General features: G+C 70.8%; 88 protein-coding genes, 3 rRNA genes and 1 pseudogene (2 of these 92 running past the window's edge). 46 read left to right on the top strand and 46 right to left on the bottom strand.

Going from position 1 to position 115343, the window contains the following annotated elements:
- The 5 genes in view from OG439_RS26630 to OG439_RS26610 are tightly spaced (at most 4 nt apart) and all read left to right on the top strand, a layout consistent with a single transcriptional unit that may run on beyond the window.
- Positions 1-805, top strand: partial view of a class I adenylate-forming enzyme family protein gene (locus OG439_RS26630; RefSeq protein WP_442792224.1) — the 3' end only. Its footprint begins 812 nt before the window's first position; 805 of the gene's 1617 nt are visible here — the last part of the coding sequence; its start codon lies beyond the left edge, outside the window; its stop codon occupies positions 803-805.
- Between the two features lie 4 nt (positions 806-809).
- Positions 810-1997, top strand: a complete 1188-nt coding sequence (locus tag OG439_RS26625; protein WP_326943550.1) for an acetyl-CoA acetyltransferase — start codon at positions 810-812, stop codon at positions 1995-1997.
- Positions 1994-3100, top strand: coding sequence for a thiolase family protein (locus OG439_RS26620; protein WP_326943549.1), 1107 nt, complete (start codon positions 1994-1996; stop codon positions 3098-3100). The genes OG439_RS26625 and OG439_RS26620 overlap by 4 nt, the downstream gene beginning before the upstream one ends.
- Positions 3097-4083 carry an LLM class F420-dependent oxidoreductase gene (locus OG439_RS26615; RefSeq protein WP_326943548.1) on the top strand — a complete coding sequence of 329 codons (987 nt, stop codon included), beginning with the start codon at positions 3097-3099 and terminating at the stop codon, positions 4081-4083. The genes OG439_RS26620 and OG439_RS26615 overlap by 4 nt, the downstream gene beginning before the upstream one ends.
- Positions 4080-4598 (top strand): pyridoxamine 5'-phosphate oxidase family protein, encoded by a 519-nt coding sequence (locus OG439_RS26610; protein WP_326943547.1) that lies wholly within the window; start codon positions 4080-4082, stop codon positions 4596-4598. Before OG439_RS26615 ends, OG439_RS26610 begins: the two co-directional genes overlap by 4 nt.
- 400 nt (positions 4599-4998) lie before the next feature.
- Here OG439_RS26610 and OG439_RS26605 read toward each other — a convergent pair whose 3' ends face one another.
- Together OG439_RS26605 and OG439_RS26600 are read right to left on the bottom strand one after the other, a co-directional pair.
- Positions 4999-5442 carry a hypothetical protein gene (locus OG439_RS26605; protein WP_326943546.1) on the bottom strand — a complete coding sequence of 148 codons (444 nt, stop codon included), beginning with the start codon at positions 5440-5442 and terminating at the stop codon, positions 4999-5001.
- A gap of 81 nt (positions 5443-5523) precedes the next feature.
- A complete protein-coding gene (locus tag OG439_RS26600; protein WP_326943545.1) occupies positions 5524-6390 on the bottom strand; it encodes an alpha/beta fold hydrolase in 867 nt (288 codons plus the stop codon).
- A 67-nt stretch (positions 6391-6457) separates the two neighbouring features.
- On the opposite strand from OG439_RS26600, the gene OG439_RS26595 reads away from it, so the two are divergent.
- The gene (locus tag OG439_RS26595; RefSeq protein ID WP_326943544.1) at positions 6458-7201 is read left to right on the top strand and encodes a TetR/AcrR family transcriptional regulator; all 744 of its coding nucleotides are present in this window, start codon (positions 6458-6460) and stop codon (positions 7199-7201) included.
- Between the two features lie 109 nt (positions 7202-7310).
- Here the strand turns inward: OG439_RS26595 and OG439_RS26590 are convergent, their stop codons facing one another.
- From OG439_RS26590 to OG439_RS26545, 10 genes are all read right to left on the bottom strand, one after another.
- A complete protein-coding gene (locus tag OG439_RS26590) occupies positions 7311-7961 on the bottom strand; it encodes a TetR/AcrR family transcriptional regulator (RefSeq protein ID WP_247055695.1) in 651 nt (216 codons plus the stop codon).
- A gap of 83 nt (positions 7962-8044) precedes the next feature.
- Positions 8045-9736 (bottom strand): flavin monoamine oxidase family protein, encoded by a 1692-nt coding sequence (locus tag OG439_RS26585; protein ID WP_326943543.1) that lies wholly within the window; start codon positions 9734-9736, stop codon positions 8045-8047.
- On the bottom strand, positions 9733-10488 hold the full coding sequence (locus OG439_RS26580) for a carbon-nitrogen hydrolase family protein (RefSeq protein WP_326943542.1): 756 nt from the start codon (positions 10486-10488) through the stop codon (positions 9733-9735). Before OG439_RS26580 ends, OG439_RS26585 begins: the two co-directional genes overlap by 4 nt.
- On the bottom strand, positions 10485-11876 hold the full coding sequence (locus OG439_RS26575; protein ID WP_326943541.1) for an amino acid permease: 1392 nt from the start codon (positions 11874-11876) through the stop codon (positions 10485-10487). Before OG439_RS26575 ends, OG439_RS26580 begins: the two co-directional genes overlap by 4 nt.
- A gap of 127 nt (positions 11877-12003) precedes the next feature.
- Positions 12004-13287: a sensor histidine kinase gene (locus OG439_RS26570; protein WP_326943540.1), complete on the bottom strand. Its 1284-nt coding sequence runs from the start codon at positions 13285-13287 to the stop codon at positions 12004-12006.
- Positions 13288-13289: 2 nt separating this feature from the next.
- The gene (locus OG439_RS26565; protein WP_326943539.1) at positions 13290-14000 is read right to left on the bottom strand and encodes a response regulator transcription factor; all 711 of its coding nucleotides are present in this window, start codon (positions 13998-14000) and stop codon (positions 13290-13292) included.
- 34 nt (positions 14001-14034) lie between these two features.
- The gene (locus OG439_RS26560; protein WP_247055683.1) at positions 14035-14715 is read right to left on the bottom strand and encodes an IclR family transcriptional regulator; all 681 of its coding nucleotides are present in this window, start codon (positions 14713-14715) and stop codon (positions 14035-14037) included.
- Positions 14716-14768: 53 nt separating this feature from the next.
- Entirely contained in the window at positions 14769-15581 is an 813-nt protein-coding gene (locus OG439_RS26555) for a sugar phosphate isomerase/epimerase family protein (RefSeq protein WP_326943538.1), read from the bottom strand.
- Positions 15581-16714 (bottom strand): DUF993 family protein, encoded by a 1134-nt coding sequence (locus OG439_RS26550; protein WP_326943537.1) that lies wholly within the window; start codon positions 16712-16714, stop codon positions 15581-15583. Before OG439_RS26550 ends, OG439_RS26555 begins: the two co-directional genes overlap by 1 nt.
- Before the next feature lie 992 nt (positions 16715-17706).
- Entirely contained in the window at positions 17707-18747 is a 1041-nt protein-coding gene (locus OG439_RS26545) for a LacI family DNA-binding transcriptional regulator (RefSeq protein WP_326943536.1), read from the bottom strand.
- 317 nt (positions 18748-19064) lie between these two features.
- Here OG439_RS26545 and OG439_RS26540 point away from each other — a divergent pair, with 317 nt between their 5' ends.
- The 7 genes and pseudogenes from OG439_RS26540 to OG439_RS26515 all read left to right on the top strand — a co-directional run bounded on the left by OG439_RS26540 (position 19065) and on the right by OG439_RS26515 (position 25772).
- On the top strand, positions 19065-19469 hold the full coding sequence (locus OG439_RS26540) for a nitroreductase family deazaflavin-dependent oxidoreductase (RefSeq protein ID WP_247055676.1): 405 nt from the start codon (positions 19065-19067) through the stop codon (positions 19467-19469).
- A gap of 63 nt (positions 19470-19532) precedes the next feature.
- A complete protein-coding gene (locus OG439_RS26535) occupies positions 19533-20297 on the top strand; it encodes a lysophospholipid acyltransferase family protein (protein ID WP_326943535.1) in 765 nt (254 codons plus the stop codon).
- A 49-nt stretch (positions 20298-20346) separates the two neighbouring features.
- Entirely contained in the window at positions 20347-21738 is a 1392-nt protein-coding gene (gene lpdA / locus OG439_RS26530; protein WP_247055671.1) for a dihydrolipoyl dehydrogenase, read from the top strand.
- A 301-nt stretch (positions 21739-22039) separates the two neighbouring features.
- A pseudogene (locus OG439_RS50450) lies at positions 22040-22303 on the top strand (alcohol dehydrogenase catalytic domain-containing protein); the annotation flags it as partial.
- Between the two features lie 197 nt (positions 22304-22500).
- The gene (locus OG439_RS50445; protein WP_442792223.1) at positions 22501-22941 is read left to right on the top strand and encodes a zinc-binding dehydrogenase; all 441 of its coding nucleotides are present in this window, start codon (positions 22501-22503) and stop codon (positions 22939-22941) included.
- Positions 22942-23077: 136 nt separating this feature from the next.
- Positions 23078-24979, top strand: coding sequence for a S8 family serine peptidase (locus OG439_RS26520; protein WP_326943534.1), 1902 nt, complete (start codon positions 23078-23080; stop codon positions 24977-24979).
- A 58-nt stretch (positions 24980-25037) separates the two neighbouring features.
- Positions 25038-25772, top strand: a complete 735-nt coding sequence (locus OG439_RS26515) for an SDR family oxidoreductase (protein WP_326943533.1) — start codon at positions 25038-25040, stop codon at positions 25770-25772.
- Here the strand turns inward: OG439_RS26515 and OG439_RS26510 are convergent.
- Positions 25769-26782, bottom strand: a complete 1014-nt coding sequence (locus OG439_RS26510; RefSeq protein WP_326943532.1) for an SDR family oxidoreductase — start codon at positions 26780-26782, stop codon at positions 25769-25771. The two genes, OG439_RS26515 and OG439_RS26510, sit on opposite strands and share 4 nt — an antisense overlap.
- A 71-nt stretch (positions 26783-26853) precedes the next feature.
- Between OG439_RS26510 and OG439_RS26505 the strand changes: the two genes are divergently transcribed.
- Entirely contained in the window at positions 26854-27732 is an 879-nt protein-coding gene (locus OG439_RS26505) for a LysR family transcriptional regulator (protein WP_326943531.1), read from the top strand.
- Between the two features lie 216 nt (positions 27733-27948).
- Here the strand turns inward: OG439_RS26505 and OG439_RS26500 are convergent, their stop codons facing one another.
- Positions 27949-29379: an ABC transporter substrate-binding protein gene (locus tag OG439_RS26500; RefSeq protein ID WP_326943530.1), complete on the bottom strand. Its 1431-nt coding sequence runs from the start codon at positions 29377-29379 to the stop codon at positions 27949-27951.
- 95 nt (positions 29380-29474) lie between these two features.
- Here OG439_RS26500 and OG439_RS26495 point away from each other — a divergent pair, with 95 nt between their 5' ends.
- Positions 29475-30809: an LVIVD repeat-containing protein gene (locus OG439_RS26495; protein WP_326943529.1), complete on the top strand. Its 1335-nt coding sequence runs from the start codon at positions 29475-29477 to the stop codon at positions 30807-30809.
- Between the two features lie 79 nt (positions 30810-30888).
- Here OG439_RS26495 and OG439_RS26490 read toward each other — a convergent pair whose 3' ends face one another.
- The 7 genes from OG439_RS26490 to OG439_RS26460 form a co-directional block, all read right to left on the bottom strand.
- Complete coding sequence (locus tag OG439_RS26490; RefSeq protein ID WP_326943528.1) at positions 30889-32478, bottom strand: glycoside hydrolase family 13 protein; 1590 nt, start codon at positions 32476-32478, stop codon at positions 30889-30891.
- A 42-nt stretch (positions 32479-32520) separates the two neighbouring features.
- A complete protein-coding gene (locus tag OG439_RS26485; protein ID WP_247055650.1) occupies positions 32521-33390 on the bottom strand; it encodes a carbohydrate ABC transporter permease in 870 nt (289 codons plus the stop codon).
- Positions 33387-34361 (bottom strand): carbohydrate ABC transporter permease, encoded by a 975-nt coding sequence (locus OG439_RS26480; RefSeq protein ID WP_247055648.1) that lies wholly within the window; start codon positions 34359-34361, stop codon positions 33387-33389. Before OG439_RS26480 ends, OG439_RS26485 begins: the two co-directional genes overlap by 4 nt.
- Positions 34339-35715, bottom strand: a complete 1377-nt coding sequence (locus OG439_RS26475) for an ABC transporter substrate-binding protein (protein WP_326943527.1) — start codon at positions 35713-35715, stop codon at positions 34339-34341. Before OG439_RS26475 ends, OG439_RS26480 begins: the two co-directional genes overlap by 23 nt.
- A gap of 230 nt (positions 35716-35945) precedes the next feature.
- Positions 35946-36953: a LacI family DNA-binding transcriptional regulator gene (locus OG439_RS26470; RefSeq protein WP_247055644.1), complete on the bottom strand. Its 1008-nt coding sequence runs from the start codon at positions 36951-36953 to the stop codon at positions 35946-35948.
- An 88-nt stretch (positions 36954-37041) separates the two neighbouring features.
- A complete protein-coding gene (locus tag OG439_RS26465) occupies positions 37042-39234 on the bottom strand; it encodes a discoidin domain-containing protein (RefSeq protein WP_326943526.1) in 2193 nt (730 codons plus the stop codon).
- Between the two features lie 23 nt (positions 39235-39257).
- Positions 39258-41579, bottom strand: coding sequence for a discoidin domain-containing protein (locus OG439_RS26460; protein WP_326943525.1), 2322 nt, complete (start codon positions 41577-41579; stop codon positions 39258-39260).
- A gap of 208 nt (positions 41580-41787) precedes the next feature.
- Here OG439_RS26460 and OG439_RS26455 point away from each other — a divergent pair, with 208 nt between their 5' ends.
- Entirely contained in the window at positions 41788-42573 is a 786-nt protein-coding gene (locus OG439_RS26455; protein ID WP_326943524.1) for a class I SAM-dependent methyltransferase, read from the top strand.
- A 1-nt stretch (position 42574) separates the two neighbouring features.
- Positions 42575-43513, top strand: a complete 939-nt coding sequence (locus OG439_RS26450) for an alpha/beta hydrolase (RefSeq protein WP_326943523.1) — start codon at positions 42575-42577, stop codon at positions 43511-43513.
- Here the strand turns inward: OG439_RS26450 and OG439_RS26445 are convergent.
- From OG439_RS26445 to OG439_RS26425, 5 genes are all read right to left on the bottom strand, one after another.
- The gene (locus OG439_RS26445) at positions 43479-45233 is read right to left on the bottom strand and encodes a choline/carnitine O-acyltransferase (RefSeq protein WP_326943522.1); all 1755 of its coding nucleotides are present in this window, start codon (positions 45231-45233) and stop codon (positions 43479-43481) included. The genes OG439_RS26450 and OG439_RS26445 overlap by 35 nt on opposite strands.
- A 4-nt stretch (positions 45234-45237) precedes the next feature.
- Positions 45238-46116, bottom strand: a complete 879-nt coding sequence (locus OG439_RS26440) for a class I SAM-dependent methyltransferase (protein WP_326943521.1) — start codon at positions 46114-46116, stop codon at positions 45238-45240.
- Positions 46117-46133: 17 nt separating this feature from the next.
- The gene (locus OG439_RS26435) at positions 46134-46991 is read right to left on the bottom strand and encodes a HalD/BesD family halogenase (protein ID WP_326943520.1); all 858 of its coding nucleotides are present in this window, start codon (positions 46989-46991) and stop codon (positions 46134-46136) included.
- Between the two features lie 111 nt (positions 46992-47102).
- Positions 47103-47636 (bottom strand): DUF4232 domain-containing protein, encoded by a 534-nt coding sequence (locus tag OG439_RS26430; RefSeq protein WP_326943519.1) that lies wholly within the window; start codon positions 47634-47636, stop codon positions 47103-47105.
- Positions 47637-47686: 50 nt separating this feature from the next.
- On the bottom strand, positions 47687-50284 hold the full coding sequence (locus OG439_RS26425) for a bifunctional FO biosynthesis protein CofGH (protein WP_326943518.1): 2598 nt from the start codon (positions 50282-50284) through the stop codon (positions 47687-47689).
- A gap of 153 nt (positions 50285-50437) precedes the next feature.
- On the opposite strand from OG439_RS26425, the gene OG439_RS26420 reads away from it, so the two are divergent.
- Positions 50438-51982, top strand: coding sequence for an IS1634 family transposase (locus OG439_RS26420; protein ID WP_326943517.1), 1545 nt, complete (start codon positions 50438-50440; stop codon positions 51980-51982).
- Here OG439_RS26420 and OG439_RS26415 read toward each other — a convergent pair.
- Positions 51979-52737, bottom strand: a complete 759-nt coding sequence (locus OG439_RS26415; protein WP_326943516.1) for an SDR family oxidoreductase — start codon at positions 52735-52737, stop codon at positions 51979-51981. The genes OG439_RS26420 and OG439_RS26415 overlap by 4 nt on opposite strands.
- The gene (locus OG439_RS26410; protein ID WP_326943515.1) at positions 52734-53537 is read right to left on the bottom strand and encodes an alpha/beta fold hydrolase; all 804 of its coding nucleotides are present in this window, start codon (positions 53535-53537) and stop codon (positions 52734-52736) included. The genes OG439_RS26415 and OG439_RS26410 overlap by 4 nt, the downstream gene beginning before the upstream one ends.
- A gap of 476 nt (positions 53538-54013) precedes the next feature.
- Here OG439_RS26410 and OG439_RS26405 point away from each other — a divergent pair.
- From OG439_RS26405 to rrf, 3 genes are all read left to right on the top strand, one after another.
- Positions 54014-55529: ribosomal RNA gene (locus tag OG439_RS26405) — 16S ribosomal RNA — on the top strand.
- A 323-nt stretch (positions 55530-55852) separates the two neighbouring features.
- Positions 55853-58974 (top strand): 23S ribosomal RNA (locus OG439_RS26400).
- A gap of 81 nt (positions 58975-59055) precedes the next feature.
- Positions 59056-59172 (top strand): 5S ribosomal RNA (gene rrf, locus OG439_RS26395).
- Together the 16S, 23S and 5S rRNA genes form the textbook arrangement of a ribosomal RNA operon.
- Positions 59173-60346: 1174 nt before the next feature.
- Here the strand turns inward: rrf and cobF are convergent.
- Positions 60347-61108, bottom strand: a complete 762-nt coding sequence (gene cobF / locus OG439_RS26390; RefSeq protein WP_326943514.1) for a precorrin-6A synthase (deacetylating) — start codon at positions 61106-61108, stop codon at positions 60347-60349.
- 77 nt (positions 61109-61185) lie between these two features.
- On the opposite strand from cobF, the gene OG439_RS26385 reads away from it, so the two are divergent.
- The 3 genes from OG439_RS26385 to OG439_RS26375 all read left to right on the top strand — a co-directional run bounded on the left by OG439_RS26385 (position 61186) and on the right by OG439_RS26375 (position 63878).
- Positions 61186-61392, top strand: coding sequence for a heavy-metal-associated domain-containing protein (locus OG439_RS26385; RefSeq protein WP_247055618.1), 207 nt, complete (start codon positions 61186-61188; stop codon positions 61390-61392).
- A 5-nt stretch (positions 61393-61397) separates the two neighbouring features.
- Complete coding sequence (locus OG439_RS26380; protein WP_326943513.1) at positions 61398-63521, top strand: heavy metal translocating P-type ATPase; 2124 nt, start codon at positions 61398-61400, stop codon at positions 63519-63521.
- 75 nt (positions 63522-63596) lie between these two features.
- Positions 63597-63878, top strand: coding sequence for a metal-sensitive transcriptional regulator (locus tag OG439_RS26375; RefSeq protein WP_247055614.1), 282 nt, complete (start codon positions 63597-63599; stop codon positions 63876-63878).
- A 69-nt stretch (positions 63879-63947) separates the two neighbouring features.
- On the opposite strand, the gene OG439_RS26370 is transcribed toward OG439_RS26375, so the two are convergent.
- The 4 genes from OG439_RS26370 to OG439_RS26355 form a co-directional block, all read right to left on the bottom strand.
- Entirely contained in the window at positions 63948-64631 is a 684-nt protein-coding gene (locus OG439_RS26370) for a CPBP family glutamic-type intramembrane protease (RefSeq protein ID WP_326943512.1), read from the bottom strand.
- Positions 64628-65896: an ABC transporter substrate-binding protein gene (locus OG439_RS26365; protein ID WP_326943511.1), complete on the bottom strand. Its 1269-nt coding sequence runs from the start codon at positions 65894-65896 to the stop codon at positions 64628-64630. The genes OG439_RS26370 and OG439_RS26365 overlap by 4 nt, the downstream gene beginning before the upstream one ends.
- A 67-nt stretch (positions 65897-65963) precedes the next feature.
- A complete protein-coding gene (locus tag OG439_RS26360; RefSeq protein WP_326943510.1) occupies positions 65964-66893 on the bottom strand; it encodes a M protein in 930 nt (309 codons plus the stop codon).
- Positions 66894-67013: 120 nt separating this feature from the next.
- Entirely contained in the window at positions 67014-67733 is a 720-nt protein-coding gene (locus OG439_RS26355; RefSeq protein WP_326943509.1) for an MgtC/SapB family protein, read from the bottom strand.
- 111 nt (positions 67734-67844) lie between these two features.
- On the opposite strand from OG439_RS26355, the gene OG439_RS26350 reads away from it, so the two are divergent.
- Positions 67845-68507: a maleylpyruvate isomerase N-terminal domain-containing protein gene (locus OG439_RS26350; RefSeq protein WP_326943508.1), complete on the top strand. Its 663-nt coding sequence runs from the start codon at positions 67845-67847 to the stop codon at positions 68505-68507.
- Positions 68508-68685: 178 nt separating this feature from the next.
- Here OG439_RS26350 and OG439_RS26345 read toward each other — a convergent pair whose 3' ends face one another.
- The gene (locus OG439_RS26345; protein ID WP_326943507.1) at positions 68686-69933 is read right to left on the bottom strand and encodes a cytochrome P450 family protein; all 1248 of its coding nucleotides are present in this window, start codon (positions 69931-69933) and stop codon (positions 68686-68688) included.
- Between the two features lie 246 nt (positions 69934-70179).
- Here OG439_RS26345 and OG439_RS26340 point away from each other — a divergent pair, with 246 nt between their 5' ends.
- Positions 70180-70968 (top strand): SDR family NAD(P)-dependent oxidoreductase, encoded by a 789-nt coding sequence (locus OG439_RS26340; RefSeq protein WP_326943506.1) that lies wholly within the window; start codon positions 70180-70182, stop codon positions 70966-70968.
- A 106-nt stretch (positions 70969-71074) separates the two neighbouring features.
- Positions 71075-72601 (top strand): FAD-binding oxidoreductase, encoded by a 1527-nt coding sequence (locus OG439_RS26335; protein ID WP_326943505.1) that lies wholly within the window; start codon positions 71075-71077, stop codon positions 72599-72601.
- 81 nt (positions 72602-72682) lie between these two features.
- Here OG439_RS26335 and OG439_RS26330 read toward each other — a convergent pair whose 3' ends face one another.
- From OG439_RS26330 to OG439_RS26315, 4 genes are read right to left on the bottom strand one after another with little or no spacing between them, the layout of a single operon-like run.
- Positions 72683-73930, bottom strand: a complete 1248-nt coding sequence (locus tag OG439_RS26330) for a class I SAM-dependent methyltransferase (RefSeq protein WP_247055595.1) — start codon at positions 73928-73930, stop codon at positions 72683-72685.
- 37 nt (positions 73931-73967) lie between these two features.
- Positions 73968-75080: a DegT/DnrJ/EryC1/StrS family aminotransferase gene (locus OG439_RS26325; protein WP_326943504.1), complete on the bottom strand. Its 1113-nt coding sequence runs from the start codon at positions 75078-75080 to the stop codon at positions 73968-73970.
- Positions 75077-76357: an acyl-CoA dehydrogenase family protein gene (locus OG439_RS26320; RefSeq protein WP_247055590.1), complete on the bottom strand. Its 1281-nt coding sequence runs from the start codon at positions 76355-76357 to the stop codon at positions 75077-75079. Before OG439_RS26320 ends, OG439_RS26325 begins: the two co-directional genes overlap by 4 nt.
- Before the next feature lie 34 nt (positions 76358-76391).
- Positions 76392-78788 carry an NDP-hexose 2,3-dehydratase family protein gene (locus OG439_RS26315; RefSeq protein WP_326943503.1) on the bottom strand — a complete coding sequence of 799 codons (2397 nt, stop codon included), beginning with the start codon at positions 78786-78788 and terminating at the stop codon, positions 76392-76394.
- A gap of 195 nt (positions 78789-78983) precedes the next feature.
- Between OG439_RS26315 and OG439_RS26310 the strand changes: the two genes are divergently transcribed.
- From OG439_RS26310 to OG439_RS26265, 10 genes are all read left to right on the top strand, one after another.
- Positions 78984-79958 (top strand): NAD-dependent epimerase/dehydratase family protein, encoded by a 975-nt coding sequence (locus OG439_RS26310; RefSeq protein WP_326943502.1) that lies wholly within the window; start codon positions 78984-78986, stop codon positions 79956-79958.
- 189 nt (positions 79959-80147) lie between these two features.
- Positions 80148-82916, top strand: a complete 2769-nt coding sequence (locus OG439_RS26305; RefSeq protein WP_326943501.1) for a condensation domain-containing protein — start codon at positions 80148-80150, stop codon at positions 82914-82916.
- On the top strand, positions 82913-83677 hold the full coding sequence (locus OG439_RS26300; protein WP_326943500.1) for a DUF2306 domain-containing protein: 765 nt from the start codon (positions 82913-82915) through the stop codon (positions 83675-83677). The genes OG439_RS26305 and OG439_RS26300 overlap by 4 nt, the downstream gene beginning before the upstream one ends.
- A gap of 100 nt (positions 83678-83777) precedes the next feature.
- Positions 83778-85547, top strand: a complete 1770-nt coding sequence (locus tag OG439_RS26295; RefSeq protein WP_326943499.1) for a non-ribosomal peptide synthetase — start codon at positions 83778-83780, stop codon at positions 85545-85547.
- 67 nt (positions 85548-85614) lie between these two features.
- A complete protein-coding gene (locus OG439_RS26290) occupies positions 85615-86637 on the top strand; it encodes a class I SAM-dependent methyltransferase (RefSeq protein WP_326943498.1) in 1023 nt (340 codons plus the stop codon).
- A gap of 16 nt (positions 86638-86653) precedes the next feature.
- Complete coding sequence (locus tag OG439_RS26285; protein ID WP_326943497.1) at positions 86654-88309, top strand: thiamine pyrophosphate-binding protein; 1656 nt, start codon at positions 86654-86656, stop codon at positions 88307-88309.
- A 20-nt stretch (positions 88310-88329) separates the two neighbouring features.
- Positions 88330-89700, top strand: coding sequence for an FAD-binding protein (locus tag OG439_RS26280; protein ID WP_326943496.1), 1371 nt, complete (start codon positions 88330-88332; stop codon positions 89698-89700).
- Positions 89701-89854: 154 nt separating this feature from the next.
- Positions 89855-91441 (top strand): MFS transporter, encoded by a 1587-nt coding sequence (locus OG439_RS26275; RefSeq protein WP_326943495.1) that lies wholly within the window; start codon positions 89855-89857, stop codon positions 91439-91441.
- A gap of 193 nt (positions 91442-91634) precedes the next feature.
- Complete coding sequence (locus OG439_RS26270) at positions 91635-92102, top strand: SRPBCC family protein (protein ID WP_247055569.1); 468 nt, start codon at positions 91635-91637, stop codon at positions 92100-92102.
- Between the two features lie 143 nt (positions 92103-92245).
- Positions 92246-93679 carry an extracellular solute-binding protein gene (locus OG439_RS26265; RefSeq protein WP_326943494.1) on the top strand — a complete coding sequence of 478 codons (1434 nt, stop codon included), beginning with the start codon at positions 92246-92248 and terminating at the stop codon, positions 93677-93679.
- 79 nt (positions 93680-93758) lie between these two features.
- Here the strand turns inward: OG439_RS26265 and OG439_RS26260 are convergent, their stop codons facing one another.
- The gene (locus OG439_RS26260; protein WP_326943493.1) at positions 93759-94535 is read right to left on the bottom strand and encodes a maleylpyruvate isomerase family mycothiol-dependent enzyme; all 777 of its coding nucleotides are present in this window, start codon (positions 94533-94535) and stop codon (positions 93759-93761) included.
- Between the two features lie 151 nt (positions 94536-94686).
- Positions 94687-96861: a molybdopterin-dependent oxidoreductase gene (locus tag OG439_RS26255; protein ID WP_326943492.1), complete on the bottom strand. Its 2175-nt coding sequence runs from the start codon at positions 96859-96861 to the stop codon at positions 94687-94689.
- A gap of 168 nt (positions 96862-97029) precedes the next feature.
- On the opposite strand from OG439_RS26255, the gene OG439_RS26250 reads away from it, so the two are divergent.
- Positions 97030-97899, top strand: coding sequence for a formylglycine-generating enzyme family protein (locus OG439_RS26250; protein WP_247055561.1), 870 nt, complete (start codon positions 97030-97032; stop codon positions 97897-97899).
- A gap of 18 nt (positions 97900-97917) precedes the next feature.
- Positions 97918-98187: a MoaD/ThiS family protein gene (locus OG439_RS26245; RefSeq protein ID WP_247055559.1), complete on the top strand. Its 270-nt coding sequence runs from the start codon at positions 97918-97920 to the stop codon at positions 98185-98187.
- Positions 98188-98331: 144 nt separating this feature from the next.
- Here the strand turns inward: OG439_RS26245 and OG439_RS26240 are convergent, their stop codons facing one another.
- Entirely contained in the window at positions 98332-99684 is a 1353-nt protein-coding gene (locus tag OG439_RS26240; protein WP_326943491.1) for a nucleotide disphospho-sugar-binding domain-containing protein, read from the bottom strand.
- Between the two features lie 401 nt (positions 99685-100085).
- Between OG439_RS26240 and OG439_RS26235 the strand changes: the two genes are divergently transcribed.
- The 3 genes from OG439_RS26235 to OG439_RS26225 all read left to right on the top strand — a co-directional run bounded on the left by OG439_RS26235 (position 100086) and on the right by OG439_RS26225 (position 104444).
- The gene (locus OG439_RS26235) at positions 100086-101516 is read left to right on the top strand and encodes an FAD-dependent oxidoreductase (RefSeq protein WP_326943490.1); all 1431 of its coding nucleotides are present in this window, start codon (positions 100086-100088) and stop codon (positions 101514-101516) included.
- Positions 101517-101620: 104 nt separating this feature from the next.
- Positions 101621-102865: an acyl-CoA dehydrogenase family protein gene (locus OG439_RS26230; protein ID WP_326943489.1), complete on the top strand. Its 1245-nt coding sequence runs from the start codon at positions 101621-101623 to the stop codon at positions 102863-102865.
- A gap of 31 nt (positions 102866-102896) precedes the next feature.
- Positions 102897-104444 carry a 4-hydroxyphenylacetate 3-hydroxylase family protein gene (locus OG439_RS26225; RefSeq protein ID WP_326943488.1) on the top strand — a complete coding sequence of 516 codons (1548 nt, stop codon included), beginning with the start codon at positions 102897-102899 and terminating at the stop codon, positions 104442-104444.
- Between the two features lie 222 nt (positions 104445-104666).
- On the opposite strand, the gene OG439_RS26220 is transcribed toward OG439_RS26225, so the two are convergent.
- The 3 genes from OG439_RS26220 to OG439_RS26210 all read right to left on the bottom strand — a co-directional run bounded on the left by OG439_RS26220 (position 104667) and on the right by OG439_RS26210 (position 107383).
- A complete protein-coding gene (locus tag OG439_RS26220) occupies positions 104667-105986 on the bottom strand; it encodes a copper resistance CopC/CopD family protein (RefSeq protein WP_326943487.1) in 1320 nt (439 codons plus the stop codon).
- On the bottom strand, positions 105983-106558 hold the full coding sequence (locus tag OG439_RS26215; protein WP_326943486.1) for a hypothetical protein: 576 nt from the start codon (positions 106556-106558) through the stop codon (positions 105983-105985). Before OG439_RS26215 ends, OG439_RS26220 begins: the two co-directional genes overlap by 4 nt.
- A gap of 129 nt (positions 106559-106687) precedes the next feature.
- Positions 106688-107383 carry a helix-turn-helix domain-containing protein gene (locus OG439_RS26210; protein ID WP_326943485.1) on the bottom strand — a complete coding sequence of 232 codons (696 nt, stop codon included), beginning with the start codon at positions 107381-107383 and terminating at the stop codon, positions 106688-106690.
- Between the two features lie 295 nt (positions 107384-107678).
- On the opposite strand from OG439_RS26210, the gene OG439_RS26205 reads away from it, so the two are divergent.
- The 3 genes from OG439_RS26205 (at position 107679) to OG439_RS26195 (ending at position 112758) form a co-directional block, all read left to right on the top strand.
- Positions 107679-110000, top strand: a complete 2322-nt coding sequence (locus OG439_RS26205; protein WP_326943484.1) for a TOMM precursor leader peptide-binding protein — start codon at positions 107679-107681, stop codon at positions 109998-110000.
- 49 nt (positions 110001-110049) lie between these two features.
- Entirely contained in the window at positions 110050-111495 is a 1446-nt protein-coding gene (locus OG439_RS26200; RefSeq protein WP_326943483.1) for a SagB/ThcOx family dehydrogenase, read from the top strand.
- A gap of 69 nt (positions 111496-111564) precedes the next feature.
- Complete coding sequence (locus tag OG439_RS26195; protein WP_326943482.1) at positions 111565-112758, top strand: sensor histidine kinase; 1194 nt, start codon at positions 111565-111567, stop codon at positions 112756-112758.
- Positions 112759-113172: 414 nt separating this feature from the next.
- Here OG439_RS26195 and OG439_RS26190 read toward each other — a convergent pair whose 3' ends face one another.
- On the bottom strand, positions 113173-113778 hold the full coding sequence (locus OG439_RS26190) for a response regulator transcription factor (RefSeq protein ID WP_256475271.1): 606 nt from the start codon (positions 113776-113778) through the stop codon (positions 113173-113175).
- A 205-nt stretch (positions 113779-113983) separates the two neighbouring features.
- Positions 113984-114733: an AraC family transcriptional regulator gene (locus OG439_RS26185; protein WP_326943481.1), complete on the bottom strand. Its 750-nt coding sequence runs from the start codon at positions 114731-114733 to the stop codon at positions 113984-113986.
- Positions 114734-115102: 369 nt separating this feature from the next.
- On the opposite strand from OG439_RS26185, the gene OG439_RS26180 reads away from it, so the two are divergent.
- Positions 115103-115343 carry the 5' portion of a hypothetical protein gene (locus OG439_RS26180; RefSeq protein WP_326943480.1) on the top strand. It continues 20 nt past the right edge of the window, so the window shows 241 of its 261 coding nt (coding positions 1-241); its start codon is at positions 115103-115105; its stop codon lies off the right edge, out of view.

Raw genomic sequence — 115343 nt, 5'->3', positions numbered from 1 at the left:
GTTGCTGACCATGTTGCTGCACAACGAAAAGATCCTGTCCGGAGTGGACATCTCGGCGCTGCGGCAGATCGGCTCCGGCTCGGCGCCGCTCTCGCCGTGGCTGGTGCGCACCTGGGCCGAACGGCACGGGATCGACATCATCAACTTCTTCGGTTCCAACGAGGGCACCGCGCTGCTGTCCGGCCCGATCGACCTGCCGGATCCGGACCAGCGCGCGAGCTTCTTCCCGAACTACGCCGCCGACGTCACCTGGTCGACCCCGGTCGCCGGCTGGACGTCGGTGCGGCTGCACGACCCGGTGAGCGGCGAGCTCGTGACCGAACCCGGGCAGCCCGGCGTGCTGCACATCGCCGGGCCGACGGTGTTCGCCGGGTATCTGACGCGGCTGGGGGAGCCGCTCGACACATCGGCCTTCGACGACGACGGGCACTTCCGCACCGGCGACGTCTTCGAGATCGCCGGCGAGCGCGGCGAGTTCCTGCGCTACGTCGACCGCGCGAAGGACCTGGTCATCCGGGGCGGGATGAACATCTCGCCCGCCGAGGTCGAGGGCCTGCTGGCCGGGCACCCGGACGTCGCGGACGTCGGCGTCGTCGGCGTGCCCGACGAGGTGATGGGCGAACGCGTCTGCGCGGTCGTGGTGCCGGGGGAGCGCAAGCCGTCGCTCGAAGACCTGGTGGCCTACCTGCGCGAGCGGAAGGTCGCCGCGTTCAAGCTGCCGGAACGCCTGGAGTACGCGGAGGCCTTGCCCCGCAACCCGGTGGGGAAGATCCTGAAACGGCAGCTGCGGGAGAGTCTGGAGTGAGGCCATGACGGTGTTCGTGCTGGGCGGGGCGCAGACCGACTTCGCGCGCAACTTCGCGAAGGAGGGGCGCGGGATCTTCGAGATGTTCGCCGAGGTCGTGCCCGCGGCGCTCGCCGACGCCGGTGTGTCGGCGGCGGACGTCGGCGTCGCGCACGTCGGCAACCTCGCCGCGGAGCTGTTCACCGGGCAGGCGCAGCTCGGGGGCCTGCTGGTGGCGGCCGTCCCGGAGCTGGACGGCGTGCCCAGCACCCGGCACGAAGCCGCGTGCGCGTCCGGCAGCACGGCGGTGCTCGCCGCCTGCGCTGACCTCGAGTCCGGGCGTTACGACCTCGCGCTCGTCGTCGGCGTCGAGCTGATGCGCAACACCGACGGGCAGCGCGCGGCCGAGTACCTCGGGTCCGCCGCGTGGGCCAGGCACGAAGCCGTCGCCGCGAAGTTCCCGTGGCCCGCCTTGTTCGCCGACGTCGCCACCGCCTACGACGCGCGTTACGGCCTCGACCCGGCGCACCTCGGGCAGTTCGCCGAGCACGCTTTCGCTCGTGCGGCAAGGAATCCGCTCGCACAGGCCCGCGACTGGCAGTTCCCGGCCGGCGCGTTCGGCGCCGACGACGAGCTGAACCCGGTGATCGAGGGCAGCCTGCGCAAGCAGGACTGCGGCCGGATCACCGACGGCGCCGCGGCGGTCCTGCTGGCCTCGCCGGCGTTCGCCCAGCGCCTCGGCGGTGACTTCCCGCGGATCGCCGGGTTCGGCCACCGCACCGCGCACATCGGGCTCACCGAGAAGCTGTCGACTGGCGGCGAGTACCTGTTCCCGCAGCTGCGCGGCGCCGTCGTCGACGCCTACCGGCGCGCGGACGTGCCCGGGCCGGACGCGCTCGACGTCATCGAGCTGCACGACTGCTTCACGATCACCGGGCTCGTCGCGCTGGAGCACCTCGGCGTCGCCCCGCCGGGTGACGGCGGGCGGTTCATCGCCGACGGCGGCCTCGACACGGCCGGGATCAACCCGAGCGGCGGCCTGCTCGGGCTCGGCCACCCGGTCGGCGCCACCGGCGTCCGCATGCTGCACGACGCCGCGCGCCAGGTGACCGGCACGGCGGGCGAGACCCAGGTCGACGGCGCGCGGACGGCGTTGACGCTCAACGTCGGCGGGTCGTTCACCACGGTCGTCACGACGATCGTGACGCGATGACGGCGTCGGTGCTGCTGACCGTGCGGACACCGCGCGGCAAGGCGTCCCCGCGTGGCGGGCTGGCCTCGGTGCCGCCGTTGTCGCTGGTCACTTCGCTGTTGGACGCGCTGGTCGCGCGCGGTCTCGATCCCGCGGTGGTCGATCAGGTGATCCTGGGGTGCGCGTCGCAGACCGGTGAGCAGGGCGCGAACCTGGCGCGGACGGCGGTGCTGGCGGCGGACTGGCCGGTGTCGGTGGCCGGGATGACGGTCAACCGGTTCTGTTCGTCCGGTTTGGACGCGGTCGCCTTGGGGGCCGCGCTGATCCGTGCGGGCGAAGCGGAAGTCGTGGTAGCGGGCGGGGTCGAGTCCGTCTCGCGCGTCCCGATGTTCACCGACGGCGGTCCACTGTGGACCGAAGAGCGGTTCGGCGCGGGCAACATGGGCATCGCGGCCGACCTGGTGGCCGCCGACGAAGGCTTCACGCGCCCGGAACTGGACGCCTACGGACTCCGGACGCAGCAGCTCGCCGCCACGGCCTGGAAAGACGGCCGGTACGACGAGTCGCTCGTCCCGGTCGCCGGGCTGGCGCACGACGAGCACGTCCGGCCTTCGACGTCCGCTGAGGCCCTGGCCGAGCTGCCGTCGTCGTTCGGCGGGCTGCACACGCGCGGGACGTCGCCCTCGCTGGCCGACGGCGCCGGGCTGGTGCTGCTGGCTTCGCCCGAGGCGGCTTCGCGGCTGGGACTGGCGCCGCGGGCGAACGTCCTGGGTTCGGTGACCGCGGGCAGCGACCCGATCCGGATGCTGCTGTCGGGACAGCTGGCCGTGTCACGGCTGCTGGACCGGCACGGCGTGCGTCCGTCCGAAGTGGACGTCGTCGAGTTCGCCGAGGCGTTCGCCGCGCTGTGCCTGAAGATCCGGCGCGACCTCGGCTTCGGCGACGACGTCTTCAACGTCAACGGCGGCACGATCGCGATGGGCCACGCGTTCGGGGCCACCGGGGCGATCCTGCTGGCCGGCTGCGTCGACGAGCTGACCCGCCGCGGCGGCCGTTACGGTGTCACGGCGGTCAGCGGCGCCGCGGGATCGGGGACGGCGGTACTCGTGGAGCGTGCGGCGTGAGGCTTTCGGTGTCGTTGGGGCTGTGGCAGGACCGGCCGCCGGAAGAGGCCCTGGAGACGGCGCGCGCGGCGGAGGCCGCCGGGTACCCGGAACTCTGGATCGGCGAGATGGCGACGTGGGACGCGTTCGCCCTGGGCACGGCGATCGGCGCGTCGACGTCGCTTGCCCTGACCTTCGGGCCGCTCGCGGTGACGGTCCGGGACCCGGCGACGATCGCGATGGGCGTCGCGTCGGTCGCGGCCCTGACCGGCCGCGAGACCGGCGTCGCGCTCGGGACGTCCAGCGACGTCGTGGTCCGCGGCTGGCACGGCCGGTCCCGCGACCACGCGGCGACGGCGCTTGAGGAGTCCGCGGTGGCCGTCCGGCAGCTCCTCGCCGGCGACAAGTCCACTGTGGACGGATCGGTCGTCGGCTCGCGGGGTTACCGGCTGCGGCTGCCCGCACCGAAGTCGCCGCTGACGATCGCGGCGTTCGGCCCGCGCGCGCTGGACGTCGCGGCCCGGCACGCCGACCGGATGGTGGTCAACCTGGTCAGCCCGGCGGCCGCGGCAGCCCTGGTCCAAGGTCTGCACGCGGCTGCGTCGCGGGCCGGGACCGCACCGCCGCCGGTGGCCGCGTGGGTCGTCGGGGCGCTGGAGCCGTCGCCGGCCGCGCTCGAGCAGCTGCGCCGGGGCGTCGTCGGCTACCTGGCGGCGCCGGGCTACGCGGACATGTTCCGCGCGGAGGGCTTCGGCGACCTGGTCGACTTCGCGCGCACCCGCCCGCACCCGCGTGAGCTGCTCGCGGCGGTCCCGGTGGAAGCCATCGCGGCGGTCGGCCTGCTCGGCTCCCGCGACGACATCGCGCGCAAGATCGCCGACTTCGCCGCGGCGGGTGTCGACGAGCTGGCGATCGTGCCCGCGACCAGTGACGAGGACCCCGGTGGTGCCCGGACTCTCGCCGCGTGTCGAATCGGCGTGAGCTCGTTCGACGTAGAGGTATGACAGAGCCGATCAAGACCAAGAACCTCGACCGGTACGGGTCCGCCGCGCTCGCGTGGAGCCGGGCCCGCGACATCCTTGTCGCCGACACCCCCACGGCCGACCTGACGTTCTTCGTGGGGACGGTGCGCCCCGACGGCCGGCCGCACTCCGCCGGCGTCGGCGCGGTGTGGGTCGACGACGCGCTGTACTTCAAGGCGGGCCCGGGCACCCGCCGGGCCCGGAACCTGGCGGCGAACCCGGCGTGCACCGTATCGGTGCGGCTGCGCGGCATGGACCTCACCCTGGAGGGCGAGGCCGACCAGGTCACCGACCCGGCCGTCGTGGAGCGAGTGGCGGCGGTCTACCGCGAAGGCGGCTGGCCGGCCACCGCAGACGGCGCCGCCCTGACCGCGCCGTACAGCGCCCCGAGCGCCGGCCCCGCGCCTTGGCACCTGTACCGCCTCTCTCTGCACCGCGCGATAGGCCTGGCCACAGCCGAACCCCACGGCGCAACCCGCTGGGACTTCACAACCTGACCCTGCCCCCACCCCCACCCCCACCGCCCCCACCCGCACCACCGCACCTGAGCCCACCCGCCCCCGGACCCGCGCCCCGACCGCCTGGGTACGCAACCCGACCCTCCAGGCACGCGAGCCGACCGCCTGGGTACGCGTGTCGACCGCCCAATCACGCGTGTCGACCTCTGAATCACGCGTGTCGACGCTCCCGTCACAGCGCTCCGGCCTTCGCACCACCACCCGCGGGCGCCGGTTCGACGAATTCGAGTGCCCAGAAGGTCAACTCGCGTGATCGAGGGGTCAACTCACGTGATTGCACGGTCAACTCGCGTGATTGGAGAGTCGACACACTTACCTGGAAGGTCGGCTCACGTACCCGGAGGGTCGGCTCGCGTGCCTGGGGAGTCGGGTTGTGTGCCTAGGGGGTCGGTTCGTGTGAGTGGAGGGTCAGCTTGCGTGATCGGGGGGTCGACACGGCCCGGTGGGGAACGGGGACCAGTGCGGGCCGGCGCTCGGCCACGCCTCCCGGGCGGCGAGGTGCCGGGATCCGCACTGATGTCCGGGCGAGCAAGGCCGAAAGCCGGCCGGCGGCGAGCGTCGAGGCCAGGACCAGCGCAGCCAGCGCCGAGGCGCTGTCGAAGGTCAGCTCGCCGTAGTGGCCCAGTGCGAACCCGGCGTCGAGCGCCCAGGCGACCACCGACACCCCGGACGCCGCCACGAGGGTCGTCCGGTGGGCCGTCGCCAGCACCACCAGGCCCAGCGTGACCAGCGCGTACCACGGGCTCGGCCCGGCCAGGTGCGCCGCGATCACCGCCGCCACCGCGGCCACGCACCCGAACGGGAACCCGAAACCACCAGTCATGCCCGAAGTCCACCCGAGCACGACAGCCGCAAGCGGACTCAGGACGCGATCCCTACGCCCGCGCCCCCGGTTCTTGACGCGCTATTGACCCGTCACGCGCACGATCGCGTCGGCGACCTCCGGCCAGACCGCGCGCGGCAGGTTGTGGCCCATGCCCGGGATGACCAGCAGTTCCGCGCCCGGGATCGCCGCCGCCGTCGCCTTGCCGCCGCTCACGTCGATCAGCGGGTCGGCGTCGCCGTGGACGACCAGCGCCGGCAGCTCGACGGAGTGCAGCCCGGACGTCCGGTCGCCCGACGCCATCACCGCCGCCGCGTGCCGCAACGTGCCCTCCGGGTGGCGGGCGCGGTCGAAGTGCATCGTGGCCTTGGCCAGCAGGAACGCCTCGTCGTCCGGGTAACCGGGGGAGCCGAGCCGCCGGTAGCCCTCGACGCTGTCGGCCAGCGCCTGCTCGCGGGTCGTGGCCGGCGGCCGCGTCAGCACCGCCAGCGCCCACGGCTCGGCCTGCCCGACCGCCGGATCGCCCGTGGTCGACATGATCGACGTGACGCTCAGCAGCCGGTCCGGGTGGTCGATCGCCAGCTGCTGCACGATCATCCCGCCCATCGACGCGCCTACGACGTGCGCTTTCGCGATGCCGAGCGCGTCGAACAGCCCGACGGCGTCGTCGGCCAGGTCGGCCAGCAGGTACGGCGCGCTCGACCGGTCGCCGGCGAAGAGCGCGCCCAGGTCCGGCGGCGGCAGCTCGTCGAAGTACGTCGAGAGCCCGACGTCCCGGTTGTCGTAGCGCACCACGAAGAACCCGCGGCTCGCGAGCAGTTCGCAGAAACCGTCGTCCCAGGTGATCATCTGGGCACCGAGGCCCATCACCAGGACCAGGGGCGGAGCGCCCGGATCGCCGAAGGTGCCGTACTCGAGTTCGAGACCGTTGGCCTGTGCGCGTGCCATGCCCCGATCTTGCCCCAGACTCGCGGCGCTGGCACCGGCCCGGTCCGTGCGGATACCGTATCGCCCCATGCCGACCTCATCCTCGGGCACCGGAGCACGGCCCCGGTCGCGAGCCGCAGCGGGACTGCCGGCGATCACGGCCGAACGGGTCGTCAGCGCGGCCACTCAGCTGACCTCCGACGTCGGTCTCGACAACTGGACGCTGCGGCAGCTCGCCCGCGCCGTCGACGCCTACCCGGCGGTGATCTACCACCACGTCGGCGACCGGGACGCGGTGGTGAACGCCGTGGTCGACCGGGTCGTCGGGCTGCTGGAGCTGCCGGACCCGGACCTGCCGTGGCAGGTGTGGTTCACCGAGCTGCTCGCCGGGCTGCGCTCGGTGCTGCGGACCTACCCGGGCTGCGCGCGGCGCCTCGCGCTGTTCGGGCCGTCGGTCGACGCGGCCACCCTCAGCATCGACGCCGGGGTCGGGGTGCTGCTGACCGCCGGTTTCGGCAGCGAGAGCGCGCTCGCCTACAACCTGATGGTGATGACGGCCTGCCAGTTCGTCGCCATGGAGGACGACCGCGAGGGCGCGCTGGCGCTGCGGATCGAGAACACCGAGGCGTACGCGACCTATCGCGAGCGCTCCGACCTGCCCGGGATGGCCGAGCTGGGCTCGGCGATGCACGACCTGATGGGCGATCCCGACCTGGCGGCGAACTATTACGCGCAGCTCTACGACTACGCCGTCCAGCGGTGCCTCGACGGGCTCGCCCACCGCCTCGAAGAGCTGCGTGACCAGGGCTCCACCGGGTTGACAGCGACTTGACAGTGCTCCGGCGTACCGTGAGCGTGCGTCGGTGGTTCGTCCATCGACCCGAAGCTCCCGGCGCCCTCCTCCCCCTCGTGGCGCCGGGGGCTTCGGTCTGTTCGAGGCACTAGGCCAGGTCGCCCTGCCGCGGCGCCGGCGGCGCCTGCTGGATGGCCGGGAAGATCTCGCCGACCAGCGTGACCAGCGACTTCGACAGCAGCAGGTGCACCTGCTCCCGGGTCAGCGAACCGCGCACCAGCCACTCCCGCCCGGCCGACTTCACCATCCCGCCGAACGCGCGCACGAGCGCGTTCAGCTCGCGGCCGTGCTCGCTCTCGCTGGACAGGCCGACGGCTTCGAGCACGCGATCGGCCGACTCCCGGTCGGCCTCTTCGAGGATGCGCTCCACTTCGAGGTCCCGGCCGATGCCTTCGGGCGCGATCGCGGCCAGCCACATCCGCTCCTGGCTGGTGACCATGTCGAGGAACCAGTCGATCGCGACGTCGGCCCGCAGTTCGAGCGGGCCCTCGGGCAGGATCTCGATGGCCAGCCGCGGCACGGTCAGTGCGCGGCGGATGATTTCCAGGTACAGCTCGCGTTTGGTGCCGAAGTAGTGGTTGATGAGCCCGCGCGCCACGCCCGCCGCGGCCGCGATGTCCGAAGTGGACACTTCCGAGTAGGGGCGGTCACCGAACAGCCGCGCCGCGCAAGCGAAGATCTGTTCCTTCCGTTCGTCCGGTTCCAGTCTTCGCCATCGCGGCGCCGGCTCGGTGTTCATGCGGCCTATCGTCGCATGACCCGTTGCGCCAGGCAGTTCAATCTCCCGCGATGGCAGACGGGGTACCACGATCGGGGCACGGCTCAGTCCGGCAACGCGATGGGCGCGATGTCGGCGAATCCGTCACCCGGGCCGGGGTTCGCGGGATCCGTCTCGCCGCCCAGGTGGTGCAGCACGCCCCACACCGCGTTGAGCGCCGTCTGCACCGCGCCCTCGGCCCAGCCCGCCGTCCACGAGACGTCGTCGCCCGCGAGGAACAGGCCGCGGTAGCGCGCCGGCAGCGAGTCCTGCACGAAGTGTGTGAAGAGCCGGTGCTGGTAGCGGTAGTGGCCGGGCAGGTTGGCCTTGAACGCGCCCATGAAGTGCGGCTCGGCCTCCCACGACACCGTCACCGGGTCGCCGATGATGTGCCGCCGGACGTCGACGCCGGGGTAGATCTCGCGCAGCGACTGCAGCATCACCTCGACGCGCTCGCCGACGGTCAGCGGCAGCCACTTCAGCGAGTCGTCGGCCCACGTGTAGGACAGGCAGATCACGGCGGGCGCGGCCGGGTCGTCGCCGAGCAGGTAGGTGCCGCGCGGCATCCGGTCGGTGAGCGTCATGCTCATCGTGTCGCGCCCGGTCACCGGGTCCGGGTCCAGCCAGAACGGCCGGTCCACCGGCACGAACACCTTCGACGACTCCATGTAGTGCGTGCGCTCGATCGCCGTCCAGTGGTCGATCGGGAACAGTGCTTCGTCGCATTCGATCTTCGACAGCAGCATCCAGCTCTGCGCGGTGAACACCGCGGCGGGGAACGTCCGGATGCGGCCGCGGGCGTCGGTCACCGTGATGTTGTTCGGCGCGGTGCGGTGCAGCCGCGTGACGCCGGGGTTCGGCCGGCCGCCGTGCAGGGTGCTCAGGCTCGTCCCGGCCGGCCAGAACGCCATTTCGGCGGGCGTGTGCTCCCAGAGCCGCTGCGGCAGCTGCTGGCTGCCGCCGACGATGCTGCGGTGCTCGTCGTCGGCGCCGGTGTAGACCACGCGCAGGATTTCCAGGATGGAGTTCGGGAAGTCCGTGTCCCAGCCACCGGTACCGAAGCCGACCTGGCCGAAGATCTCGCGGTTGCGGAAGGACGCGAACGCGGGCGAGTCGCAGAGGAAGCCGTAGAACGTCTGGTTGTCCAGCTTCGGGACCAGCTCGTTCCACAGCCGTTTGATCGTCTTCGCGTCGCGGTCGCGGATCGCCGTCTGCATCTCGGCGAACGACGCGTGCTCGCCCAGCGTCCGGTCCCACGCGGCGGCGACCTCGGCGAACACCGCGGGCAGGTCGGCCGGCGTCCGCGCGTAGTGGCTCTCGCCCTTGAGGTCGACGACGGTGCTCGGCGTCTCCGGGGCCAGCGGGTTCGGGAACGGCGTCGTGGCCAGGCCGACCTTGTCGATGTAGTGGTAGAGCGCGGTCGACGCGGGCGGGAAGCGCATCGCGCCCATCTCCGCGACGACGTCGTCCGGGCAGCCCGGGAAGCGCACGCTGCGCAGCCGGCCGCCGATCTCGGCGATCTCGTAGACGACCGGGCGCAGGCCGAGCTTCATCAGCTCGTACGCCGTGACGACGCCGGAAAGGCCGCCGCCGATCACGGCGACCTCGGTGCCGTGCCGCTCGGGCGGCACCGAGCCGAGGCCCGCGGGGTGGGCGAGGTAGTCGTCGTAGGCGAACGGGAAGTCGGGGCCGAACATCGTGATCGGGCGGCCCGCCGGCTCGTCGTGGTGGATCGCGGTCGGGACAGCGGAGGTCATGCGGTGGTTCCTCGGTACAGTTCGGGCCGGCGGTCGGCCAGGTGGGTGTTCTCGAGCCGGGACGCGACGAGCGCGTCCCGGGTGACGTCGGCGTGGACGAGCGCGGGCCCGGCGCCGGCGCGGGCCAGCACTTCGCCGGTCGGCGCGACGACGCAGGACCGGCCGCAGTAGGTCAGCTCCCGCTCGGTGTCGCACCGGTTGGCGTAGGCGACGAACAGCTGGCTTTCGTAGGCCCGCGCGGGCACCAGCGTGTCGGCGACCAGCTCGTACGGGCTCATCAGCGCGGTCGGCACGACCAGCAGCTCGGTGCCGGCCAGCGCGTGCGCCCGCACCATTTCCGGGAACTCGACGTCGTAGCAGATCAGCAGCCCGACGCGGACGCCGTCGAGGTCGGCCTGCACGACGGCTTCGGTGCCGGGAGCGAACCAGTCCTTGTCGATCTCGCCGAACAAGTGCGTCTTGCGGTAGTTCGCCAGCCGCCGTCCGGTGTTGCCGATCAGCTGGACGCTGTTGTGGACGTGCTCGCCGGCGGACTCCGGGTAGCCGTAGGCCAGCGCGACGCCGGTTTCCCGGGCCAGCGCGGACATCCGGGCCGCGGTCGGCCCGTCGGCCGGCTCGGCGAGCTCGTGCGTGCGCGCGCCGATGTGGTAGCCGGTGGTGATCATCTCGGCCGCGACGACGAGGTCGGCGCCGGCCGCCGCGACGGCGCCGGGCAGCTCGGCGAACGGCCCCTGGTGGACGGCGACCCTCATGACAGCCGCGACTTCCGGATGCCGTAACCGAAGTAGATCACCAGGCCCAGCAGCATCCAGGCACCGAAGACGACCCAGGTGGCGCCGTCGAGGCTGAACATCATGTACCCGCAGCACAGCACGCCGAGCAGCGGCGTGACCGGCGAGAACGGCACGCGGAACGTGCGCGGGGTGTCCGGCTGACGCCGCCGCAGCAGCAGGACGGCGATGTTGACCAGGCCGAACGCGAAGAGCGTGCCGATGCTGGTGGCGTCGGCCAGCTTGCCCAGCGGGATGAACGCGGCGAGCACGGCCACGAAGCCGGAGACGACCAGCGTGTTGGTCCGCGGCGCGCCGGTCTTGGCGTCCACTGTGGACAGCGCCTTCGGGACGAGGCCGTCGCGGGACATCGCGAACAGGATGCGCGTCTGCCCGTAGAGGACGGTCAGCACGACGCTGGAGATTGCCACGATCGCGCCCACGGCCAGCAGTGCGGCCCACAGCTTGTTGTCCGACACCGCCGAGAGCACGTGCGAGAGCGCGGCTTCCTGGCCGTCGAACTGCTGCCACGGCAGCGCACCGACGGCGGCCACGGCGACCAGGCAGTACAGCACCGTGACGATGACGAGCGAGAGCAGGATCGCGCGCGGCAGGTCGCGCTGCGGGTTCTTCGCCTCCTCGCCGGCGGTCGACGCGGCGTCGAAACCGATGTAGGAGAAGAACAGCTTCGCGCCGCCGGCACTCATCCCGGCCAGCCCGAGCGGCAGGAACGGCGAGAAGTTCTTCGCCTGCACGGCGGTGAACGCGATCACGCAGAACAGCACCAGCGTCGCGATCTTGACGGCGACCATGATCGTGTTGGCCCGCGCGCTCTCCTTCGCCCCCGACAGCAGCAGCACCATCGCGAGCAGCACGACGACGATGGCCGGGACGTTGACGATCCCGCCCGAGCCGGGCGGCTGGCTCAGCGCGTCCGGGATGGCGAACCCGAAGACCAGCCGCAGCAGCTCGTTGAGGTACTGACCCCAGCCGACGGCGACCGACGCCACCGAGACGCCGTATTCGAGGATCAGGCACCAGCCGCAGACCCAGGCGACGAGCTCGCCGAGCGTGGCGTAGGCGTAGGAGTAGGACGAACCGGACAGCGGGATCATGCCGGCGAGCTCGGCGTAGGACAGGGCGGAGAACAGCGCGGTGATCCCGGCGAGCACGAACGACAGCACGACCGACGGCCCGGCCACCGGGACCGCTTCGCCGAGCACGACGAAGATCCCGCTGCCCAGCGTCGCGCCGATGCTCAGCGTGGTGAGCTGCCCGAGGCCGAGCGACCGCTTCAACGTGCCATGATCACTTTCGGCGATCAGGTCGGCGACCGGTTTCCGCCGCACCGTCGCGGCTCGCAGAGTCATGCCGACGACCGTATCCGCCGCCGCGGAAGCGCAAAACAGGAGAACATTGCGCGTAAAGATGAATCACAGGTGATTCATTGCACAACACGCGCGATCCGTGGCGAATCATTCCACCGGGATTCGGCGGTCACGGCGGGCTGGACGCGGGCAGGAGCAGGGTGAACGTCGGTGGGGCCGGCAGGCTCAGGCGCAGCCGGCCGCCCTCGGCTTCGGCGAGGCTGCGCGCCAGCCGCAGGCCGATGCCGTGGCCGCTCGGCGCGCTCGCGAACGGGTCGGTCTCGCCGAGGTCCGGGCCTTCGTCGGCGACGTCGATGGCCAGCGCGTCGCCGGCGTCGCGGGCCAGCACGGTGACCGTGCCGCGTCCGTGCGTCACGGCGTTGTCCAGCAGCACGCCGAGCACCTGCCGGACCGCGGCGGCGGCCGCGCGGGCCGGTGGCGGGTCGTCCCGGACGATCCGCAGCTTCCGCCCGTGCGGCGCGAGCAGCGCGTCCCCGGCCTGGCGGACCTCGTCGAGCAGGACGTCGAGCGCCAGCTCGGCCCGCGGCGCCCGCCGTTCCCGGCCCAGGGCGAGGAGGTCCTCGATGGTGCGTTCCAGCCGGTCGGCGGACGCGATCCCGGCGCGGATCGCCGCGTACGGGTCGCTCTCCGGCGTCTCCAGCGCGGCTTCGAGCTGCAGCCGCAACCCGGTCAACGGCGTCCGCAGCTGGTGGGACGCCTCCGCGGAGAACGCGCGCTCGCGCTCCAGCGTCTCGCCGATGCGGGTCGCGGTGGCGTCGAGCGCCTCGCCGACCTGGTCGATCTCCGCGATCCCGGCCCGCGGGGCGCGGGCGGTGAAGTCGCCGTCGCCGAGCCGCTCGGCCGCGGCGGCCAGCTCCTCCAGCGGCCGGACCAGCCGGGACGTGGCCCGCCGGGCCATCAGCCAGCTCGCCCCGATCGCCACCACCGCGAGCGCCGCCATGGCGAGCCAGGTCAGCCCGACCCGCAGGTAGAGGTCGGACACCGGCAGCGCGGCGCGGACGACGCCGATCGTGCGCGTCCCGTTGACCACCGGGACGGCCAGCACCACTTCGCCGTCCTGACGGCCGGTGACGACGTCCTCGGTGGCCTTCGCCGCCTGCCGTTCGATCGAGCCGCCGACGGCCGGCCCCTGCCCGGCGAGCAGCCGCCCGTCCGGCGCGTAGACGCCGACCGCGCCTTCGGCCTCGTCGCCCTCCAGCGGCGGGACGACCGGCGGCAGCCCGGCGTTCAGCTCGTGGGCGACGGCCAGCGCGGCGGCGTCGGCGGCGCGCTCCAGGTCCGACGTCGTGTCGTCGCGGTAGTACTGCATCACGGCCACGCCCAGCGGGAGCGCGAACAGGACGGTCGCCACCAGCGCGGCCAGCACCGTCAGGGAGATGATCCGGCGGCGCACGGCTACCGCTGCGCCCCGGTCCGCGCGGGGTCCTCCAGGCGGTAGCCGTGCCCGCGCAGGGTGGCGATCAGCGGGACGTCAGCCCCGGCGCCGGCGGCCGCGGCGAGCTTGCGGCGCACGGCGGCGATGTGCACGTCGAGCGTCTTCGTCGAGCCGTACCAGTGCGCGTCCCAGACCTCGGCCATCAGCGTCTCGCGGCTGACCGCGACGCCGGGCTGCTCGGCCAGCCGGGCCAGCAGGTCGAACTCCTTCGCGCGCAGCACCACCTCGTGCCCGTTGACGCTGGTGCGGCGCCCGGCGATGTCGACGGTGAGGCCGCCGACGGTCACCGGCGGCCGGGCCGTGGCGGGCGCGCCGCGGCGCAGGTGCGCCCGCACCCGGGCCAGCAGCTCGCCCAGCCGGATCGGCTTGGTGAGGTAGTCGTCGGCCCCGGCGTCCAGGCCGACGACGACGTCCATCTCCTCCTGCCGGGCGGTGAGGATGACCAGCACCGCCGCGGGCAGCGCGGCCCGCAGCCGGCGGCAGACCTCGACGCCGTCCAGGTCGGGCAGGCCGAGATCGAGCAGGACGAGGTCGAACTCACCGCCGTCGGCGGCCTGCAGCGCGGTGCGGCCGTCGCGTCGCCAGGACACCTGGTAACCGTGCAGTCGCAGAGTCGATTCGAGCACGCTGCCGATCGCGGCGTCGTCCTCCACCACCAGCAGGTTCGGCATGCCGGAAGCGTAACCGGACGGCCGCCGAACCACGTCAGGGCTGGTCGGGGCGGGTGCCGAAGCCGATCCGGGTGATCCGCCGCGCGGCCGCCGTCACCGACGCGCCGAACCCGGCGGCTCGCGGTCCGGTGAGCCGCGTGGTCGGCCCGGTGATCGCGAGCGCGGCGAGCACCCGCCCGTCGGCGTCGTGCACCGGCGCGGCGACGCTGGACGCCCCGGCCTCCGGTTCGCCGTGGCTGGTCTCGGCGCCGCCGGCCGCGCCCGCGTCGAGCACCAGGCCCGCCGCGCCGCACGTCAGCGGCAGCTCGTCACCCACGCGGCCCACGTGCCGGATGCCCTGCGGGCCCTCCTGCTGGGCGACGCAGACGAGCACCGTCGTGCTGCGGACGTAGAGCCCGGCCGTCTCGCCGCACTCCAGCGCCAGTTCGCGCAAGACCTGGCGGACCGGTTCGGGCAGCTGCCACGCGGTGTTCGCCAGCGTGGCCCAGCGCAGCAGGCCCGGCCCGACGGTGACCCGGCCGTCCGGGCGCGTCCAGAGCAGGCCGCGCTGCTCGCAGGTGGCGACCAGGCGCAGCACGGTCGTCTTGGCCAGGCCGCTCGCCGCGGTGAGGTCCTTGACGGCCCAGGTGCGGTGGCGCTCGGTGAACAGCGCGAGCAGGTCGAAGGTGCGCAGCACACTCCGGACCGCGCCGTCGTCGCTCTGCTGGTCCGTCACCGAGCGACCCCCCGTCCGCCTGATGGACTCGAGGCTACCGGCGGCCGGACGTGTCAGGCCACGAACCGCCCGAACGCCGCGATGGTCTCGGCGAGCACCTCCGCGCCCGGCCGGGCCCACAGGTCGCCGTTGAACACCTCGACCTCGATCGGGCCGGTGTAGCCCGCGGCCTCGACGCGGGCGCGCAGGTGCCGGTGGTCGATCGGGCCGTCGCCCGGCAGCGCGCGGCCCAGCAGCGGGTCGGGCAGCGGCACGAGGACGTCGCAGACGTGGAACCCGGCGATCCGCCCGGCGGCCGCGGCGATCGACTCCTCGATCCGCGGGTCCCACCAGACGTGGAACTCGTCGACGATCACCCCGACCTGCTCGGCCGGGTGCTCGAGCGCGATGGCCAGCGCCTGGTCCACTGTGGACAGGACGGACCGGTCGGCGCACTGCATCGGGTGCAGCGGCTCCAGGCCGAGGCGCACCCCGCGCGCCCCGGCGTAGGGCGCCAGCTCGCCGACGGCGTCCGCGACGCGCTGCCGGGACGCTGTGAGGTCGTTGCCTGCGACGCCGCCGACCACCAGCACGAGGACGTCGGCGCCCAGCGCGGCGGCTTCGTCGATCGCCTCCCGCGTCTGCGCCACACCGTCCACAGGGGACCCTTCGGGCGTCACGCCGGTGAAGAACCCGCCACGGCACAAGGAAGAGACGCGGACGCCGTGCTCCATCAGCAGGCGCGCGGCCTCGTCGACGCCGGTCTCGGCGACCTTGTCGCGCCACAGGCCGATCCAGCCGACGCCCGCTTGCGCGCATCCGGCGACGGCCTCGGGCAGCGACCAGGCCTTGGTGGTGATCTGGTTGAGGCTGAGCCGCTCGTCCATCACGCGACCCCGGCGGCCAGCAGCAGCGGCCGCATCCGGGCCACGGCCAGGTCGGGGTCGGCCAGCACGCCGGCGTCGTCGGCGAGGCGCAGCAGGGTGGCGAGGTGCGTGATGGTGCGCGCCGACTCCTGGCCGGCGATCATCCGGAAGTGGTCCTGGTGCCCGTTGAGGTAGGCGAGGAACACGACGCCGGTCTTGTAGTGCCGGGTCGGCGCGTGGAAGATCTCGCGGGCCAGCGGCACGGTCGGGTCGAGCAGCGCGGCGAACCCGGCGCGGTCGCCGTCGTCGAGCCGGGCGAGCGCGGCCCCGGCGACCGGCGCGATCGGGTCGAAGATCCCGAGCAGGGCCTCGCTGTGCCCGTGTTCGTCGCCCGCGATGAGCTCAGGGTAGTGGAAGTCGTCGCCGGTGTAGCACCGCACGCCGGCCGGCAGCGCCCGCCGGAACTCCGTCTCGACGGCGGCGTCGAGCACGGACACCTTCACCCCGGCGACGGTGCCGGCGTGCTCGGCGCAGAGCGCCCCCAGCTCCCGCGCCGCGGCGCGGACGTCGTCGTGGCCCCAGTAGCCGGCCAGGGCGGGGTCGAACTGCTCACCCAGCCAGTGCAGCAGCACGGGCCCGCCGGCCCCGGACAGCAGCTTGCCGTAGGCCGCGTGGTAGTCACCGGGCCCGGAAGCCGCCGCGGCAAGCGCCCGGCTGGCCATGACGACCGGCACCGCGCCGGCGCCGCCGACCAGGTCGAGCTGCTCCCGCCAGGCGTCCACAATGGACGCGACGGTGGCCGGCCCATCGGCCAGCTGATCGGTACCGACGCCGGCGACCCAAGGCCGCCCGTTCGCGGCCGCGCCGGTCCGGGTGACCAGTTCGCGGGTGGTCGCCCAATCCAGACCCATGCCGCGTTGCGCGGTGTCCATCGCATCGGCGACGCCGAGCCCGCTGGCCCAGAGGTGCTCGCGAAAGGTCAGCGTCGCGTCCCAGTCCACGGCATAGGGCTCATCGGCGAGCGCATCGGCGACAACGTGCGCGGCAGCGTAGGCGATTCGCGACGCCGGAGGTGCTGACGGCGGCTCGGGCGGTCGTGGCCCGGTCGGCGACCACGTCGTGAGCTCGCCGCCGGGGGTGGGGAGCACGAGCACAGGAACCTCCGGAGTCGTCAGAAAGCGCTTTCTCGCCGACTACGGTAGGGCCTGCACGGGAGCGCGACAAGGCCTGCCCGGTGAGCGCTCGGGGTGGGAGGAGATTCTCGTGGCGCGAGTTCGGCGGCTTGGCTGGCCTGTTCGTTCGGGGCCTGGGGGATGAGTAGTGCTTCTTGCGGCGCGACTTCGCTGGCTCGGCTGGCCGGTTCGGTCTGGGCTGAGGGATGAGCGGTGCTTCTTGCGGTGCGACTTCGCTGGCTCGGCTGGCCGGTTCGGTCTGGGCTGAGGGATGAGCGGTGCTTCTTGCGGTGCGACTTCGCTGGCTCGGCTGGCCGGTTCGGTCTGGGCTGAGGGATGAGCGGTGCTTCTCGCGGCGCGATTCGATGGCTCGGCCGGGCCGTCGGGTCAGCGCTTGGGGCGGGCGGTGCATTCCTGCAGCACGATTCGTGCGGCTCGGCCGGTCGGCGCTCGAGCGTGTGCTCTCGCGCGGGTGATTCGCCGGCTCGCCCGGCTTGGCCGGTCAGCGTTCGGGTGGGGTGGCGCTTTCTCCAAGCGCGATTTCGGCGACTCGGCCGCCGATTCGGTCGGCGTCTGGGCGCGCGATGTTTCGCGACGTGAATGCGCGAGCTCGGCCGCCCCGTTCGGCCTGCGCTGGGCGGCGATGGCTCTCGCGGCGTGAATTCGCCGGCCCATTCGGTCGGTGCGGGGGAGCGTGCGGTGCTCTCGTGCAGACACACAACCGGCCGACCATTCGGCCAGCGCTTGGGGCCTGCGATGCATTCGCCTGGCATGACTCCGGCGGCTCGACCGGGCCGCCGGGTCGGCGCTGGGGCGTGCGGTGTTCTCGCGCAGCCGACCCGGTTGGCCGTTCGGTCGATGTTTGGGGCGTGCGGTGCTCTCGCGTAGTGCGACTCGGTTGGCCGTTCGGTCGGCGTTTGGGGCGTGCGGCGCATTCGCCCGGCGCGATTCGGCGGCTTGGCGGGGCCGTTGGGTCAGCGCTTGGGGCGGGCGGTGCTTTCGCGCAGTACTACCTCGCCCGCCAGGCGGATTGTCCTCGGGCGGCTGGCGCTGCCGCCCTTGATGGCCAGGTCCATTGCTCGCTCGCCCAGTTCCTCCAGTGGGAGCCGGACGGTGGTGAGGGCTGGGGCCAGGTCGCGGACTACCGGGATGTCGTCGAAGCCCGCCAGGGAGATGTCGCCGGGGACGGACAAGCCCGCCTCGCGCAATGCCGTCATCGCGCCGATCGCCATCACGTCCGTGACGGCGAAGATGCAGGTGGGCAGCTTGCGCTTGCGGCCGGCCAGCAGCTGCTTGGTCGCCTCGTAACCGCCGTCGCGGGTGAACGCGCCCTCGACGACGTCGTCCTCGCGCAGGTCTATGCCGTGCGCGGCCAGGCCGTCGGTGAAGCCGGCCAGCCGGTCGATGACCGTGCTCAGGCGGCGCGGGCCGGCCAGTACGGCGAAGCGTTTGTGGCCGAGGCCGACCAGCGCGTTCGCCAGCTCGGCGGCGCCGCCCTTGTTGTCCGGTTGGACGGTGTCGATCTTGAGGCCGCGGTGGCGGCTGACCGCCGCTACCTGGCCGCCGCCCCGGCGGTAGGGCTCCAGCTCCGCGGCCATCGCGCGCTCCCACGCCCGGTCCTCGAACGCCGAGCCGATCAGCAGGATGGCCGCGGCCCGCTGTGCGCGCAGCGTCGAGACGTAGGCGACCTCGCGATCCGGGTCGCGGAACGTGCCGGCCAGCATCACCAGCAGCCCGTTGTCCGTGGCCACCCGCATCACCCCGCCCGCGATGGCGGCGAAGTACGGGTCGCTGACGTCGTGGCAGATCACCCCGACCGTCCGGTGCGTGCCCCCGGCGAGGGCCTGCGCGTGGGCGTTCGGGGCGTAGGCCAGCTCGGCCGCCGCGGCCGAGACCCGCTCCCGCAGGTCGGCGCGGACGGACGCGGTGCCGTTGAGCACCCGCGACGCCGTCGCGAGCGAGACGTTCGCGCTGCGTGCGACCTCTTCGAGCGTCACGTGCGGCCGGGCCTTCATGGATCCTCCAAGATCGGTCTCGGGCGTGCGGCCCGCATACCCTGCTCGTCGGCCGGGGCGGTGCCGGCGGCGTGCTGCCGGACCGGGGCGACGGGAACGCAATCTACTGGGGAGGAGTGCGGGAACCGAGAGGGTAAGCCCGCTCCGGTTCGCCCAGGTGGTCCGGGTGGTGGTCACAGCCTCGACGCCGGCCGGAATTTACCCCGATCGAGTGACGCGGCTCCGGGGAAGATCGACGGCGGGCCGGGTGTTGGACACCAGGAGAACCACGACGTGGTGAGTTCGCCACGCCCCGAAGATCACGAGAGGAACACCGCATGCTGTTCGGTGACGAGCACGTCCGCCGCTACGAGGAGACCGATGGAGAGGTCGGGCACGAGTGGCGGGACGGCGTCCCGGCACTGGTGCTGACCACCACCGGCCGCAAGACCGGCCAGGAGCGGAAGTTCGCCCTCATCTACCAGGAGGTGGAGGGCGACGCGGTGATCGTCGCCTCCAAGGGCGGCGCGCCGAACCACCCCGGCTGGTACTTCAACCTCCTCGAGCACCCCGAGGTCGGCGTCCAGGTGAAGGCCGACAAGTACCGGGCCCGCGCCCGCACGGCCTCCGGCGAGGAGCGCGCGAAGCTGTGGGACGCGCTCGCCGCCGTCTGGCCGGACTACAACGAGTACGCGAAGAAGACCGACCGCGAGATCCCCGTCGTGGTGCTCGAGCGGCTGTGATCTGCGCCGCGTTCCGGGCGTGACCGGGGCGATCCGGCCGGTCGTCGGCTACGAATTACGTCCATGACCGACCGCTGGACCGCCCTCGACCTCGAGGGTGAGCTGCTCACCCGACGCCAGATGATCGCCTACGGCCGGCGCTTCGCCCGCGCCGGCCGGGGCGCCTGGTACAGCTTCGCGATCGAGGTGGTCTGGCAGTTCCTCGTCCAGACCACCCGGTTCCGGGTGCGGGGCTCGGGGAACATCCCGAAGACCGGTGGGGTGCTGGTGGCCTCCAACCACCTGTCGTTCGCCGACCCGACGACGCTGACCGCGTTCTGCCTCGCCGCCGGCCGCGTGCCGCGGTACCTGGCCAAAGCCTCCCTGTGGAACCTCCCGGTGGTCCGTTCGGTGATGCGTTCCGGGCGGCACATCCCGGTCTACCGCGGCGCCGCGACGGCGTCCGAGGCCTTCCGCGACGCCGTCGCGTCCGTGAAGGCCGGCGAGTGCGTCGCGATCTTCCCGGAGGCGACGTTCTCGAAGGACCCCGCCGGCTGGCCGATGCGCGGCAAGACCGGCGTCGCCCGGATCGCACTGGAGACCGGCGCGCCGGTGATCCCGGTGGCCAACTGGGGGACACACCGCCTGCTGCCGGCCACCGCGTGGTTCCCCCGCGGCCTGCCGCGCAAGACCGTCGAGCTGGTCGCCGGGCCGCCGGTCGACCTGTCCGACCTCGCCGGCCGCGAGCTGACCCGCGCGGTGCTCGAGGAGGCGACGGCCCGCATCATGACGGCGGTGACGGACCTGCTCGCGACGCTGCGCGGCGAGCGCCCGCCGGTCGCCGCCTGAGGCCCGGGTCACCCCGCCGGGCGGGGCGCCGAAGGGTAGTTTCGGAAGCATGAGTGCACAACACTTCGATGTCGTCGTGCTGGGAGCCGGGGTAGGTGGCTACGTCGCGGCGATCCGGGCGTCCCAGCTGGGGCTGAGCGCCGCCGTGGTCGAGGAGAAGTACTGGGGTGGGGTCTGCCTGAACGTCGGGTGCATCCCGTCGAAGGCGTTGCTGCGCAACGCCGAACTGGCGCACGTGGTGACGCAGGAGGCGAAGGCGTTCGGCATCTCGTCCGACAGCCCGATCCGGGTCGACTACACGGCCGCCTACGAGCGGAGCCGCAAGGTCGCGGACGGGCGCGTCAAGGGCGTGCACTTCCTGATGAAGAAGAACAAGATCACCGAGTTCGACGGGCACGGCACGTTCGTCGACGACCACACCCTCGAGGTGAACGGCTCGCAGGTGAGTTTCGACCACTGCGTCATCGCGACGGGCGCGACGACGAAGCTGCTGCCGGGCACCTCGCGCAGCTCGCGGGTCGTGACCTACGAAGAGCAGATCCTCTCCAGCGAGCTGCCGTCGAGCATCATCATCGCCGGGGCCGGCGCGATCGGCGTCGAGTTCGCCTACGTGCTGCACAACTACGGGGTCGACGTCACGATCGTCGAGTTCCTCGACCGGATGGTCCCGCTGGAGGACGCCGAGGTGTCGGCGGAGCTGGCCAAGCGGTACCGCAAGCTCGGCATCAAGGTGCTGACCTCGACCCGCGTCGAGTCGATCGACGAGTCGGACGCGTCGGTGCACGTGACGGTGTCGTCGGAGAAGGACGGCAAGCAGGTCCTCGAAGCGGACAAGGTCCTGCAGGCGATCGGCTTCCAGCCGCGGGTCGAGGGTTACGGCCTGGACAAGACGGGCGTCGCCCTGACCGACCGCGGCGCCATCGCCATCGACGGCCGAGGGCGCACGAACGTCGACCACATCTTCGCGATCGGCGACGTGACGGCGAAGCTGATGCTGGCGCACGCGTCCGAGTCGATGGGCGTGGTGGCGGCGGAGACGATCGCGGGCGCCGAGACGATGGAGCTCGACTTCCCGATGATCCCGCGCGCGACGTACTGCCAGCCGCAGATCGCGAGCTTCGGGTGGACCGAAGAGCAGGCGCGCGAGAAGGGCTACGACGTCAAGGTGGCGAAGTTTCCCTTCACCGCGAACGGCAAGGCGCAGGGCCTCGGTGACGCGGGTGGGTTCGTCAAGCTGATCAGCGACGCGAAGTACGGCGAGCTGATCGGCGGTCACCTCATCGGGCCGGACGTCACGGAGCTGCTGCCGGAGCTGACGCTGGCGCAGCAGTGGGACCTGACGGTGCACGAGGTTTCGCGCAACGTGCACGCGCACCCGACGCTGGGTGAAGCGGTGAAGGAAGCCTTGCACGGCCTCGCGGGGCACATGATCAACATGTAGGTCGCCGCCTGCCCTGGCCCGCGGTCGCGGGTCGGGGCGGACGGGGGTCTCGGTGGTCCGGGTCTGAGCCATGTCCCGCACGCTACGAACGGGCACCGACAGTTTCGGCGGGGGCGAGGGGTGGCGGACCTCGATCAGCCCCGGAATTCGTTGCGGCACAACGAAATCCTCGATCGGGTGAAAGGTCTCGGACGGACAGGTCGGCATCTCGCCGCCGGGTTCGTGACGCAGACCGTGTGAACGTCTTGACCTCCAGGTAGCTCGAAGTATCAAGCTGAGGGCCGACAACCTGGAGGGAATCATGAAAGCCGCAGCCTTCACCGAGTTCGGTGGGCCCGAGGTGCTGAGGGTCCTCGATCTGCCCGAGCCGCACGCGGGGCCCGGGCAGGTCAGGGTGCGCGTGAAAGCCGCCGGTGTGCAGCCCTACGACGCCGCCGTGCGAGCCGGGTGGGAGCCGCCGGGTCTCAAGCTCACCTGGCCGCGGGTGCCCGGGAACGAGTTCGCCGGGATCATCGACGAAAGCCGGTCCGACATCGCGGTGGGCACCGAGGTGCTCGGGTTCACCGCGGTCCAGGCCGCCGCCGAGTTCATCGTCGTGCCCGCCTCCGACGTCACGCCGAAACCGCTGGAAATGCCGTGGGAGGTGGCCGGCGGGTTCACCGCGGGGACGCAGACCGCGTCGATCGCCCTGGAAGCGTTGCAGGTCAAGGAAGGCGAGACGCTGCTCGTGAACGGCGCCGCCGGGCCGTCGGGACCGCCGCTGTGCAGCTCGCGCGGCTCAAGGGCGCCACGGTGGTCGGGACGGCGAGTGCGGCCAACCAGGACTACGTCCGTGAGCTGGGCGCGACCGCCGTCGTCTACGGCGACGGGCTCAAGGCGCGCATCGAGGCCGCCGCGCCGCAGGGCATCGACGTCGTGCTCGACGGGGCCGGTGGGCCCGCGCTCGACTTGTCCCTCGAACTGGTGAAGCGGCGCGACCGGATCCTGACGCTCGTCGAGCACGGGAAAGCGGCGGGGCTCGGCGTGCTCGTCTCGAAGTCCGGACGCTCCGCCGCGCGTCTCGCCGAGCTGGCCGCGCTGTACGCGAAGGGTGACTTGCGCTTCCTCGTGCGCCGCGCTTACCCGTTCACCGAGGCCGCCGCGGCCCACCGCGAAATCGAGACCGGGCACGGCCGGGGAAAAATCGTTCTCACGTTTCCTTGATCGTTCCACGATGTGGACGGCTGGACGTTCCCGACTTTGGTCGCTGGACCGGTGATCGGTCACTCCTTAGATTCTCCCCATTACACCCGGTCGGGTGTCATTCGGTCGAGCGGCCGAGTACCACAGGGAGAAATCGATGGTGAGATTCAGCCGGGTCGCCGCGCACGCGGTTCCACTGACGGTCGGCGCCTTGCTGTTGTCGACGGGGGTCGCCGTGGCCCAGCCGTCCACGGTGGACGCCGCGACCGCGCGCACCGAGGCGGGCATCAGCGCGCTGCAGAGCATCAAGAAGAGCTTGACCCCGGCCGAGCGCAAGCAATCGAGCCAACTCGTCGTCGAGAAGCGGTTGCGTGCCGACCACTCCCTGGCCGCGAAGCTGCCGGAATACCGCTCCGGCGTCGGCGTGAGCGGTGCCGGCACCGTCTCGGTCGACATCGCCACCCGCGACCAGGCCGTCGCGAACGCCGTCAAGGCGGCGGGCGGCACCGTCCGCTACGCCGCGCCGGACGCCGTCCGCGCCGAGCTGCCGCTGTCCGCTTTGGACGCGATCTCCGGCCGCGCCGACGTCACCGAGGTCAAGCCCGCCGCCCAGGCCACGACCTGGAGCGAGCCGGGCAACCGCGACCTGCGCCAGGCGCTCGCCGCGAAGGCCCCGGCCGCAACCCAGGTGTCCGAAGGGGACAAAGCGCACGGCACCGACACCGCCCGCACCACCTACGGCGTCAGCGGCTCCGGCGTGAAGGTCTGCGTGCTCTCCGACGGCGTCGACTCGCTGGCGAAGTCCCAGACGGCCGGCGAGCTGCCGACCGTCGACGTCCTGTCCGGCCAGAAGGGCAGCGGCGACGAGGGCACCGCGATGCTCGAAATCGTCCACGACCTCGCGCCCAACGCCACCCTCGGCTTCGCGACGGCGTTCACCAGCGAAGCGAGCTTCGCCGCGAACATCCGCGCGCTGCGCACCACGAGCCACTGCCAGATCATCGTCGACGACGTCTCCTACTTCGACGAGTCGCCGTTCCAGGACACCCAGGTCGCGCAGGCCGTCAACGACGTCACCGCGGCCGGCGTCCTCTACTTCTCCTCGGCCGGCAACTCGGGCAACGCGACCGACGGCACCAGCGGCTACTACGAGGGTGACTTCCGCGCGTCCTCGACGAGGATCAGCGGCGTCACCGGCACCCCGCACGACTTCGACCCCAGCGCCACCACGCAGAACTTCGACGCGCTTTCGGCGGGCTCGCTCGGCAAGCCGGTGACGCTGTTCTGGTCGGACCCGTGGGGTCGCTCCGCCAACGACTACGACCTGTTCATCCTGAACTCCGCGGGCAGCGTCGTGGCCTCCAGCGAGAACGGCCAGTCCGGCTCGCAGAACCCGTACGAGATCGCGAACGTGCCGGCCACCGGTTCCGGCTACAAGGTCGCCGTGGTCAAGTACAGCGGCGCCGACCGCTTCATCGCGCTCAACGTGATCCGCGGCCGGTTCGTCGCCTCGGGCTCGCTCAAGGCGTTCAGCACCAACGGCGTCACGAACGGCCACTCGGCCGCGGCGAGCGCGTTCAGCGTGGCGGCGGCCCCGGCGGCGGGCGCGTTCACCCGGCCGCTGGAGACCGGTGACCCGGCGAACCCTGCCGGCCCGTACCCCGGCGTGTTCACCGCGTCGAGCAAGTGGGAGCGGTTCTCCTCCGACGGCAAGCGGCACCTGTTCTACAACGCCGACGGCACCGCGATCACCGCGGGCAACGTGTCCTCGACCGGCGGCACGACGCGCAACAAGCCGGACATCACGGCGGCCGACGGCGTCTCGACCTCGGTGACCGGCTTCCAGCCGTTCTTCGGGACGTCGGCGGCGGCCCCGCATGCGGCGGCCATCGCGGCGCTGCTGCTGTCGGGCAAGCCGACGGCGACCCCGGCGCAGATCCGCAGCGCGCTGGTGTCGAGCGCGATCGACCTGGGCACGCCCGGGTTCGACACGGTGACCGGCAACGGCCTGATCATGACGGGCCCGGCGCTGGCCGCGCTCGGGGTCCAGCCGAAGTAGTTTCTCCTTCGCGAACGGGCCCGGCACTCGCCGGGCCCGTTCGTTTAGGGTCGGCGGCATGGTGAAGACGGCGGTGGTGACCGGGGCCGGGTCGGGCATCGGGCGGGCGGTGGCGCGAGCGCTGCTCGACGAGGGCTTCGAGGTCGCGCTCGCCGGGCGGCGGGCCGACGCGCTGGCCGAGACGGCGGAAGAGCGCGAAACCGCGCTCGTCGTGCCCACCGACGTCGCCGACGAGGACTCCGTCAAAGCCCTCTTCGACGCCGTTCGCGACCGCTGGGGACGGCTCGACCTGCTGGTCAACAACGCCGGGATCGGCGCGGCCGGCACCGTCGCCGACTTGTCCGTCGCGGACTGGAAGCGCACCGTCGACGTCAACCTCACCGGGATGTTCCTCTGCGCCCAGCAGGCCGTGCTGCTGATGAAGGACCAGGACCCGCGCGGCGGCCGGATCGTCAACAACGGCTCGATCTCCGCGCACGTGCCGCGGCCCGCGAGCGTCGCCTACACCGCGACGAAGCACGCCGTCACCGGCCTGACCAGGTCCATCTCGCTCGACGGCCGGGCCTGGAACGTCGCCTGCGGGCAGATCGACATCGGCAACGCGGCCACCGAGATGACCGAGCGGATGGCCGCCGGCATCCCGCAGGCCGACGGCCGGATCGTCGCGGAGCCGACGTTCGACGTCCGGCACGTCGCCGACGCGGTCGTCTACTTGGCCGGGCTGCCGCTCGACACGAACGTCCAGTTCCTGACGATCACCGCGACGACCATGCCGTTCATCGGCCGCGGTTAGGGGATCACCCGGGCTTTGCGGAACTCGTCGAAGAGCCGGTAGAACATCTGCTCCGTCTCGACGTAGGTGTGGAAGCCCGCGCGGCGCGCCTTCGACGTGTCGGCGAACACGTCGTAGTCCCAGCCGAACACGAAGTCGCCGAACGCCCAGGAGGCCGAGACGTCCGCGTAGGACGCCGTGAGGCCGTGCTTAGCTGCCATCGACGTCCACAGTGGACCCTTGTCGGCCATCACGTCGGACAGCGACATCCGCAGCGGGGGCGCGACGTTGAGGTCGAAGTACGCGGCCAGCTTCGGCCAGAGCTCGCGCCAGCGGAACAGGTCGCCGTTCGCGATGTTGAACGCGCCGCGCTGCCCGGTCGCCCAGACCGTCGCGCCGGCCAGGAGATCCGCGTCCGTCATCTCCAGGAGGCTGTCGTACGCGCCGGGTTTGCCCGGGAACCGCAGCGGCAGGCCGAGTTCCTTCGAGATCGACGCGTAGACCGCGATCACCAGCGCGAGGTTCATCGGGTTGCCCAGCGCGGTGCCGCCGACGACCGACGGCCGGATCGCCGACCACGTCCAAGGCCCCTGCCGCCGCTCCAGGACCTGCTGCTGGTCGACGTTGAACTCGGGCGGCATGTGCCCGGCATCGGACTCGGGGGCCGGCGTCTTGAACGGGCCGAGGTGCGCGCCGTAGACCTTGTAGCCCTGCATCAGACTGACGTGCTCGAGGGCGGCCGGCGCCAGGGCGTCGACGAGGTTGGTCAGCATCGCCACGTTCGGCGCGACCAGCTCGGCCCACGTCGGTTTGTCCTGGTAGGCGGCGTAGAACAGGTGGGTCGTGGCGGTGAGCAGCCCGACCTTCGCCCGGGTGTCGGCCGGGTCGAGCAGGTCGACGGCGACGTTCCCGGGGCCGCCGCGCCGCGACAGGCCGACGACGTCCCAGCCGCCGGCGGCCCGCAGGTGCTCGATCAGGTTCCGGCCGATGATCCCGTTGGCCCCCGCGACCAGGGCTGTCTTCGTTTCCATGACATCCAGGCTGGTCCGGCGCGTGAGATAAGTCCAAGGCTTAGTTTTCACGTCAGCGATAAGCTGTGGTCATGACGAGTCTCCGCCAGCTCGAGTACCTGGTCACGGTGGTCGACACCGGGTCGTTCACGCGCGCGGCGGAGCAGCTGCACGTGACGCAGCCCGCGTTGTCGCACCAGATGCGGGCCCTGGAGCAGGGCCTCGGCGGGCCGCTGCTCGAACGGCTGCCGCGCGCCGTCCGGCTGACGCCGATGGGCCGGGCGATGCTGCCGCACGCGCGGGCGGCGCTGGCCGACGCCGAACGAGCCCGCTGCGCCGCGCGGCTCGCGTCCGGCACGACGGCGGGAGAACTGCAGGTCGCGACGGTGTACTCGGTGAGCCTCGGCGTGCTGCCGCCCGCGTTGCGCGTGTGGCGGCGCGACCGGCCCGACGTCGACGTCCGGCTGATCGAGTTCCGGCACGCCGACGAGCTGCGGGACGCGATGGCCGCGGGCGAGGCCGACGTCGCGCTCGGGCCGGTGCCGTCGGACTGGCCGGGGCCGGTGCGGCCGCTGGGGGTCGAGGAGTTCGTCGTCGTGCTGCCCGCCGACGGCGCTTCGGAGGACGACCCGGCCGGGGTGGTCGACCTGGCCACGCTCGCCGGCTGCGCGTGGGTGCACTACGCGCCGGGCAACGGCCTGGCCGAGCTGGTCGACGCGGCCTGCGCGGCGGCAGGGTTCCGCCCGCGTGCGGCGGTCCGCACCGAGCAGACGGCGGCCGCCCCGATCCTCGCGGCGGCGGGCCTCGGTCCGGCGCTGGTCCCGGCGAACCTCCTCCCGGCACGGTTCGACGGCCGGGTGCTGCGGCCGTCGGTACCGGTGAGGCGGACTCTTGCCGCGTACACCCGGGCGGCGCCGGATCCGCTGACGGCGGCGTTCATCGAGACCCTGGTCGCGCACGCGACGGTCTGACCGACTCAAGCGAAGACGCGGATCAGGATCAGGACGAGAACAATCGCTCCGACAAGGCAGGCCGAGAGGAGCCAAGCATTCATCCTCTTGCGGGAGCGCGGCGAATCGTCTCGCGCGGCTTTCCACGAGCTGCCGCGGTTCGTCTGTTCGCGATGGGCTTCCCGTGCGCGAGCAGCAGAGAGAAAGTGTTGCGTGGCAGGCGTACCCGTACGCAGCCTATGTCGTGATCGCGGCCAGTGCCGGGCCGGTGAATGGCGCTGTCGTGAGGTTGTGGATGCGGTTGCTCCAAACTGCGTGGCCGTGGCCCGACCACAGTGGGGCCACCGGGAGGTCGCGCAGCAGCTGGTTCTCCGCCAAGCGGTACAGCTGGCCTGCCTCGTCGGCCGTGGCCGCTGCGTCGGCGAGGGTGAGGTTCTGGCGGAACACCTCGTCCGTGTAGCCCGACGCCTCGGCCAGGGCCGAGAGCAGCTCGTACGGGCTCGGTGTCGCCAGCTTGACGTCCAGTGTGGACGGTCCGTCGAGCGGGCCCGCGGGGCGAGCCTGCGCCGTCACCGAGACGTCCAGCGCCTTGTGCAGGCCGACCACCAGGGTGCGCGTCCACCCTTCGGCGCCTGGTCCGAAGTAGACGGTCGCGCCGCCCGGGAAGGCCGTCTGCTTCAGCAGTGCCTTGCCGGCCGCCGCGTCGAAGCTGCACGGGCGGCACGTGCCCGTGCGCTCGCCCGGCGCGTCCGCCGGGGGCAGCAGGGCTTTCGCCGGGTCGACCTGGTGGGCCAGCGGGCCGGACTCCAGGGCCGCGCGGTCGACGCCCAGTGCGAAGCCGTGGCGGACCGTCGCGTCCGTGAACTTCGGGTCGGTCACCGGGAACGCGAGGTAGCCGGCCTGCGGCAGCGCCCACGTCGCGTGCCGGTCGCCGAACTCGTGCATGGCGTCGTGCTTCTCGCCGGGGACCTCGGTCGCCAGGTCGAGGGTGCCCGCCTTGACCGCGTCGTACTGGGCGGCCGGCTCGCCGACGCGCAGCTCGATCGTCGCGGCGCCGCCTTCGCCGACGCGTTTCAGCGTCCCGCCCGAGCCGGGCCGCCACGGCCCGTCGAGCCGGTACGGACCGTTGCCGACCGGCGCCTTCGCGAAGCCGTTCCAGTCGTGGGAGGCGAGCACCGACGCGGGCAGCGGCACCAGGCCCGGTGCCGACAGCAACGCCGGGACCTGGCCGGACGGGCGGTCAAGCGTCAGGGTGAGGACGAGTCCCGACGCCTTGATCTCCTGGGCGCGCAACAGCTTCGTGAGCACCGGCGAAACCACCCAGTGTTCGGCGGCGATCGCCCGCCACGTGTCCACATAGGACTGCGCTGTGACCGGGGTGCCGTCGTGGAACGTCGCGGGCCGCAGCTTCACCGTCCAGTGCACCCGATCGGTGCTCTCGATCGACTCGGCCGCGCGCGGCGTCACCTTCCCGGTCGCCGCGTCGTAGTCGGCGAGCGGGGTCCACAACGCGGCGGTCACCAGCCGGCCCGCCTGGTCGGAGAGGTCGGCCGGCAGCAGCGTCGCGGGCTCCCGGAGGCCGACGGACAGGACGCCGGGGGCCGGGGCGGGGTCGGAGCACCCCGTGACGGCGAGGGCCAGGACGGCCAGCAAGGCGAGCAAGCGCATGGGCCAGTCCTACCAGTCGGAAGGCAACCAAAGGCGGTTGTGTCCGGTTGATCTCCGTCGTACGGTTCGGGTGATCACGCCCTTTGGGAGGTTTTGTGCGCACCTGGCTACGGTCGTGCTTCGCCGCCGTCACCGTCAGTGCCACGCTGGTCGCGACCGGGTTGCCGGCCGCCGCCTGCGGCGAGGACGACAAACCCGCGGTCCCGGCCACGCGGACGGCGGGTGATCCGGGGGCGATCAAGAACGTCAAGTCCGTCGGCAACGTGCCCGACGCCGCCGGCGCCATCTCGATCAACTTCCTCGACTACGGCCGCCGCGACGTCATGGTCGTCTCCGGCGAGTTCGGCTTGAAGGTCTACGACCTGACGAAGAACCCGGCCGCGCCCAAGCTGGTCGGGCAGGTCAGCCTGCCGGGGCTGTGGGAGACCGAGGACACCGAGGTCGACCCGGTCCGCAAGCTGGTGTTCCTGTCCCGGGACCCGCGCGCGTTCGGGGGTACCACCCAGACCGGCGAGTCCGGCATCTACGTCGTCGACGTCGCCAAGCCCGAAGCGCCGAAGATCATCAGCTACGTGCAGGCGCCCGCCGGGCACACCACCAGCTGCGTCGACGGCTGCCGCTACCTGTGGACGGGTGGCCCGTCGAAGGCCGCCGACCAGCCGGCGGAGTGGGGCGGGCGGCCGATCTGGGTCACCGACATCCGCGACCCGAAGCACCCGAAGGTGGACCCCCAGCCGATCGAGCTGGCCCGCAACGACGGCAAGACCGACTACGTGCACGACGTCCAGGTCGACGACAACGGCGTGGCCTGGGTGTCCGGCCGCGGCGGCGTGCGCGGCTACTGGACCAGCGGCGTGCACCGCGACCCGCTGACGAACAAGCTCCGCCGCGCGACGGCGCACGAGCCGATCCCGTACGCCGGCGGCGGCATCGCCGAGACGGCCGCGCCGTCGCGGTTCATGCACAACAGCTTCCACCCGGCCGGGCACCGGGTCGGCGACGGCGCCTGGCGCGGCCAGGACCTGATCTACGCGACGGAGGAGAACTTCGTCGACGGCTGCGCGGGAGACGGCGTGCTCACGATCTCGTCGCTGGCCGGTTCCTACCACGGCGAAGGCTGGCGTTCGACGCCCGAGCAGCCCTTCCGGCTGCAGAGCGTCGGCACGTGGGGCGTCAACGGCCAGGAGGGCAGCGACCCGGCGTCCGACGACTGCTCCGCGCACTACTTCGACGTCCGTGGCAAGGTCCTCGTGCAGTCGTTCTACTCGCAGGGCACGCGGTTCCTGGACGTGAGCGACCCGACGAACCCGCGGCAGATCGCGTACTACCGCCCGGCGGACGCGAGCGCGTGGGCGCCGTACTGGCACGGGAAGTACGTCTACGTCGCGGACAACGCGCGCGGTGTGGACGTACTGCAGCTGACGAAGTAGCCCACCGAAGCAGGCCACCGAAAGTCCGTGAAGGCCTCCTTACCGGCCATAAGAGCCGGGAAGGAGGCCTTCACGGCTTTCAGGAGGTGCGGAGCCAGACCGCGGTGTCGGTCGGCAGGGAGCCGTCCACCGGGCCGCTCGCCAGCAGGACCTCGCCCGCCGGCAGGGGTACCGGTGACGCCGAGAAGTTCAGCACGAACGTGAAGCCCGGCTCGCGCGTGAACGCCAGGACGCCGTCACCCAGCGACAGCCACTCCAGGGTGCCCGCGCCGAGGGCCGCCTGCTCTTCCCGGATGCGCAGGCCGTCGCGGTAGAGGCTCAGCATCGACGTCGGGTCCGCGGCCTCGGCGGCCGCCGTGAATGACGACCACTCCGCGGGCTGCGGGAGCCACGCGTCCCCGGCACCGAAGCCGAACGGCGGCTCGGAACCCGACCACGGGATCGGGACGCGGCAGCCGTCGCGGCCCGGGTCGGTGCCGTTCGTGCGGGCCCACACCGGGTCCTGGCGCAGGTCGTCGGGGATGTCGCGGATCTCCCAGAGCCCCAGCTCCTCGCCCTGGTAGACGTACAGCCCGCCCGGCAGCGCGAGCGTCAGCAGCGCCGCCGCCCGAGCCCGGCGGGTGCCCAGCTCCCGGTCCACCGGCAGCTCGTGCAGCCGGTTCGCGAAGCTGAACCCGGTGTCGCCCTGCCGGCCGTAGCGCGTGACGTGGCGGGTGACGTCGTGGTTCGACAGCACCCACGCGGCCGGCGCGCCGACCTCGTCGTGCGCCCGGATCGTGCGGGTGATGACGTCGTGGAAGCGCGCGGCGTCCCACGGGCAGACCAGGAAGTCGAAGTTGAACGCCGAGTGCAGCTCGTCGCGGCGCAGGTAGCGCGCCGCCCGGGACATGTCCGGCAGCCACATCTCGCCGACCAGCACGCGCTCGCCCGCGTAGCTGTCGGCGATCTTGCGCCACGACCGGTAGATCTCGTGCAGGCCCTCCATGTCGGAGAACGGCGTCTCGTCGCCGTCTTCGACGTCCGGCAGCCGCGGGTCCTTGACCAGCCCGTCGGCGACGTCGATGCGGAAGCCGTCGACCCCGCGGTCGAACCAGAACCGCAGCACGTCCTCGAACTCCTGGCGGATGTCCGGGTTCTCCCAGTTGAAGTCCGGCTGGCGCGAGCTGTAGAGGTGCAGGAACCACTCGCCGTCCGGCACGCGCGTCCACGCGGGCCCGCCGAAGCGCGACTTCCAGTTGTTGGGCGGCTCGGCGCCGTCCGGGCCGCGGCCGGGCCGGAACCAGAACCGCTGCCGCTCCGGCGAACCCGGGCCCGCGGCGAGCGCGGCCTGGAACCACCGGTGCTCGTCGGAGCAGTGGTTGGGCACGATGTCGATGATCACCCGGATGTTCCGGGCGTGGGCCTCGGCGAGCAGCTCCTCCGCTTCGGCGAGCGTGCCGAACAGCGGCTCGATGTCGCGGAAGTCGGCGACGTCGTAACCGCCGTCGTCCATCGGCGAGGGGTACCAGGGGGTGAACCAGATCGCGTCGATCCCCAGCTCGGCCAGGTGGTCCAGGCGCGAACGGACGCCGGCGAGGTCGCCGATGCCGTCGCCGTTGCCGTCCGCGAAGCTGCGGATGTAGACCTGGTAGATCGCCGCGCTACGCCACCAGCCGGTCTTGTCGGTCACGGAAGTGCCCTCCTAGTAGTCGTGGAAACCCCGGGCGCGGCTTCAGCCCTTGACGGCGCCGGCGGTCAGCCCGGCGAGGATCTGCCGCTGGAACGCCAGGAACAGCGCCACCATCGGCAGGCTGGCCAGCACCATCCCGGCGACGAGCACGTTGAGCGGCATGTCGATCGCCACCCGTTGCAGCATCACCGAGAGGGTCTGCTTTTCGGTGTCCGGGAACACCAGCAGCGGCCAGATGAAGTCCTTCCACGCGGTGACCACCGCGAGGATCGACACCACGGCCAGGATCGGCCGCGAGATCGGCAGGATGATCCGCCAGAGCGTGCGCACCGGCCCGGCGCCGTCGATGCGCGCCGCTTCGATCAGCTCGTCCGGGATCTGGTCGAAGAACCGCTTCAGCAGGTAGATGTTGAACGCGTTCGCCGCCGCGGGCAGCCAGACCGCGGTCGGCGAGTTGATCAGGTTGAGGTGCAGCAGCGGCAGGTCGGTCACCGTCACGTACGTCGGCACCAGCAGGGCCGTGGCCGGCAGCATCAGCGTCGCCAGCATCAGGCCCAGCACGACGTTGCCGAACTTCGGGCGCAGCTTCGACAGCGCGAACGCGGCCGGCACGTCGATGGCCAGCTGCGCCAGCCACGCACCGCCGGCGACGATCAGCGTGTTGAGGAAGTACTTGCCCAGGCTCAGCTGGTCCCACGCCTCGCCGAAGGTCTCCGGGTGCCAGTCGCGCGGGATGAGCGTCGCCGGCGTCTGCGCCAGCTCCTGCGGTGACTTCATCGCCCCGGTGATCACCCAGTACAGCGGGAACATGAACGCCAGGATGAACACCGCGAGCGTGCAGGCGAAGATCACGGCGTAGACGGCCTTGCCGCGCCGGCTGCGCAACGCGCCGGGGGAGACGAGGGTCCTCATGACTGGTCCGCCTTCCGCGTCAGCCGGACGTACCACGCCGAGAACACGCCCAGCGCGATGAACAGCAGCAGGCTCATCGCACTCGCCGAGCCGAAGTCGTTGTAGACGAAGGCGTACCGGTAGAGCAGCAGGAGCACGGTGACCGTCGAGTCGTCCGGCCCGCCGCCGGTCATCACGTACGGCTCGGTGAACACCTGCATCGTCGCGACGATCTGCAGCAGCAGGAGCACCAGCAGCACGAACCGGGTCTGCGGGAACGTGACGTGCCGCAGCCGCTGCCACATCCCGGCGCCGTCGAGCTCCGCGGCTTCGTACAGCTCGCCGGGGATCGTGCCGAGCGCGGCCAGGTAGATCAGCGTGGTGCTGCCCATGTTGGCCCAGGTGGAGACGAAGACCAGCGACAGCATCGCGGTGGTGGAGGAGTCGAGCCACTGGCCGCCGGGCAGGCCCACCGCGCCGAGCGCGGAGTTGAACAGGCCGGGACCCGGGTCGTAGAACCACTTCCACATCAGCGCGGTGACGACCGGCGGCAGCATCACCGGCAGGTACACCGCGAGCCGGAAGAACGCCTTGGCGTGCCGGATCTCGTTCAGCAGCACCGCGGTGAGGAACGGGACGGCGAACCCGAACACCAGCGCGAGCCCGGTGAACAGGAGCGTGTTGCGCCACGCGACGCCGAACAGCGGGTCGTCGAACAGGCGGCTGAAGTTGTCGAACCCGACCCACGTCGGCGCGTTGACGAAGTCGACCTGCTGGAAGCTCAGCAGCACGCCCCGCACGATCGGGTACCAGGAGAACATCGCGAACACCAGGAGAGCGGCGCAGAGCAGGCCGTACGCGGTGAGGTTCTCCTTCAGCTTGCGGCGCAACCGGACGCGGCGGCGCTCGGCCGGGGACGCGGCCGGGCGCCTGGCCCGCGACGAAGACGTCGCGGGCCAGGCGAGGAGGCTACTTGACCTGGGCGAGGACACTGTTGACCTTCGACGAAGCGGACGACAGCTGCTGGTCGATGTTCGCGTTCTGGTCCGTGAGCACCGCCTGCATGACGCTGTCGAGGGCGGCGTACACCTGTTGCGCGTTGGGCGGCTCGATGCTGCCCTTGATCTTGCTGGTCGTGTCCACGTAGGACTGGTAGTTCGTGGCCGGGACGTTGGCGAACTTGGCCTTCAGGGCCAGCTGCTGGTCACGCACCGCGCCCTGCCAGACGTCCGGGGTCGGCTCGGCGGGCAGGCCGACCGGCTGCTTGCCGTCGACGTACTGCTGGATGTGCTTCTCGAAGCGGTCCGGGTTGAGGTACTTCCACTGGATCCACTCGAGGCCGGCCTTGATCTTCTCCGGCGACGCCTTCGGGTTCAGCATGTAGCCTTCGCCGCCGAGCAGGGTGCCCTGCCCGCCGGGCATGCCCGCGACGCCGTAGTCCTCGTACTTGCCGTTGAACTGCTTGACCAGCGTCGGGATGTTGTCCGGCGCGGCCATGTACATGCCGAGCTGGCCGGCACCCATCATCCGCTGCACGTCCGTGGCTTCCAGCAGCTGCTTGGCGCCCATGGAGTTGTCGGTCCAGCGCATGTCGTGCAGGTACTGCAGGGCCTGCTTGCCCTTCTCGTTGTCGAAGTCGGCGACCCACTTGTCGCCGTCCTTGCGGGCGATGTCGCCGCCCATCGAGTACAGCCAGCTGGTCATGTGCCAGCCACCCTGGTTGTTCTTGCTGTAGTCGGCGTACCCGACGGTGCCGTTGCCCAGCGCGGCGATCTTCTTCGCGTCGTCGCGGACCTCGTCCCAGGTCGTCGGCGGCTTGTTCGGGTCGAGCCCGGCCTTCTGGAACAGCGGGCGGCTGTAGACCAGGCCCATCGTGTAGTTCATCGTCGGCAGGCCGTAGAGCTTGCCGCTCGCGTCACGGAAGTTGTCCAGCAGTTCCGGCTTGATGTCGCCGATGTGCGGAACGCTCTTCGACGCTTCCGTGATGTCCGCGGCTTGATGCCGCGTGATGATCTGCGCCGGGTCGGTGAAGTAGACGTAGTAGACGTCTTCGAGCTGGCCGCCGGCGAGCTTCGCGGAGAACGTCTTCGGGTCCATGAACCCCTCGTGGGGCTCGATCTGGATGTTCGGGTGGGATGCCTCGAACTCCTTGACGTCGGCGTCGAAGACGCCGCGCTCGAACGGCTGGCTGGTGGGCGGCTGGCCGGTGACCGTGATCTTCACCTTGCCCCCGGGCGCGGCGGCGTTGCCGTCGTCACCGCAGGCGGCCACCCCCAGTGCGAGGCCACCTGCGGCCAGCAGGCAGAACATCCGGCGGGGCAAGGATCGGGACCAGGGACTGCTCATCTCAAGCCTCTTCTCGGGTCGCGACGGCTGTCACGTGATTGCGGTCACTCTAAAGTGTGAGACCGGATCGACGCAATAAGCCGACGAGACTTTGCAAGTTACGAACAGGACGCGAACGTGCTGGCGAAGAGAAGCGGGTGGAATGGGTACCGCCGAACGCTCCAGCGTGTCCCGGGCGCGCGAAAAGGCGCGACGGCCCGGAAGCCGTCGCGCCTGGGGGTGACGCGGGGTCAGGCGATGCGGCGGGCCGTCGAGCCGCGCACCACGAGTTCTGGCGCGAACAGCAGCTCCTCGGCCGCCACCTCGCCGCCGTTGATGCGCTTGACCAGCAGCTCGACCACCGCGCGGCCCATCGCCTCGATCGGCTGGCGGGTGGTCGTCAGGGGCGGGTCGGTGCAGTTCATCAGGGCCGAGTCGTCGTAGCCGACCACCGAGACGTCGTCGGGCACCGACAGGCCCTGCCGGCGGGCCGCGCGGACCGCGCCCAGGGCCAGCAGGTCGCTGGCGCAGAGCACCGCGGTCGCGCCGCGGGGGTAGAGCCGGGCCGCCGCCGCGTGGCCGCCTTCGATGGAGAACATCCCGTGCTCGACCAGCTCGTCGAGCACCGGCAGGCCGAGCTTCGCCGCGTACGCCTGGAACGCCTCCAGCTTGCGCTTCGACGGCACGTGGTCGGTCGGCCCGAGCACCAGCCCGATCTTCTCGTGCCCGAGCGAGCTGAGGTGCCCGACGACCTGCTCGACGGCGACGGCGTCATCGCACGACACCTGGGGCAGCCCGAGGTGGTCGACGGCCGCGTTGATCAGCACCGTCGGGAGCCGCCGCTCGACCAGGTGGTGGTAGTGCGAGTGCACCGCGTCGGACTGCGCGTAGAGCCCGCCGGCGAACACCACGCCCGACACCTGCTGCTGCAGGAGCAGCTCGACGTACTCCGCTTCCGACACTCCGCCCGCCGTCCGGGTACAAAGGACGGGGGTGAAGCCCTGTTGCGCGAGCGCGTTGCCCATGATCTCGGCCAGGGCCGGGAAAATCGGGTTCTGCAGTTCGGGGAGCACGAGCCCGACCAGGCGGGCGCGCTCGCCGCGCAGCTGGGTGGGCCGCTCGTAACCCATCACGTCGAGCGCGGTGAGCACGGCGGCGCGGGTGCTGGCGGACACCCCCGACCGCCCGTTGAGCACCCGGCTGACCGTGGCTTCACTGACCCCGACCTGGCGGGCGACTTCGGCAAGACGACGCGTCATGAGTGAAACTTTACAGCAACTGCGCGCAAAAGTAAGACAAGCCCGTCCCGGTGTCAGGAGCCGGGACGGGCTTGTCGTCAGTCCGGAGTTACGAAGCCGCCACCTCGAACTCGGACACCTGGCCGGCGGGCCAGCCGGTGTTGCCGGTGAACGTCAGCCGCACGAAGCGCTGCGGCGTCGCCGAGAACGACGCCGACGCCGTGTTGCCCGACGCCGGGTCGAACGCGTAACCGCGCGAGCCGACCAGCGTCGTGTACGAGCCGCCGTCCGTGCTGCCCGAGACCGTCACCGTCTGGGTGCGCGCACCCCACGCCGACGACGGCGGCAGCTTGAGCGTCACCTTGTTGATCGACGCGGCCGCGCCCAGGTCCACGGTCAGCGTCTGCGGGAACGCGTTGTTCGCGCTCTCCCAGTACGAGTCCGCGTTGCCGTCGTTGGCGTTGCCCGGCGGGAACCCGCCCTGGGACGACGACGAGCTGATCGCCTTGCCCCGCGCGATGTTGCTGCCCGACTGCGGCGGCTGCTGCGGGCCGGAGTTCGGCGCGGGCCAGGTCGAGCAGTCGCTCCACGTGCCGGTCCAGCCGCTGTTGCCCGAGCCGCCGAACGTCATCCTCGGGATCGACGACGGGTACGGGCAGTTGTACGTGCCGGTGACGCCGACGCCGGACGCGCTCAGGTTGCTGATCGACACTGACCCCTGCGTCTGCGACTGCGCCACGAACGTGCCCACGCCCTGCACCGAGACGCCGTCGATCGTGACGCCCTGGATCTGCTTGCCGGCGCCGTTGCCGTCGATGAACTGGATCGCCTCGTACGGGCTCTGGATCGCGGTAAACCCGGTGACCCGGATCGTCACGCCGGTGATCGCCTGGTCACGCGCGTCGAACCACAGCGCGCCGACACCGAACTGCCAGTTCGGGTCGAGCGCCCCGGCCCGCAGCGCGGTGTTGTTCGACAGCGTCACCGTGCCGCCGAGCGGCACCGAGCTGAACCGGTTCGCCACCAGGTAGCCGCCGCCGAGCGCGTTGGTGTCCTGCACCAGGTTGCCGCTGACGGTGTTGTTCGACCCGCCGTAGAGCGCGATGCCGTTGGCCAGGTTGGGCTGCACGACCGTGTTGTTCGCGATCGTGTTGCCCGAGTCGGCCTGGCCGTTGGACCAGAGCGCGAGGCCGTCGTCGCCGTTGTTGCGCAGGTAGTTGTTGCGCAACGCCGAGTTCGTGACGGCGCCGTCGAAGTTGACGCCGTCGGCCTGCGTGTCCTGGATGCGGTTGTTCTCGATGGTGAGGTTCGAGGACGCGCCGCTCATCAGCCACAGCCCGCACTTGGTGTTCTGGATCCACAGGCCGCTCACGACCGAGCCGTTGCCGAGAACGCCGTGGAACGCGTTGTCCGGGCTGCCGTCGTTGCGCTCGGTCACGTCACCGAACACCGCGAAGTCGTACAGCTTGATGTTCCCGGACGCGCCGCCGTTGTTGAAGATGTTGTTGCCGTGCAACACCGTGTACCACGGACCGGCGCCCCGGACGGTGGTCTGGTCGATCTGCAGCGCCGACCCGATCTCGAACCGGCCGGACGGCACGAACAGCTCCTTGCCCTGCGACCGCGCCGCCGACAAGCCGTTGCGGAACGCCTGGGTGTCGTCGGAGGAGTCGTTCGCCGTGGCGCCGTAGTCCGTCACGGACAGGGCGTTGGCCGGTTTCGCGCCCGCGCCGCCGACCTGCTCGAAGTCGGCCAGGTCGATGGTCGCCTGGCCGACGTCACCGGAGTCGGCCTGGACGCGGACCTTCGTGCCCTGGGCCGCGTTCTGGCCGAAGAGCAGCCGGGCGTCGTCGAAGAAGTGGTGCGTCTTCGAGCCCGTGATGAAGCCGGTGTCCACATAGGAGTACCGCGACGTCACGGACAGCCCGCTGCCGAGCTTGGTGCCGCCGACGTACACCGAAAGCTGCCCGGACGAGCCGTCTGGGATGTTGTAGTGGACGTTGATCGAGTTCGCCGCCGCCGGCAGCGTGAACTCGACGTACTGGCCGGACCCGATCCGGACGGCTTGGCGCCCGGACGCCTCCGAAGCGATGCTGGCCTGCGTGTAGTCGGGGCCGACGGCCGCGCCGTTGGTCGCCGAGCACTCGGCCTCGACCGTCCGGAACGGCACGCTCGCGCCGCCGGACGCCGTCGTCGGGCAGGTCGCCGCGGCCGCGGGAGTGCCGCTGAACAGGACAGTCAGGCCGGACGCGGCGAGGGCCGCGGCCAGCAGCGCCGCGCGGCGCCGTGGTGATGGGGACATCGTCGTCACCTCTCTAGCTGAGTTCAGGACGAATAGGCTTCGAGTTCGGACAGCTGTCCCGCCGGCCAGCCGGTGTTGCCGGTGAAGGTCAGCCGCAGGGTGCGCACGGACGTCGCCGGGAAGGTGATCGTCGCGGTGTTGCCGGTCGCCGGGTTGAAGGTGTAGCCCGCCGCGGCCTTGACGCCGTCGACCGCGATCGTCTGCGTGCGGGTGCCCCACGCGGACGGCGGCGGCAGCTTCAGCACCAGCCGCGACACCGAAACCGTGGCGCCGAAGTCGACGGTCAGCGTCTGCGGGAACGCGTTGTTCGCGCTCTCCCAGTACGAGTTCGCGTCGCCGTCGACCGCGTTGCCCGGCGGGAAACCGCCCTGCGACGCCGACGCGCTGATCGCCTTGTGCAGCGCCAGGTTCCCGGTCGGCGGGGTCGTCGTCGTGGTGGTGGTCGGCGGGGTGGTGGGTGTGGTCGGGGTCGTCGGCGTGGTCGTGCCGCCGTTGTCCGAGCCGTACACCGGCGTCGGCCACGAGCCGCAGAACGTCGTGCTCCAGCCGGAGTTGCCGCCCTGGTCGACGAGCCCGGTCAGGGCGTCGGGGCCCATGCAGTTGTAGACGCCCGCGCGGCCGATCCCGGTCGCGACGACGTTCTTCACCGTGCCGGTCGGCTTGGCCTGCAGCTGCCAGGCGAACGTGCCCGCTCCGGTGATCTTGACGTTCGTGAAGTGCACGTCCGTGGTCTGGCTGTCGATGAACTGGATGGCCTCGTAGTTGTTGTCCAGCAGGTCGAGGTCGGTGACGTCGACGCGGCCGGTGATGGCGCCGTCGCGGCCGTCGAACCACAGGGCGCCGACGCCGAACTGCCAGTTCGAGTCGAGCACGCCGGTGCGGATGGCGGTGTTGCGCGCGACGGTCGTCGTCCCGGCCAGGGGCACCGCGCTGAACCGGTTGGCGATGTGGATGCCGCCGCCCTGGTCCTGGGTGTCGGCCACGACGTTGTCGGACACCGTGTTGTCGCGCCCGCCGTAGATCGCGATGTTGTTGGCGAGGATCGGCAGCAGCACGGTGTTGAAGGAGAACGTGTTGTTGTGGTCGGCGTCGTGCTCGGACCACATGGCCAGGCCGTCGTCGCCGGTGTTGCGCAGGAAGTTGTTCGTCACGGTGACGTTGCTGATGCCCTGGTGCAGGTTCAGCCCGTCGGCGGTCTGGTCGAGGATCCGGTTGCCGGACACGGTGAGCCCGTCGAACGGCCCGTCGAGCCACAGCCCGACCTTCGTGTGCTGCAGCCACAGGTTCTGCACGACCGAGCCGCCGCCCAGGGCGCCGCCGATGGCGTTGGACTGGTCGCAGTCGACGCGGGCGTCGACCTGGCCGATGATCGCGAAGTCGTACAGCTTGACCGCGCTGCTCGTGCCCGGGACGGCGCTGTTGCCGGGGTACGTCGACGTCCCGCAGCTGCCCGGTTCGCCCTTGCCGAAGATGCCGGCGCGCGGACCGGTCAGCACGGAGTACCACGGGCCGGCGCCGCGGATCGTCACCTGGTCGACGGTGATGTGGTGGCCGAGGGTGAAGGTCCCGGACGGGATCCAGACCTCCTTGCCCTGGCTCTTCGCCGCGGCGACGGCGGCGTCGAACGCGCCCGCGTCGTCGCTCGTGTCGCCCGCGGTGGCGCCGTAGTCGGTGACGGACACCGAGTTCGCCGGCTTGGCCGCGGCCGCGCCGACCTGCTCGAAGTCGGCCAGGTCGATCGTCGAGGTCGTGACGTCGCCCGCGTCGACCTGCAGCTTGATCTTGGTGCCTGCCGGGTAGTTCGTGCCCAGCAACGCGCGGGTCTCGTCGTAGAAGTGGTGCGCGTGGCCGTCACCCGGGGTGTTGGTGAACGGGTACGAGCCGTAGTACCAGGCGTACTTCGACGTCAGCGCGACGTCGCGGTTGTGGGAACCGTTGACGTACAACGAGATCGAGCCGCTCGTGCCGGTGCCGTTCCCGGAGTCCGGGAGGCTGAACCGGAAGTCGATCGAGTTGGCCGGCGCGGTGAGCGTGAATTCGACGTACTTGCCTTGACCGCCCAGCGTCACGGCTTTGCGGCCGGACGCCTCACCGGCGAGGGTGCCGGAGTTGCGGTCGGGGCCGATGACCGTGCCGTTGGTCGCGGCGGTCTCGGCCTCCTGTTCGAGGAACGGCACGGTCGCGCCGCGCCCGGCGGCGAGCGCCGAACTCGCGGGGGCCGCGGCCAGGGTGATGACGGTCAGGCCGGTCGCGGCGGCGACGGCGGCGGCCAGCGCGCCGAATCTCGCGCGCCGGCGGGGGACGGGGGCACTTCGGGGCGCGCTGAAGACAGGATGGGGAGACATGGAGCAGCAACTCCTCGTCGAGTGCAGGTGGGGACCCTTGTGACCTGGATCATACGAATCCGGGACAAGATAACGCAATAGATGAACGAACTTACGCAAATTTGCGACAGAAACTGACGGCTGCGCCGGATGCCGGACGTCGGTTTCCGTCGGGCGGAGCAGCGCCACCGGCGTCGTGGATCCCCAGGCCGCTGCTAGTTTTGAGCCCATGATTGAGCGACGTGCCGACGGAAGCGCCGGTGACGCCGACTACGGCGCGATCGGCGGGGTGTACACGGACTACCGCGTGCCGGACCCGCGGATCGGGCAGTACGTCCTCGACGCGCTCGGCGAGGCGCGGACCGTCCTCAACGTCGGCGCGGGCGCCGGCGCCTACGAGCCGCACGACCGCGAGGTGACGGCGGTCGAGCCGTCGGCGTCGATGCGCGCGCAACGGCCCGATGGCCTGCCGCCCGCGATCGACGCGGTCGCCGAGAAGCTGCCGTTCCCGGACCGGGCGTTCGAGGGCGCGATGAGCACGTTCAGCGTCCACCAGTGGAACGACCTGTGGACCGGGCTGAAGGAGGTCCGCCGGGTCACCCGCGGCCCGGTCGCCATCCTGACCTGCGATCCCGCGCTGCTGCGGCGGTTCTGGCTGCTCGACTACGCGCCCGAGGTGATCGAGACCGAGGCGCGGCGCTACCCGCCGGTCGACGACATCGCCGACGGGCTCGGCGGCCACACCTCGATCATCGGCGTCCCGGTGCCGATCGACTGCACCGACGGCTTCAACGAGGCCTACTACGCGCGCCCCGAGCGGCTCCTCGATCCAGGCGCGCGGCTGTCGTGCTCGGCGTGGAGCTTCGTCGACGACCGGGTGCACCACCGCTTCGCCGCCGAGCTGCGCCACGACCTCGACGACGGCACGTGGGAACGCCGCTACGGCCGGTTCCGCGAGCAGCCGACGTTCGACGGCTCGCTCGTGCTGGTCGTCTCGGTCCCCGAGGGGGCCTGACGTGCCGCCACCGCCGTTCGACCCGGAACTGGCGCCGATCGTCGAACAGCTGCGGGCGGCCCGTCCGCCGCTGAGCACGCCGGACGACATCACCGCGCGCCGTGAGTTCGTCGCCGGTGCCGAGCAGACCGTCGACGAACTGGCCGCGGCGCACCCGGGGTTCGAGTTCGCGGAGGAGCACACGGGGGAGGTGCCGTTGCTGGTCGCGCGCCCGCCCGAGAGCCGCGGTGTCCTCTACTACATCCACGGCGGCGGCCTGATCGTCGGCAGCCACCTCGGCCCGGACGTGCCGAACGTGCTGCGCTGGGCCGGGGAACTCGGCGTCACGATCGTTTCGCCGGGTTACCGGCTCGCGCCCGAGCACCCGTACCCGGCGCCGGTCGAAGACTGCTACGCCGGCCTGTCGTGGACGGCCGGGCGGCTCGCCGGTCCGATCGTGATCGGTGGCGTCAGCGCGGGTGGCGGGCTGGCGGCGGCCACGACCCTGCTCGCCCGCGACCGCGGCGGGCCGGAGCTCGCCGGGCAGCTGCTGATCTGCCCGATGCTCGACGACCGCGACAACACGCCGTCGGCGCTCGACCTCGACGGCCGCGGCCTGTGGGACCGCACGGCCAACAACGTCGGCTGGGCGGCGTACCTGGGAGACCTTCGCGACGTCCCGCCGTACGCCGCACCGGCCCGCGCGACCGACCTTTCCGGGCTGCCGCCGGCGTTCCTGGACGTCGGCACGGCCGAGACGTTCCGCGACGAGGTGGTCGGCTACGCGAGCCGCCTCTGGCAGGCGGGTGGCGAGGCGGAACTGCACGTGTGGCCCGGTGGGTTCCACGGCTTCGAGTCGCTGGCCCCCGACACCGCACTCAGCCGGGCGGCGCGGGCCGCCCGGCTGAGCTGGTTGCGCGGCTTGCTCAGCCGCCGGCCAGCAGCTCCTGCAGCTCGCTGACGGCCTTCGCGAGTTCGTCGGCGAAGCGGTACATCTCCGACGACACGTGCTTCGGCGTGCTGAGGTAGAGGTTCCAGCGGTCCGGCAGCAGCACGTACGCGATGCCGATGCACTGCGGGCTCGTCGAGCCGAAGCCGAAGTACTGGATGTTGACCGACGGCGCCGAGCTGGTGCTCAGGTAGTCGTCGCGCATCTTCAGCCAGCCCGGCGAGCTGTACAGCGCCGGCGTCTCCGTGTCGCCGCGGCGCTTGGCGATCAGCTGCAGCTCCCACAGGTGCTGCTCGGGCGCGTCACCGGCCTGGCACTCCTTCGCCCGCGAGACGTGCTTCGCGGCCGCCGTGCGGAACGCTTCCCGCTTCTCCTCGGGCGAGCCGTCCTCCATCGCGGCGACGAACCGGAAGACCTCCGGCGTCACGACGCGCATGGCCTCGGTCCGGCCGTTGCGGAACTGCCGGGTGGCGATCGACTCGTACGTCGCGCCCGTCAGGCCCTTCGCGCGCTTGTGCGCGAGCTGGTAGGCCATCTGCGCGAAGGCGTCGGGGGACATCCCCAGCTCCTTCACGCGGTTGGCGCCGAAGTCGAACGACACGGTCTGCGTGGCCGTCGCGTCCGCGTACGCCGCGAAGGACTCCCCGGCGGCGCGGGCGTCCTCGCGGAGGGCGTCGGTCAGGGTGAACTCGACCGGCTCGAACCCCGGGACGCCGTCGGAGGTGTCACGCGGCAGCCGTTCCCCGCTCAGCAGCGCGTCGGTGAAGCCGAGGATCGTGGTGCCGTCGAGTTCGCAGTGCTCGACGTTGATCCCGGCGGTGCCGTCCTCGAACACGATCAGCGAGACGGCCTTGTCGTACCAGCGGTTGGCGCCGTACAGCAGCTGGTCCGCGGCTTCGAGCGTGGTCGACGGCGTGACGTCGTCCAGGCAGACGCAGAACAACGCCGTCTCGAGGGTCTCGAGAGCTTCGGCGTTGCCCGCGTCGATCAGCGCCTGACGGCTGGCCGCCCACTCCGCGCGGGCCTTGGTGGTGAAGTGGCCGGCGGGCACATCCGTGGCGTGGTCGTCCTTGAGGATCGCCCGCAGGCCGTCAGCGAGCTGCTCGGCGGAGTACGGCCGGCCGTCTTCGGCGACGACGTCCATCCGGAACGGCGTGTTCCGGTGGAACACCACGACGTGCCGCGCCCGCGACGGCCCTTCCCAGCCGTCGCGGTACGGCGTCCGCGCGCTGTCCAGCTCCTCGCCCGGGATGCGCGTGGCCGAGAACAGGAACTTGTGCTGCACCATCGACTGCGGCGTGCCGCGCACGGGCACCGGCGGCACCAGTTCGTCGTCGAGCCGCAGCTTGTAGTCCACGGCGGACGCGGTCAGCTCGGCCGCGCGTTCCACCTGGCCCAGCGGCGACTCGGCGAACAGGAAGAAGAAGTTGGCGTTGAGCGCGATCCGGTCGCGGCGGCCGAGGTAGCGGTACGGCCAGAAGGTGTCCAGCCAGCTGTGCACGCCGGGTGACCGGTCGTACTCCTCCAGCGCGGCCTGCAGTTCGTGGGCCGGGCTGCCGGGCGCGAGGAAGCCCGCGACCGCCGCTTCGGTCTCCGCCAGCTCGTCCGGCGTCAGCAGCGGACCGCACCATTCCAGGAAGCGGCGGCCGCTGTCGGCCAGAGCGGGCACGGGGACCCGGGGAAGCCGGTCCTCGTTGCCGAACGTGCGGGGGGACCATTCCGGACTGCTCACTCTGTCATCCTCGTTCGTCGGGTGCGGTTTCTTCGTCTTCGGTGGCGACGGCGTTGAGCGTGGACGCGAGCCCGGCGGCCGCGCCCTTCTTCGGTCGGGAAACATACAGCTGCGCGTAGAGCCAGCCTTCGGCCTCGAGCCCTTCGGGATCGACGCCGGCGGTGCCCAGCGCGTCGAGGATGTGCTCCTGTTCCTCGGTAGAGGCGAACCGCCGCTGGCGGTAGACGCCGTCGATGGCCGCGGTCTCGTAGCCCAGCTCGGCGAGGCTTTCCGCGACCGGGTCGTAGGAGAACATCCGGAGCACGAAGTGCGCCATCCACGGCCGGGAGCCGCGCGCGATCCGGGCGATCGTCTTCTCGGTGACGTAGCCGACACAGCCGGTCGACACGACGAGATCCACCTGATCGAGGAGCGCCTGCTGCTTCTCGTCCGGGTCGTAGCGCTCGAAGTCGGCGTAGATCGTCTCGTCCAGGAAGCCCGCTTCACGCGCGTAGTCCAGCGCCGCCCCCGCGGCGTCGAGGCCGAAGAACCGGGCACCGTCGGAGGTCGCGCGGCTGCGCACGAGCCGCTGGTCGCGCTCGAGCAGGGCGGTGCGGCCGAGGCTCTCGACGCCGGGCGCGGTGTACTGCTCGTAGAGGTCGTCCAGGGTCGTTTCGCACCGCAGCAACGCGCTGTTGACGCCGTAGGAACAGCCGACGTCGAGCACGGTCGGCCGCGCGATTCCGCGTTCCGCCTGGTATTCCTCGATCAGTTTCGTGAAGTACGGCTTCGCCAGTTGCGGAATCTGGTAATCCACGCGCTGCAACGTTCCGAAGAACGGACGGGGGTCGGGCGCGGTGTAAATGTGGTCGAACGAGATCTTGCCGGTCGAGTCGAAAGGCACGGGCCAGGCTCCTAGATCTAGTCGAGCAGGGCGTCGCCCCGCACAGCGTGACCAGCCAGGTGCTCAGGCAGGACCCGGCCGAAGAGCTGCCTGGTCCGCTCCGGGCTGCCGATGACGCCGGGGCGCTCGCTGTAAGCGAAGATCGCCGAGTGGCGCGCGATCTTCCCTTCCACCCTAGTGACCCGATGCAAGGCGAAGCGGCCTTTGAACAACTGCAGATCGCCCGGACGGAGGCCGAGGCGCTGGACCGGATGGGTGCTTTCGCCGGAAAGAACGCCCCGCACGGCGGAGAAGTTTTCCGCATCGGCGGAACGGATGTTCGGGCAGTATTCGAACGTCCCGCCGTCGCTCGCGGCCTGCGTCAGCATGCTGACGGTGTAGGAGTTCGTGTCGAAGTGCCACGGGTGCGCGCGGCCGGGCGCGATCACGTTGAGCGTCAGCCCGGACAGCGGGTCCGCGAGCTCGTGCAGCTCCGGCAACCCGAAGCAGTCGGCGATGAACCGCTGGAACACCGGGCTGCCGTGGAGCCGGCCGATGATCGCGCCGGCCGGGATGTGGTCGCGGGCGACGAAGGCGTTGCCCCGCTCCATGATCCGCCGGCCGGGGTGGTCTTCGGGCAGGTCCGCGTCGATCGCGGTGTTGTAGGCGTTGACCTTTTCGATCTTCGTGTACGCGTGCGGTTCGAGCGCGGCGCACTCGGCCCGCAGGACCTCGTGCAGCTCCGGCCGGATGAAGTCGGCGAGGACGCTGCAGCCGACGTCGGCGAGGTCCGCGCGGGTGCGGGCGACGACCGCCCGCCACGCTTCGCTGCCGGTATCAGTGAGCGGATAGCGGTCCGAGTCGATCATGTCCAGCGCGGCCACGGAGGTGCTCATCGAAGTCCTTCCGGCAGGTGAAGCTACGGTGCTTGCCCTGGTCGTGAGGAAAACAAGTAGCACAAGGCCCCGGCGGTGAACCGTGGGTTTGTGAGCGGTGACACAAAGTGGTCAGTGGCCGATTTCGGTGGCCCACGCGCTGAGCTCGACGGTGTCCGTGGTGCCGAGGTCGGTGTCCAGCGGCTGCGTCTGCGCGGCTTCCCCCGGAACCGGGATCACCGAGATCGCCGCGCCGGTGTGCTTGTCCCCGGACGTCACGGTGGCCGACCAGGCGAGCACGGACAGGACCGTCCCACCCGGTTGGACGGTCAGGTCCCGCGGGCCGGGATCGGGCGCGAAGTAGGACGTCTCGTGCAGGACTTTGACGTCGAGCGGCGAGCCGTCGCCCGCCAGGATCTTCAGGTCCGGGTAGCCGGTGACCTTGCGCGGCTCGCTGTCCCGGTTGGTCAGCGTCAGCACGCTGGCGCGGTGCCCGAGCCCGGCTTCGACCTGGCCGACCGAAACCGACAGTCCGCTCGACGGCGGCGGCGCGTACGTCGGACTCGGCGTCGTGGTCGGCAACGGGACGGGCGGCGGAGGCGGCGGCGTGCCGCAACCCGCGAGAAGCGCTACGAAGAGAAGTGGTGCGAAGCGGAAGACCCCCATGAGCCGGAAGAGTAGCGGGCGCCCCGGAGCCGGGCGCCCGCTACCGCTTTCTACGGCGTGAGCAGCGGCAGAAGCGGCTTGCGCACCGCAGTGGCGACACCGTCGGACGCCTCCGCCGCGGCGATCCGCTCGGCCGAGGGCCGGCCGTAGCCCGTCGTCCGCTGCACCAGCGGGCGGCCCAGCGGCTCGACCATCTCGCGCATGTCGCTGATCGTCTTGTACGAGCCGTTCGACGCGCCGGCCATCCGGCTGATCGTCTCCTCCATCAGCGTGCCGCCGATGTCGTTGACGCCGCCCTGCAGCACCGCGCGGCTGCCCTCGGTGCCGAGCTTCACCCAGGAGCTCTGGATGTTGTCGATCATCCCGTGCAGCAGCAGCCGGGACAGCGCGTGCACCGCCCGGTTCTCGTTCTGCGTCGCCCCCGGCCGGGCGAGCCCGGCGAGGTAGATCGGCGAGCTCTGGTGGATGAACGGCAGCAGCACGAACTCGGAGAAGCCGCGCTTGCCGTGCTTCTCGAGGCCGTCGCGCTGCAGCTTCGCGAGCAGCTTCAGGTGCGCGACCCAGTGCGCCGGCGTGTCGACGTGGCCGTACATCATCGTGGACGTCGTCGGCAGGCCGACCTCGTGCGCGGTGGTGACGACCTTGATCCACTCCGACGTCGGCAGCTTGCCCTTGGTGAGCACCCAGCGGACGTCGTCGTCGAGGATCTCCGCGGCCGTGCCCGGCAGCGAGTCGACGCCGGACTCCTTCGCCTGGATCAGCCAGTCGCGCAGCGAGAGGTTGGTCCGCGAAGCGCCGTTCACGACCTCCATCGGGCTGTAGGAGTGCAGGTGGATGCCCGGCTGCCGGCGCTTGACCTCGGCCGCGAGGTCGAAGTACGCGGTGCCCGGCAGGTCCGGGTGGATGCCGCCCTGCATGCAGATCTCGGTCGCGCCCGCGGCCCACGCCTCGTCGACGCGGTCGCCGACCTGCTCCAGCGAGAGCGTGTACGCGTCGGCGTCGGTGCGACGCTGGGCGAAGGCGCAGAAGCGGCAACCCGTGTAGCAGACGTTGGTGAAGTTGATGTTCCGCGTGACGACGAAGGTGACGTCGTCGCCGACCGTTTCGCGCCGCAGGTCGTCGGCGAGCTTCGTGAAGGCGTCGAGCTCCTTGCCGTCGGCGGACAGCAGCGCGAGCGCGGCGTCGTCGGACAGCCCGGCGGGGTCCTTTTCCGCACTGCGCAAGGCTTCCAGGACGGTGGAGTCGAACTTCTGCGGCCCGGTCTTGATCCGGTCGCCGATCTCCTTCCAGTCCCCGTACACCGAGTCGAAGTCGCTCCGGCGGTCTTCCGTGCGGCCGGTGGTGTCGATCTCGGTGTGCAGGTCGGTGCGGCCGGACTGCTGCCAGCCGCCGTCCGGCTCCTGCCACGGGATGCCGACCGGCATCGCGTCCTCGCGCGCCATCCCGGTGGCCGGGTCGACGAGCGCGGCGACGTGCCGCGTGATCCGCGGGTCCAGCCACGGCTCGCCGGCCTCGATGTACTCGGGGTAGATCGTGAGCCGTTCCTTCAGCTCGAAGCCGGCCTTCTCGGTGCGGCGGGCCAGCTCGTCGATCTGCGGCCACGCGCGTTCCGGGTTGACGTGGTCCGGGGTCAGCGGCGAGACGCCGCCCCAGTCGTCGATCCCGGCGCGGATCATCAGGTCGTACTGGTTGCCGATCAGGTTCGGCGGCGCCTGGATGCGCATCTTCGGGCCGAGCACGAGCCGCGCCACGGCGATGTTCGCGGCCAGCTCTTCGAGGTCGGCGTCCGGCGTCGCGCGCATCTTAGTGTCCGGCTTGGCCCGGAAGTTCTGCACGATGACTTCCTGGACGCCGCCGTAGGTCTTGGCGACCTTGCGGATCTCGAACAGCGCGTCCGCGCGCTCCTCGTGCGTCTCGCCGATGCCGATCAGCACGCCGGTGGTGAACGGGACGCTGCTGCGGCCGGCGTCTTCGAGCACGCGCAGCCGGACGGCGGGGTCCTTGTCCGGCGACCCGTAGTGCGGGCCGCCCTTCTCGCTCCACAGCCGGGTGGCGGTGGTCTCCAGCATCATGCCCATCGACGGCGCGACCGGCTTGAGCCGCTGGAAGTCCTGCCAGGTCAGGACCCCGGGGTTGAGGTGCGGCAGCAGGCCGGTCTCCTCCAGCACCCGGATCGCCATCGCGCGGACGTAGGAGAGCGTGTCGTCGTAGCCGTGCGCGTCCAGCCAGTCGCGGGCGGCCGTCCAGCGGTCCTCGGGCCGGTCGCCGAGGGTGAAGAGGGCCTCCTTGCAGCCCATCTCGGCACCCTTGCGGGCGATGTCGAGGACCTCGTCGGGCGAGAGGAACGGCGATTCGAGCCGGCCGGGCACGGTGACGAACGTGCAGTAGCCGCAGCGGTCGCGGCAGAGCCGGGTGAGCGGGATGAAGACCTTGCGGCTGTAGGTGATGACACCCGCGCGGCCGGCCTCGGCGAGACCGGCGTCACGAATGCGGGAGGCGTACTCGGACAGCTTCCCCAGATCTTCACCGCGGGCGTGCAGCAGGACGCTCGCCTCGGCTACGTCGAGTGTCTTCCCGTCACGCGCCCGGGCGAGCGCACGGCGCATCGCGGAGGCGGTCGGGGTGGTGGCGTCAGGATCGGGTCCCATTCCGCCCACGCTAGGACCGTCCTCGTGCGACCAGCCAGTGTGTCTTCCACACCCGGCTCACCCGATCGTGGATCGTGATCGTCGTCGCAGGTCAGCGCGGCGGGATGGTTGTCGATCAGCCGTCCGGCGTGTATTACCTAAAGGGTGGCCTCGGTGATCGGGAAGAAGATCGGCGGACGGACGTACTACTACCTCGCGGAGTCCGCGCGGGTGGACGGCAAGCCGCGTGTGGTGACTCAACGTTATCTCGGTACCGCCGACGAGATCGCCCGCGCGGTCCCGGGCGGTGAACCGGCGTCGGCACGCTACCGCGCGTACGGCGACGTCGCCGCGGTGTGGGCGACGCTGCGGCGGCTCGACTTCGTCCGCCGCGTCGACGAGGTCGCCGGGCCCCAGCGCGCGAAGACCACGCTCGGGCTGACGCTGGCGATCGCGGTGCTGCACCGGGCCACCGCGCCGGACACGCCGATCGCGGATTGGTGGGCGACCGGGGCCGCCCCGGACCTGGTGCGGCCCCGGGTGTCCACAGTGGAAGGATTCTGGCGGGCGCTGGAAAGGCTGACCCCCGAACGGATCACGCGCATCGAGGAGACCGTCGCCGCCGCGGTCTTGGAGATCCTCGACGACCACGCGGCCCTCGCCGTCGACGTCCCGCAGTTCGCCGCGTTCGCCGCCGCGGACTGCACGCTGCCCTCGGCCTGCCAGAGCGTGCTCGCCGGCGTGGGCCTGCGGGTGACCCGCGACGGCGCGATCCCGCTCGGCTCGCGGCTGTACCGGCGCGACGACGGCACGGCCCCGACGTTCGCCGCGTTGACCGGCGAGCTGGGCCCGGCGACGCTCATCTTCCACACGGGCCAGGCCGCCCAGCTCGACCTGGGCTCACGCAGCGGGTTCGTCGGCTCGCTGCCGCTGACCGACCACCCCGAGCTGCTGACCCAGCCCGCGTCGGCCCGCAAGCGCGTCGACCCCGAGCGGTTCGCCGGCCTCACCGCGCTGGACACGCACGCGGTCGTCGACGGCGTCCGGCGGCGGGTCGTCCTCACGCACTCGGCGACGCTGCACGCGGCGCAGTCGCGCGCGTTCGCCGACGAGCTGGCCACCGCGACCCGCGAGCTGGACGGCCTGGCCGGCGCCCTCGCGGCGGGCACCCACCGCGGCGACCGCGCCCAGGTGCACGCCGAGATCGGCCGCGTCACCCGCGGCCGGCGCGTCGAACGCGTGCTCACCGCGGTGCTGAGCGGGAGCCGGGCCGGGGAGATCCGCCTCGAGCGGCGGATCGACACCGCCGCCGTCGCCCGCCTCGACGACGAGTTCTTCGGCAAGCAGGTGCTGGTCACCGACCGGGACTGGCCGGTCGCCGAGCTCGTCACCGCCTACCGGGCGCGCACCCACCTCGAGTCGACGTTCCGCTGGCTGACCGGGCCCGCCGTCACCGGCCCCACCCCGCGCTGGGAGTGGACGCGGCAGCGCATCGCCGCGCACGGGCTCGTCTCGGTGCTCGCCGCGACGGTGACGCACCTGATGCGGCGCGAGGCCGACCGGGCCGGGATGAACCTGTCCGTGAGCGAGCTGCTCGAGCGGCTCGCGGGCATCGGCGAGCTGGTGCTGCACTACCCGTCGACCGGCGGGCGGCCGCGGACCGGGCGCCGGCCGACCGAGCGGGACCCGGCGCAGCAGGCGCTCTTCGCCCTCTTTTAGGACTCGCGGTGGATCTGCAGCGCGGAGAAGCTCTGCACCACCGGCATCAGCTCGATGACGTTGATGTTCACGTGCTTCGGCTGGCTCGCGGCCCAGTAGACGGACTCGGCGACGTCGTCCGCGGTCAGCGGGGTGGTGCCTGCGTAGACCTTGTCGGCCTTGCCCTGGTCGCCGTCGAAGCGGACCTTCGAGAAGTCCGTGCCGCCGACCATGCCGGGCTCGATGTTCGTCACCCGGACGCCGGTGCCGTGCAGGTCGCTGCGCAGGTTGAGGCTGAACTGGTGGACGAACGCCTTGGTCGCGCCGTAGACGTTGCCGCCGGGGTAGGGGTAGGTGCCGGCGATCGAGCCGATGTTGAGCACGTGGCCGCGACCGCGCTCGACCATGCCGGGCAGCAGCGCGCGCGTGACGTGGGTGAGGCCGCGGACGTTCGTCGCGATCATCTCGTCCCAGTCGGCGAGATCGGCCTGGTGCGCGGGCTGGAGGCCCTTCGCCAGCCCGGCGTTGTTGACCAGGACGTCGACCTCGCGCCACGCCTCGGGCAGGCCGTCGATCTTCGTCTTGACCGCTTCGGGGTCGCTGACGTCGAGCTTGAGCGTGAGGACGGCGTCGCCGAGTTCCCCGGCGAGCTTCTCGAGCTTGTCCTCACTACGCGCGACGGCGATCACCCGGGCGCCCTCGGCGACGAACCGGCGGGTGATGGCGTCACCGAAGCCGGCGCTGGCGCCGGTCACGAACACGGTCTGCTGGGTCATGGCTTGGCTCCGCTTGTGGTCAGGAAGGTGCTGAGCGCTTCGTTGAACTCGGTCTCGCGCTCCAGGTTAGGCAAGTGGCCCGCGCCGTCGATCACCACCAGGGTCGAACCCCGCACTTCCCGGTGGATCCGTTCGGCGTCGTGGACCGGGGTGAACTCGTCGTCGCTCCCTACTACGACCAGGGTCGGCACGTCGATGTTCCCGAGCCCGGGGGTGTAGTCGGGTCGCTCGGCGCGTCCTCGCAACGCGGCCGCGGCCCCCTCGGCGGGAGCGTCGCGCATCATCCTCCTGACGTGCTCCTCGACGTCCGGCCTGGTCGCGCGGGTCTGTGGCGAGATCATCTTCGGGAGCAGCTCCTCGGCGTAGCGCTCCATCCCTTCCCTGGTGATCCTCGCCGCGGTGTCGACGCGGCCCTGTTTCACCTCGGGGGTGTCGAGGCCGGCGAAGGTGTCGGCCAGCAGGAGAGCGCTGACGCGGTCCGGGTGGCGGGCGACGGTCTGCATGACGATCTGGCCGCCCATGGAGAGGCCACCGAGCACGAAGCTCTCTATCCCGAGGTGGTCGGCCAGCTCGACGAGGTCGTTCGCGAAGACGTCGAGGCCGGTCTTGGTCGCTTCGGTCTTGTGGGTGCCGTTCTTGTGGGTGCCGTAGCCGCGGAGGTCGGGGACGACGACGCGGTAGCCCAGCTCGGTCAGGTGCTCGGCCTGGGGCCGCCACATCGAGCGGTCGAAGGGGTGGCCGTGGACGAGCAGGACGGTGGTCGCGTCCTTCGGTCCCGCGTCGTCGTGAGTGGAGGTCATGTCTTCGACGCTAGGCGGAGCTTTGACGCGGAGCAATACGACGCAATGTACTCGGAGCAATGTTCTTTGCGTGCTCTCCTCGGCTGGTTCCCGGGATTTCCCCTGGCGCTCTCGGGGCTCCGGGGGCACACTGAGGCCAGGACGGGCTCCGTCAGGGGTTCTGACCTGCGCTGATCTTGTTAACGGACCCCCCTGTTTCGGGTGGTTTCGGGGCATGTAAAGTTCTCCAAGTCGCCAGGGAAACCGAGCGGCGGGGACACGAACCAAGCTCTCGCAGAAGCGATTGAGTGGGTGTCCCACCAAATAGCTTGAAACAATCGCCGAGGTTGAGCCCGCCGATAACGCGGGTGACTCCGGAGTGTGTTGCTTGAGAACTCAACAGTGTGCTAGTGAACTAAGCCAGTAGAGCTTATATATAACCTCGTATGAGGTTCCTTTGAGAATGATTGAGTACATAGTCTCGATCAAACTATTCATTGTTGGAGAGTTTGATCCTGGCTCAGGACGAACGCTGGCGGCGTGCTTAACACATGCAAGTCGAACGATGAAGCCTTCGGGTGGATTAGTGGCGAACGGGTGAGTAACACGTGGGTAATCTGCCCTGCACTCTGGGATAAGCCTTGGAAACGAGGTCTAATACCGGATATCACATTCTTTCGCATGGGAGAATGTTGAAAGTTCTGGCGGTGCAGGATGAACCCGCGGCCTATCAGCTTGTTGGTGGGGTAGTGGCCTACCAAGGCGACGACGGGTAGCCGGCCTGAGAGGGTGACCGGCCACACTGGGACTGAGACACGGCCCAGACTCCTACGGGAGGCAGCAGTGGGGAATATTGCACAATGGGCGAAAGCCTGATGCAGCGACGCCGCGTGAGGGATGACGGCCTTCGGGTTGTAAACCTCTTTCGCCAGGGACGAAGCGCAAGTGACGGTACCTGGATAAGAAGCACCGGCTAACTACGTGCCAGCAGCCGCGGTAATACGTAGGGTGCAAGCGTTGTCCGGATTTATTGGGCGTAAAGAGCTCGTAGGCGGTTTGTCGCGTCGGCTGTGAAATCTGGAGGCTTAACCTTCAGCGTGCAGTCGATACGGGCAGACTTGAGTTCGGTAGGGGAGACTGGAATTCCTGGTGTAGCGGTGAAATGCGCAGATATCAGGAGGAACACCGGTGGCGAAGGCGGGTCTCTGGGCCGATACTGACGCTGAGGAGCGAAAGCGTGGGGAGCGAACAGGATTAGATACCCTGGTAGTCCACGCTGTAAACGGTGGGTGCTAGGTGTGGGCGACATTCCACGTTGTCCGTGCCGTAGCTAACGCATTAAGCACCCCGCCTGGGGAGTACGGCCGCAAGGCTAAAACTCAAAGGAATTGACGGGGGCCCGCACAAGCGGCGGAGCATGTGGATTAATTCGATGCAACGCGAAGAACCTTACCTGGGCTTGACATGCGCCAGACATCCCCAGAGATGGGGCTTCCCTTGTGGTTGGTGTACAGGTGGTGCATGGCTGTCGTCAGCTCGTGTCGTGAGATGTTGGGTTAAGTCCCGCAACGAGCGCAACCCTTATCCTACGTTGCCAGCGCGTTATGGCGGGGACTCGTGGGAGACTGCCGGGGTCAACTCGGAGGAAGGTGGGGATGACGTCAAGTCATCATGCCCCTTATGTCCAGGGCTTCACACATGCTACAATGGCTGGTACAGAGGGCTGCGATACCGCGAGGTGGAGCGAATCCCTTAAAGCCGGTCTCAGTTCGGATCGCAGTCTGCAACTCGACTGCGTGAAGTCGGAGTCGCTAGTAATCGCAGATCAGCAACGCTGCGGTGAATACGTTCCCGGGCCTTGTACACACCGCCCGTCACGTCATGAAAGTCGGTAACACCCGAAGCCCATGGCCCAACCCTTCGGGGAGGGAGTGGTCGAAGGTGGGACTGGCGATTGGGACGAAGTCGTAACAAGGTAGCCGTACCGGAAGGTGCGGCTGGATCACCTCCTTTCTAAGGAGCACAACACATCCACGTTCCCGGGATACCCGGAACCAGGGCGTGGGGTGGCTGGGGTTTAACACTCGAATGCAGTGTTGCTCTGGTTGCTCAAGGAATTGTGGAACTACTGGTTATGGCTTATCGCGGTGACAGACGCCGGCGTTAGTACTGATCCTTCGGGGTCGTGGAGGACGCTCGCCGAGTCGAGTGGTGGGTTGTTCACGAAGCACACTGTTGGGTCCTGAGGCAACACGCCTCGGGGCTTACGCCTCGGGAGCGATGTTTGTTTCTGGTGTGGTGTTTGAGAACTGTAGAGTGGATGCGAGCATCTTTGTGGTCAAGTTGTTAAGGGCACATGGTGGATGTCTTGGCTTCAGGAGCCGATGAAGGACGTAGGAGGCTGCGATAAGCCTCGGGGAGCTGTCAACCGAGCTGTGATCCGAGGATTTCCGAATGGGGAAACCCAGCACCAGTGATGTGGTGTTACCCGCACCTGAATATATAGGGTGTGTGGAGGGAACGCGGGGAAGTGAAACATCTCAGTACCCGTAGGAAGAGAAAACAACCGTGATTCCGTGAGTAGTGGCGAGCGAAAGCGGAAGAGGCTAAACCGATTGCATGTGATACCTGTCAGGGGTTGTGTAGTCGGTGTTGTGGGACCCGCCTTGAAGGAACTGACATTTCTTCGGAATTGACGCATGGGTTAGTGGAACGCCTTGGGATGGGCGGCCGGAGTGGGTGAGAGCCCCGTACGCGAAAACTTGTGTTGTTGTTCTTGGTGGTGTTCCCGAGTAGCAGCGAGCTCGTGGAATTTGCTGTGAATCTGCCGGGACCACCCGGTAAGCCTAAATACTTCCTGAAGACCGATAGCGGACTAGTACCGTGAGGGAAAGATGAAAAGTACCCCGGGAGGGGAGTGAAAGAGTACCTGAAACCGTGTGCCTACAAGCCGTCAGAGCTGTAATGGTGATGGCGTGCCTTTTGAAGAATGAGCCTGCGAGTTAGTGCTGCGTGGCGAGGTTAACCCGTGTGGGGTAGCCGTAGCGAAAGCGAGTCTGAATAGGGCGAATGAGTCGCGTGGTCTAGACCCGAAGCGGAGTGATCTACCCATGGCCAGGGTGAAGCGACGGTAAGACGTCGTGGAGGCCCGAACCCACTTAGGTTGAAAACTGAGGGGATGAGCTGTGGGTAGGGGTGAAAGGCCAATCAAACTCCGTGATAGCTGGTTCTCCCCGAAATGCATTTAGGTGCAGCGTCGCATGTTTCACCACGGGGGTAGAGCTACTGGATGGTCTAGGGGCCTTACCGGGTTACCGAAATCAACCAAACTCCGAATACCGTGGTGTGAGAGTGCGGCAGTGAGACGGCGGGGGATAAGCTTCGTCGTCGAGAGGGAAACAGCCCAGAACACCAGCTAAGGCCCCTAAGTGTGTGCTCAGTGGGAAAGGATGTGGGATTGCCCAGACAACCAGGAGGTTGGCTTAGAAGCAGCCACCCTTGAAAGAGTGCGTAATAGCTCACTGGTCAAGTGGTCCTGCGCCGACAATGTAGCGGGGCTTAAGCACACCGCCGAAGCTGTGTCATTGACACAATAGATCCACTTGGGCTCTTGAAGTCCTTGTGTAGTCGTGTTGATGGGTAGGGGAGCGTCCTGCACCCAGGGAAGCCGTGGCGGAAGCTAGCGGTGGAGGGTGTGGGAGTGAGAATGCAGGCATGAGTAGCGAATGCAGAGTGAGAAACTCTGCCGCCGGATGACCAAGGGTTCCTGGGCCAGGCTAATCCGCCCAGGGTAAGTCGGGACCTAAGGCGAGGCCGACAGGCGTAGTCGATGGACAACGGGTTGATATTCCCGTACCCGAGCATGTGCGCCCATGACGAGGCGTTTGATACTAACCACCCAAAGCGTGCCGGTGATGCCTTCGGGCGGAGTTGGCATTGTGGAGCGTGGGACCTGATTTCGTAGTAGTCAAGCGATGGGGTGACGCAGGAAGGTAGCTCCGCCAGGCGATGGTTGTCCTGGTGTAAGCGTGTAGGAGAAAGCATAGGCAAATCCGTGCTTTATATACTCTGAGACGTGATGCGTAGCCGTTTGAGGTGAAGTAGAGTGATCCTATGCTGCCGAGAAAAGCCTCTAGTGAGTGCATGCACGGCCCGTACCCCAAACCAACACAGGTGGTCAGGTAGAGAATACTAAGGCGATCGGGTGAACTGTGGTTAAGGAACTCGGCAAAATGCCCCCGTAACTTCGGGAGAAGGGGGGCCAAACATCCTGAAGTCCTTTACGGACTAGGGGTGGGTGGCCGCAGAGACCAGCGGAAAGCGACTGTTTACTAAAAACACAGGTCCATGCGAAGTCGCAAGACGATGTATATGGACTGACGCCTGCCCGGTGCTGGAACGTTAAGAGGACCGGTTAATCCCTTCGGGGGTGAAGCTGAGAATTTAAGCGCCAGTAAACGGCGGTGGTAACTATAACCATCCTAAGGTAGCGAAATTCCTTGTCGGGTAAGTTCCGACCTGCACGAATGGCGTAACGACTTTCCGGCTGTCTCAACCACAGGCCCGGCGAAATTGCACTACGAGTAAAGATGCTCGTTACGCGCGGCAGGACGGAAAGACCCCGGGACCTTTACTATAGTTTGGTATTGGTTTTCGGTTCGGCTTGTGTAGGATAGGTGGGAGACTGTGAAGCGGTGACGCTAGTTACTGTGGAGTCATTGTTGAAATACCACTCTGGTCGAATTGGGAATCTGAACCTCGGGCCATGATCTGGTTCAGGGACAGTGCCTGATGGGTAGTTTAACTGGGGCGGTTGCCTCCTAAAGAGTAACGGAGGCGCCCAAAGGTTCCCTCAGCCTGGTTGGCAATCAGGTGTTGAGTGCAAGTGCACAAGGGAGCTTGACTGTGAGACAGACATGTCGAGCAGGGACGAAAGTCGGGACTAGTGATCCGGCACCACCTGGTGGAAGGGGTGTCGCTCAACGGATAAAAGGTACCCCGGGGATAACAGGCTGATCTTGCCCAAGAGTCCATATCGACGGCATGGTTTGGCACCTCGATGTCGGCTCGTCGCATCCTGGGGCCGGAGTAGGTCCCAAGGGTTGGGCTGTTCGCCCATTAAAGCGGCACGCGAGCTGGGTTTAGAACGTCGTGAGACAGTTCGGTCCCTATCCGCCGCGCGCGTAGGATACTTGAGGAAGGCTGTCCCTAGTACGAGAGGACCGGGACGGACGAACCTCTGGTGTGCCAGTTGTCCCGCCAGGGGCATGGCTGGTTGGCCACGTTCGGAAGGGATAACCGCTGAAGGCATCTAAGCGGGAAGCCTGTTCCAAGATGAGGTATCCCACCCTTTGTGGGTTAAGGCCCCCAATAGACCATTGGGTTGATAGGCCAGATATGGAAGCACAGTAATGTGTTGTCGAGTTGACTGGTACTAATAGGCCGAGGACTTGTCTACGAAGGTGTTACGCATCCACTCTACGGTTCTGAAACACCACACAGCTCCCTGTGTTTGGGGGGTGTGGGTGTTTGATAGTGTTTCGGTGGTTTTAGCGTCAGGGAAACGCCCGGTCCCATTCCGAACCCGGAAGCTAAGCTTGACAGCGCCGATGGTACTGCAACCGAAGGGTTGTGGGAGAGTAGGACACCGCCGAACATTTCGTTGAGAGAGGGCCTGGCCCGGTCGAGAACACTAGTTCTCCCGGGCCAGGCCCTTTTTCTTATGCCCAAAACCAGGTGTCGCCGGCACCGCCGGACCCGTGTCGACCCCCCAACTGTGTTGACCCTCCCATCACACGTGCCAGCTTCTGAATCACGTGTCGACTCTCCAATCACACGTGCCGGCTCCCGATGCACGTGTTGACCCTCTGATCACGCGAGTCGGCTTTCCAGTCACGCGAGTTGACCCTTCACGCACGCGCGCCGGCCGTCTGGGCCGCGTGGTGACCCGTGAATCACCGGTTTCGACCGTCTGGTCACGGGTGCCGGCGCTTCAATCACGCGAGCCGACCGTCCGGGTGCGCGAACCGACTGTCTAGGTACGCAAGCCGACCGTCGAAGTACGCGAGCCGACCGTTCGGGACGTGAGCCGACTGTCCGAGTACGTGAGTCGACTGGCTGGGTACGTGAGTCGACTGGCTGGGTACGTGAGCTGACCGGCTGGGGACACGAGCCGACTCTTCGGGTGTGCGAGCTGCTCTCGCGCGGTGCGCGAGTTCCGGCCTCAATCACGCGAGATCTGCCTGGAAACACGTGGATCCCGGCCGGATCACACGAGTCCCGCCCGGGATCACGCGAGATCCGGCCAGGATCACGCGGGATCCGTGCGGGATCACGCGAGTTGCGGCTCCGATCATCCCGGTGCCCGGTGCCCGGTGCCTGGTGCCTGGTGCCTGGTGCCCGGTGCCTGGTGCCCAGTCTCACGCCCTCACGACTCGAGTGACGTCCGCCGGATCACCGGTGATGGCCGCCCGGTCACGAGAGATGCCCCGCGGATCACGTGTGAAGCCCATGGGATCACTTGAAACTGGCCTTCCGCTGCTCGAAGCGGGGCCTCCGGCACCCGAAGCCTTTGCCAGTAAGCGTAATCCGCGTGATCGGACACGGTATTAACGTAATTGGCGGCGTAACTAGCGTGATCCGAGACGGAACTCACGTGATTGGGCGGGCATCTCGCGTGATTGGCGGGGCATCACCTGTGATTGGGAAGCCGACACGGGTGACTGGGAGTCGACTCGCGTGGTCGGGAAGACGACACGCGTGGTGGGAAACCGGCGCGGGTCGGTGGGAAGGTGGTGCGGGTGATGGTGGGGCGAGCGGCGGACTGGGGGTTAGGGGGTGGGGCGGCGTAGGAGGTACGTGTCCATGATCCAGCCGTGGTGTTCTCGGGCCGCCGTGCGCGTTTCGCGGATTTTGGTTGCCAGCGCGGGAGTCAGCGGGCCTGAGATGAGGATTTCGTCTGGGGTGCCTACGTACGCTCCCCAGTAGATCGTCAGGTCGTGTGATGTGTAGCGGTCGAAGGTCGTGTGGGCGTCCAGGAGGACGAAGATGTCGTCGACGTCGGGTGGCCAGCCTGTTGCCAGGAGTCGGCCTGTCGTGAGCTGGACTGCTCGGCCGATCTGGTTCATCGTTGTGCGGTGGCGGGCCACCAGGGCCGAGATGCTGCTGATGCCCGGGATCACCTCGTACTCGAACGTCACCCGGCCGCGGGCCAGCACCGTCTCGATCAGTGCGATCGTGCTGTCGTACAGCGATGGGTCGCCCCACACCAGGAAGGCGCCCGTCTGAGACGTGGCCAGCGAGGAGAGGATCACGCTCTCGTAGACCTCGGCGCGGGCCGCGTGCCAGTCGGCTACCGCTGCTCGGTAGTCCGCCGGCTTGCGGTCGCGGGGTGGGTCCGCGACCAGGACCACGCGGTACGGGCGCGTCACGTACCTGTCGAGGATCTCCTCGCGCAGCCGCACCAGGTCGGCCTTCTCCTCGCCCTTGTCCAGGACGAAGAACACGTCGACGCGGTTGAGGCGATCCACCGCCTGCACCGTCAGGTGCTCCGGGTCGCCGGCGCCGATCCCGATCGCGTAGATCTTCCGCATCCCGCGAGTCTGCCGGGGCCGGTGGAACACCCCTACCCCCGATGGGTATAAAGGAGGGAGAACGAAAGGAGCCGTCGATGACCGAAGCGACGTACACCGTCGAGGGCATGACCTGCGGACACTGCGCCACCTCCGTGCGCGAGGAGGTCTCCGAGCTCGCCGGGGTCAACGGCGTCGACGTCGACGTCGAGAGCGGGCGCGTCACCGTGACCAGCGACACCCCGCTGACGACCGACGCCGTCGCGGCCGCGGTCACCGAGGCCGGCTACCGCCTGGTGGCCTGAGCGCCATGACCACCGCGCAGTCCGAACGCGTCGAACTCGCCATCGGCGGGATGACCTGCGCCTCCTGCGCGTCCCGCGTCGAGCGCAAGCTCAACAAGGTCGGCGGCGTGACGGCGACGGTCAACTACGCCACCGAGAAAGCCCAGGTCAGCTACCCCAGTGGCCTCTCGGTCGGCGAGCTCGTCGGGGTCGTCGAGGCCGCCGGGTACTCGGCCCGGGTACCGGAGGCCGACGCGGCCGACGACTCGACGCCGCTGCGCAAACGTTTGCTGCTCTCCGCCGCGCTCACCGTCCCGGTGCTGGTGCTCGCGATGGTGCCCGCCTGGCAGTTCGACTACTGGCAGTGGGTCTCGCTGGTCCTCGCCGCCCCGGTCGTGACGTGGGGCGCGTGGCCGTTCCACCGCGCCGCCGCGGTCAACCTGCGGCACGTCACCGCCACCATGGACACGCTGATCTCGCTCGGCGTGCTCGCGTCGACGGCCTGGTCGCTGTACGCGCTCCTGTTCGGCATGGCCGGCGAGATCGGCATGCGCCACGAGTTCACGCTGGTCAGCTCGGGCATGACCGGCGACAGCCTGTACTTCGAGGTGGCCGCCACGGTCACCACGTTCATCCTGGCCGGCCGCTACTTCGAAGCCCGGTCCAAGCGCCGCGCGGGCGCCGCCCTGCGCGCGCTGCTGGACCTCGGCGCGAAGGACGTCACCGTCCTCCGCGACGGCGAAGAGCGCCTGCTCGCGGCCACCGACCTGCGCGTCGGGGACGTCTTCGTCGCCCGGCCCGGCGAGAAGATCGCCACCGACGGCGTCGTCACCGAAGGCCGCTCCGCCGTCGACACCAGCATGCTCACCGGGGAGTCGACGCCGGTCGAGGCCGGTCCGGGGGACGCGGTCACCGGCGCGACCGTGAACGTCGGCGGGCGGCTGCTCGTGCGTGCGACGCGGGTCGGCGCGGACACGCGGCTGGCGCAGCTGGCGCGCCTGGTCGAGGCCGCGCAGACCGGCAAGGCCCAGGCCCAGCGCCTCGCCGACCGGGTGTCGGCGGTGTTCGTGCCGGCGGTCGTCTTCGCGGCGCTCGCGACGCTGGTCGTCTGGCTGGCGACGGGCGGCCGCGCGGATCAGGCGTTCACCGCGGCCGTCGCCGTGCTGATCATCGCCTGCCCGTGCGCGCTCGGCCTCGCGACGCCGACGGCGCTGCTCGTCGGCACCGGCCGCGGCGCGCAGCTGGGCATCGTCATCAAGGGCCCCGAGGTGCTCGAGTCCACCCGCCGCGTCGACACCGTCGTGCTCGACAAGACCGGCACCGTCACCACCGGCCGGATGACGCTGGTCGAGGGGGACGGCGAGGTCCTGCGGCTGGCCGGCGCGGTCGAAGCGGCGTCCGAGCACCCGGTCGCCCGCGCGATCGTGACGGCCGCCCGGGAGCGGTTCGGCCCGCTCCCCGCCGTCACGGGCTTCCGCAGCACCGCCGGGCTCGGCGTCACCGGCGTCGTCGAAGGCAAGCAGGTCAGCGTGGGCCGGGGGTCGTTCGTCGGGGCGGCCGGGACGTCCGGCGTGCACGTCGCGTGGGACGGCGAGGTCCGCGGGACGCTGGCCGTCGCCGACACGATCAAGCCGACGTCCGCCCAGGCCGTCGCCGAGCTGCGCGCGCTCGGCCTGCGGCCGGTGCTGCTGACCGGGGACGACGCCGGCGTGGCCCGGGCGATCGCGGCCGAGGCGGGGATCGACGAGGTCGTCGCCGAGGTGCTGCCCGAGGGCAAGGTCGACGTCGTGAAGCGGCTGCAGGCCGAAGGGCGCGTGGTCGCGATGGTCGGCGACGGCGTCAACGACGCGGCGGCGCTCGCCCAGGCCGACCTGGGGCTGGCCATGGGCACCGGCACCGACGCGGCCATCGAAGCCGGCGACCTGACGCTCGTGCGCGGCGACCTGCGTGCCGCCGGTGACGCGATCCGGCTGGCCCGCCGGACGCTGGCCACCATCAAGGGCAACCTGTTCTGGGCGTTCGCCTACAACGTCGCGGCGCTGCCGCTGGCCGCGCTCGGCCTGCTCAACCCGATGATCGCGGGCGCGGCGATGGCGTGCTCCTCGGCCTTCGTGGTCAGCAACAGCCTCCGCCTGCGCCGGTTCCGCTGAGTCACCCCGCCCGATACGTGGGGTGGGTATACTCGGTCGCGGAGGAATGCCGACAGACGCGGGGACGGGTGGGCCATGACGGGTTACGGCAACGAGCGAGAGGCCTACCTCAAGCGCCTGCGCCGCATCGAGGGGCAGATCCGCGGGCTGCAGCGCATGGTCGAGCAGGACAAGTACTGCATCGACATCCTGACCCAGGTCTCCGCGGCGACGAAGGCCCTGCAGTCGTTCTCGCTGGAGCTGCTCGACGAGCACCTTGCGACGTGCGTGGTCCAGGCCGCCGCGGCCGGCGGTGAGGAAGCCGACCTGAAGGTGCGGGAAGCCTCGGACGCGATCGCGCGGCTCGTGCGCTCCTGACCAGGGCCAAGTCGTGAGTGGTTAGGGCGGTTCTAACCGCCCTAATCACTCACGACGAGCCGCGGCAGATCAGCGGACCAGCACGGCGAGGGTCAGGCCGCCCGCGTTCGTCGTGAAGTGGACGATCACCGACGCCAGTACTCCGTGGCCCTTGTGGCGCCACCAGTGCAGGAGGATGCCGGCGGCGCCCGCCGCGGCCATCGCCAGGATCTGGAGCACCACCACCGGCGTCGTGCCGAACACCGCGTGGACCGCCGCGTTGCGGCCGATCGCCAGGGCCGGCAGGTAGTGCCAGAGGCCGAACAACGCCGCCGCGCCCAGGATCGGCGGCCAGCGCCAGCGGTCGTCCCGCGCGCCGAGCAGGGCCGGCAGCACGCCGCGGAACGCGATCTCCTCGATCAGCACCGTGCCGAACAGGATCCGGCCGCACGTCAGCCAGATCAGCTGGCCGAAGTCGGGGGTGCCGACGCGGCCGTCCTGGTAGACCGTCCGCAGCGCCGGCACGGCCAGCGCGATCCCGAACACCACCGCGACCAGCCCGGCTCCGGCCAGTCCGACCAGGGCGGACCGCCGGAACGAGCGCAAGCCCAGGTCGGACCACGACAGCCCGGCCGCACGGGCCAGGGCCACCAGGATCACGGCGGCCACCAGCCCGCACACCGGGTACGCCCAGCCGGGCAGCACGCGGTTGGCCAGTGTGGTCGACGCGGCCAGCGTCACGACCGCCGCGACCAGGGCGAACGCTCGGATCAAGGGATGATGTCCCGCGAGTCGAGCGCGTCGGTCAGCCGTTCGCGCAGCTCGGCCGCGGTGGCCCGCGGGTCGATCTCCGACGGCGGCGACAGCACCTTCGAGATCACCGTCGACAGGTTCTGGTACGCCGGGGTCAGCGGCCGGACGGCGGCGTCGGACAGCGCGGCCAGGATGTCCGGCTTCATCGGGAACTGGGCCGCCATCGTCGAGCCGGCGTCGGCCGGGTCGAGCGGCGCCGGGTCGTCGTAGACCGAACGGGTCGTCGGGGCCAGGCCGTCCTCGATCGCCTGGTACTTCTGGCTCGCCGGGCTGCGCAGGCACAACGCCGCGTCGAACGCCTCCGCCTGGTGCGGCGAGTACGTGCTGATCGCCAGGTTGAAGCCGCCGATCGTGACGCGGCTCGCGCGCCCCGGCACCACCGACGGGTACCTGGCCCACTTCACGTGCGCCAGGTCCTGCGGCTTCTCCTTCGCGTAGGACGCGTAGACGTACGGCCAGTTCAGCTCCAGCGCACCCTGCCCGCGCTGGAACGCCTGCCGGACTTCGTCCTCTTTCGAGTTGCCCAGCGACGGGTCGGTGATCCCGGCCGTGGTGAGCGTCTTCAGCAGCTCCAGCGCGCGGACGGCGCCGTCGTCCATCAGCACGGACTTGCCGTCGTCGGACAGGATGTGCCCGCCCGCCGACGCGACCAGCGTGTTGTAGAACACCACCAGGCCCTCGTACTGGGCGCCGGTGAACAGGATGTTCGCCGGCTTCCCGGCCGCTTTCAGGGCCTGGGCCTGCGTGATCATCTCGTCGAACGTCTTCGGCGGTGACGGCGTGAGCCGGTCGTCGTACCAGAGCAGCTGGACGTTCGTGTGCTTCGTCGCCGCGTACAGCTTGCCGTTCCAGCGCGCGGTCGAGAGCGGTCCGGGCAGCACGTCCCGCGTCGCTTCGGCCTCGGCCGCGCCGGTCCACGGCACCACCCAGCCCGCCTCGGCGAACTCCGGCACCCAGGTGACGTCAAGGCCGAGCACGTCCAGGGACGGGTCTTCCGCGGCGAGCCGGCGCACCATCTGCTCACGCTGGCCGTCCGCGCTGCGCGGGAGCTTGTGGTACTCGATCCGGTAGCGGCCGGCGGCGGCCGCGTTGCAGGTGTCGACGACGTGCTGGAGGTTGTTCTCCGGCGAGACGTACAGGTTGATCGTCAGGCCGGAGCCGCTGCCGCACGCGGTGACGGTGCCCGCGACCAGCACAGCGGCCAGCGTGATCGTCGTCGAGCGCATGGGCGTCCCCTCACCTCGGCCGGGCGATCACCCGATCATGGGTGCTGCCCGGCCGGGGGACAAGGGGTCACCCGACCGCGTCGGAAAGATCGTCGGCCGGTGAGCGCCGCTGGACGGGCACCCGCTTGGCCATCGGCAAGGTGGCTTCGGGATCGGACGGCCCCTCGTCGAGGGCGACGGCCGCTTCGGCCAGCAGGCCCCGGCAGCCGAGGAGACTCGCGTGGAGCTTGTCGCGGACGTCGTTGAGGGCCGCGACCTCGCGTTCCGCGGCCGTGACCAGAGTTTCACCCTTTCGGGTGGCGTCGGTGATCAGCTGCCCGGCCGTGGCCCGGGCCGTGGCGAGCTCGGATTCGCCCGTGGTGACCAGGGTTTCCTTGCGCCGGGTGGCTTCGGCGACCAGCTCGGCGGCCTTCGCCTGGGCGGCGGCGTCCTGCTCGGCCAGCTCGCGCGTGGCTTCGGTGCGGCGGGCCGTGATCGCTCGCGTGTGATCCTCTTCCTGGCGGGCCCGGCGGTGCGCCGCGGCTTCGTCGAGCTCACGGCGGCGCTGCTCGGTCGCCCGCAGGAGTTCCTCGTGCTCGACGCGCTGCTGCGCCCGCTCGGCTTCGGCCAGAGCGAGGACTTCGTGTTCCTTCTCGGTGAGCCGGACGGCCTCGAGCTCGGCGTCACGGCGGATCCGTTCGGCGTTTTCCCTTGCCCGCCCGGTGATTTCGGTCGCTTCCTCGCGGGTGAGCTCGATCATCCGGCGCGAGCGCTCCTGCAGCGCGTCCGGTGCGATCGGGGTCCGGCTGATCCGGTCGATCTTGACCCGGAGCTCACGGTTCTCGTCGGCGAACGCGGCCGCGCGCCGGGCCGCGGCGTCGCGTTCGTCGGTGAGTCTGCGGATCTCGGCCTCGGCCCACTCGACGTATTCGACGACCTGCGCGCGGTGGAAACCGCGCCACGCCTGGTCGAATCCGGGCTGCGTGCGCGCCACGTCCTCGCCACCGCCGGGGGCCATGCCTCACCTCCGAATTGGATGGTTTCTCCTCGGCCGCACGTTTTCCTTGTGGTGCCGGAGATTTCCGTGTGCACCCCAGTGTGCCGCAAACCGGCCCCCGCGCGCTGCCCGGGCGGGCGATCATTCGTCGAGCGGTTCCCCGGCGCCGGTGGACGTGCTCCGGACGCCGGGCAGTTCGGCCAGTTCGGCGGCGAGGTCGTAAAGATCACCCCGGCCGTCGAGGCGCAGGGTGACGACCGCGATCCGTTGCCCCTCCTCGGAAGTAGACTCGTGATCGACCTCCACGTGGTGCACCGACCAGCCGCGTCCGGTGCACGTGGCGAGCGCCGCGCGCAGCACGCCCTGGCCGTCGACGTAGCTCAAGCGCACCACCGGCGGTTCCTTGCGGTGGCGGGCGACGAAGCGCTGCAGCGGCGGCAACCCGCGCGTCACCACGAAGTGCCCGATCGTCGTGCCGACCGCGAGCACCGGCAGCCCGGCACCGCACGCCGTGCCGACCGCGGCGGTGAGCCAGATCGTCGCGGCCGTGGTCAGCCCGCGGACCGCGTCGCGCCGCACGAAGATCAGCCCGGCGCCGAGGAAGCCGATGCCGGACACGATCTGCGCGGCGATCCGCGACGGGTCGAGCGCGATGCCGCTCGTCGTGAGCAGGTCGGCGAAGCCGTACTTCGACACCAGCATGAACACGGCCGAGCCGACGCCGACCAGGCTGTGCGTCCGCAGGCCGGCGGCCTTCATGCCGGCTTCGCGTTCGAGGCCGATGGCGACGCTGAGCAGCAGCGCGAGCACCACCGGCGGCAGCAGCTGCCACTGCGCCGACGTGGACCACAGAGTGGTCAAGATCACTACCTCCCGAGGTCTTCGGTGCCGGCACGCGGGGAGAACCGCCGGGGCCGTCACCAGGGGATACTGGGTCGAGAGCACCGATCGTGCCAGGGTGGGGTGGAGCGCGTGACAGCGAGTCGGCCGGTTCCGGCCCCGGACTTCGTGGGCTACCCGGAGGTGCGGCGCGGCGTCCGCGCGCTGCTGGAGGCGCGGCCCGGCACCCACCTGCGCCCGGTGCCCGCGTGCCGGGAGTGGACCGTCACGGACCTGGTCGCCCACGTCGTGGAGATCGCCGAGCGGGTCCTCGGCCAGGGCGGCACCCGGCTGCCCGCGCCGGCCGTCCCGGCCCTGCTCGACCGCTGGGACGACCTCGGGGAGCAGCTCGACCGCCGGCTCGCGGCGGCGGACGGGCGCAGCGGCGAGATCATGGTGATGGACGCCTACACCCACGAGCTGGACCTGCGCGCGGCGCTGGACGTGCCGCCGCCGGCGGAGCACCTGGCGTGGGCGCCGAGCTTCGAGGTGCTGGTCAGGGGCTTTTCCGGCGCCGTGTCGGCCGGTGGCCTCCCGGCGCTGCGGCTGCGCACGACCGGCGGTTCGGAGTGGACGGCCGGGCGCGGCCGGGTGGCCGGGACGCTGACGGCACCGGCGCACGACCTCTACCGCGCCCTGGCCGGCCGCCGGTCACCCGCGCAGCTGGCGGCGTTCGAGTGGACCGGGAACCCGGCGCGGTGGCTCCCGGCCTTCACCTGGGGCCCGTTCGTGCCGCCCGCGTATCCCGGGGTGTAACTGGACCCACTGGTCGAGAGCGGTTGCCGACGGGGGTTTCGATGGCTCGGCGACGCGCTGTGCGAGCTTTGAATCTGCTGGTCAGCGGCTGGCGGTCGCGTGGCCATGCTGTCGCGGGAGCGGAACCGAAAAGACCGCGCATCCGGGGCAGGCCCGGGTGCGCGGTCTTCGGCTTGGTTCAGGCGGCTTCGGCGGCGGTGCTCGCGACCGTGGTCAGGCGGACCGGGAGGGTGCGGTGGCCGTTCATGATGAACGTCGGGAGCGGGGGCAGCTCCTCGGCGGCGACGGCGAGGGTCAGTGCCGGGAAGCGGTCGAACAGGGCGGACAGGCCGACCTTGGCCACCATCCGGGCGATGCCCGCGCCCAGGCAGTAGTGCGGGCCGTAGCCGAAGGACAGGTGCTCCTTGTCCTCGCGGGCGATGTCGAACGTGCAGCGCGACTCGCCGTGCAGCTCCGGGTCGCGGCCGATCGCGGCGTAGTTGACCAGGATCGGGTCGCCCTTCGGGATGACGACGTCGCCCAGGTCGATGTCCTCGACGGCGTAGCGCAGCGGGAGGTTCGCGATGGGCGACTCCAGCCGCAGCACCTCGTCGATGACGGCGTCCCAGTCGGCCTCGCCGGACTTGACCAGCTCGAGCTGCTCGGGGTGGCTGAGCAGCAGGGTGATCGCCTTGTCGAAGAAGTTGATCGTGGTCTCCGAGCCGGCGCCGAGGATCGCGAAGATCGTGTCGGCGAGCTCCTGCTCGGACAGCCGGGAGCCGTCCTCGTCGCGGGCGGCGATCAGGTCGCTGGTGATGTCCGCGCCCGGCTCGACGCGCTTGAGCGCGACCAGGTCGGCGATCGCGGTGCGCCAGCCCACCAGGACGCCCTGCGCCTGCTCCGGGGTGATCGTGGTGTCCAGCATGACGTCGAGGACCTTCGCGGCCGCGACCCGGGCCTCCTCGGACATCCCGATCAGGTCGGCGACCAGCATGCCGGGCAGCGGGTAGGCGAACCGCTCCTTGAGGTCCACGACCTCGCCGGGCGGCACCGCGGCCAGCGCGTCCAGCAGCACGGTCGCCAGGTTCTCCACGTGCGGGCGGATCTCTTCGGTCCGCCGCGAGGTGAACGCCTTGCCGATCAGCCGGCGCAGCCGGTGGTGGTCGCGGCCGTAGGTGGTGGAGACGTTGTCCATCGCCACCCAGCTGATCAGTTCCCAGTCCGGGCGGAGCTCCCCGTTGGTGAACGCCGGCCAGTGGTTGCGGGCGCTCTTGGTGACGTTCGGGTCGGTCAGCAGCTTCTTGATGACGTCGTGGCTGTTGACCGACCAGACGAGCACGTCGCCGGGCAGCTTCACCTGGACGGCGGAGCCCTGCGTGCGCAACTCGTCGGCCTGGCCGTGGATGTCACGGCCGCTCGGATCCAAGGCGGGACAACGGTTTTCCATGGGGTGACTCCTGAATCTGTGCGGACCTGTCAGACCGTTCGCTCGGCCGTCACGAACACGAAGATGCCGGCGGCGAGCCACTGCCCGCCGATGTCTTGTTCCGATCCTGCCGAGGCCGGTCCGGTAGCTCGTCTTCATTGTTGCGAATTCCGTTGTGTCACAAGGAGAATGCGCACTGTTCCGGCGTGAACGGCCAGCGCAAGGCGGGAGATGCGGCGTGCGGCGCCGGGGTGTGACGCTGGCCGCATGACTGAGTTCAAGGGCAGGACAGTTCTCATCACCGGCGGTGGGAGCGGCATCGGTTTTGCCACCGCGAAAAAACTGGTCGACGCGGGCGCGAACGTGGTGCTCGCCGGTCGGCGCGTCGAGAAGATCGATGCTGCGGCAAAGGATCTGGACCCCAGCGGCGAGCGGGTCCTCGCCGTGGGCACCGACGTGTCCCGGCTGGACGACCTGGACGAGCTGGTCGAGCAGATCAAGCGTCGTTTCGGCCGGCTGGACGGCATCTTCGCCAACGCGGGAGTGGCCATGGCCTTCTCCATCCCGCGGGAGTTCACCGAGATCGAGTTCGATCAGATCGTCGGTACGAACTTCAAGGGCGCCTTCTACACGATCCAGAAGGCCTCGGCGCTCTTCGACGAGGCCGGCGGCGCCGTCGTGGTCAACGGCACCGTCCTCGTGCAGCACGGCATGGGGCTGGCCATGGGGCTGGCGACGGCCTACTCCACGACGAAGGCCGCCGTGACCAACCTGGCCCGCGCCCTCGCCGCCGACCTCGGCAGCCGGGGGATCCGGGTCAACGCGGTCACCCCCGGGTTCATCGACACGGAGATGTTCGACGAGCTCGCCCCGATCGACGAGGTGCGGGAGATCTGCCGCCGCCAGGTCCCGATCGGCCGGCTCGGCCAGGCCGACGAGGTCGCCGACGCCGTGACCTTCCTGCTGTCGCCGCGTGCGGCGTACATCACCGGGCAGGCGCTCGGGGTCGACGGTGGCCTCGGTGGCTCCCTGCCGATGAGTGGCGCCGCGGCCTGACCACCCCTCGGCGTACTCGGGCCGGAGCCGTTCCAGCGACGTCCCAGCGCGGGGCGCACGGGGAACGAATCCACACGGTCACAACGAGTACGAGACGAGGAACAACATGCCAAACCGTCGGGACTTCCTGCGACTGGGCGTAGGTGCCGGCGCGGCCGCGGTGCTCGGCACGACCGCGGCCGCGGCCGCGAGCGGCGCGGTGTCGTCCGGTCGCGGCCGGGCGATCGACTGGAAGGCGTTGCGTCGCCACGTCGCGGGCGACGTGGTCCTGCCGGGTGAAGCGGACTACGACCGGGCTCGCGTGGGGGCGAGCTCGCAGTTCGACGCGATCCGGCCGCAGGCGGTCGCGTACTGCGAGTCGAGCGCCGACGTGGCGACGGTCCTGCGCTTCGCCGGGGACAACGCGCTGCACCTGGTTCCGCGCAGCGGCGGGCACAGCTTCGGCGGCTACTCGAACACGACCGGGGTCATCCTGGACGTCTCCCGGATGAACAGAATCCAGGTCAACGGCGCCACCGTCACCGTCGGCTCGGGGACGCAGCAGATCGACGCGCTCGCGGCGCTGTCCCCGCGCGGGCTCATGCTCGCCGGCGGCCAGTGCGCGACGGTCGGGGTGGGCGGTTTCCTGCAGGGCGGCGGGATCGGGATGCTGACCCGCAAGGCGGGCCTCGGCGCCGACCGGATGGTCGGCGCCGACGTCGTGCTGGCCGACGGCCGGAAGGTGCGCGCGTCCCAGCAGGAGAACCCCGACCTGTTCTGGGCCCTGCGCGGCAACGGCGGCGGCAACTACGGCGTGATCACGAGCTACGAGCTCGCGCCCGTGCCGGTCACCTCGATGGTCAACTACACCGTCGCCTGGCCGATCGACGTGGCGAAGCAGGTCATCGAGACCTGGCAGCCGTGGGCGATCGGCGCGCCGTGGGACCTCGCCGCCTCGATGTCGGTGTACACCCCCGACGCCGCGACCGTGCCCTCGGCGGTGGTCGCCTACGGCGCGTGGTTCGGCACCCAGGCCGCGCTCGAGAGCCTGCTCGACACCCTCGTCGCGCAGGTCGGGGTCGCGCCGACCGCCCGCGTCGTGGGCCAGAAGGCCCCCCGTGACGCGATGCTGGAGTGGTACGGCTGCAGCCAGCTGACCACCGACCAGTGCCACCGGGTCGGCTACTCGTCCGCGGGGCAGATGCCGCGGACGAACTTCTACCGCACCCGCAACCGGATGTTCGGCGGTCCGGCGCCCTCGGTGGACGCGCTGCTCGCCGCCTACGAAGCCGACCCGCGCCCCGGGCAGTTCAAGATGCTGTACTTCGAGACCCTCGGCGGCCAGGCCGGCGTCCCGGACCGGCGCGCCACCGCCTACGTCCACCGCAACAGCCGGATGCTGTGCGGCTACTCGGTTTCGCTGAACAATCCGAACTACGTCGCCGAGGACGCCACGGCCGGCGAGCAGTGGCTCACCGGCGGCTTCGCCGCGCTGGACCGGCACTCCCTCGGCGAGAGCTACCAGAACTTCATCGACCCGGCCCTCCCGAACTGGCAGGCCGCCTACTACGCGGAGAACTACCCGAAGCTGGTCGCGGTCAAGCGGCGCTACGACCCGCACCGCTTCTTCCACTTCGACCGCGCCATCGGCTGAAGTCCCGCACCACAGCAACGAAAAGACCGGCCGGCCCGAGTGGGCCGGCCGGTCTTTTCTTCGTACCGCGGTGTTTCCGGATCAGACCACGTGCACGTCAGGCACGTACAGCAGCCACTTGCCGCCGTCCGCGACGAACTCCTGCTCCTTGGCCATGATCTCCTCGGCGTGGTTCCACGCGAACAGCAGCGCGTAGTCGGGCCGGTTCTCGGCGAAGTCCGACGGCGGCCGCACCGGGATGCGCTGCCCCGGCGTGACGAGCCCCTGCTTCGCGTCCGTCGAGTCGCTGATGTACTCGACCAGGTCCGGTCCGATGCCGCAGAAGTTGAGCACCGTGGCGCTCTTCGCGGTCGCGCCGTAGCCGACCACGCGAGCGCCCGCGGCGCGCAGCTCGGTCAGCTTCGCCACGAGGGCGGTCCGGATCTCCAGCACGCCCTCGGCGAACGTCTGCAACGTCGCGGGGGACGTGAGCTCACGCTCGGCCTCCTCCGCCAGCAGCGCCTCGACCGCCGCCGACGGCGTGCGCGCGCCGAGCCGGGCGATCGTGTAGCGCACCTCGCCGCCGTGCACCGGCAGCCGCCGCACGTCCACGAGGTCGAAACCGAACCGGTTCGCCGCGGCCCGCACCGAGCGCGCGGAGAAGAGGTAGAAGTGCTCGTCGTAGATCTGGTCGAACGACCGCTTCGCGACGATGTCGCCGAGGTAGGGGTCCTCGAAGACGAACACGCCGTTCGGCGCGAGCAACGCGTCCACGCCGCGGAAGATCGAGTCCAGGTAGGGGATGTGGCAGATGGTGTTGGCCGAGTAGATGACGTCGGCCGGCCCGTCGGCGGCGGCGGTCTCCCGGGCCGTCGACTCCTCGAAGAAGTCGCCGCGCACCCGGATGCCGGCCGCCCTGGCCATCTCGGCCGGGTGACCGGACGGCTCGAAGCCGAGGTGGCGGACGCCGGCGTCCCGGATGGTCCCGAGCATGACGCCGTCGTTGCTGCCGATCTCGACGATGAACGGGTCGTCGCCGGCCAGCTCGGTCTCCAGGAAGTCCCGGGCCACGCCGCTGAAGTACTCGGTCATGTACCGCGAGCCGGACGAGGTGAACGGGTAGTCCTCGTGGAACATCTCCTCCCGCGGCACCTCCTCGACCAGCTGCACCATCGTGCACGTCGTGCAGTGGCCGACGGCGAGCCGGAAGAAGAACTCGCCGGAGGTGTCCTCCGGGGTGCGGAAGCGCTGGGATACGGGCTGGCTGCCCAGGTCGAGGAACTCCTCGACCTGGCCGCCGCACACCCGGCAGCTGACGTCGGATGGGGTAACGCTGTCCCGATCGGTCACGGGGTAATCCTCCTCGTCGTTCGTTCGATGGCGCGGCTCAGAGGTCCGCGATCACGTCGCGGAGCGCGCCGATCACCTTGTCCTGGGTGTATTCGGGCAGCGACGGGTACATGGGCAGCGAGAAGATCTCGCCGGCGAGCCGTTCGGTGACCGGCAGCGAGCCGGTGGCGTAGCCGAGGTGGGCGAACCCGGTCATCGTGTGCACCGGCCACGGGTAGCTGATGTTGAGCGCGATGTCGTAGGCGGCCAGCCGTTCGATGATCGTGTCGCGCTGCGGGTGGCGCACGACGTAGACGTAGTAGACGTGCTCGTTGCCGGGCGCGGTGACCGGCAGCCGCAGCCCGGGGAGGTCGCCGAGTCCCTCGGCGTAGCGGTCGGCGATCGCCCGCCGGGCCGCCACGTAGTCGTCGAGGCGGCGCAGCTTGCGGCGCAGGATCTCGGCCTGCAGCTCGTCGAGGCGGCAGTTGTGGCCCGGCGTGCCGACCACGTAGTACTGCTTCTCCATGCCGTAGTAGCGCAGCCGGCGCAGGTTTTCGTCCACAGTGGAGTCAGTGGTGAGCACCGCGCCGCCGTCGCCGTACCCGCCGAGGACCTTGGTGGGGTAGAAGGAGAACGCGGCCGCGTCGCCCATGGTCCCGGCCGGGCGGCCGTGGTGGCGCGCGCCGTGCGCCTGCGCGCAGTCCTCGAGCAGCACCAGGCCGTGCTCGTCGGCCAGCCGGCGCAGCGGGGCCATGTCGGCGCACTGGCCGTAGAGGTGCACCGGCAGCAAAGCCTTGGTGCGCGGCGTGATCGCGGCCGCGACCTGCCCGACGTCCATCAGGAAGTCCTCTTCCCTGATGTCCACGAACACCGGCGTCGCGCCGGCGCCGTCGATGGCGAGGACGGTCGGGGCCGCCGTGTTGGACACGGTGATGACCTCGTCACCCGGGCCGACGCCGAGGGCCTGCAGCCCGAGCTTCACCGCGTTGGTCCCGTTGTCGACGCCCGCGCAGAGCCCGCCGCCGTGGTAGTCGGCGAACTCCGCCTCGAACCCGCTCACGCTCGGCCCGAGCACGAGCTGACCCGACTCGAAGACCGTCGTGACCGCGTCGATCAGTTCGGCCTTCTCCATCTCGTATTCCAGCAGGTAGTCCCAGACCCGAGTCGTCACGTGAGCTCCTTCTTCGTCGCCTCCGCGGACCGTGCGGCCCGGACGTTCATGTAGTTGCTGTCGTGATCGAGCCCGAGGGCCTGCGCGCTGAGGTAGTCGACGGCGTCCGGGTAGGTGTAGGGCTGCATGAAGCAGCCGGCGCGGGCGTCGCGGTAGAGCCGGGCGAGCGGGTGCCCCGCGGTGAACGAGGCGCCGCCGGTCAGCGTGAGGCAGTCGCCGACGATGTCCGGCACCACCTTGTTGACGTGCTGCTTGGCGTACTGGAACGGGAGCATCATGAGCCGGCCCCGCTCGTCGAGGTCCCCGCTGAGGTCCACGTTGGCGATGTCCGCGTTGGCCAGTGCGGAGCCGACGGTGGCGCGGACGCTGTAGAGCCGCGTGTCGATCTCGGCGACGAGCGTGCGGACCGCCGCGGCCGGGGTGCCCTTCCGGCGCGCCACGGCCGCCACCGCGATGTCGCGCGCGGCCTGGGCGACCCCGACGTAGACGCCGAGGTTCGCGCAGGAGCTGACCGTCTGCCCGGCGAGCCCCACGTCGCTGCGTGTCCCGACGACCCCGCGCAGCAGCACGTTCTCGTCCGGCAGCAGGCAGTTCTCGAAGACGATGTCCACGGTGCCGGACGCCCGCATGCCGAGGCCGTCCCAGTTGTCGATGATCGTCATCCCCGGGGTGTCCGCGGCCAGCACCGGCGCGGCCAGCCGGTGCGGCTCGCCCTCGACCCGCGTCTCGGCGGAGACGATCACGTGCTTGGCGATCCCGGCCATGGTCACCAGCGTCTTGCGGCCGTTGAGCACCCAGCCCTCGCCCGACCCGGCCCGGGTCAGCGTGGTGACGCCCGAGTGGTGGTCCTTCACCCCGCCGCACACCGGGTCGCCCGCGGCCATCAGCTTCAGCACCTGCGCGGCCAGCTGCTGGGCCGCCGGCGAACCGTGCTTCCACTCGTACTGGAAGGTCAGGCCGCGGCTGAACTGGGCGTGCAGCACGAGGGCCGTCGACGCGTCCGCCTCGGCGACCCGGCTCAGCGCGACGGCGACGTCGTAGAGGCTGCGCACCCCGAGGCCGCCCAGCTCGGCCGGCACCGTGCCGCCCAGCACGCCGTTGCGGCCGTACGCCTCGATGACGTCGACCGGCAGCGTGCCCGCGCGGTCGTGGTCCGCCGCACCGGCTCGCACGGCCGGGAGGTGCTCGTCGATCAGGTCGAGCAGCGCGCGTCCCTCCTCGGTGACCGGCTGGTAGAGCGCGCCGGATGCCCGGTGGATCACGGTTTCGGTCAGCATGTCGTCCCCACAGCTCCTTGTGCGCGGTCCGCGCTCAGTCGAAGAGGCGCACGGCCCCGGTGTTGATGGCCGCCAGCAGCGTGCGCGCCTGGATGTTCACGTAGTGGCCGTGCCGCATCAGCGAGCTGAGCTGGTTCGGCGTCACCCACTGGTAGCCCTCCGGCGGCTCCAGCGGCGCCTGTGCTTCGTCGGCCTCGACGATGAGGTAGCGGTTCTCCGCGTTGAGCAGGCGGCCGCCTTCCTCGGACTGCACCGAGGTGTAGCGGACGCGTTCCGGTGCGGCGTCGAGGACCAGGTTGAGGAACCGCGACCGGGACGACCCGTCGAGCGGGTGGTACTGCGGGGTGCACTGCACCGTCGGCCCCATCTCGACGCCGTTGCGGAACCCGCCCTCGGCCCGCGCGTGCACCAGCAGGTGCGGCACGCCGGCGAAGTGGCGCAGCACGAAGGCGGTGAGTCCGAAGTGGACGGGTTCGAGCAACGGCTGGCTCCACTGGGTGACCTCCCGGCTGTCGGCCCGCACGGACACGGCGACGACCCGGAAGTACCAGTCCCGCTCGTGCTTGACCGTCCACTCGTCGCTCGTCCAGTCGCCGACGTCGTTGAGCGGGATGTGCCGGGCGTGCACGTCGTAGCGGGACCGCTCCGCGGTGAACCACGAGAGCACGTCGGCGTCGGAGTGCAGCGCGCCGTCCTCGGCCACGTTCGCCGGGGCGCAGGCCAGGACGGTGCGGGTGTCCATGTTGATCACGTTGTCCTGCCACAGCAGGTCGCCGGCCTGGCCGAGGGTCAGCCAGCAGAAGTCCTCGCGCGCGGGGACGTCCTCGTCGACCTCGATGATCATGTTCCGGTTCACCTTGCGGGAGAACCAGGAGCCGTGCTCGGACTGCAGCACGTCCGCGATCACCTTGCCGCGCCCGGGATCGAGGAAGTACTCGAGGTAGGGCACCGACGCGCCCTTGTGCACGCCGGTGTAGTTGCTGTGGGTGGCCTGCACGGTCGGCGAGAGCTGCAGCGGGTTCGGGTTGCCCGGCTCCATCTTGGCCTGCAGCAGGCAGTGCAGGACGCCGTCGAACTCCTTGACGAGGATGCCGAGGATGCCCACCTCGGGCTGCACGATGATCGGCTGCTGCCAGTGCCGGTAGGAGCTCGGCGAGCCGCCGTCCACCGTGACGTCGAGCCCCTCGATGGTGAAGAACTTCCCGCTGCGGTGCGCGAGGTTGCCGGTCTCGGGGTGCGTGGACCAGCCGTCGAGCTCGGTGAACGGGATCCGGTCCACCTGGTAGCGGTGGGCCCGCGCGCGGCCGGCGAGCCAGCCGGTGACGTCGGCGGTGTCGTGCAGGTGGTCGCCGTGCTTCGCCGCGGCGGAGCGGGCGAGCCGATCGGGCAGCGACAGGTCCTCGCGGGGCTCGAGCCGGACTGGTGCCGCGGCGCGCTCGCCGGGCGGCACGATCCGGGCGAACCGGCCGACGACGGAGTCGCTCAGCGCGGTGCCCCGGACCGACGCGCCGTCGAGCACGATCGAGTCCGTGAGCGTGGCCGCGTGGATCACGCAGTCCTCGCCGACCGCGGTGTTCGGGCCGATCTCGCTTTCGGCCACGACGGTGTGGGCGCCGACGATCGCCGGCCCGACGATCCGGGACCGGACCACCCGCGCCCCGCGCTCGACGACGACCGGGCCGACCAGCTTCGTCTCGGCGTCGACGGCCCCGGCGACGTCACGGTGCAGTTCGCCGAGCAGGTGCCGGTTGCACTCGAGCACCGCGTCCGGGGACTCGACGGCCCGCCAGAAGCCGAAGTACTCCTGCGCACCGACTTCGACGCCCCGCTCGTGCAACCAGCGGATCACGTCGATGATGCCGGGCTCGGCCGCGTCGCCGGCGGCGGCGGAGACGGCCGCGGCGGCGTCGTGGATCCCGGCGGTGAAGAAGTACGCGCCGATGACGGCCAGGCCGTCGCCGCCGGCGTCCGCGAGGTGCTCCGGCAGGCAGCGCACGAGGCCGTTGTCGCCCACTTCGGCCACGGCGAACGCGCTCGGGTCCGGCACCTTGTGCACGAGCAGCTGCGCCACCGGCCGGGTGGAGCGGAACTCCGCGGCCGCCGCGCCGAGGCCGTCGGCGAGCAGGTTCGCGCCGGAGTACAGCAGGAAGTCGTCACCGTCGAGGAAGTCCCGGGCCGCGGCGAGGGCCGGCAGGATCCCGGGTGGACCGTCGTGGGGGAGCACGCGCACGCCGTTGCCGACCGCGCCGAAGTTCTGCGACTCGCGGTCGTCGATGACGATCCCGATGTCGCTCACCCCGATGTCGCGGACGGTCTCCAGGACGTAGTCGAGCAGGGGCTTGTTGGCGATCCGGACGAGCTGGGCGGGCGTGGACCGATCGAGCGGGTGTCGCCAGTCGTCCCAGCCGCCCGGCAGCACCAGAGCCTTCATTAGCCCGTCCCTTAGTCGCCGTTACGGAGGAGAACTTCCTGTACACACAGTGAACTCGCCGGTGTTCGGCAGGCATCTCCCGACTTGCCTTTCGTCCACGGCAACGACTTCTCGCGACAGCGCAACTCCGGAGATGCCCGGGACAGCGCCGGGAAGAAGGGTGGTGGCATCTGCCCGAGAAGAGGAGCGATCCCCATGACCGAGCCAGAACGTCCACTCGTCGCCGTGCTCGGCGCGTCCGGCTTCATCGGCTCGGTGGTGACCGCGGCGCTCGCCGAGCGGCCCATCCGGCTGCGCGCGGTGGGTCGCACCCGCAGCGTCGTGCCGGCCGGTGGGGCCGCCGACGTCGAGATCCGCACCGCCGACCTGACCGTCCGCGAGGAACTCGCCGACGCGGTGGCCGGCGCGGACGCGATCGTCCACCTGGTCGCCCGCACCACCGGCTGGCGCGAGCCCGGCGCCGAGGCGGCCGGCGAGCGCGTGAACGTCGGCGTGCTGCGCGATCTGCTCGACGTGCTGCGCGAACGCCGGGACCCCGGCAAACCCGCGCCGGTCGTCGTCTACACCGGATCGACGTCCCAGGTCGGGGTGCCGCCCCGCACCCGGCTCGACGGCACCGAGGCCGACCTGCCGGAGATCCCGTTCGACCGGCAGAAGCTCGCCGCCGAGCAGCTGCTGCTGGCGGCCGGCGCGGCGGGCGTCGTCCGGGGTGTGTCGCTGCGCCTGCCGACGGCGTTCGGGCACAGCCCCGTCACCGGCGCGCTGGACTCCGGGGTGCTCACCTTCATGGCGCGCCGCGCGCTCGCCGGCGAACCGATCACGATGTGGCACGACGGGACGGTGCAACGCGACCTGCTGTACGTGCGCGACGCCGCGAGCGCGATCGTCGCCGCGCTGGACCACGCCGACGCGCTGGCCGGGCGGCACTGGCTGATCGGCACCGGCGTCGGCGCGCCGCTCGGCGACGTCTTCCGCACGATCGCCGCGCTCGCCGCCGAACGGACCGGGACCGAGCCGGTGCCGGTCGTGTCGGTCGAGCCGCCCGGCGTGGTGTCGGAGACCGACCTGCGCAGCGTGGTCATCGACGCCGGCGCGTTCCGGGCGCGCACGGGCTGGCGCCCGGCGGCCGACCTGAACGAGGCGTTGCGGGCCACCGTCGAGGCCGCCTGACGCACACCAGGAGACGTCCGGGTGGACGTCCCGGTGCTGGACTGACCGCACGAAAGCCCTGCAGGAGGAGCCACGCATGCGAGTTCTCTTCGCGCCCGTCCGCCACCCGAGCCGCTCGCCACAGCTCTTCCCGCACCCCGGGGCGCTTCCCGCCCTCGCCGAACTCGCCACCAAGCACCGGAGCGGATCGTGACCGAATCGGACACCTCGCAAACGCTGTCCCTGCAACAGGAATTCATCAACGCGCTCGACAAGGGCGACGAGATGGGCTCGTTCGGCCCGGCCTACGTGCTGGCTTCGGCGTGGCGGCTGCGCGGGCCGGTCGACCCGGCCGTGCTGGCCGGCGCGCTGGACGACGTCGTGGCCCGGCACGAGATCCTGCGTACTCCGGTGTCGCGCGGGACGTCCGTCGCGCTGCCGGCGGACCCGGCGCCGGCGCCGGTGCAGCTCGCCGTGCACGACCTGAGCGGGACGCCGCTCGACGAGCGCGACCTGCGCGGTGAAGAGCTGCTCAACGCCGTCGAGGCGGGGCGCTACCCGGCGACCGAGCTGCCGCACCTGCGGGCCGCGCTGGCCGTGTTCGCCCCCGACGACGCCGTGCTCGTGCTGCTGGTCCACCACCTCGTCGCCGACGGCTGGTCGATGGGCGTGCTCATGCACGACGTCGCCCACTTCTACGCGGCACGCAGCGGTCACGACGTGCCCGCGCTGCCGCCGGCCCGGCAGTACCACGAGTTCGCCGCCGCGCAACGCGCCGGCCTCGGGGACAAGTCGGTCGCGAAGGCCGTGGCGTACTGGGGCGAGCAGCTGGCGGGCGCCGAGATCTCGGTGATCCCCGCCGACCGGCCGTTCGCCGGGAAGACCGCGGTCTACGCGGCCCAACGGTTCCTGCTCGACGCCGAGCTCACCACCGCGACGTCCAAGCTGGCGAAGTCGCTGCGCGCCTCGCCGTTCATGGTGTTCCTCAGCGCGTACAACCTCCTGCTGCGCGAGCTCACCGGCTCCGACGACATCGTGGCGGCGTCGTTCAGCGCGGGCCGCGGGCTCGGCGACTTCCACCACGCGGTGGGCCCGTTCCTCAACTTCGTGCCGCTGCGCACGAAGCTCGCCGGCAGCCGCACGTTCGCCGACGTCCTCGACCGCACCCGGACGTCGTGCCTCGGTGCCTACAGCCACGAGCTGCCGTTCCCGCTGATCGCCGGGGCGGCCCCCGACCTGATGGGGCCGGCGATGGCGCCGGAGCGCGACCTGCCCGCGTTCGAGCTCCTCCAGTTCCCGGCGGACAAGAGCAGCGAAACGGTCGGCGGGCTCGCCGTCACCGAGCTGCGCCGGCGGCTGCTGTCCCAGGACGTCAGCAGCGGCATCCCGGACGGGATCGTGTGGGCCCTGGACGTGCTGCCCACCGGGGAAACCGTCGCCAGCCTGAAGTTCGACACCAACCTCTTCGACGCGGACACCATCCGGAGCTGGGGGCACACGTTCGAGCGGATCCTGCGCGCGGCGGTGACCGATCCGGACGCCGCGTTGCCCGAGTGGTCGCCGGCCGTTGCGGAGACAACGGAAACGCCCGCCGCCAACCCGGCCGCCGCGGCCCTCGCCGCCGCGCTGATCGAAGCCGAGGACGCCCGCAAGGGTGAGCTGGCGATCCTGCTCGGTCTCGCCGTCGAAGCCGAAGAGGGGCAGCCGGCGGGTCCCGTGACCGCCGCCGTGCGTGCCCACCTCGACGGCTACCTGTCGATCTGGCGGGAGACCACGGACGAGGCGCTGTCGCTGGCGCTGCTGTACCTGGTGGCGCACTTCCCCCAGGACCGGACCCGGGTGCTCGACACGGCGACGACGTTGCCGCTCGACCCGGAGGACCTGTCCCGGCTGGGTCGCGCGCTGGCCGAGCTGGACCCGAGCGACCCGGACATCGGCCGGGTCTTCCCGCACCCGGCCGCGTGGGAGCTCGACGAAGCCGCGCGCCGGTTCGACCAGGCGCGGATCAGCGCCCTCGGTGCCGAGAAGATCGCCGAACTCTGGCAGGAGGACACCGAAACCGTGCTCGGCCACCTCGGCGTGAAGGCGCGCTGGGCGGTCCGCAACGGACCGGTGCTGCCCGCGTCGTCGGACTCCGTGCCGGACCGCGACCTCCAGCCGGCCGCCGCCGGAGCGGAACTGCTGGCGCAGCACGCGGCGGCGTTCCGCTGCCCGGGCTGCGGTGGTTCGCTGCGGCTCGAGGGCAACCTCGCCACGTGCGAGGCGTGCTCGAACGCCTACCCGGTCGAGAAGGGCATCCTCGACCTCACCGCCCGCGCCGGCGAGACCGGTGACGACTTCCTGCTCAAGCTGGCGCAGGTGCCGAGCATGGGGCACTACTACGAGGCGCACGCCCGGCCGAACTTCGTGCGGCTGTGCGGATCCAACTGGGCCGGTCAGGTCCTGCCGTCCGACGAGGACGACTACATCGCCACGCACGTGCGTCCCGTCGACGGCCCGGTGCTCGACCTGGCGGCCGGTGCGGGCCGGTGGACCGAGGTGCTGGCGAAGACCGTCGGCCCGGAGCGGGTCATCGCGCTCGACCTGCTGCTGCCGATGCTCGTCACGTTGCGCGGCCGGCTTCCCGAGGTGCCCGCCGTGCTGGCGAGCGCCGCCACGTTGCCCTTCGGTGACGCGTCGCTCGGCGCCGTGCTGTGCTGGAACGCGTTGCAGGCCTTCCCGGCCCAGGCCCCCGCGGCCATCGCCGAGGTGGCCCGCTGCCTGCGCCCGGGCGGGACGTTCACGGTGCTGACGTTCCGCAACTCCGACGACCCGGTCTACCGGTACTTCGCGCGCCGGCACCGGTTCCCGGCGCACAACGACGGCTTGACGCTGTTCGACCGGGACGAGCTGGTCGGCTGGCTGACCGACGCGGGGCTGGAGATCGAGGACGAGACGACGCCCGGCACGTTCCTGATCATCAACGCCGTGCGTCCGTGAGATCCACGGTCCCGCGGGGGCAGCAGCGCAAACCCCGGCCGCCGGCCACACTTGCCCGCCCGATCGAGCATCGGGTGTGGTCGTGGCCGGTGGCGGGGCTGCTGCTGCTCGCCGCGGGCGTGGTGCTCCACCTGAGTTTCATGTTGCCGCACTTCCTGCCGGAGTTCGTCGACCCGGCCGTTCCCGCGGTCCGGGTGCTGCACGGCTCGTTCGGCATCCTGGCCGTGCTCACCGCGTTCGTGCAGATCTGGCCGGGACTGCGGCGGCGGTGGCCGCGCCTGCACCGGTGGAGCGGTCGCGCCTACGTCTTCGCGGGCGTGCTGCCGTGTTCGGTCATGCTCGTCGGGTTGCTGTTCGCCATCGGCAACCCGGCGAACACGGCCAGCTTCTTCTGGGGCACGGTGTGGGCGGTCACGACCGCGATCGCCTGGCGGGCCGCCCGGCGGGGCCAGATCGACAAGCACCGGCAGTGGATGTCCTACAGCGTCGCGCTGACCCTGGTGGTCACCACGAGCGCCGGGCTCGTCGTCGCCGCGCCGCTGCTCGCCCCGCTGGTCAGCCCGGCCCTCGTCGTCGACTCGATCGACTGGCTGCCGTGGGTGCTGCACCTCGCCGTCGCCCACTGGTTCGTGGTGCGTGGCAAGAGCGCGTCCCGGGCGAAGAGCGTGCCGGTCGCCGGTGACCCGGTCGTCATCGACCTCGCGCAGCGAGCCGCCGGCCGGCGGCGGCGTCCGGGCGAGCACGAGGCAGCCGCGGCGTGACGGCACCCGCCCGGCGGGCCGGCGCAAGGCTGGAGACGCCGCGCGATCTCGAGAGCAAGCAGACTGAACACCAGTTGGTCCACGAGGCGAGGAGCGGATGATGCGGCACACCTCGATCCCGCACTGCTTCGTCGAGCAGGTGCACCGGACGCCGGACGCGGTCGCACTGTCCGAAGGGGACACCCGGCTGACCTACCGCGCACTGAACGAGCGCGCGAACCAGGTCGCCCACCGGCTGCTGGACGCGGGCGTGACCGCCGGGGAGCCGGTCGCGCTGGCGATGACGCGGTCGGTCGAGCTGGTGGTCGCGATACTGGGCGTGCTCAAGGCCGGCGCGAGTTACCTTCCGGTGCACGAGGCCTATCCGGTCGAACGCGCGCAGGACATCCTCGACCGCGCGAACGGCCCGCTGCTGCTGGCCGACGCGCCGGCCCGGATGCGTGGCCTGCCGCGGGCGGAGCGGGTCGTCTTCGCCGACGACCCGGCGGAGTTCGCCGGACAGTCCACAGTGGACCCCGTGCTCGCGGACGCGGACGGCGGCCAGGTCGCCTACGTCATGCACACGTCCGGGTCGACCGGTGAGCCGAAGGGTGTCGCCGTCACGCACCGCGGCGTGCTCGGCCTGGCCCTGGATTCGTGCTGGGACACCGGCCGCCACGAGCGGGTGCCGATGCTGGCGCCGCACGCCTTCGGCGTGTCCACCTACGAGATCTGGGTGCCGCTGCTGCGCGGCGGGACCATCGTGCTGCCGCGTGTCGCGCTCGACGTCGACGGGTTGCGGACGCTGGTCGCCGAGGAGTCGATCACCGCGATGCACCTGACGGCCGGGTTGTTCCGGGTCGTCGCGGACGAGGCGCCGGAGGTGTTCGCCGGGGTCCGCGAGGTGCTGACCGGTGGCGACGTCATCGCGCCCGCGGCCGTGCGACGCGCCCTCGAAGCCTGCCCCGAGCTCGTGGTCCGCGCGATGTACGGCGCCACCGAACTGTCCTCGTTCGCCGCGCACTTCCCGATGACCGCGCCGTTCGCGGAGCCCCGGACCATCCCGATCGGCTACCCGATGGACGACGTCCGCCCGCACGTGCTCGACGACGAGCTGCGGCCGGTCGGCCCGGGCAAGGTCGGCGAGCTCTACATCGGCGGCCCCCGGCTGGCGCTCGGCTACACCGGCCAGGACGACCTGACGGCCGAGAAGTTCCGCGAGGACCCGTTCGAGGGGCCGGGAAACCGCGTCTACCGCACCGGGGACCTGGTGCGGACGCGGACCGACGGCGTGCTCGAGTTCGTCAGCCGGGCGGACAGCCAGGTCAAGATCCGCGGCTACCGCGTCGAGCTCGGCGAGATCGAGTCGACGCTCGCCACGCACCCGTCGGTCGTGCACGCCACGGTCGTCACGCGCGAGACCGAGCTCGGCGGGCACCGCCTGATCGCCTACGTGGTGTTCCCCGCCGGGACGGACCCGGTGCCGGCGACCGTGGAGCTGCTGGCCGACGCGGCGCGCCGGCTGCCCGACTACATGCTGCCGTCGGTCGTCGTCCCGCTCGACCGGCTGCCGTTGACGCCGAACGGAAAGCTGGACCGCGCCGCGCTGCCCGAACCGGACTCCGGGACGTCGGCGAACTACCGGCCGCCGGTGACCGAGCGCGAGGCGGTGCTGTGCGCGGTGTTCGAGGAGGTCCTCGACGTCGGCCGGGTCGGCATGGACGACAGCTTCTTCGATCTCGAGGGCAACTCGCTGCTCGCCATGCGGCTGATCAGCCGGATCGTCACGCGGTTCGACGTCGAGCTCACCATCGCCGACTTGTTCAACGCGCCGACCGTGTCCGACCTTTGCAAGCTCCTCGACGACCGGGGAGTGACCAACGATGAGTGAGCGACGGGCCGACCCGGCCGAAACGGGAGGAAATGTGAGCGCGGAGTCTGTGAACGACGTTTGGTACGTGAACGGCGTCGAAATGAGGCGGGGGATCGCCGAGGATTTCCGGAGTGCGCGCGACGCCGCCCACATCTACAACTCGGCCGTGGCCGCTTGGGCGATCTGCGCGGCCTGGGAGGTCGGCGCGCTGGACGAGCTGAACGAGAACCGCAAGCTCGATTCCGCGGAGTTCGCCGAGGCGCACGGCCTCGACCCGCTCTCCACGCTCAGCATGTTCCGCGCGCTGGCCTCGGTCGAGATCGTGCGCCGGATCGAGACCGTCGTCATCGCGACCGAGAAGTTCGACGAGATCTACCGGACCAAGTCGTTCTTCCACTGGCTGAACCGCGGCAGCGCCGCGTTGTTCCGGCAGATGCCCACGGCGCTGGTCGAGAAGAACCGCGTCGGTGACTACTACGAGCGGGACGCCGCGGCGATCGCGTACGCCTGCCGGGACATCAGCGCCATCACCTACGACCAGACGTTCTACGCGGCGCTGAGCCGCATCGACTTCCCGTTCACCGTGGTCGCCGACCTCGGCTGCGGCAGCGGCGGCCGGCTGATGGACATGCTCCGCCGCCATCCCGGCACCACGGGGTTCGGCATCGACATCGCCGAGCCGTCGCTCCAGGTGGCCCGGGCCGAGGCGACGGAAGAGGGCTTCGGCGACCGCGCCCGGTTCTTCCAGGACGACGTGCTGAACCTGCAGGAGCGGCCGGAGTTCCGCGAGGTCGAGGTGCTGACCTGTTTCATGATGGCGCACGACTTCTGGCCGCGGGAGCAGTGCGTCGCGACCCTGCGCCGGCTGCGGGAGCTCTTCCCGAACGTCAAGCGGTTCCTGTTCGGTGACGCGACGCGGTCGGTCGACGTCCAGGACACCGATCTCGGCGTGTTCACCCTCGGCTTCGAACTCGGGCACGACCTGATGGGCACGTTCCTGCCCACCCTGCGCGACTGGTGCTCGGTCTTCGCCGAGTCGGGCTGGGACCTGTTGCGGGTCAACAGGATCGAGGTCGCGGCCGGCGAAGTGATCGCGGAACTCGCCTGACTGACGGGGAGCCCCAGTGACGACACTCGCGGCGGCAGTAGCCCACGAACTCGCGGCCGGCGGCGTCCGGCACGCGTTCGGCGTCGTCGGCGGCGGGAACATCCTGGCCGCCGCCGGCCTCATCGAACGTGGCGTGCACTACGTCGCCGCCCGGCACGAGGGCGGGGCCATGGCCATGGCCGACGCCTACCACCGGGTGAGCGGCGCGGTCGCGGTCTGCACGACCTCCCACGGCGCGGGCATCGCCAACACGGCGACGGCGCTGGCCGAGGCCGCGCGGCACGGGAGCGGCGTCGTGGTGCTGTGCGGTGACAGCCCGGTGGGCGGCCTGCGCCGCTGCGACGTCGACCAGACGGTGTTCGCGCGGGCGCTCGGTGCCGAGGTCGTGCGGGTGCGGGACGTGGATACCGCGCGGGCCGACGCGGCCGAGGCGCTGCGCCTGGCCCGCACGCTGAACCGGCCCGTGCTGCTGTGCCTGCCGAACGACCTGCTGAACGCCGAGGTGCCGGGCGGCCCGGTGTCCGTGACAGCCGTCTCGGACGCCGGGGCCGAGCGGGTGCCGGCCGCGCCGGCGGCGGGTGACGTCGGCGCGGTGCTGGATCTGCTGGCCACCGCTCGCCGCCCGCTGATCCTCGCCGGGCTGGGGGCGTGGCGGGCCGGCGCCGCGAAACCCCTGGCGGACCTGGCCGCGCGGACCGGCGCGCTGCTGACGACGACGGTGATGGCGAACGGCCTGTTCGCCGGGAACCGGTACGCGCTGGGGATCTGCGGCGGCTTCGCCGCGCCGCCGGCCGCCGAGCTGATCGGCCAGGCCGATCTGGTGCTGGTGTTCGGCGCCGACCTCGACCCCTTCACCCTGCACGGCGGACGGCTGCTCGATCCCGCGGCGACGGTGGTCCGGGTCGACACCGCGGCCCGCACCCGCACCGCACCGGTGTCGCTCGAGATCACCGCCGACGCGTCCGTCACGGCGTCGGCGCTGACCGACGCGGTGAACGCGGCGAACCTGCCCGCGTCGGGCTGGCGGGAGGCGACCGAGGACCTGCTGCCGTGCGGGACCTGGGCCGATCAGGCCCACCCGGACGCGAGCACGCCCGGCCGGATCGACCCGCGCACGCTGACCAAGGCCCTCGGCGAGCTGCTGCCCGCCGAACGGACGGTCGTCTACGACGGCGGGCACTTCATCAGCTGGCCGTCGATGTACTGGTCCGTGCCCGACCCGGCGGCGATGGTGTTCATGGGCGGCGCGTTCCAGGCCATCGGGCTCGGCTTCGGCGGCGCGGTCGGGGCCGCCGCCGGGCGGGCCGACCGGCTGACCGTGGTGGCGCTCGGTGACGGCGGCTCGCTGATGGGGCTGCCCGAGCTGGACACCCTGGTCCGCGCCGGGTCACCCGCGCTCGTGGTCGTCTACGACGACGCCTCCTACGGCTTCGAAGCGCACCTGTACACCCCGCGGGGCGCCGATCCGCGCACCGCGTCGTTCGCCGACACCGACTTTGCCGGCGTGGCCCGGGCGCTGGGCGCCGAAGCGGCCGTGGTGCGCACGGTGACCGACCTCGACGCCGTGCGCGACTGGCAGGCCCGCGGCTCCCGCGGCGTGCTGGTGCTCGACTGCAAGGTCGTGCCGGACGTCATCGCCCCATTCCTGTCCGACCTGATCGCCGGGCACTGACCACACGGAAGGAGTCCGCGATGGCACCGAAGACCGTTTCGCTCCCGCACGAGCCGGGTTTCGCAGAAGCCACCCAGGTCTTCAACCTCGCCGCCGTGCCGGAACCGGCGGCGGCGCTGACGGCGCACACGATCGACGACATCCGCGCGGCGCTGCGGTACGCCGAGGCGACCGGAGCGCCGGTGCGGATCCTCGCCACCGGGCACACGGCGGGCGCGCAGCGTCCGATGGCCGGCGCGGTGCTCGTCAAGACCGCCCTGCGCGGCGAGGTCGAGATCGACGCCGCCGCCCGGGTCGCCCGGGTGCCGGCCGGCACCCGCTGGGGAGCGGTCGTCGAGGCCGCCGCCCCGCACGGGCTGACCGCCCCGCACGGCTCCTCGCCGACCGTCGGCGTCGTCGGCTACTCGCTCGGCGGCGGGATGAGCGCCTACGGCAGGCGGTTCGGCCTGGCCGCCAACAGCGTCCGGGCGATCGAGCTGGTCACGGCGGACGGCGAGCTGCGCCGGGTGGACGCCGGCACCGACGCCGAGCTGTTCCGGGCGTTGCGGGGTGGTGGTGGCGGCTTCGGCGTCGTCACCGCGATCGAGATCGCCCTGTTCCCCGCGTCGTCGGTGCACACCGGCGCCGCGTTCTGGCCCGCGAAGCACGCCGCCGAGCTGCTCGCCGCGTGGCGCGCGTGGACGCTGACCGCCCCGGACGAGGTGACGACGTCGCTGCGGGTGCTGAACCTGCCCCCGCTCCCCGACGTGCCACCGGTCCTGGCCGGCGGGCCGGTCCTCTGCCTCGACGGCGCGGTGCTCAGCACGGACGACGACCACGAGGCCACGGCCCGGCGGCAGGCCGCCGAGCTGCTCGACCCGTTGCGCGCGATCGCCGAGCCGGTCATGGACACCTGGCACCGGGCCGAACCGGCCGCCGTGCTGGCGGCGCACATGGATCCGACGGATCCGGTCCCCGTCGTCGGCGAGCACATGCTGCTCGGCGAGCTCGACGACGGCGGTGAGGCCGCGTTCCTGCGGGTGCTCGGCGAGGGCTCGGGCTCACCGCTCGTGGCGGCCGGGCTGCGTCAGCTCGGCGGCGCGTACTCGCGGCCGGACCCGGCCGGCGGCGTGCTGAACCACCTGGACGCCCGGTTCTCCTACGCCGGGTCCGGGGTGCCGATGGGGCCGGTGACCGTCGAGGCGCTGCGGAAGCACGCCGCCGTGGTGCGCGCGGCGCTGAGCAAGTGGGACACCGGGCGGACGGTACCGTCGTTCGTCGAGCACGTGGAGCAGCCGCAAGGGCACCTCAGCCCGGAGCAGATCGCCGAGGTGGACGCGGTGCGCGAGCGGGTCGATCCCGCCGGCCGGTTCCGCGGCGACATAGCCCCGAATGCCACAGCACTCGGCTAAGTGGAGTACACCGCAATTTCGGAGAAGAATCAGTTGGCCACAGACGGTACAACAGGAAGGGCGCACAGAAGGGTGTGATCCCACGGGGCCGCTCGCGGGACCCGACGACGCGAAAGAGTGCATCATCATGGACACAAGCGCTGGACCGACCGGGTTGGCCGGTCGGAAAGAGTTCATCGGGCTGGCGGTGCTGGCCCTGCCCACCATTCTGGTGGCGCTCGATATGAGTGTGCTGTATCTGGCGCTGCCGCATTTGAGTGGTGATCTCGGGGCCAGCAGTGTGCAGCAACTGTGGATCACGGACATCTACGGCTTCCTGGTCGCCGGCCTGCTCATCACGATGGGGAACATCGGCGACCGGATCGGCCGCAAAAAGCTGCTGATGATCGGCGCGGCCGCGTTCGCCGTCGTTTCGATATTGGCGGCGTACTCCACGAGCCCGGAGATGCTGATCGTCATGCGGGCCCTGCTCGGGGTCGCCGGATCCACGATCATGCCTTCCACCATGGCGCTCATCGCCGCCATGTTCCCGAACCCCAAGCAGATGTCCATGGCCATGGGCGTCTGGATGGGCTGCTTCATGGGTGGCACCGCGCTCGGGCCGATCATCGGCGGCGGGCTGCTCGAGTTCTTCTGGTGGGGTTCGGTGTTCCTGATCGGCGTGCCGGTCATGGTCATCCTCCTCGTGGTCGGACCGAAGGTGCTGCCGGAGTTCAAGAACCCGGCCGCGGGCAAGATCGACCCGGCCAGCGTCGTGTTGTCGCTGCTGGCGATCCTGCCGGTCATCTACGGCCTCAAGCAGATCTCGCACGACGGGCTCTCGGCGGTGTCGATCGTCGCCGTCGTCGTCGGCGTGGCGTGCACGATCACGTTCCTGCGCCGGCAGAAGCGGATCGACAGCCCGCTGCTCGACCTGACGCTGTTCAAGAACCGGACGTTCAGTTCGGCACTGAGCATGACGGTCGCCTCCGGGTTCATCGCCGGCAACCAGCTCTTCGTCTACATGTACCTGCAGTCGGTCTCCGGGCTGTCGCCCGTGGCGACCGCGCTGTGGCTGGTGCCGCCCGCGCTCTGCACGCTGGTCATGATCCAGCTGGCGCCGCTGATGGCCCGCCGGATCCCGCCGGGCCGGCTGATGGCGGTGGGCCTGGTGGTCTCGGCCATCGGGTACCTGCTGCTGACCCAGCTGGACAGCACCGGCAACAACATCCCGTTGCTGCTCACCGGTCTGATCATCGCGAACATCGGCATGGGCCCGCTGGCCGGGCTCGGCGCCGCGCTGGCGATGCAGTCGGCTCCGTGGGAGAAGTTCGGTGCGGCGGCCGGGATGACGTCGACCTCGGGCGAGTTCGGTGTGGCGATGGGCGTCGCGGTGCTCGGCACGGTGGGTACCACGCTGTACCGGAACACCGTCGTGGTCGATCCGGCCATCCCCGCCGCACAGGCGCACGCGGCCGGGGAGAGCATCGCCGGTGCCCAGTCCGTCGCGGGCAGCCTGCCCCCGGCGGAGTCCGGGAACCTGCTGAACAGTGCCTACGAGGCCATCACGAGCAGCGTGCACGGCACCGCGATCGGCAGTGCGATCATCATCGCGGCGGCCGCGGTCATCGCCGCGGTCGGGCTGCGGCACCTGCCGGCCACCGGGCAGCAGCAGGCGCCCGCACCGGAAGCGGCCGCCGAGCCGGACGCCGAGGCCGCGGACACCGCGGACACGGCCGCCGAGCCGGCGGCGCGAAGCTAGAAAGCGCGTGCGGGCGGGGAATCCGGTGGCGACGTCGTCGCCGGGTTCGACCCGCCGGCACCTGTGCACCACCCTGAGGCCGTCGCTCGCGAAGGGCGGCAGCCGCCGGCTCAAGGACCGCGACCTCGGTCGCGGTCCTTGAGCCAGTGCAACCGAAGAACCGAAGATCACCACAGGCGAGAAAGGACATGCGATGGCTGACGCGTCATCAGCGACCACCAAGGAATTCGGGTTCACCCGGATCATCGACGCCCCGCGCGAGCGGGTCTTCGAGGCGTGGACCGACCCGGACCAGCTCGCCGCGTGGTGGGGCCCGACCGGGTTCAGCACCGCGCGGTCCACCGTGTCGATCGACGCCCGGCCCGGTGGCGAGTGGGCCGCCACGATGAAGTCCGACGGCGAGGACGGCACCGAGGTTCCGTTCCACGGCGTGTACAAGGACCTGGAGTCCCCGTCGGTGCTGTCGTTCACGCTGATCGACGACAACCACGTCGACGCGGACAACGCCGAGCTGATCGTGGTCGCGTTCAACGACCAGGGTGAGAAGACCGAAATCGTCTTCAAGCAGATCGGGCACCTGCCGGACGAGCAGATCGAGCCGAGCCGTCAGGGCTGGCTGAGCTTCATGGAGTCCCTGGCCGACTACCTCGCGCAGGCCTGAGCCGACCGGTGCTTTGGTCGGTGTGCGCTCATCGCACCCGATCAAAGTGCCGGGCTCGTCCGGCAATCGTGGAGATGTCCGGTCCGATCCGGCCGTGTGACCATGTGGGTGTCGCTTTCCGGGTTACGCGGTGAGGAGCTCGAATGGGCAAGGTCGTGATCGACGTATGGGTGCCGGACAATACGTTTCCGGGCTGGATGGAGCGCTGGTACCAGATCGGCGCCGAATTCGAGAAGCTGCACCCCGAATACGCCATCAAGGTAACGGCCACGAGTTTCTGGAACGCGCCGCTCGAAGTCGCGCAGGCCGCCGCGCAGGGTAACCCGCCGGCCGTGTCCGAGCTGTATTCCTACCTGGGCCAGTCGGCCCGCGACATGACCCGCCAGGACGGCCGTCCGCTGTTCACCTCGCTGGAGAAGGCGATCGACGGCCGTACCGAGATCGGCGGCGAACCCGTCGTGGCGGGCGACGTCATCGCACCGTTCCGCGACTACTTCAGCCACCAGGGCGACCTGTTCTCGATGCCGTCGGTCGGCACGACGAGCCTGCTGTTCGCGAACACCCGCCTGCTCGAGGCCGCCGGTATCACCCGGCTGCCGGAGACGTGGGACGAGGTCACCGCCGCGTGCGAAACGCTTGCGGGCGCGAAGAACCCCCCGAAGCACCCGATCACCTGGGCGAACCACGCCATGCTGTTCCAGCAGGCGGTGGCCACGCAGGGCGGGCAGCTGGTGAACAACGACAACGGGCGCTCCGGCCGGGCCACGAAGATCGAGCTGGCGTCGAAGGAGATGCTGACCTGGGTCGAGTGGTGGCGCGAGCTGCACCGCGACGGTCACTACCTGCACACCGGCGCGATTCCCGGCTGGATGGAGAGCTTCGCCCCGTTCGCCGAGCAGCAGGCCGCCATCCGGCTCTCGTCGTCGAACGACATCAACTACACGCTGCGCGCGGCGGAAGGCGCCGGCTTCGACCTCGCCGTCGGCATCTTCCCGTTCAACGACCACGTTCCCTACGCCGGCAACCACGTCGCCGGCACGTCGCTGTGGCTCACGAACGGTCTCGACAAGGCCACCGAGGACGGCGCGCTCGCGTTCACGCAGTTCCTGCACAACCCGCGCAACGCCGCGGACCGGCACAAGGACAACAGCTTCGTCCCGATGACCTACGGCGCGTTCGACCTGCTCGAGAGCGAAGGCTGGTTCGCCGAGCACCCGTACCACCGGGTGGCGAGCGATCACCTGCACGCCGCCCCGGCGAAGGCGACCCCGGTCGCGAGCGGGGTGCCGAAGGTGCGGGGCGCCGTGTTCGGCAACTTCGCGGGCACCCAGGACGTGATGAACCGGGCCGTGCAGGACGTGCTGGAGACCGAGATCGACCCGGCCGAGCGGCTCGCCGCGGCGACGCGCGAAGCGCAGGGCCTGCTGGACGACTACAACGCCTGGGCGACGGGTCCGGCGCCGCGCGACCCGGACGCGGCCCCGCACAGCAGCCTGAAGGTGGAGCACTACGCCGGCGTGGTGGCCGGGAAGGACTACGGCGGCCGCGACCTGGAACGCATCGTCAACAAGGACTGACGCGGTACGGAACCGACCGGGGCGCGACATCCCACACGAGAACGGGCCTGACCGGCTGGTCAGGCCCGTTTTCCCATGTCTAGCCGGCGACCCAGTCCATGTGCTCGATCCAGTGGTCGAGCGACGCGCGGTCGCCGTAGAGGTCCAGGTTCCGCGCGGCGTCCAGGGGACGGCGCCGGGTCAGCACGAGCAGCAGCTCGGCGGCCGGCCCGCGGACGGTGGCGTCGGCTTCGGCGTGCGCGCGCTCCAGGACGACCAGGTCCGGCGTCCGGCGCACGAGCCATTCGTGCGCGCTGTCGGTGGCGTGGAAGTGCAGGACCCGGCCGGTGTCGCGGATCGCGTCGACGAACTCCGGCCGCGCCTGCGCGTAGCCCGGCGACGTCATCGTCTCCAGCCAGTCGTCGATGGTCGCGGCGGCGTGGTCCGGCGACACGTCGTAGTGCTCGCCGAGCGCGCCGGCGGCGTCGGCGCGGTGCACGGTGATCTCACCGAACAGCCGCCGCGCCCAGAACGGCACACCCGAGTCCCCACCGGAGGGATCCCACACCGGCGTGCTGTCGTCGACCGAGCCGAACGCGTCGGCCGCCGCGGCCGCGGTGCCGGTCAGCCACGCGCGCCAGCCGGCCGGATCGGCGGGCCCGGTGTCCATCGCGGCCAGCGCGGCGCTGGGATCGGTCAGCCGCTGCCCCACCAGCGTCGCCACCATCCGCTGCGTACCGCCGACGTGCCCGACGAGCTCGGCGAGACTCCACTTCGGGCAGGTGGGCACCCGGGTCGCCGGGTCCTGGCCCTGCACCCACTCGGCGAACGTCTTCGTCTGCGCGACGACGGATTCCAGGTGCGCGGAGGTGTCCACGGTCTTCGCCTCGATGTTCGCTAGACGCCAGTAGCACTCCGTATCGGACCAGCACGGTGCGTGGCTGTCAACCCGGAACGGCGGCGAACGCACGAATACCGCCCGAGCGTGTACCAGCACGCTGGGGCGGTATCCGAAGTGCGGTTGGCGCTCAGGCCTCGTAGGGGCTGACGGTGACCGGGATGCCGTTGAACACCGCGTTGCCCGAGGGGACGTCCACGACGAGGTCGCTGGTCAGCGCGTTCGCGTTGACGCCGGCGTTCTCCTCGGCGACCCGCTGGCGGCCGCCCTTGTGGCCCCAGCCGTGGGGGAGGCTGACGACGCCGGGCATGACCACGTCGGTCGGCTCGACGTCGACGATCAGCTCGGACACCGCCGACCGCACGACGGCCCGCTCGCCCAGCCCGTACTTGGCCATGTCGGCCGGGTTGACGTGGAGGATGCACTTGTTGCTGCCGCCGACCAGGGACTTCACGTTGTGCAGCCAGCTGTTGTTGGACCGCAGCTGGCGCCGCCCGATCAGCAGCATCTCCGGCACCGGTTCCGCGGCCTTGGCCCGCAGCCGGGCCAGGTCGGAGACGATCGCCTCCGGCGTGAGCTCGACCCGGCCGGACGGGGTGGTCAGCAGCTCCTTGAGCCGCGGCTCGAGCGGGCCCAGGTCGATGCCGTGCGGCTGTTCCTTGAGCTTCGCGAGGGACAGCCCGTACGAGCCGAACTTCAGCAGGGTGTCGAGGATCTGCTCGACGCCGTCGTCGCCCTCGATCGTGGCCCGCAGGTCCGCGACGTCCATGCCCTCGACCGGGGAGCCGGGCATCTGCGTCGCGCCCGTCAGCAGCTGGCCGATGAACCCCTCGTCGATGGCGGACGTCGGCGCCGCCAGGGGCGCGCCCGCGGCGATCAGCGTCAGCCGCGCCAGGATCTCCGCCTCGGACCGCTGGTCCTCGTCCAGCGGCAGGGCCGCGGGTGAGTAGCGGGTGTAGTTGCGCACCATGACCATCTGCATCAGGAAGTCGTAGTGCGGCGCCTGCAGCATCCGCGGCGGCGGCAGGATCACGGTGGCGTGCTTGGTGGTGTCGTTGAGGTACGGGTCGACGGCGACCATGAAGTCCAGCTGGTCGAACGCCTTCCCGATCCGCGGCCCGTTGGGCGCGGCGACGACCTGGTTGGCCCCGATGTTGATGAGCGCCCGGACCTGGCCCTCGCCGGGGGTCTCGATCTCGTCGGCCAGCGTGGCCGTCGGCAGCTCGCCGAGCACCTCGGGGTACCCCTTGACGCGGCTGTGCCAGCGGGCCCACTCGAACGGCTGCCCGGTGCGGAACACCTCGAGCGCGGCGGTCTTGGCGAACATCGTGCCGCCGGGGTTGTCCAGGTTGCCGGTCAGGATGTTGATCACGTCGACCAGCCACTGGGTCAGGGTGCCGAACTCCACCACCGACCCGCCCATGCGCGAGTACACCGCGGCCGTCGGCGCCGCCGCCAGGCCGCGGGCGATGCGGGTGATGCCGTCGGCCGGCACGCCGCAGGCGTCCGCGACGGCGTGCGGCGGGAACTCCTTGACCAGCTCGCGGAGTTCGTCGAGGCCGTTGACGTCGAGCGTGACCGTCGCGAGGTTCTCCTCGAGCAGCGTGTGGACGACGCCCAGCAGCAGGAAGGGATCCGTGCCCGGCCGGACGAAGAAGTGCTCGTCGGCCATCGCCGCGGTGCGGGTGCGCCGCGGGTCGACCACGACCAGCTTGCCGCCCCGCTTGCGCAGCGCCCGCAGGCGCTTGGGCATGTCGGGCGCGCAGAACAGCGAACCGTGCGACTCCATCGGGTTCGCGCCGATGACCAGGAGGTAGTCGGTCCGGTCGACGTCGGGGACCGCGATCGCGAAGGGGTCGCCGTACAGGTGCCCGCACACGACGTGTTTGGGCATGTGGTCGATGGTGCCGGACGAGTAGACGTTCTTGGACGCCAGCGACTGGATCAGCGGCATGCGGTACAGGAACCCGGCCATCGTGTGGTAGGTCGGGTTGCCGAAGAAGACCGCGACCGCGTCCCGGCCGTACTTCTCGATGACGCCGTTGATGCCGCGCTCGACCGCCGCGAACGCCTCGTCCCACGAGGCCTCGCGCCACTCGTCGCCCTCCCGGATCATGGGGTGGCGCAGGCGATCGGGGTCCTCGTCGAGGCGGCCGATGCTCGCGCCCTTGGGGCAGAGGTAGCCGCCGGTGAACGGGTCGAGGTCGTCACCGCGCACCGACGTGACGCGGCCGGTGACGTCGAGGTCGATCTTGAGACCGCAGACGGAGTCGCAGATGGGGCAGGTGCGGTGCGCGGTCGTCATCCTCGGGCCACCTTGGGATCGCGGTCGGCTTGCTTGGTTCCCTCCCAGGATGACCGCGCCGCGGCGGGTTGTCTTATCCGCACATGCCCTCTGGCCGCCGAGTGCGCGGCCGGACGGCTCGGCAACACTAGAGAAGCCACGGATTGCCGGAACGGCGACCATTCTCCTATGGAGCAGATGGTTCTCGTGCCGGGTGGTGAGTTCCTGCAGGGGTCGCCGCCGTGGCTGGTGGACTGGATGTTGGAGGCGGACCAGCCGCTGCCGCGGGACTGGTTCGGTGACGAGACGCCGCAGATCAAGCGGGCCGTCGCGCCGTTCTGGATGGCGCGGCACCCGGTCACCGTGGCCGAGTTCGCCGAGTTCGTGCGGCAGACCGGTTTCGTGACCGATGCCGAACGGCGTGGGTTCGGCCTGATCTACGACGACTTCGGCTGGACCGAGCACGAGGGGGTGTGGTGGCGCGAGCCGGGCGGACCCGGGATCGTGCCGGACGACTACGACGACCACCCCGTCGTCAACGTGTCCTGGGACGACGCCAACGCGTACGCGGACTGGGCGGGCCTGCGGTTGCCGACCGAGGCGGAGTGGGAGTTCGCGGCGCGCGGCGTCGAGGTCCGGATCTGGCCGTGGGGCGACGATTGGCAGGGCGACAACGCCAACACCGCCGAGTACCACGCCGGCAAACTGACCACTTTGGACTCGTGGCGGGAGTGGTGGCTGACGCTCTACGCCAAGCGGGGCCCGGTGCCGTTGAGCACGCCCGTCGGCGCGTTCTCCGGCCGTGGCGGCGACAGCGCCCACGGGTGCGCCGACATGGCGGGCAACGTCTACGAGTGGACCTCCACGCTTTCCCACCTGTACGACGAGTCGACCCGGTGCGATCCCACGATGCACGCCACGGTGGGGCGCTACCGGGTGATCCGCGGTGGATCCTGGATGAATTTCCGCTACCAGGTCCGCTGCACGGAACGGATGCACGGCGATCCGTTGGGCTGGTCCAGCTTCGCGCATGGGTTCCGCTGCGCGAAGGACGCATAAACACACGGAGGAGTCACCATGATCACGATCATTGTGCCGGCGGTGTGGTCCCCGGAACGGCGGACCGGCTACAAGGTGGACGGATCCGGTTTGCTGTACGACGTCATGCGACGTTTCGTCGACGAGAACCCGGTGTTCCGCCGCCGCCTGATCGGCACCGACGGCTCGCCGGTGAAGTACGTGAACATGTTCGTCGACGACGAGCTCATCATGCGCAACCACCGCGACAGCACCGAGGTCGCGGCCGGCAGCACGGTCACCATCATCTCCCCGATGGCCGGCGGCTGAGCCGGCCGTCCACCACGAAACGGCCCGGTCACCTCGATCCGAGGTGACCGGGCCGTTTTGTGCGTGCCGGGGAGAGCCGGTCCGGCACGCCAAAACCCCCGGTCGGCGAACCGACCGGGGGTTTGCGTGCTACGGCCTTTCAGGTCACCGGAGGTCGGCCGGCACCTGCGCCTGGTGCCGCTCGACGAGCCGGACCAGCTCGGGGATCAGCTCGGCCGGGCTCGGCCGGTCGGCCCACGCCTTGTGCAGCGCCTTGGCGCCTTCCCGGTACGCCGGGTCGGTCAGCAGCGCATCGACCTTCGCGCGGATCTCCTCGACCGACTCGGTCTGGTGGTTGACCCGCAGCCCGGCGTTGTGGTCGGTCATGTACTTCGCGCAGACCCACGAGTCGCCGTGCCGGTCGGCGTTGCTGACGCTGATGTTGTCGCCGTCGCCGCTCCAGATCATCCGGTGCTTCTCGTCGGTGTCCAGGATGATCTGCGGGATGCCGGCCGAGTGCGCCGCCCAGAAGGTGCCGGTGGCGCCGTGCGAGATGATCGCGTCGCAGGTCGGCAGCAGCTGGATCAGCGGGACGTAGTCGACGACCTGCACGTTGTCCGGGATCGTCTCGACCTGCTTGAGCTGCTGCTCGGTGACCGTGGCGATCACCTCGACGTCCAGCTCGCCCACGGCCGCGAGCAGCTTCGGCAGCCGGGGGTCGCCGTCGACCTGCCACAGCCGGTTGGACAGCCCGAGGGTCAGCGCGATCCGCCGCTTCGCCGGCCGCCCGTAGAGCCACTCCGGCTTCTGCGCCCCGCCGTTGTACGGGATCGCCCGCACCGGCGCCGCGGTGATGTTCTCGGACATCCGCAGCTCACGGGGCAGCGGGTCGATCGTCAGCTGGCCGAGCAGCAGGTCGTCGTCGATCTCGACGCCGTAGCGCTTCGCCACCGGCTCGAGGTCCTCGACGATCGGGTTGCCGCCGATCGCGGCGACCGCGTCGTTGCCCTTCTGCGCGTACAGCTCCAGCGACCAGGCGCCGTAGTCCGGGCTGATCAGGATCCGCGCGTGCGCGGCGCCGGACGCGCGGGCGATGATCGCGCCGAACTGGAACCAGTTCTCCCACAGCACCAGGTCGGGCTTCCACGCCTTGGCGAAGTCGACGAGCCCGTCGAGCGTCGCCTGCGGCTCGGTCGGGATGGACATCCGGTTGTTGAACGCGAAGAACTGGTAGAAGGCGTCCCAGCGGTCGCGGGTGGCGTCGTCGAGCCCGAACGCGTCGGCGAACCGGTCCATCTTCTCGAGGTCGGGCACGCCGACCTTCCGCAGGTTCGCCGGGGTCAGCGGCGTCGGCACGCCGTTGCTGACGGCGGTCAGACCGGCCGCGACCAGCGCGGGCTCGGCTCCCGGCGGCGCCGCGACGACGACCTCGTGGCCGGCGTTCTGCAACGCCTGGGCGTAGGGAACGAGCGTGTAGAAGTGGCTCGGATGGGGCACCGTCGCGATCATCACGCGCATGGCTTCGTCCTTCGGTCGATCTCGGTGGGCGGTCGGACGGCGGGGCGCCGTCCGGCCCCGCGGTGTCGAGCCAGGACGGGCGTGCTTCAGCGCGGCGCGAGCGAGCCCGGGCGAGAAACACGCGTCCGCTGGACAATCAGCAGCCTGCCAGGGGCCGTCCGCCGCAACATCTCTTCGAGTGCGCACCTGGTGGTCGCGGGTTCGCGGCCCGGTTCGGGCGTCCACAATGGACTACCGGAACCGGCCGGGCGTCCGCAATGCGGGAGATGACCCCGCGCGGCCGCGAATGTGACGCTGACCTTCGCGTGGACGGCGGGTTTGGCGAGTTTCCCTTCCACTGGATGTACCGGATCAGGACTGACGAGATCACCAAATTCTTAGGTATCAAGGAGGAATCCGTGATGAGCCACAACGCTGGATCGCGCGCGGTGGTGCTCGGTGGAAGCATCGCCGGGTTGTTCGCGGCACGAGTGCTCGCGGATGCCTACGACGAGGTGCTCATCGTGGACCGTGACGTACTGGTCGGGACGAAGGGCGTGCGCCGGTTCTGCCCGCAGAGCCAGCAGGCCAACGGCCTGCAGGCCAGGGGCGTGCACGCCATGGAAGAGCTGTTCCCCGGCATCACGCAGGAACTGGTCGACAACGGCGCGCCCAAGGGCGACCTGGCCGGCACCTGCCGCTGGTACACCCAGGGCTACCGGCTCAAGCAGCACCACGCCGGTCTGCCGGCCCTCGGTGTGCTCCGGCCGGTGCTGGAGTGGCACATCCGCGAGCGCGTCCAGGCCATCCCCAACGTCTCCTTCGTCGAGCAGCACGACATCCTCGGGCTCGAGACGACGGCGGACAAGAGCCGGATCACCGGCGCCCGCGTGCAGGCGCACGGGAAGAAGACCGAAGAGGTCCTCGAAGCCGACCTGGTGGTCGACGCGACCGGCCGCGGCTCGCGGACCCCGGTCTGGCTGGAGCAGCTCGGTTACGCGAAGGCCGAAGAGGAGCGCAAGAAGATCGACCTGGTCTACGTGACGCAGCACTACAAGCTGCGTCCCGGCTGCGACCCGTTCGGCAAGGACACGGCCATCAACCAGATCGCGCACCCGGGCCTGCCGCGGGGCAACGTCTTCTTCAAGGTCGACGGCGGCCTGCTCGAGCTGACGACCTACGGCCTGCTCGGCGACCACCCGACGACCGACCAGAACGAGCTCTACGAGTGGATCCGGTCGCTGGGGGCCAAGGACGTCTACGACGTCCTGCGCTACGCCGACCCGGTCGACGCGCCGATCGCGTTCCGGTTCCCGACGACGCTGCGCCGGCACTACCAGAAGCTGGAGCGCTTCCCGGAGGGCCTGCTCGTCACCGGCGACGCGGTCACCTGCTTCAACCCGGTCTACGCGCAGGGCATGACCGTCGCCGCGCTGTGCGCGCTCACCATGCGCCAGCACCTGCACAGCGGCGCCGGCCCGATCCCGCTCGACTACTTCCAGGACCTGGCGAAGGACGCGATCGACCAGGCGTGGGAGATGACCAACACGATCGACCTGACCTTCCCCGGGGTGAAGGGCGAGCGGACCCGGCAGGTCCGCATGGCGCAGAAGTTCCTGAAGAAGACGCAGATCGCCGCGACCCGGGACGGCAAGGTGGCCGCCGCGTACTTCAAGGTCGCCGCGTTGATGGCGACGCCGGATTCGCTGATGCGCCCCGGCATCCTGCTGCGCGTGCTGTGGAAGTCGATGTTCGGCCCGTCGAAGGAGAGCCTGCGGCCGCACGTCTGGCAGGCCCCCGCGGACGTGGAGCCGGTGTTCACGGCCGCCGCCGACGTGCGCAAGGCGGCCTGACCGGCCGAGGGTGAAGCGCCGCCGGACGTCCCGTCCGGCGGCGTCCCCGTCACGATCGGCCCGATTCCGGGCACTAGCGACGTTTCTCGAGAGAAGGCTGGGTTATGACTGCGGTCAGGAGTGTGTCCGAAGAGGACTACCCGTCGGCGCCGGAGCCGGGGTTGACGCCGGGGGAGGCGATCGCCCGGGCCGAGCGGATCGCGGCGACCCTCGTCGACCGCCAGGCGGAGACCGAGGAGCGCGGGTACTACGCGCTCGACACCCACGACGAGTTCCTCCGCGCGGGCCTGTACCGGTTGCTGGTGCCGCGGCGGTACGGCGGTTACGAGTTCGACCTCGAGACCCACGCCCAGGTGGTGTCCGCGCTCGCCCGGGGCTGCCCGTCGACGGCGTGGATGTACACCTTCGGCGCGTCGCACGCGCTCCTGGCGGCGACGCTGTTCTCCGAGACCGCGCAGGACGAGCTGTTCGCGAACGGCGACTTCATCTGCCCGGCCACGGTCGGGATCTCCGGGTTCGCGCAGCCGGCCGACGACGGCGGCTGGATCATCGAGGGCGTCCACCCCTACAGCTCGGGTTCGCCGTACGCCACGCACTTCATCGGCCACACCCTGGTGGCCGGCCCGGAGGGCGCCCCGCCGATCCCGATGCTGTTCGTGGTGCCCCGCGCGCAGTGGCGGCGGCTGGACGACTGGGGCGCGCAGCTGGGCCTGAAGGGCAGCGGCTCGCACAGCGTCGCGATCGAGAAGGCGCACATCCCGGCGCACTTCGGCCTGGTCGGCACGCACATGGGGATGACGTCGGTCGTCGACGGCACGCCCGGGCAGGAACTGCACGGCAACGCCATGTACGGCGGCGGGGTGCTGAGCTCGGTGCAGTTCCCGCTCGCCGCGATCGCGATCGGCATGGCCACCGGCGCGCTGGACGCCTACGGCGGGCTCATGCGGGAGCGCACGACGCTCTTCCCGCCGATCACCTCCCGCACGGAGGACCCGGACTACCAGTTCCGCTACGGCGAGGCCGCGGGCAAGATCGCGGCCGCCGAAGCGGCGCTCTCGGGCGCGGTGCGGCAGTGGACGGCCACCGCCGAGCGCGGGCCGGGCGCGTTCACCCGCGAGGTGGACCTGCGGCTGTCCCTGATCAGCCGCGAAGCGGTCCGGCTGTGCTGGAGCGCGGTGTCCGAGCAGCTGTTCCCGACCGCGGGCTCGAGCTCGGTCCGCGCGGGTGCCCGGCTCGAACGGGTCTGGCGGGACATGTCCACCCTGCACAGCCACGCCGGAGTCAGCATCTTCCTGGCCAGCGCGGCGAACCGCGAGCTCGCCCGCCTGGTCTTCGACGTGACGAACTGACCCCATGCCGGCACACGAGGGTGATGATCAGATGACCGAGCAGACGACCCGGCCGCTCACCGGCGACGAGTACATCGAGAGCCTGCGCGACGACCGCGAGGTCTACCTGTACGGCGAGCGGGTCAAGGATGTGACCGAACACCCCGCGTTCCGCAACCCGGTGCGGATGGTCGCCCGGCTCTACGACGCGCTGCACGATCCCGAGCACCGCGACGTGCTCACCACCGCGACCGACGCCGGCGGTCCCGGGGGTTACACCCACCGGTTCTTCACGACGCCGCACAGCGCCGAAGACCTCGTCGCCGACCAGCAGGCGATCGCGTCGTGGGCGCGGATGAGCTACGGCTGGATGGGGCGCAGCCCCGACTACAAGGCGTCGTTCCTCGGCACGCTCGGCGCGAACGCCGACTTCTACAACCCGTTCGCCGACAACGCGCGCCGCTGGTACCGGGAGTCACAGGAGAAGGTCCTCTACTGGAACCACGCGATCGTGCACCCGCCGGTGGACCGGCACCGGCCGCCGGAAGAGGTCGCCGACGTCTTCGTCCACGTGGAGCGCGAGACCGACTCCGGGCTGATCGTCAGCGGGGCGAAGGTCGTGGCGACCGGGTCCGCGCTCACGCACTACAACTTCATCGCCCACTACGGGTTGCCCATCAAGGACAAGAAGTTCGCGCTCGTGGCGACCGTGCCGATGGACGCGCCGGGCATGAAGCTGATCTGCCGCCAGTCCTACAGCGCGGCGTCCGCGGTGACCGGGAGTCCCTTCGACTACCCGCTTTCCTCGCGGCTGGACGAGAACGACACCGTCCTCGTGCTGGACAAGGTCCTCGTCCCGTGGGAGAACGTGTTCATCTACGGCGACGTCGCCAAGGTGAGCATGTTCACCGGGCAGTCCGGGTTCATCGAGCGGTTCACCTTCCAGGGCTGCACCCGGCTCGCGGTGAAGTTCGAGTTCCTGGCCGGCCTGCTCGCCAAGGCGCTGGAGATCACCGGGGTCAGCGACTTCCGGGGCGTGCAGACACGTCTCGGCGAGGTGCTCGCCTGGCGCAACCTGTTCTGGGGCCTGTCCGACGCGGCGGCCCGCAACCCGGTGCCGTGGCGCAACGGCGCGGTGCTGCCCAACCCGCGGTACGGCATGGCCTACCGGTGGTTCTCCCAGCTCGGTTACGCGCGGCTGCGCGAGATTGTGCTGCAGGACGTCGCGAGCGGCATGATCTACCTCAACTCCAGCGCGCAGGACTTCCGGAACGAGGACATCCGGCCGTACCTGGACAAGTACCTGCGTGGCTCGCACGGCATCGACGCGGTCGAGCGGGTGAAGGTCATGAAGCTGCTGTGGGACGCGGTCGGCACCGAGTTCGGCGGCCGGCACGAGCTCTACGAGCGCAACTACGCCGGCAGCCACGAGAACACCCGGCTGGAGCTGCTGTACGGGCAGATGGCCGACGGCCAGCTGGACGGCTACAAGGCCCTCGTCGACCAGTGCCTGTCCGAGTACGACCTGGACGGGTGGCAGGTGCCCGACCTCGCCTCGTTCGACGAGCTGGGCAAGGCGGGCCGCGACCTCTTCGGCTGAGCCAATGCTGGACAGACCCGGGGCGGGCCGTTCGCGGCCCGCCCCGGGTCATGTGCGTGCCCAGGGCCGGATCTGGTGGACCACGTCGGACAGCTCGCGGTGAACGCAGGACAGTTCGGTAAGGACGTTCGAGGATCCCGGCCACACCATCACGCACGCTGCGGAGCGGGCCGCGACGAGTTTGGGTATGGGGCGCCGATGGGTGGGCCGGAGAACGCCGGGTCAGCCGCCGGGCGGGGTGACCGTCAGGAACGCCGCCAGGGCTAGGACGACCACGCTGAGCAGAACCTCCGTCGACACCGCCAGACGGAGGCGGCGCAGGTCCGTGGTGAGCGTCGCGGTGCCGCCCGGTGCGGGGGTCGCCATCCGGCGGACCGCGCGGCGGGACCGGCTCGCCACGGCCAGCAGCGCCGCGAAGCCCGCGATCTTCAGCAGGACCAGCAGCCCGAACCGGGTGGTCCACAACGACGTCAGCGACGGCATGATCCGTAGCGCCAGCACCGCGCCGCTGAGCGCGATCGCCGTCACCGCGCCCGCCGCCAGCCTGGAGAACCGGGCCGCCACGCCGGCGACGTCCTCGCCGTCGGCCGGGCGGTACAGGCACAGCGCCAGCTGGATCAGGCCGCCGGCCCAGATCGCGATCGCGCCGAAGTGCACCAGGTCCGCGCTCACCGAGAAGTACATGATCGGGTCGGTCACCGGGTGCCCGGTCGCCGAAAACGTCAGCAGGACGAGGAAACCGGCCACCATCGCCAGGTTCTCGAACCGCGGCCGCAGGCGGTCCGACGGCCCGAGCAGCCGGGCCGTGCACACCGCCAGGGCGCCCACCGCGACCAGGCGCAGCAGCAACAGCTTCCCGTACGCGACGCGGAGCGTGTCGGCCAGCAGGGCCGGGTCGGCCACCGCCGCCAGGTCGCGCCCGGCCACGTACGGGCCCTGCAGCACGAACGCCGCGGACGCCATCACGCCGACCAGTCCCGCGCCCCAGCGCAGCAGCCGCCGCGCCCGGCCGTCGGTGCGGGCGCCCGGGCGGCAGAGCAGCACGAACGCCAGCCCGCCGAGCAGGACGACACCGAGGTAGGCCAGCCAGCGGACCGCCGTCGACACCGCGTCGACCGCCGGGTCCGTGCCGGTGGCGGCCGAGACCGCGCCCGCCGACGTCACCAGCGGTCCGGTGCCGACGACGAACGCGAACGTGCCGCGCACGGGGTGCGAGTCGGCCGAGACGAACGCGTACTCCACGAGGTAGCTGCCGTCGGGCAGGCCCGGCTCGAGCCGCACCGCCACCTGCTCGGCGACGTCGCCGGGCTGGAACACCGGGCCGGTCTCCGCCTGTTTCCCGGACAGGTCCACGACCTTGATCGAGCCGGGCTGGATGCCGATGTTCTCCGACAGCGTCACCGACACCAGGGACGGCGCCGCCGTCAGACGGGCACCGTCCCCGGGGGTGGACGAGATGATCTCGACGTGAGCCGAAGCGGGAACGGCGCCGACCACCAGCAGGCCGAGGACCAGGGCCAGCAGGGCCAGCGCGCGTTTCACGACGCGGCGAGCGCGGAGTGCCGGGGCAGCCCGCAGGTGCAGCCGGTCAGCTCGTGCTCCGCGGCCGAGGCCCGCCGGTGCAGCACGATCGCGACGATCATCGGGATGGTGACGATCGTGTTGTAGAACAGGTGCAGCTCCACCCGCGGGATCAGCAGCTGGATGATGCTGGTGGGCACCTTCTGCCCGGCCAGCCGCCAGCCCGACTGCGCCTGGATGAACAGCAGCAGGTGCTCGATGTGGTGCCAGAACTGGATGCCGAGGGCCAGGTTCCACCACTGCCGCGAGCGGCCGGCGAAGCCGTGGCGCAGGACCCACAGGAACACCAGCATCACCAGCGCGTAGCCGTAGTGCAGCCACTCCTGCGAGATCAGCCACGGGAACGGCATACCCAGCACGCCGCGGGCCCGCGAGGTCGGCCAGCCGAAGCCGTAGATCTGCACGGCCTGCACGATGTGCTCGGCCCAGTGCCCGATGACGATCACCATGAACACGGCGAGCGCGCGGTGGTGGTACCGGCTGTTGAGCGCGGCGAGGAACCCGGCGGGGCGGGTGATTTCGGACGTCGGCATGCAGACCCCAGTATCCCGAAAAGGACGTTTCGCACGGATCTTAGCTTTCGCCGGAGGGCAATCCGTTCCTCCGGATTGCCCATCTCGTGGCGAAAAGTGCGGCGGTGTGGCGGATTGCGCCGACGGGCGTCAGTGCACGGCCAGCCCGGTCGGGCGCTCCGGAGCCGGCGGGATGTGGAACAGCCGGGTGAACAGCTCCAGGTGCGCCGGGTCGCCCTCGACGTGGACCTGACCGCCGGACAGCGCGTCCTGCGCGGTCAGGCTGCCGTTGAGCAGGTCGAGGATCGCCGGGCCCTGCGGCTCGATCACCAGGTCGGGGCTGGGCAGCGAGCCGGCGGAGACCTTGAGGGTGCCGTCGTCGACCAGCGCGTGCACGATCATCTCGCCGCCGAGGTGGCGCAGCTCGTAGTTGACGTGCACGCCCGCGGCCTCCTCCTCGCGGAAGGTCGTGTAGAGCGACAGGATCGCGGTGTCGATGCTGAACGCGTCGTCCGGCTTCGGGTAGCCGAGCGAGCGGGCACCCCACAGGCCTAGGTCGAGCACGATGTGGTCGAGCTCGCAGCCGTACTCGGTGAGCTCGTAGACGACCCCGGCGTCCAGCTGCGACAGGACGCGGCGGCGGATCACACCCGCCTCCTCGAGCTCGTTGAGCCGGGAGGTGAGGATGCTGACCGGGATGCGCGGGAGGGTCTGCCGAAGGTCGTTGAAGCGCTTCGGACCGAGCACGAGGTCCCGCACGACGAGCAGCGACCATCGTTCGCCGATGATCTCGAGCGCCCGGGCCAGGCCGCAGAACTGTCCGTAGGTGCGAGCAGAGGTGGGCATACTCGGTTCCTCACTTTTTCGGGTGCCTGGCCGGCTGCCGTCCGAGTCGCGCGGTGCCGCGGGCTCGGTTACGGTTCCGGCGACGTGCCGTGCCGCCACGGGCGTCGCTGTCCACGGTGACGTCCCGGGCCGCGAGCTGCCAGTGAGCCGCGCACCGGCCACCCCTGTGTTTCACAGGTCGAAACATGCGTTTCGCACGACTTCTCCGTGCTTTTGCACACTGGCCGGGCCCCGGCCTGCAGGAGCAGGATTCGGGTCCTCGTTCAATCCTCCCGACTGCCGGCAGGAGAGCCCCATGCGCACAACAGCGGTGGACGTGCGGGTACCGGACGACGGCGGGCCCGCCGCGGCCACGCCCGCTCCTGCCCCGACCCCGGCGTTCCGGCGGCACCTGCGGGCGGAGGTCCACGCGGGCAAGGGCGCCTACCTGTTCTCCGAGCAGGGCGTCATCGCGATGCACGGGGCCAAGATCGAATCGCTGGCGGCCCTGCTCGACGGCACGCACGACCTCGACCGGCTGCTGCGCGGCCGGCCGGGGGGAATGGCCCCGGAGGAGGTCGCCGCGCTGCTGACCCAGCTGGTCGACGCCGGCCTGGTGACGTTGCGCAAGCCGGCCGGGGGCACCCGGCCGGGTGACGAGCGCGCGCTGGCCTACTGGGACGCCTGCGGCATCGACGCCGACGTCGTCGCCGCGCGGCCGGGCACCGCGGCGCTGATCGCGGTGGGCGACAGTGCCGCCGGCACCGACCCCGGCGCCGTCGAGCGGGCGCTGGCCGACGCCGGTATCGAGGTGCTGCCCGCGGACGCCGGCGTCGCCGACCTCTCGATCGTGCTGTGCGCCGACTACCTCGACCCGCGCCTGGCCGTGATCGACGCCGAGCACCGCCGGACCGGGCGGCCCTGGCTGCTCGCGCGCCCGTCCGGGGCCCAGGTGTGGATCGGCCCGGTGCTCCAGCCGGGGGAGGCGTGCTGGCACTGCCTGACGCACCGGCTGTGGGGCCACCGGCACGCCGAGGCGTGCGTGCAGGAAGAACTCGGCCACGCCGGCCCGGCGCACCGCCCGGTGTCGGCGCTGCCGTCGCTGACCGCGGCCGCGGCGCACCTGGTCGCGCTGGAGGCGTCCAAGTGGCTGGCCGGCTACCGCCATCCCGGGCAGCAGTGCGTGTGGACGCTCGACACGCTCGACCTGCAGGGCCGGCTGCACGAGCTGCGCCGCCGCCCGCAGTGCCCGGACTGCGGCGACCCGTCGCTGGTGGCCGGGCGCACGGACCGCCCGGTGGTGCTGCAGCCGGCGAAGAAGGCGACCACCGGCGGTGGCGGGCACCGGACGACCACGCCGGCGGAGATGCTGAGCCGGCACCGCCACCTGGTCAGCCCGGTCACCGGGATCATCAAGGAGATCCGGCCGGACCCGGCCGCGCCGTCGTTCGCCAACGCCTACCGCTCCGGGCCCAACGTCGCCCGGGGGGTCACCGGGATGGCCGCGTTGCGCGCCGGGTTGCGCTGCGAGAACGGCGGCAAGGGCGTCAGCCCGCTCGACGCCGAGGTCAGCGCCCTCTGCGAGGCGGCGGAGCGGTTCTCCGGCAACTTCCAGGGCGACGAGCTCCGCATCCGCGGCTCCTACGCGCAGCTGGGCGAGGAAGCCGTCCACCCCAACGAATGCATGCTCTTCGACGACCGGCAGTACCGCGACCGCGCGGCCTGGAACCGCGCCCACGCGGAGTTCCAGGGGGTCCCCGCGCCGTTCGACCCGGCGGCCGAGGTCGACTGGACGCCGGTGTGGTCGCTCACCGGGCAGCGCCGCCTGCTGCCGACGTCCTACCTGTACTACGGCATCCCGCGGGAGCACGCGACGCCCGGGGTGCGCGCGGACTCGAACGGCGCCGCGGCGGGCAGCAGCCTGGAGGACGCGATCCTGCAGGGCGCGCTGGAGCTCGTCGAACGCGACGCGGTGGCGCTGTGGTGGTACAACCGCACGCCGGTGCCGGGCGTCGACCTCGCGTCCTTCGGTGACCCGTGGCTGGAGGAGATGTCGGCCGGCTACGCGACGCTCGGCCGGGAGCTGTGGGTCCTCGACGTGACGTCCGATCTCGGGATCCCGGTGGCCGTCGCGCTTTCGCGGCGGACCGACGGCCCGCACGAGGACATCATGATGGGCTTCGGCGCCCACCTCGACCCGCGGATCGCGGTGCGCCGGGCGGTGACCGAGCTCAACCAGATGCTGCCCGTCGTGCAGGCCGCGGGCCACGACGTCGACGACCCGGACGCGCGGCGCTGGCTCGCGTACGCCACCGTCGCCAACCAGCCCTACCTGCGGCCCGCGGCCGGGCAGCGGATGCGGGCCGCGGCCGACTTCCCATACGTCAACCGGTCCGACGTCCGCGACGACGTCGAGGCACTGGCCCGGCTGCTCGGCCAAGCGGGTCTCGAGCTGCTCGTGCTCGACCAGACCCGGCCGGACGTCGGGATCCCGGTGGTCAAGGTGCTCGTCCCGGGCCTGCGGCCGTTCTGGGCCCGGTTCGCGCCCGGCCGGCTGTTCGACGTCCCGGTCCGGCTCGGCCGGCTCGACGCGCCGACGCCGTACGAGGGCCTCAACCCGTTCCCGATGTTTCTTTAAGAGTCCCGCGGGAGGCTCAGTGCTCGTTGTTCCGCCCTAGGAGAATACCTTGCTTGCAGACGGCCTGGAGGGCAGTCCGGAGACCGTCCGGCTGTGGTCCCTGAGCGAAGACACCCTGCTGGAAGCGGGGGAGGACGACACGCTCGTCGCGATCACGTGGTGGGGCGAGTACGAGCTGGCGAGCATTCCCGAGGCGGTCCGCGAGTCGCTGAGCCGGCTGCTGCTCGGCCCGGTGTCGATGGCCAACCTGGCTTCCTCGGCGCGCGGTGGCGCCGAAGCCTGGGCCGGCACGCTGCGCCGGGTGCTCAACCGGCTGGCCGGCTCGGTCGTGCACTCGCTCGCGCTCAACGACGGCCGCGGTCCGCTGCTCTCGGCGATCCCGGTCACCCAGTCCCCGGTCTTCCAGGCCGAACCGGTGCCGCCCGGCCGGCAGGTCAAGCTCTCCCGGTTCTCGGCGATGCGCCCGGACGGCGGCGGCCTGCTGCTCGAGTCCCCCCGCGCCCGGTACCGGGTCGCGTTGCTGCGGCCGCCGGCGATGCTCGTGGTCTCGTCGCTGGCCGGTCCGGTCACCGTCGCGCAGGTCGCGGAGACCACCGGGCTGGCCGAGCCGGTCGTGGCCGACATCATCGCGTTCCTGGTGGCCGCGGGGGTGGCGCTGCTGGCCGACGACTGGGCGCGGTTCACCGAGGACACCGACGGTGACCTGGCCGTCTGGTCGCCCGGCGACCTGCTGTTCCACGCCCGGAGCCGGACCTGGCAGAAGGGCGGCCCGACGGACCCGGGGGCGCACCGCGAAGGCGCCGAGCCGCCGGTGGTCAAGCAGACCGCGGCCGGCTCGACCTTCCCGCTGCACCGGCCCAGCCCGGCGATGCTCCAGGCCAACGACCCGACGCTGAGCGAGCTGCTGGAAGACGACCACACCTGCCCCGAGATGACCGAGCGCGCGTTGTCCGCCGAGCAGATCGGGGAGCTGCTCTTCCGCGCCGCGCGGGTGCGCTCGGTCGGCCCGGCGTACCTGCCCGGCGGCCCGGCCCACGAGGCCTCCCAGCGGCCCTACTTCAGCGTCGCCTGCCTGTACGAGCTCGAGATCTACGTCGCGATCAACCGCTGCGTCGGCCTGGCGCGGGGGATCTACCACTACGACCCGCTGTGGCACACCCTGACGCTGACCAACGACGACGCCGGTGGCCTCGACGGCCTGCTCGACCTGGCCATGGTCGGGGCCGGCAGCCACCGCCGGCCGCCGGTGCTGCTGACGATGACCGCGCGGATGTCGCGGATCGCCTGGGTGCTGGGGAACGCCGCGTACGCGACGACGTTGCTGCACGTCGGTGCCCTGCAGCAGGTCCTCTACCTGACCGCGAAGGCGATGGGGCTGGCCGCGCACGCCGTGCCGGTCGACGCCGGGGACCGGGTCGACCGCTCGCTGAAGCTGGAGTGGCCGGCCGAGGTGAGCGTCGGCGAGTGCGTCCTGGATTTCCCGCCGTCGCGGTGACCTCCCGTTTTCCCGGACTTCCCTGTTACCTTGGAGTCTCCGGGATCCAGGGGGTATCTGGGAGGGCTCGTGGTTCAGCCGATACCGATTCGCGGGACGCGGCTCCAGGGGCCGGCCGCCGAGCCGCCTCCCGCGTTCGAGGACGAGCGGTCCGAGACCCGCACGCTCGTGTTCGCCGCACAGGTGGCGGCCGCGATCGGCGTGGCGTCGCTGGCGTCCCTGCCCGTGCTGACCGGCACCCAGCCCGGGCTCGTCCGGCTGGCCGCGCCGGTCTGCGCCGCGGTGCTGGCGGTGGGGTACCTGGCCGGGTTCGGCCGCGGCCGGGTCCGGCGGCCGGTCGTGGTGCTGCTCCTGCAGGCGGTGATCGGCTTGATGCCGTTCGGTGCGTCGTGGAGCGTGGCCGGCGGGTTCTTCGCCGGGAGCGTGCTGCTGACGTTCCGGCCGGTCCTCGCGGTGCCCGGCGCGCTCCTGGCGTGCGCCGGGGCGGCGGTGGTCCCGGCGTTGCCGGGTGGCTCGGTCGCCGCCGGCCTGGCGGGCGCGGTGTCCGCCGGGGTCGCCACGCTCGCCCTGTTCGGGCTGGGCACGGCCGCGCGGCTGGTGGCCGAGCGCGGCGAGCAGGTGCGCGAGCTGAAGCGCCAGGCCATCACCGAGGAACGCAAGCGGTTCTCCAGCGACCTGCACGACCTGCTGGGGATGAGCCTTTCGGCGATCACCCTGAAGGGTGAACTGGTCGACCGCCTCGTGCTCGGCAGGCCGGGCCAGGCCAAGGAGGAGCTCGGCGAGCTGCTGGTGATGTCGCGGCGCGCGCTGGCCGACGTCCGCACGATCGCCGCGGGCTACCGCGACCTGTCGATCGAGGACGAGTGCCGGGCGGCGGCGGCGGTGCTGAGCGCGGCCGGCACCCGGGTGACCGTGGCCCGCTCCGGGCTCGGCGGCCTGCCGCCGCAGGTCGCCACCGTGCTGGCCATGGTGCTGCGCGAAGGGGTGACGAACGTGCTGCGCCACAGCAGCGCGAGCTGGTGCGCGTTCTCCGTCAGCACCGAAGACGGAACGGCCTGGCTGGAGATCGTCAACGACGGCGCCGCGGGCGCAGCCTGCGACGGCGCCGACTCCGGCGCCGGGCTGCGCAACCTCCGCGACCGCGTACAGGCCCTGGACGGCGCCCTGACGACGGAAACCGGCCCGGACGGCACCCACCGCCTGCTGGCCGCGATCCCGGTGCGCTCAGGCCCGCAACTCGCCCGCCGCCGCCGGGCAAGCTGAGCGGCCGAGGTGGGTGGGCGGGCTGAGGTGAGTGGGCGAGCCGATTGCCGGCTGCGCGGGCGGGCTGGGCGGCCGAGTTGAGCACCCGAGCTGAGTCCCCGGCTAAGCGGGCGAGCTGGGTGCCCGGGTTGAGTGGGCGAGTCGAGTGCCTGAGCTAAGTGGACGCGTTGTGCGGTCGGGCTGAGCGCCCGCGCTGAGCGGGCGAGTTGAGTACCCGTGCTGAGTGGCCGAGTTGAGCGGCCGGGCTAAGTGCCCGAGCTAAGTGCCCGGGTTGAGTGGGCGAGCCGAGCACCCGAGCTGAGTGCTCAAGCTGAGCGCCCGAACGCCCGGGCTGCGCTGGCAGGTCGCGCGGGCGAACTGAGCATCCGCACTGAGCGCCCAAGCGGTTCCCGAGGTCCGGTCACATCGGACCGGTCAGAGCCACTCGGCTTCGGTGGCGATGCGGATGGCGTGTACCCGGTTGCGGGCGTTCAGCTTGGTCACCACGGCGGCCAGGTAGTTGCGCACCGTTCCCGCCGAGAGGTACAGCTCCGCGGCGATGTCGGCGACCGTGCGGCCCTTCGCGGCCAGGGACAGGATCTCGAGCTCGCGCGGGGTCAGCGGGCAGTCGTCGGTCTCCCAGGCCGCCAGCGCGAGCTCGCTGTCGATGAACCGGCGTCCTATCGCGACCGAACGGACGGCGTTGGCCAGCTTGTCCGACGGGGCGTCCTTCAGCAGGAAGCCGTTCACCTTGGCGTCCAGCGCCCGGCGCACCGTGCCCGGCCGGCCGAGGCTGGTGAGGATCAGCGTGTGGCAGTCGGGCAGGCTCTCGTGGATCTCGATCGCCGCGGACAGCCCGTCCTTGCCCGGCAGGTCGATGTCGATCACCGCGACGTCGGGCATCGCCGCTTTCGCGGCGGGCAGGATCTGGTCGCCCGAGGACACCTCGGCCACCACTTCGATGTCGGACTCCAGGTTCAGGAGGGCGACCAGGGCGCCGCGAACCATGTGCATGTCCTCGGCCAGCAACACCTTGATCACGCCGGTACCTCGCCCCCCAGTTCAGCGACTCCGTGTGGTGATTGTACGTCATTCGTCCCCGGTGCCGGTGTTTCGCGGACGCCGCTCGATCGTCCGGGTGAGAACGTCCGGAATTCCGCGGTTCCCGCCGGAGCGGACCCGTGACGCGCGAGACCCGCCGTCCGCGCGCTGCGGACGGCGGGTCCACGGCCGGAAAAGCGCGCGTTCAGCTCGCCATCGGCCGGGATATCGCGGGCTGGCGCAGGTCCGGCAGCGCCAGCAGCACGGGCGGGTCGAAACCGTCCCGCGGCCGCATCCGGACGTCCGCCAGGCTCGCGGTGACGCCGCGGTGGATGGTCAGCGGTCCGGTCAGGCCGGTGAAGGGCCGCAGCGCCGTGTCGTCGGGCGCCGTGGTGCCGTAGGCGTGCGACAGCACGAACCACGAGCCGAGCGGGACGTTCGTCAGTGCGTAGGGCCCGGGCCGGGGCAGGATCACGTGCCGGGCCGGCGCGCCCTCGGTGATCCGGGCGGCGAAGAGCCCGATGAACACCGGCCCCACCTCGGCCGGCAGGGGCACCCGCAGCTGGCCCCGGATGGTCGCCTCCGAGCCGGGGCCGGCCTGCCGGTCGGACAGCCGCGGCGCGGTGCCGCCCAGCTGGCGGTAGCCGGACGGCGAGACGCCCACGCTGCCGCTGAACCGCGCGCTGAAGGTGCCGACGCTGTTGTAGCCGACCTGGTGACTGATGTCGGCCACCGAGGTCTCGGTGGTCGCGAGCAGGCGTTTCGCCTCGGCCAGCCGCAAGGCGGACAGGAAGCGGCCGGGCGAGAGCCCGGTGACCCGGAGGAACACCCGGGTGAAGTGGAACTTGCTGAACACGGCCGCACGGGCGAGGTCGTCGATCGTGAGCCGTTCGTCCAAGTGGTTGCGCATGGTCACGATGGCGCGAGCCACAGCTTGCCGGACGATCTCATCCATCGCGGGCCGTCCTTCCGACGTGGGAGCCGCCCTCCGGGCCTTCCAGACGAAGGCATCCGCTGCGGGCACTTGATTTCGACCAAAACTGTAGATCTGCGGACGTCTACTTCTTAAGTGCTCTGTGCACCGGTGCGCGTGGGTTTCGCCGATGGTCGACATGCGTTTCGCACATCCGGGTCCGGCGGCCGCCGGACCGGGTAGTCCAACCATGACGAGATGTGCGTTCTGCACGCTGCGTAGCGGCGGGCCGTGACCGACCGGACGCGGATGGTGACGAAAGCCCTCGGATCGCTCCCGCGTCGATGGTTTGTTAGCCCATTCGGAGTCTCTCCCGAGCCGCGCGGAGCATGTGTAAGCCACAACGGCCCGGTGACACCGGCACTGGTTGTCAACGCATCCCTGAGCGACGATTTGTGGCACGTGGAGAATTCATCTTCGTCACTGGGGAGAACAACAATGACTGCACATGTTTCCGCCGACGTTCGCGCGCTTTTCTCGGATATGGGCATCGAGTTCGACAAGACGGCCACCGACCTGGTGATCGAACAGTTCGGACAGTGGCAAGAGGCCACCTCGGGCAGCCCGGCCCGAACCTGTTTCTGCCGGGCGG

The sequence above is a fragment of the Amycolatopsis sp. NBC_01307 genome (genome assembly GCF_035975215.1).
In the GTDB taxonomy this organism is placed as follows: Bacteria; Actinomycetota; Actinomycetes; order Mycobacteriales; family Pseudonocardiaceae; genus Amycolatopsis.
The sequence above is the reverse complement of the archived record's forward strand: the minus strand, read 5'-3'. Positions and strand labels throughout refer to the sequence as shown.

Coding starts and splice junctions, on each gene's coding strand:
- OG439_RS26455 (WP_326943524.1), top strand. CDS start 41,788: ATGATTGAGCGACGTGCCGACGGAAGCGCCGGTGACGCCGACTACGGC.
- lpdA (WP_247055671.1), top strand. CDS start 20,347: ATGAGTGCACAACACTTCGATGTCGTCGTGCTGGGAGCCGGGGTAGGT.
- OG439_RS26345 (WP_326943507.1), bottom strand. CDS start 69,933: ATGGAAAACCGTTGTCCCGCCTTGGATCCGAGCGGCCGTGACATCCAC.
- OG439_RS26265 (WP_326943494.1), top strand. CDS start 92,246: ATGGGCAAGGTCGTGATCGACGTATGGGTGCCGGACAATACGTTTCCG.
- OG439_RS26295 (WP_326943499.1), top strand. CDS start 83,778: ATGCGGCACACCTCGATCCCGCACTGCTTCGTCGAGCAGGTGCACCGG.
- OG439_RS26625 (WP_326943550.1), top strand. CDS start 810: ATGACGGTGTTCGTGCTGGGCGGGGCGCAGACCGACTTCGCGCGCAAC.
- OG439_RS26600 (WP_326943545.1), bottom strand. CDS start 6,390: ATGGCACGCGCACAGGCCAACGGTCTCGAACTCGAGTACGGCACCTTC.
- OG439_RS26280 (WP_326943496.1), top strand. CDS start 88,330: ATGGCACCGAAGACCGTTTCGCTCCCGCACGAGCCGGGTTTCGCAGAA.
- OG439_RS26340 (WP_326943506.1), top strand. CDS start 70,180: ATGACTGAGTTCAAGGGCAGGACAGTTCTCATCACCGGCGGTGGGAGC.
- OG439_RS26380 (WP_326943513.1), top strand. CDS start 61,398: ATGACCACCGCGCAGTCCGAACGCGTCGAACTCGCCATCGGCGGGATG.
- OG439_RS26315 (WP_326943503.1), bottom strand. CDS start 78,788: ATGAAGGCTCTGGTGCTGCCGGGCGGCTGGGACGACTGGCGACACCCG.
- OG439_RS26460 (WP_326943525.1), bottom strand. CDS start 41,579: ATGTCTCCCCATCCTGTCTTCAGCGCGCCCCGAAGTGCCCCCGTCCCC.
- OG439_RS26475 (WP_326943527.1), bottom strand. CDS start 35,715: ATGAGCAGTCCCTGGTCCCGATCCTTGCCCCGCCGGATGTTCTGCCTG.
- OG439_RS26585 (WP_326943543.1), bottom strand. CDS start 9,736: ATGACCTCCGCTGTCCCGACCGCGATCCACCACGACGAGCCGGCGGGC.
- OG439_RS26385 (WP_247055618.1), top strand. CDS start 61,186: ATGACCGAAGCGACGTACACCGTCGAGGGCATGACCTGCGGACACTGC.
- OG439_RS26590 (WP_247055695.1), bottom strand. CDS start 7,961: ATGAACACCGAGCCGGCGCCGCGATGGCGAAGACTGGAACCGGACGAA.
- OG439_RS26225 (WP_326943488.1), top strand. CDS start 102,897: ATGACCGAGCAGACGACCCGGCCGCTCACCGGCGACGAGTACATCGAG.
- OG439_RS26430 (WP_326943519.1), bottom strand. CDS start 47,636: ATGGGGGTCTTCCGCTTCGCACCACTTCTCTTCGTAGCGCTTCTCGCG.
- OG439_RS26580 (WP_326943542.1), bottom strand. CDS start 10,488: ATGAGGGTCGCCGTCCACCAGGGGCCGTTCGCCGAGCTGCCCGGCGCC.
- OG439_RS26545 (WP_326943536.1), bottom strand. CDS start 18,747: ATGAAGGCCCGGCCGCACGTGACGCTCGAAGAGGTCGCACGCAGCGCG.
- OG439_RS26595 (WP_326943544.1), top strand. CDS start 6,458: ATGCCGACCTCATCCTCGGGCACCGGAGCACGGCCCCGGTCGCGAGCC.
- OG439_RS26425 (WP_326943518.1), bottom strand. CDS start 50,284: ATGGGACCCGATCCTGACGCCACCACCCCGACCGCCTCCGCGATGCGC.
- OG439_RS26235 (WP_326943490.1), top strand. CDS start 100,086: ATGAGCCACAACGCTGGATCGCGCGCGGTGGTGCTCGGTGGAAGCATC.
- OG439_RS26245 (WP_247055559.1), top strand. CDS start 97,918: ATGATCACGATCATTGTGCCGGCGGTGTGGTCCCCGGAACGGCGGACC.
- OG439_RS26210 (WP_326943485.1), bottom strand. CDS start 107,383: ATGCCCACCTCTGCTCGCACCTACGGACAGTTCTGCGGCCTGGCCCGG.
- OG439_RS26535 (WP_326943535.1), top strand. CDS start 19,533: ATGACCGACCGCTGGACCGCCCTCGACCTCGAGGGTGAGCTGCTCACC.
- OG439_RS26375 (WP_247055614.1), top strand. CDS start 63,597: ATGACGGGTTACGGCAACGAGCGAGAGGCCTACCTCAAGCGCCTGCGC.
- OG439_RS26310 (WP_326943502.1), top strand. CDS start 78,984: ATGACCGAGCCAGAACGTCCACTCGTCGCCGTGCTCGGCGCGTCCGGC.
- OG439_RS26410 (WP_326943515.1), bottom strand. CDS start 53,537: ATGACCTCCACTCACGACGACGCGGGACCGAAGGACGCGACCACCGTC.
- OG439_RS26320 (WP_247055590.1), bottom strand. CDS start 76,357: ATGCTGACCGAAACCGTGATCCACCGGGCATCCGGCGCGCTCTACCAG.
- OG439_RS26575 (WP_326943541.1), bottom strand. CDS start 11,876: ATGACTCTGCGAGCCGCGACGGTGCGGCGGAAACCGGTCGCCGACCTG.
- OG439_RS26565 (WP_326943539.1), bottom strand. CDS start 14,000: ATGCCGAACCTGCTGGTGGTGGAGGACGACGCCGCGATCGGCAGCGTG.
- OG439_RS26620 (WP_326943549.1), top strand. CDS start 1,994: ATGACGGCGTCGGTGCTGCTGACCGTGCGGACACCGCGCGGCAAGGCG.
- OG439_RS26520 (WP_326943534.1), top strand. CDS start 23,078: ATGGTGAGATTCAGCCGGGTCGCCGCGCACGCGGTTCCACTGACGGTC.
- OG439_RS26360 (WP_326943510.1), bottom strand. CDS start 66,893: ATGGCCCCCGGCGGTGGCGAGGACGTGGCGCGCACGCAGCCCGGATTC.
- OG439_RS26230 (WP_326943489.1), top strand. CDS start 101,621: ATGACTGCGGTCAGGAGTGTGTCCGAAGAGGACTACCCGTCGGCGCCG.
- OG439_RS26485 (WP_247055650.1), bottom strand. CDS start 33,390: ATGAGGACCCTCGTCTCCCCCGGCGCGTTGCGCAGCCGGCGCGGCAAG.
- OG439_RS26240 (WP_326943491.1), bottom strand. CDS start 99,684: ATGCGCGTGATGATCGCGACGGTGCCCCATCCGAGCCACTTCTACACG.
- cobF (WP_326943514.1), bottom strand. CDS start 61,108: ATGCGGAAGATCTACGCGATCGGGATCGGCGCCGGCGACCCGGAGCAC.
- OG439_RS26255 (WP_326943492.1), bottom strand. CDS start 96,861: ATGACGACCGCGCACCGCACCTGCCCCATCTGCGACTCCGTCTGCGGT.
- OG439_RS26335 (WP_326943505.1), top strand. CDS start 71,075: ATGCCAAACCGTCGGGACTTCCTGCGACTGGGCGTAGGTGCCGGCGCG.
- OG439_RS26605 (WP_326943546.1), bottom strand. CDS start 5,442: ATGACTGGTGGTTTCGGGTTCCCGTTCGGGTGCGTGGCCGCGGTGGCG.
- OG439_RS26540 (WP_247055676.1), top strand. CDS start 19,065: ATGCTGTTCGGTGACGAGCACGTCCGCCGCTACGAGGAGACCGATGGA.
- OG439_RS26365 (WP_326943511.1), bottom strand. CDS start 65,896: ATGCGCTCGACGACGATCACGCTGGCCGCTGTGCTGGTCGCGGGCACC.
- OG439_RS26505 (WP_326943531.1), top strand. CDS start 26,854: ATGACGAGTCTCCGCCAGCTCGAGTACCTGGTCACGGTGGTCGACACC.
- OG439_RS26185 (WP_326943481.1), bottom strand. CDS start 114,733: ATGGATGAGATCGTCCGGCAAGCTGTGGCTCGCGCCATCGTGACCATG.
- OG439_RS26610 (WP_326943547.1), top strand. CDS start 4,080: ATGACAGAGCCGATCAAGACCAAGAACCTCGACCGGTACGGGTCCGCC.
- OG439_RS26465 (WP_326943526.1), bottom strand. CDS start 39,234: ATGTCCCCATCACCACGGCGCCGCGCGGCGCTGCTGGCCGCGGCCCTC.
- OG439_RS26270 (WP_247055569.1), top strand. CDS start 91,635: ATGGCTGACGCGTCATCAGCGACCACCAAGGAATTCGGGTTCACCCGG.
- OG439_RS26500 (WP_326943530.1), bottom strand. CDS start 29,379: ATGCGCTTGCTCGCCTTGCTGGCCGTCCTGGCCCTCGCCGTCACGGGG.
- OG439_RS26555 (WP_326943538.1), bottom strand. CDS start 15,581: ATGGACGAGCGGCTCAGCCTCAACCAGATCACCACCAAGGCCTGGTCG.
- OG439_RS26470 (WP_247055644.1), bottom strand. CDS start 36,953: ATGACGCGTCGTCTTGCCGAAGTCGCCCGCCAGGTCGGGGTCAGTGAA.
- OG439_RS26250 (WP_247055561.1), top strand. CDS start 97,030: ATGGAGCAGATGGTTCTCGTGCCGGGTGGTGAGTTCCTGCAGGGGTCG.
- OG439_RS26515 (WP_326943533.1), top strand. CDS start 25,038: ATGGTGAAGACGGCGGTGGTGACCGGGGCCGGGTCGGGCATCGGGCGG.
- OG439_RS26510 (WP_326943532.1), bottom strand. CDS start 26,782: ATGGAAACGAAGACAGCCCTGGTCGCGGGGGCCAACGGGATCATCGGC.
- OG439_RS26415 (WP_326943516.1), bottom strand. CDS start 52,737: ATGACCCAGCAGACCGTGTTCGTGACCGGCGCCAGCGCCGGCTTCGGT.
- OG439_RS26205 (WP_326943484.1), top strand. CDS start 107,679: ATGCGCACAACAGCGGTGGACGTGCGGGTACCGGACGACGGCGGGCCC.
- OG439_RS26435 (WP_326943520.1), bottom strand. CDS start 46,991: ATGAGCACCTCCGTGGCCGCGCTGGACATGATCGACTCGGACCGCTAT.
- OG439_RS26215 (WP_326943486.1), bottom strand. CDS start 106,558: ATGCCGACGTCCGAAATCACCCGCCCCGCCGGGTTCCTCGCCGCGCTC.